This is a genomic window from Agrobacterium sp. SORGH_AS_0440, from assembly GCF_031453135.1.
Classification (GTDB): domain Bacteria; phylum Pseudomonadota; class Alphaproteobacteria; order Rhizobiales; family Rhizobiaceae; genus Agrobacterium; species Agrobacterium pusense.
Genome location: NZ_JAVIYR010000003.1, coordinates 111,399 through 224,920, shown reverse-complemented (window position 1 = coordinate 224,920; position 113,522 = coordinate 111,399). Strand labels below are relative to the sequence as shown.

Annotated in this window: 112 protein-coding genes and 3 pseudogenes (2 of these 115 cut by a window edge); 71 read left to right on the top strand and 44 right to left on the bottom strand. The window is 58.4% G+C overall.

The features are described from left to right. From QE453_RS23920 to QE453_RS23910, 3 genes are all read left to right on the top strand, one after another. Positions 1–117 carry the final stretch of an AbiEi antitoxin N-terminal domain-containing protein gene (locus QE453_RS23920; RefSeq protein ID WP_309778417.1) on the top strand. The gene continues 504 nt to the left of window position 1, outside the view, so the window shows 117 of its 621 coding nt (coding positions 505–621); its start codon lies beyond the left edge, outside the window; the stop codon is at positions 115–117. Beyond that, on the top strand, positions 110–898 hold the full coding sequence (locus QE453_RS23915) for a nucleotidyl transferase AbiEii/AbiGii toxin family protein (RefSeq protein ID WP_309778415.1): 789 nt from the start codon (positions 110–112) through the stop codon (positions 896–898). The genes QE453_RS23920 and QE453_RS23915 overlap by 8 nt, the downstream gene beginning before the upstream one ends. Positions 899–1,021: 123 nt before the next feature. Next, entirely contained in the window at positions 1,022–2,203 is a 1,182-nt protein-coding gene (locus QE453_RS23910) for a Fic family protein (RefSeq protein WP_280171574.1), read from the top strand. 56 nt (positions 2,204–2,259) lie between these two features. Here QE453_RS23910 and QE453_RS23905 read toward each other — a convergent pair whose 3' ends face one another. The 3 genes from QE453_RS23905 to QE453_RS23895 form a co-directional block, all read right to left on the bottom strand. Next, entirely contained in the window at positions 2,260–2,691 is a 432-nt protein-coding gene (locus QE453_RS23905; RefSeq protein WP_309778414.1) for a type II toxin-antitoxin system VapC family toxin, read from the bottom strand. Beyond that, positions 2,691–2,990 carry a hypothetical protein gene (locus QE453_RS23900; RefSeq protein WP_309778413.1) on the bottom strand — a complete coding sequence of 100 codons (300 nt, stop codon included), beginning with the start codon at positions 2,988–2,990 and terminating at the stop codon, positions 2,691–2,693. The genes QE453_RS23905 and QE453_RS23900 overlap by 1 nt, the downstream gene beginning before the upstream one ends. Positions 2,991–3,135: 145 nt before the next feature. Further along, positions 3,136–4,149, bottom strand: coding sequence for a LacI family DNA-binding transcriptional regulator (locus QE453_RS23895; protein ID WP_309778412.1), 1,014 nt, complete (start codon positions 4,147–4,149; stop codon positions 3,136–3,138). Positions 4,150–4,347: 198 nt separating this feature from the next. Here QE453_RS23895 and QE453_RS23890 point away from each other — a divergent pair, with 198 nt between their 5' ends. From QE453_RS23890 to QE453_RS23835, 12 genes are all read left to right on the top strand, one after another. Beyond that, positions 4,348–6,276, top strand: a complete 1,929-nt coding sequence (locus tag QE453_RS23890) for an ABC transporter substrate-binding protein (RefSeq protein WP_309778410.1) — start codon at positions 4,348–4,350, stop codon at positions 6,274–6,276. A 102-nt stretch (positions 6,277–6,378) separates the two neighbouring features. Next, positions 6,379–8,493 (top strand): family 10 glycosylhydrolase, encoded by a 2,115-nt coding sequence (locus QE453_RS23885; protein WP_309778409.1) that lies wholly within the window; start codon positions 6,379–6,381, stop codon positions 8,491–8,493. Positions 8,494–8,521: 28 nt separating this feature from the next. Beyond that, positions 8,522–9,508: an ABC transporter permease gene (locus QE453_RS23880; RefSeq protein ID WP_309778407.1), complete on the top strand. Its 987-nt coding sequence runs from the start codon at positions 8,522–8,524 to the stop codon at positions 9,506–9,508. Positions 9,509–9,518: 10 nt separating this feature from the next. Then, complete coding sequence (locus QE453_RS23875; protein ID WP_309778406.1) at positions 9,519–10,694, top strand: ABC transporter permease; 1,176 nt, start codon at positions 9,519–9,521, stop codon at positions 10,692–10,694. 11 nt (positions 10,695–10,705) lie between these two features. Continuing rightward, positions 10,706–12,418, top strand: coding sequence for an ABC transporter ATP-binding protein (locus tag QE453_RS23870; RefSeq protein WP_309778405.1), 1,713 nt, complete (start codon positions 10,706–10,708; stop codon positions 12,416–12,418). Between the two features lie 11 nt (positions 12,419–12,429). Next, positions 12,430–13,215, top strand: a complete 786-nt coding sequence (otnI, locus tag QE453_RS23865) for a 2-oxo-tetronate isomerase (RefSeq protein WP_309778403.1) — start codon at positions 12,430–12,432, stop codon at positions 13,213–13,215. A gap of 3 nt (positions 13,216–13,218) precedes the next feature. Further along, complete coding sequence (locus QE453_RS23860; RefSeq protein WP_282455336.1) at positions 13,219–14,070, top strand: 2-hydroxy-3-oxopropionate reductase; 852 nt, start codon at positions 13,219–13,221, stop codon at positions 14,068–14,070. Positions 14,071–14,419: 349 nt separating this feature from the next. Continuing rightward, entirely contained in the window at positions 14,420–14,704 is a 285-nt protein-coding gene (locus tag QE453_RS23855) for a YMGG-like glycine zipper-containing protein (protein WP_309778402.1), read from the top strand. A 206-nt stretch (positions 14,705–14,910) separates the two neighbouring features. Further along, positions 14,911–15,585, top strand: a complete 675-nt coding sequence (locus QE453_RS23850; protein ID WP_280171583.1) for a response regulator transcription factor — start codon at positions 14,911–14,913, stop codon at positions 15,583–15,585. 1 nt (position 15,586) lies between these two features. Further along, on the top strand, positions 15,587–16,936 hold the full coding sequence (locus QE453_RS23845; protein ID WP_309778401.1) for a HAMP domain-containing sensor histidine kinase: 1,350 nt from the start codon (positions 15,587–15,589) through the stop codon (positions 16,934–16,936). 247 nt (positions 16,937–17,183) lie between these two features. Next, positions 17,184–18,377 (top strand): efflux RND transporter periplasmic adaptor subunit, encoded by a 1,194-nt coding sequence (locus tag QE453_RS23840; protein WP_309778399.1) that lies wholly within the window; start codon positions 17,184–17,186, stop codon positions 18,375–18,377. A gap of 8 nt (positions 18,378–18,385) precedes the next feature. After that, positions 18,386–20,335, top strand: coding sequence for a MacB family efflux pump subunit (locus tag QE453_RS23835; protein ID WP_309778398.1), 1,950 nt, complete (start codon positions 18,386–18,388; stop codon positions 20,333–20,335). 255 nt (positions 20,336–20,590) lie between these two features. Here the strand turns inward: QE453_RS23835 and QE453_RS23830 are convergent, their stop codons facing one another. The 3 genes and pseudogenes from QE453_RS23830 to QE453_RS23820 all read right to left on the bottom strand — a co-directional run. Further along, entirely contained in the window at positions 20,591–21,328 is a 738-nt protein-coding gene (locus QE453_RS23830; protein WP_309778396.1) for an SDR family oxidoreductase, read from the bottom strand. Positions 21,329–21,420: 92 nt separating this feature from the next. Then, positions 21,421–22,374, bottom strand: coding sequence for a zinc-binding dehydrogenase (locus tag QE453_RS23825; protein ID WP_309778393.1), 954 nt, complete (start codon positions 22,372–22,374; stop codon positions 21,421–21,423). A gap of 65 nt (positions 22,375–22,439) precedes the next feature. After that, positions 22,440–23,045: pseudogene (locus QE453_RS23820) on the bottom strand (NADPH-dependent F420 reductase); the annotation flags it as partial. Positions 23,046–23,227: 182 nt separating this feature from the next. Between QE453_RS23820 and QE453_RS23815 the strand changes: the two are divergent. Both QE453_RS23815 and QE453_RS23810 read left to right on the top strand, forming a co-directional pair. Further along, a complete protein-coding gene (locus tag QE453_RS23815) occupies positions 23,228–24,157 on the top strand; it encodes a LysR family transcriptional regulator (protein ID WP_107327356.1) in 930 nt (309 codons plus the stop codon). A 166-nt stretch (positions 24,158–24,323) separates the two neighbouring features. Beyond that, positions 24,324–25,088 (top strand): 3-oxoacyl-ACP reductase family protein, encoded by a 765-nt coding sequence (locus QE453_RS23810; protein WP_309778707.1) that lies wholly within the window; start codon positions 24,324–24,326, stop codon positions 25,086–25,088. Between the two features lie 265 nt (positions 25,089–25,353). Here the strand turns inward: QE453_RS23810 and QE453_RS23805 are convergent, their stop codons facing one another. Next, complete coding sequence (locus QE453_RS23805) at positions 25,354–26,412, bottom strand: LysR family transcriptional regulator (protein ID WP_309778390.1); 1,059 nt, start codon at positions 26,410–26,412, stop codon at positions 25,354–25,356. A gap of 64 nt (positions 26,413–26,476) precedes the next feature. On the opposite strand from QE453_RS23805, the gene QE453_RS23800 reads away from it, so the two are divergent. The 8 genes from QE453_RS23800 (at position 26,477) to QE453_RS23765 (ending at position 35,374) form a co-directional block, all read left to right on the top strand. Continuing rightward, positions 26,477–27,463 carry a zinc-dependent alcohol dehydrogenase family protein gene (locus QE453_RS23800; protein ID WP_309778388.1) on the top strand — a complete coding sequence of 329 codons (987 nt, stop codon included), beginning with the start codon at positions 26,477–26,479 and terminating at the stop codon, positions 27,461–27,463. Then, the gene (locus QE453_RS23795) at positions 27,460–27,792 is read left to right on the top strand and encodes an antibiotic biosynthesis monooxygenase (RefSeq protein WP_112554286.1); all 333 of its coding nucleotides are present in this window, start codon (positions 27,460–27,462) and stop codon (positions 27,790–27,792) included. The genes QE453_RS23800 and QE453_RS23795 overlap by 4 nt, the downstream gene beginning before the upstream one ends. Before the next feature lie 114 nt (positions 27,793–27,906). Next, positions 27,907–28,629 (top strand): alpha/beta hydrolase, encoded by a 723-nt coding sequence (locus tag QE453_RS23790; protein ID WP_309778386.1) that lies wholly within the window; start codon positions 27,907–27,909, stop codon positions 28,627–28,629. A gap of 160 nt (positions 28,630–28,789) precedes the next feature. Further along, positions 28,790–29,902: a Gfo/Idh/MocA family oxidoreductase gene (locus QE453_RS23785; RefSeq protein ID WP_309778385.1), complete on the top strand. Its 1,113-nt coding sequence runs from the start codon at positions 28,790–28,792 to the stop codon at positions 29,900–29,902. Positions 29,903–30,790: 888 nt separating this feature from the next. After that, on the top strand, positions 30,791–32,689 hold the full coding sequence (locus tag QE453_RS23780) for a S9 family peptidase (RefSeq protein ID WP_309778383.1): 1,899 nt from the start codon (positions 30,791–30,793) through the stop codon (positions 32,687–32,689). A gap of 12 nt (positions 32,690–32,701) precedes the next feature. Continuing rightward, positions 32,702–33,451, top strand: coding sequence for a MerR family transcriptional regulator (locus QE453_RS23775; RefSeq protein WP_309778382.1), 750 nt, complete (start codon positions 32,702–32,704; stop codon positions 33,449–33,451). A 161-nt stretch (positions 33,452–33,612) separates the two neighbouring features. Further along, the gene (locus QE453_RS23770; protein WP_309778381.1) at positions 33,613–34,530 is read left to right on the top strand and encodes a LysR family transcriptional regulator; all 918 of its coding nucleotides are present in this window, start codon (positions 33,613–33,615) and stop codon (positions 34,528–34,530) included. 124 nt (positions 34,531–34,654) lie between these two features. Beyond that, positions 34,655–35,374, top strand: a complete 720-nt coding sequence (locus QE453_RS23765) for a L,D-transpeptidase family protein (RefSeq protein ID WP_404977911.1) — start codon at positions 34,655–34,657, stop codon at positions 35,372–35,374. 53 nt (positions 35,375–35,427) lie between these two features. Here the strand turns inward: QE453_RS23765 and QE453_RS23760 are convergent, their stop codons facing one another. The 4 genes from QE453_RS23760 to QE453_RS23745 all read right to left on the bottom strand — a co-directional run bounded on the left by QE453_RS23760 (position 35,428) and on the right by QE453_RS23745 (position 40,475). After that, entirely contained in the window at positions 35,428–36,405 is a 978-nt protein-coding gene (locus QE453_RS23760; RefSeq protein ID WP_309778379.1) for a LysR family transcriptional regulator, read from the bottom strand. A 30-nt stretch (positions 36,406–36,435) separates the two neighbouring features. Next, positions 36,436–37,452: an aldo/keto reductase gene (locus tag QE453_RS23755; RefSeq protein WP_309778377.1), complete on the bottom strand. Its 1,017-nt coding sequence runs from the start codon at positions 37,450–37,452 to the stop codon at positions 36,436–36,438. 122 nt (positions 37,453–37,574) lie between these two features. Then, positions 37,575–38,675: a Gfo/Idh/MocA family oxidoreductase gene (locus QE453_RS23750; protein WP_309778376.1), complete on the bottom strand. Its 1,101-nt coding sequence runs from the start codon at positions 38,673–38,675 to the stop codon at positions 37,575–37,577. A gap of 123 nt (positions 38,676–38,798) precedes the next feature. Next, positions 38,799–40,475, bottom strand: a complete 1,677-nt coding sequence (locus tag QE453_RS23745; protein ID WP_309778374.1) for an MFS transporter — start codon at positions 40,473–40,475, stop codon at positions 38,799–38,801. Positions 40,476–40,684: 209 nt separating this feature from the next. Here QE453_RS23745 and QE453_RS23740 point away from each other — a divergent pair, with 209 nt between their 5' ends. The 5 genes from QE453_RS23740 (at position 40,685) to QE453_RS23720 (ending at position 46,391) form a co-directional block, all read left to right on the top strand. Next, positions 40,685–41,539: a pirin family protein gene (locus tag QE453_RS23740; protein ID WP_309778372.1), complete on the top strand. Its 855-nt coding sequence runs from the start codon at positions 40,685–40,687 to the stop codon at positions 41,537–41,539. Between the two features lie 262 nt (positions 41,540–41,801). Then, complete coding sequence (locus tag QE453_RS23735; protein WP_309778370.1) at positions 41,802–42,920, top strand: NAD(P)-dependent alcohol dehydrogenase; 1,119 nt, start codon at positions 41,802–41,804, stop codon at positions 42,918–42,920. Between the two features lie 48 nt (positions 42,921–42,968). Further along, positions 42,969–44,048 carry an MBL fold metallo-hydrolase gene (locus QE453_RS23730; RefSeq protein ID WP_309778369.1) on the top strand — a complete coding sequence of 360 codons (1,080 nt, stop codon included), beginning with the start codon at positions 42,969–42,971 and terminating at the stop codon, positions 44,046–44,048. 125 nt (positions 44,049–44,173) lie between these two features. Next, positions 44,174–45,628, top strand: a complete 1,455-nt coding sequence (locus QE453_RS23725; RefSeq protein ID WP_309778367.1) for an aldehyde dehydrogenase family protein — start codon at positions 44,174–44,176, stop codon at positions 45,626–45,628. Positions 45,629–45,830: 202 nt separating this feature from the next. Next, a complete protein-coding gene (locus tag QE453_RS23720; protein WP_309778365.1) occupies positions 45,831–46,391 on the top strand; it encodes a hypothetical protein in 561 nt (186 codons plus the stop codon). Positions 46,392–46,474: 83 nt separating this feature from the next. Here the strand turns inward: QE453_RS23720 and QE453_RS23715 are convergent, their stop codons facing one another. Beyond that, positions 46,475–47,374 (bottom strand): LysR family transcriptional regulator, encoded by a 900-nt coding sequence (locus QE453_RS23715; protein WP_309778363.1) that lies wholly within the window; start codon positions 47,372–47,374, stop codon positions 46,475–46,477. 391 nt (positions 47,375–47,765) lie between these two features. Here QE453_RS23715 and QE453_RS23710 point away from each other — a divergent pair, with 391 nt between their 5' ends. The 3 genes and pseudogenes from QE453_RS23710 to QE453_RS23700 form a co-directional block, all read left to right on the top strand. Beyond that, positions 47,766–48,368: a nitroreductase family protein gene (locus QE453_RS23710; RefSeq protein WP_404977910.1), complete on the top strand. Its 603-nt coding sequence runs from the start codon at positions 47,766–47,768 to the stop codon at positions 48,366–48,368. Between the two features lie 176 nt (positions 48,369–48,544). Continuing rightward, complete coding sequence (locus QE453_RS23705; protein WP_309778361.1) at positions 48,545–48,799, top strand: type II toxin-antitoxin system Phd/YefM family antitoxin; 255 nt, start codon at positions 48,545–48,547, stop codon at positions 48,797–48,799. Further along, positions 48,796–49,210 (top strand): annotated as a pseudogene (locus tag QE453_RS23700) (type II toxin-antitoxin system VapC family toxin); the annotation flags it as partial. The gene QE453_RS23705 and the pseudogene QE453_RS23700, both read left to right, overlap by 4 nt. 143 nt (positions 49,211–49,353) lie before the next feature. Here the strand turns inward: QE453_RS23700 and QE453_RS23695 are convergent. From QE453_RS23695 to QE453_RS23685, 3 genes are read right to left on the bottom strand one after another with little or no spacing between them, the layout of a single operon-like run. Next, positions 49,354–49,737: a type II toxin-antitoxin system VapC family toxin gene (locus QE453_RS23695; RefSeq protein ID WP_309778359.1), complete on the bottom strand. Its 384-nt coding sequence runs from the start codon at positions 49,735–49,737 to the stop codon at positions 49,354–49,356. Then, positions 49,734–49,934 carry a type II toxin-antitoxin system VapB family antitoxin gene (locus QE453_RS23690; protein WP_006699143.1) on the bottom strand — a complete coding sequence of 67 codons (201 nt, stop codon included), beginning with the start codon at positions 49,932–49,934 and terminating at the stop codon, positions 49,734–49,736. Before QE453_RS23690 ends, QE453_RS23695 begins: the two co-directional genes overlap by 4 nt. Before the next feature lie 59 nt (positions 49,935–49,993). Next, positions 49,994–50,299, bottom strand: a complete 306-nt coding sequence (locus QE453_RS23685; protein WP_309778357.1) for a hypothetical protein — start codon at positions 50,297–50,299, stop codon at positions 49,994–49,996. 147 nt (positions 50,300–50,446) lie between these two features. Here QE453_RS23685 and QE453_RS23680 point away from each other — a divergent pair, with 147 nt between their 5' ends. Together QE453_RS23680 and QE453_RS23675 are read left to right on the top strand one after the other, a co-directional pair. Next, positions 50,447–50,926, top strand: coding sequence for a hypothetical protein (locus tag QE453_RS23680; RefSeq protein WP_309778355.1), 480 nt, complete (start codon positions 50,447–50,449; stop codon positions 50,924–50,926). A gap of 27 nt (positions 50,927–50,953) precedes the next feature. Next, on the top strand, positions 50,954–51,523 hold the full coding sequence (locus tag QE453_RS23675) for a GrpB family protein (protein ID WP_309778354.1): 570 nt from the start codon (positions 50,954–50,956) through the stop codon (positions 51,521–51,523). On the opposite strand, the gene QE453_RS23670 is transcribed toward QE453_RS23675, so the two are convergent. The 3 genes from QE453_RS23670 to QE453_RS23660 all read right to left on the bottom strand — a co-directional run bounded on the left by QE453_RS23670 (position 51,507) and on the right by QE453_RS23660 (position 53,766). Then, positions 51,507–52,031 carry a GNAT family N-acetyltransferase gene (locus tag QE453_RS23670; RefSeq protein ID WP_309778353.1) on the bottom strand — a complete coding sequence of 175 codons (525 nt, stop codon included), beginning with the start codon at positions 52,029–52,031 and terminating at the stop codon, positions 51,507–51,509. The two genes, QE453_RS23675 and QE453_RS23670, sit on opposite strands and share 17 nt — an antisense overlap. A gap of 548 nt (positions 52,032–52,579) precedes the next feature. Further along, positions 52,580–52,993, bottom strand: a complete 414-nt coding sequence (locus QE453_RS23665; RefSeq protein WP_309778352.1) for a DUF1810 domain-containing protein — start codon at positions 52,991–52,993, stop codon at positions 52,580–52,582. Between the two features lie 365 nt (positions 52,994–53,358). Beyond that, positions 53,359–53,766 carry a hypothetical protein gene (locus QE453_RS23660; protein WP_309778351.1) on the bottom strand — a complete coding sequence of 136 codons (408 nt, stop codon included), beginning with the start codon at positions 53,764–53,766 and terminating at the stop codon, positions 53,359–53,361. A 73-nt stretch (positions 53,767–53,839) separates the two neighbouring features. On the opposite strand from QE453_RS23660, the gene QE453_RS23655 reads away from it, so the two are divergent. Then, a complete protein-coding gene (locus QE453_RS23655; RefSeq protein ID WP_309778349.1) occupies positions 53,840–54,412 on the top strand; it encodes a helix-turn-helix domain-containing protein in 573 nt (190 codons plus the stop codon). A 419-nt stretch (positions 54,413–54,831) separates the two neighbouring features. Further along, complete coding sequence (locus QE453_RS23650; protein WP_309778347.1) at positions 54,832–55,026, top strand: hypothetical protein; 195 nt, start codon at positions 54,832–54,834, stop codon at positions 55,024–55,026. 267 nt (positions 55,027–55,293) lie between these two features. Here the strand turns inward: QE453_RS23650 and QE453_RS23645 are convergent, their stop codons facing one another. Together QE453_RS23645 and QE453_RS23640 are read right to left on the bottom strand one after the other, a co-directional pair. Then, complete coding sequence (locus QE453_RS23645; protein ID WP_309778345.1) at positions 55,294–56,403, bottom strand: mechanosensitive ion channel family protein; 1,110 nt, start codon at positions 56,401–56,403, stop codon at positions 55,294–55,296. Continuing rightward, positions 56,306–57,229, bottom strand: coding sequence for a hypothetical protein (locus QE453_RS23640; RefSeq protein WP_309778342.1), 924 nt, complete (start codon positions 57,227–57,229; stop codon positions 56,306–56,308). The genes QE453_RS23645 and QE453_RS23640 overlap by 98 nt, the downstream gene beginning before the upstream one ends. A 342-nt stretch (positions 57,230–57,571) precedes the next feature. Here QE453_RS23640 and QE453_RS23635 point away from each other — a divergent pair, with 342 nt between their 5' ends. From QE453_RS23635 to QE453_RS23575, 13 genes are all read left to right on the top strand, one after another. Continuing rightward, positions 57,572–58,315 carry a sensor histidine kinase gene (locus tag QE453_RS23635; protein WP_309778341.1) on the top strand — a complete coding sequence of 248 codons (744 nt, stop codon included), beginning with the start codon at positions 57,572–57,574 and terminating at the stop codon, positions 58,313–58,315. A gap of 64 nt (positions 58,316–58,379) precedes the next feature. Then, complete coding sequence (locus tag QE453_RS23630) at positions 58,380–58,907, top strand: Rrf2 family transcriptional regulator (RefSeq protein WP_309778340.1); 528 nt, start codon at positions 58,380–58,382, stop codon at positions 58,905–58,907. Between the two features lie 153 nt (positions 58,908–59,060). Continuing rightward, positions 59,061–59,723 (top strand): response regulator transcription factor, encoded by a 663-nt coding sequence (locus QE453_RS23625; protein ID WP_035211003.1) that lies wholly within the window; start codon positions 59,061–59,063, stop codon positions 59,721–59,723. A 373-nt stretch (positions 59,724–60,096) separates the two neighbouring features. Further along, complete coding sequence (locus tag QE453_RS23620; RefSeq protein WP_309778338.1) at positions 60,097–60,840, top strand: alpha/beta hydrolase; 744 nt, start codon at positions 60,097–60,099, stop codon at positions 60,838–60,840. 36 nt (positions 60,841–60,876) lie between these two features. Continuing rightward, positions 60,877–61,635, top strand: coding sequence for an SDR family oxidoreductase (locus tag QE453_RS23615; RefSeq protein WP_034499503.1), 759 nt, complete (start codon positions 60,877–60,879; stop codon positions 61,633–61,635). A 73-nt stretch (positions 61,636–61,708) separates the two neighbouring features. Continuing rightward, complete coding sequence (locus QE453_RS23610; RefSeq protein ID WP_034499505.1) at positions 61,709–62,119, top strand: cupin domain-containing protein; 411 nt, start codon at positions 61,709–61,711, stop codon at positions 62,117–62,119. Between the two features lie 188 nt (positions 62,120–62,307). Next, entirely contained in the window at positions 62,308–62,805 is a 498-nt protein-coding gene (locus tag QE453_RS23605; protein ID WP_309778336.1) for a CBS domain-containing protein, read from the top strand. After that, a complete protein-coding gene (locus tag QE453_RS23600; protein ID WP_309778335.1) occupies positions 62,802–64,292 on the top strand; it encodes a mechanosensitive ion channel family protein in 1,491 nt (496 codons plus the stop codon). Before QE453_RS23605 ends, QE453_RS23600 begins: the two co-directional genes overlap by 4 nt. 125 nt (positions 64,293–64,417) lie before the next feature. Further along, complete coding sequence (locus QE453_RS23595; protein ID WP_404977905.1) at positions 64,418–67,297, top strand: PAS domain-containing protein; 2,880 nt, start codon at positions 64,418–64,420, stop codon at positions 67,295–67,297. A gap of 104 nt (positions 67,298–67,401) precedes the next feature. Further along, entirely contained in the window at positions 67,402–67,785 is a 384-nt protein-coding gene (locus tag QE453_RS23590; RefSeq protein WP_309778333.1) for a response regulator, read from the top strand. 226 nt (positions 67,786–68,011) lie between these two features. Further along, positions 68,012–68,926 (top strand): MBL fold metallo-hydrolase, encoded by a 915-nt coding sequence (locus QE453_RS23585; RefSeq protein ID WP_034499512.1) that lies wholly within the window; start codon positions 68,012–68,014, stop codon positions 68,924–68,926. Positions 68,927–69,135: 209 nt separating this feature from the next. Continuing rightward, positions 69,136–69,921: a glucose 1-dehydrogenase gene (locus QE453_RS23580; RefSeq protein ID WP_309778330.1), complete on the top strand. Its 786-nt coding sequence runs from the start codon at positions 69,136–69,138 to the stop codon at positions 69,919–69,921. Between the two features lie 48 nt (positions 69,922–69,969). After that, entirely contained in the window at positions 69,970–71,166 is a 1,197-nt protein-coding gene (locus QE453_RS23575) for an IS256 family transposase (RefSeq protein WP_037095158.1), read from the top strand. 96 nt (positions 71,167–71,262) lie between these two features. On the opposite strand, the gene QE453_RS23570 is transcribed toward QE453_RS23575, so the two are convergent. After that, positions 71,263–72,111 carry an AraC family transcriptional regulator gene (locus QE453_RS23570; RefSeq protein ID WP_309778328.1) on the bottom strand — a complete coding sequence of 283 codons (849 nt, stop codon included), beginning with the start codon at positions 72,109–72,111 and terminating at the stop codon, positions 71,263–71,265. Between the two features lie 367 nt (positions 72,112–72,478). Beyond that, a complete protein-coding gene (locus QE453_RS23565) occupies positions 72,479–73,315 on the bottom strand; it encodes an alpha/beta hydrolase (RefSeq protein ID WP_309778698.1) in 837 nt (278 codons plus the stop codon). 452 nt (positions 73,316–73,767) lie between these two features. On the opposite strand from QE453_RS23565, the gene QE453_RS25300 reads away from it, so the two are divergent. Beyond that, a complete protein-coding gene (locus tag QE453_RS25300) occupies positions 73,768–73,956 on the top strand; it encodes an alpha/beta hydrolase (RefSeq protein ID WP_404977909.1) in 189 nt (62 codons plus the stop codon). 116 nt (positions 73,957–74,072) lie between these two features. Here QE453_RS25300 and QE453_RS23560 read toward each other — a convergent pair whose 3' ends face one another. From QE453_RS23560 to QE453_RS23550, 3 genes are all read right to left on the bottom strand, one after another. Next, on the bottom strand, positions 74,073–74,984 hold the full coding sequence (locus QE453_RS23560; RefSeq protein WP_309778326.1) for an MBL fold metallo-hydrolase: 912 nt from the start codon (positions 74,982–74,984) through the stop codon (positions 74,073–74,075). Between the two features lie 646 nt (positions 74,985–75,630). Further along, complete coding sequence (locus QE453_RS23555; protein WP_309778325.1) at positions 75,631–76,215, bottom strand: glutathione S-transferase C-terminal domain-containing protein; 585 nt, start codon at positions 76,213–76,215, stop codon at positions 75,631–75,633. A 522-nt stretch (positions 76,216–76,737) separates the two neighbouring features. Beyond that, positions 76,738–77,814: a GSU2403 family nucleotidyltransferase fold protein gene (locus QE453_RS23550; protein ID WP_115063311.1), complete on the bottom strand. Its 1,077-nt coding sequence runs from the start codon at positions 77,812–77,814 to the stop codon at positions 76,738–76,740. 557 nt (positions 77,815–78,371) lie between these two features. Between QE453_RS23550 and QE453_RS23545 the strand changes: the two genes are divergently transcribed. From QE453_RS23545 to QE453_RS23525, 5 genes and pseudogenes are all read left to right on the top strand, one after another. After that, positions 78,372–78,674 carry a UBP-type zinc finger domain-containing protein gene (locus QE453_RS23545; RefSeq protein WP_309778323.1) on the top strand — a complete coding sequence of 101 codons (303 nt, stop codon included), beginning with the start codon at positions 78,372–78,374 and terminating at the stop codon, positions 78,672–78,674. A 13-nt stretch (positions 78,675–78,687) separates the two neighbouring features. Next, positions 78,688–80,355 (top strand): annotated as a pseudogene (locus QE453_RS23540) (FAD-dependent oxidoreductase). A 708-nt stretch (positions 80,356–81,063) separates the two neighbouring features. Continuing rightward, positions 81,064–81,900 (top strand): alpha/beta fold hydrolase, encoded by an 837-nt coding sequence (locus tag QE453_RS23535; RefSeq protein ID WP_404977904.1) that lies wholly within the window; start codon positions 81,064–81,066, stop codon positions 81,898–81,900. 98 nt (positions 81,901–81,998) lie between these two features. Then, positions 81,999–82,460, top strand: coding sequence for a RidA family protein (locus tag QE453_RS23530; RefSeq protein WP_309778320.1), 462 nt, complete (start codon positions 81,999–82,001; stop codon positions 82,458–82,460). 66 nt (positions 82,461–82,526) lie between these two features. Then, a complete protein-coding gene (locus QE453_RS23525) occupies positions 82,527–83,258 on the top strand; it encodes a gamma-glutamylcyclotransferase (RefSeq protein WP_309778319.1) in 732 nt (243 codons plus the stop codon). A gap of 533 nt (positions 83,259–83,791) precedes the next feature. Here the strand turns inward: QE453_RS23525 and QE453_RS23520 are convergent. The 8 genes from QE453_RS23520 to nirK form a co-directional block, all read right to left on the bottom strand. Then, positions 83,792–84,406: a hypothetical protein gene (locus QE453_RS23520; protein WP_022557530.1), complete on the bottom strand. Its 615-nt coding sequence runs from the start codon at positions 84,404–84,406 to the stop codon at positions 83,792–83,794. A 245-nt stretch (positions 84,407–84,651) separates the two neighbouring features. After that, a complete protein-coding gene (locus QE453_RS23515) occupies positions 84,652–85,167 on the bottom strand; it encodes a YidB family protein (protein WP_022557531.1) in 516 nt (171 codons plus the stop codon). Positions 85,168–86,280: 1,113 nt separating this feature from the next. Continuing rightward, positions 86,281–86,880, bottom strand: coding sequence for a general stress protein (locus QE453_RS23510; protein WP_034499533.1), 600 nt, complete (start codon positions 86,878–86,880; stop codon positions 86,281–86,283). Between the two features lie 16 nt (positions 86,881–86,896). After that, positions 86,897–87,214, bottom strand: coding sequence for a hypothetical protein (locus tag QE453_RS23505; protein ID WP_022557534.1), 318 nt, complete (start codon positions 87,212–87,214; stop codon positions 86,897–86,899). Between the two features lie 571 nt (positions 87,215–87,785). After that, positions 87,786–88,070: an AbrB/MazE/SpoVT family DNA-binding domain-containing protein gene (locus QE453_RS23500; RefSeq protein ID WP_309778317.1), complete on the bottom strand. Its 285-nt coding sequence runs from the start codon at positions 88,068–88,070 to the stop codon at positions 87,786–87,788. Positions 88,071–88,206: 136 nt separating this feature from the next. After that, positions 88,207–88,908 carry a Crp/Fnr family transcriptional regulator gene (locus tag QE453_RS23495; protein WP_003585377.1) on the bottom strand — a complete coding sequence of 234 codons (702 nt, stop codon included), beginning with the start codon at positions 88,906–88,908 and terminating at the stop codon, positions 88,207–88,209. A gap of 147 nt (positions 88,909–89,055) precedes the next feature. Next, on the bottom strand, positions 89,056–89,973 hold the full coding sequence (locus tag QE453_RS23490; protein WP_309778315.1) for a formylglycine-generating enzyme family protein: 918 nt from the start codon (positions 89,971–89,973) through the stop codon (positions 89,056–89,058). 108 nt (positions 89,974–90,081) lie between these two features. Next, positions 90,082–91,224, bottom strand: coding sequence for a copper-containing nitrite reductase (gene nirK / locus QE453_RS23485; protein WP_003585379.1), 1,143 nt, complete (start codon positions 91,222–91,224; stop codon positions 90,082–90,084). A 236-nt stretch (positions 91,225–91,460) separates the two neighbouring features. Between nirK and QE453_RS23480 the strand changes: the two genes are divergently transcribed. Then, entirely contained in the window at positions 91,461–92,693 is a 1,233-nt protein-coding gene (locus QE453_RS23480) for an NnrS family protein (RefSeq protein WP_309778313.1), read from the top strand. 85 nt (positions 92,694–92,778) lie between these two features. Here QE453_RS23480 and QE453_RS23475 read toward each other — a convergent pair whose 3' ends face one another. The 8 genes from QE453_RS23475 to QE453_RS23440 form a co-directional block, all read right to left on the bottom strand. Beyond that, the gene (locus tag QE453_RS23475) at positions 92,779–93,312 is read right to left on the bottom strand and encodes a DUF2249 domain-containing protein (RefSeq protein WP_309778311.1); all 534 of its coding nucleotides are present in this window, start codon (positions 93,310–93,312) and stop codon (positions 92,779–92,781) included. Between the two features lie 77 nt (positions 93,313–93,389). Further along, complete coding sequence (locus QE453_RS23470; protein WP_022557544.1) at positions 93,390–93,695, bottom strand: DUF2249 domain-containing protein; 306 nt, start codon at positions 93,693–93,695, stop codon at positions 93,390–93,392. A gap of 146 nt (positions 93,696–93,841) precedes the next feature. Further along, positions 93,842–95,740 carry a nitric oxide reductase activation protein NorD gene (locus QE453_RS23465; RefSeq protein WP_309778309.1) on the bottom strand — a complete coding sequence of 633 codons (1,899 nt, stop codon included), beginning with the start codon at positions 95,738–95,740 and terminating at the stop codon, positions 93,842–93,844. Between the two features lie 72 nt (positions 95,741–95,812). Continuing rightward, complete coding sequence (locus QE453_RS23460; RefSeq protein ID WP_309778308.1) at positions 95,813–96,625, bottom strand: MoxR family ATPase; 813 nt, start codon at positions 96,623–96,625, stop codon at positions 95,813–95,815. 63 nt (positions 96,626–96,688) lie between these two features. After that, complete coding sequence (locus tag QE453_RS23455; RefSeq protein WP_309778306.1) at positions 96,689–98,035, bottom strand: nitric-oxide reductase large subunit; 1,347 nt, start codon at positions 98,033–98,035, stop codon at positions 96,689–96,691. A gap of 24 nt (positions 98,036–98,059) precedes the next feature. Further along, complete coding sequence (locus tag QE453_RS23450) at positions 98,060–98,512, bottom strand: cytochrome c (RefSeq protein WP_022557547.1); 453 nt, start codon at positions 98,510–98,512, stop codon at positions 98,060–98,062. A 178-nt stretch (positions 98,513–98,690) separates the two neighbouring features. Further along, complete coding sequence (locus tag QE453_RS23445) at positions 98,691–98,981, bottom strand: hypothetical protein (protein WP_309778305.1); 291 nt, start codon at positions 98,979–98,981, stop codon at positions 98,691–98,693. Positions 98,982–98,986: 5 nt separating this feature from the next. After that, positions 98,987–99,520 (bottom strand): cytochrome c oxidase subunit 3, encoded by a 534-nt coding sequence (locus tag QE453_RS23440; protein ID WP_072495332.1) that lies wholly within the window; start codon positions 99,518–99,520, stop codon positions 98,987–98,989. Between the two features lie 137 nt (positions 99,521–99,657). Here QE453_RS23440 and QE453_RS23435 point away from each other — a divergent pair, with 137 nt between their 5' ends. Together QE453_RS23435 and QE453_RS23430 are read left to right on the top strand one after the other, a co-directional pair. Further along, complete coding sequence (locus QE453_RS23435; protein ID WP_309778303.1) at positions 99,658–99,813, top strand: hypothetical protein; 156 nt, start codon at positions 99,658–99,660, stop codon at positions 99,811–99,813. Positions 99,814–99,825: 12 nt separating this feature from the next. Next, positions 99,826–100,503 (top strand): NnrU family protein, encoded by a 678-nt coding sequence (locus QE453_RS23430; RefSeq protein WP_072495331.1) that lies wholly within the window; start codon positions 99,826–99,828, stop codon positions 100,501–100,503. A gap of 4 nt (positions 100,504–100,507) precedes the next feature. On the opposite strand, the gene QE453_RS23425 is transcribed toward QE453_RS23430, so the two are convergent. Genes QE453_RS23425 through QE453_RS23415 form a run of 3 tightly spaced genes read right to left on the bottom strand, consistent with a single transcriptional unit; the run spans position 100,508 to position 103,016 of the window. Then, positions 100,508–101,098 (bottom strand): UbiX family flavin prenyltransferase, encoded by a 591-nt coding sequence (locus QE453_RS23425; RefSeq protein WP_309778302.1) that lies wholly within the window; start codon positions 101,096–101,098, stop codon positions 100,508–100,510. Further along, positions 101,095–102,609: a UbiD family decarboxylase gene (locus tag QE453_RS23420; RefSeq protein ID WP_309778300.1), complete on the bottom strand. Its 1,515-nt coding sequence runs from the start codon at positions 102,607–102,609 to the stop codon at positions 101,095–101,097. Before QE453_RS23420 ends, QE453_RS23425 begins: the two co-directional genes overlap by 4 nt. 56 nt (positions 102,610–102,665) lie before the next feature. Beyond that, a complete protein-coding gene (locus tag QE453_RS23415; RefSeq protein ID WP_072495328.1) occupies positions 102,666–103,016 on the bottom strand; it encodes a DUF488 domain-containing protein in 351 nt (116 codons plus the stop codon). A gap of 149 nt (positions 103,017–103,165) precedes the next feature. On the opposite strand from QE453_RS23415, the gene QE453_RS23410 reads away from it, so the two are divergent. From QE453_RS23410 to QE453_RS23355, 12 genes are all read left to right on the top strand, one after another. Then, positions 103,166–103,681, top strand: a complete 516-nt coding sequence (locus tag QE453_RS23410) for an SCP2 domain-containing protein (RefSeq protein WP_072495327.1) — start codon at positions 103,166–103,168, stop codon at positions 103,679–103,681. Continuing rightward, a complete protein-coding gene (locus QE453_RS23405; RefSeq protein ID WP_182591036.1) occupies positions 103,672–104,649 on the top strand; it encodes a peptidase U32 family protein in 978 nt (325 codons plus the stop codon). The genes QE453_RS23410 and QE453_RS23405 overlap by 10 nt, the downstream gene beginning before the upstream one ends. A gap of 5 nt (positions 104,650–104,654) precedes the next feature. Beyond that, a complete protein-coding gene (locus tag QE453_RS23400) occupies positions 104,655–105,593 on the top strand; it encodes a U32 family peptidase (protein ID WP_309778298.1) in 939 nt (312 codons plus the stop codon). Then, on the top strand, positions 105,590–105,973 hold the full coding sequence (locus QE453_RS23395; RefSeq protein ID WP_309778296.1) for a hypothetical protein: 384 nt from the start codon (positions 105,590–105,592) through the stop codon (positions 105,971–105,973). Before QE453_RS23400 ends, QE453_RS23395 begins: the two co-directional genes overlap by 4 nt. 1,131 nt (positions 105,974–107,104) lie before the next feature. Continuing rightward, positions 107,105–107,914, top strand: a complete 810-nt coding sequence (locus QE453_RS23390; RefSeq protein WP_142187757.1) for an ABC transporter permease — start codon at positions 107,105–107,107, stop codon at positions 107,912–107,914. After that, positions 107,911–108,663 (top strand): ATP-binding cassette domain-containing protein, encoded by a 753-nt coding sequence (locus QE453_RS23385; RefSeq protein WP_309778293.1) that lies wholly within the window; start codon positions 107,911–107,913, stop codon positions 108,661–108,663. The genes QE453_RS23390 and QE453_RS23385 overlap by 4 nt, the downstream gene beginning before the upstream one ends. After that, the gene (locus QE453_RS23380; RefSeq protein ID WP_309778291.1) at positions 108,660–109,847 is read left to right on the top strand and encodes an NnrS family protein; all 1,188 of its coding nucleotides are present in this window, start codon (positions 108,660–108,662) and stop codon (positions 109,845–109,847) included. Before QE453_RS23385 ends, QE453_RS23380 begins: the two co-directional genes overlap by 4 nt. A gap of 181 nt (positions 109,848–110,028) precedes the next feature. Beyond that, entirely contained in the window at positions 110,029–110,214 is a 186-nt protein-coding gene (gene napE, locus QE453_RS23375) for a periplasmic nitrate reductase, NapE protein (protein WP_022557563.1), read from the top strand. A gap of 7 nt (positions 110,215–110,221) precedes the next feature. Then, positions 110,222–110,719: a ferredoxin-type protein NapF gene (locus QE453_RS23370; protein WP_309778290.1), complete on the top strand. Its 498-nt coding sequence runs from the start codon at positions 110,222–110,224 to the stop codon at positions 110,717–110,719. Then, positions 110,712–110,999 carry a chaperone NapD gene (locus tag QE453_RS23365; protein WP_060724395.1) on the top strand — a complete coding sequence of 96 codons (288 nt, stop codon included), beginning with the start codon at positions 110,712–110,714 and terminating at the stop codon, positions 110,997–110,999. The genes QE453_RS23370 and QE453_RS23365 overlap by 8 nt, the downstream gene beginning before the upstream one ends. Next, entirely contained in the window at positions 110,974–113,478 is a 2,505-nt protein-coding gene (gene napA, locus QE453_RS23360) for a periplasmic nitrate reductase subunit alpha (RefSeq protein ID WP_182591044.1), read from the top strand. Before QE453_RS23365 ends, napA begins: the two co-directional genes overlap by 26 nt. Further along, positions 113,448–113,522, top strand: partial view of a nitrate reductase cytochrome c-type subunit gene (locus tag QE453_RS23355; RefSeq protein ID WP_034499927.1) — the 5' portion only. It continues 417 nt past the right edge of the window; the window shows 75 of its 492 coding nt (coding positions 1–75); the start codon lies at positions 113,448–113,450; the stop codon falls past the right edge of the window. The genes napA and QE453_RS23355 overlap by 31 nt, the downstream gene beginning before the upstream one ends.

Here is a 113,522-nt window from a genome sequence, read left to right as displayed (position 1 = left end):
CGCGCTGCTCTCCAGCAACGCAAGGCAACTCCAAGCGCAATCGCCCAGGCCGCGAAGGCCGGCGGCGCCTGGAAGGTCATGCAACCCTATCTTGAGGCACTCACCTCCAATGGCTAAAGCACCAGCGAACATGGCGAAGTCGGTCAAGGATCGGCTGCTCAATATCGCCCGCAAAGAGGGTCGCGCATTCGACGTCCTGCTGGTGCGGTTCGCGCTCGAACGGTTGCTGTATCGCCTGTCAATCTCAGCGCATCGGGACCGCTTCGTCCTGAAAGGCGGTATGTTGGTCACGGTCTGGGTGGCCGACGACAATCGGGTGACGCAGGATGCGGACTTTCTCGGACGCAGGGACGCAGATCCCGCCCGCCTGATCGCCGATTTCGGGGAGATCATGGCGATTGAGAGCGACGACGGGCTCGTCTTCGACATCAATGCGCTCGCTTCAACAGTCGTTCGAGAAGAACTGGAATACGGCGGCGTTCGTCTCAAGACTGCAGCCTATCTCGAAAGGACCCGCATCCCCGTTACAATCGACCTCGGCTTCGGAGACGCTATGGCCGATGTGACGCAGCGGCTCGACTATCCAGCCCTGCTAGATTTTCCCGCTCCGCAGGTTCGTTCCTATCCGCCCGCAACGGTGATCGCCGAGAAATTCCAGGCGATGGTGGCGCTTGGTGTTCTCAACGGGCGCATGAAAGACTATTACGACCTGTGGGCGATACCGCGCGCGATCGACATTCCCGCTAACGATCTGGATGCGGCCATCCGCGCGACGTTTGCACGCCGCCGGACGCCGATCCCAAGAGGACGCCCACCGGGCCTCTCGGTCGAGATGTTTGGCGACGAAGGGAAGCAGCGGCAATGGCGTGCCTACGCTGCATCGCTCGAAGGCGCCTAGCCGCCTGGATCAAAGGTGAGGAATTCAATGTCGACGCGTTAATTAAGCGCGCTTATCTACGTCTGCAGCTTAATTAAATGAAATGCGTCTTGCTTAAATAAGGGGCGCGGCTGATATTGGGTTATGTCTGATTCCCAATCCAAAAACCGCCTGGGTCGTTTTGTCGAGACGGTCGCTGCCAGTGAAACAGTGCGGGCATTCGTGCCCCCACCGTTACCGCCCGAACCGGCGATTGATGTGCTTTCATTGCTCGAGCGTCTCAGCCTGGCTGAGCGCGCGCTAGGACGCCTGGATGGCATCACAATGCTGCTGCCGAGACAGGAGCTGTTTCTTTATATGTACGTAAGAAAGGAAGCCGTTCTTTCCTCGCAGATTGAAGGCACGCAGTCGACCCTTTCTGATCTTTTGCGGTTTGAGACCGAAGCTCAAGCCGGGCAGCCGGTTGATGACATCCGCGAAGTCTCCAACTATGTTGACGCCATGATGTATGGTTTAGAGCGGCTAGAAACGCTTCCCATGTCGTTGCGTCTGATCCGTGAGATGCATGCCAGACTCCTACACAGTGGTCGGGGAGGCACCAAGGATCCGGGAGAGTTCCGCCGCTCGCAAAATTGGATTGGTGGAACGCGCCCTGGTAACGCACTCTTTGTACCGCCACCCGTCATTGAAATGGCCGGTTGCCTGGACGCGTTCGAGCGCTTCATGCATGACGACCAATCGAGGTTACCGGCGCTGATCAAAGCTGGTCTGCTGCACGTGCAGTTTGAAACGATCCATCCGTTTCTCGATGGTAATGGCCGTATCGGCCGCCTGCTTGTCACCCTATATCTTTGCATGAACGGGGTTTTGCGAAAACCGCTGCTTTATCTCAGCCTCTATCTGAAGTCCCATCGGAGAGAATACTATCGGCTACTGCAAGAGGTTCGTGAACATGGTAACTGGGAAGCTTGGCTAGAGTTTTTCCTGACCGGCGTCGCCGACACGGCCAATCAAGCGTTTGAGGCTGCTACTCAGATCGTCGATCTTTTCAAGGACGACCGGGAGCGGATAACCCTAGGGAGTGATAGAGCAGGGTCGGCTCTTCGCATTCACGAGCTTTTCCAGCAGAATCCTTTTCACACGGCGAACCAGATTGTTCAGGTGACGGGTTTGTCCGCGCCAACGGTCAACGCCGCACTCGCCGACCTAGAGCGATTGGGCATCGTTGATGAGGTTACCGGACGCAAGCGCGGCAGGGTGTTCAGCTATCGACGATACCTTGCGATTCTAGGGGAAGGCACCGATCCCTTGCCTCTCAATTCATGACAAATTGATGGGCAGAAGGTTCGACTTTCATCAAGAGCTTAACTCTAGCAATCGTTTCAGATAGCGCTTGTACGAAGGGGGTTGATGATCTCAATCCCCTGGAAATCTCGCACATTGTCGGTGACAACAACACAGTTATTCGATTGAGCGATTGCAGCCACGATCGTGTCCAACGCACTACGCGGGCGGCCCATTGCCCTTCCTTGCGCCATCATCTCTCCCCACACGAGAGCTGCCTTCTCGTCAAATGGAAGAATGCGACCAGCGAAGAGTGACTGGAGGCCCTCTTTGCCTCGAAACCAGGTTTCGAGCGCAGCTCGCTTCTTCCCCGCCGGCTTCTCGAGTATTCCACAGTGTATCTCGGCGATAGTGAGTGATGCGATGAACAAATCATCGTCCACTTGTTCAGCCATCCACGTCAACAAAGACGCTGAAGGCTCTGGTTTCGTAATATTGCTTAGAATGTTGGTGTCGAGCAAATATCGCATTAAAAATCTATATCGCGACCTTCTTCGCGTGATCGGCCTGTATCTAGCTCTGCGCCAACCAGTGGCGATCGGCGGAGTGCCGCGAGAATCCCCCCCTTTTTCGGCGGCTCTCCGGCGAGAGTTTCGCTTAGGGAGGCGCGCAGATTGGCCGCCTCCGGGCCATCTTCGGCCAGTCGGCGGGCAAGCGATCTAATTAAGCTGCGATCACTCTCACGCCCGAGAACCTCAAAACGAGCGAGACCACGGTCGCCCAGGCGGCTTCGATAATTCTGAATTGCGCGTGTCTGCGAGCTAGCCATGGTACCCTCCGGATATTTCCAGTAATATAGCCAGATGCTGAGGTGTCTTCAAGCCGCCCAAGGAACGGTGGTGGGGTAATTGATGATCTTATTTGGTCAGAATAGCTGGGTCTTCGGTCCGTAACCCTTCAAGAGCGGGTTGTTTTCATCGCTCGAAGGGAGTCAACCATTTCGAATGTCTAGGGGCAGGCCCCGATGAACGTCGCTCGATAAAGGTCGAGGCGATAAGAATGCGTTTTGCGACGACCGGCTGCCCTCTTGTTTCAATGCGTTCCAACAATAGCCGCATCGCTGTAGCGCCCATCTCCCCCCCTTGTACTCTGATGGTCGTAAGTGGCGGAGAGATTTGGGTCGCCGCGGAAAAATCACCGAAGCCGACAACGGACATATCGTCTGGTATGCGGTAGCCACGTGCTAGAAGTTCAGAAACAGCGGTCAGCGCCAGCCCATCGTGAGCGCAGAACAGGGCTGTTGGTGCGATTCCGGCAGTATGAAGAGCTTGCAGCGCAGGGATAAAGCCTCCATCTTCGTCAAAGCGCAGGACATGCAGTCGCGCATCGGCATGTTGCTCTAAACTTTCGCGCAGACCGTGATATCGTTCCATACGACCGCGATAGCCTTCCTTCCCCTGCACGAAGGCAATGTCGCGATGCCCGAGCCCAAACAAATACTCGCCGACCGCTATGCCTGCTTCGTGGTCCGTTCCGCCGACGTGATCGGCCTGCTCAAGTGGAAGCACCCACCCCAGTCGAACCGAAGGCAAGCCCGACGCTTTGACAATGTCCAGCGTCTTTTGTTCGTGCGGCCCAACAAGAATGATACCTGCGCTATCTTTTACCATCGCCTCGACCCTGTCGGCGTCGTGCGTCCACTGCAACCGTACAGCTTGACCTAGTCGATGCGCCTCTTTCTGCATGCCGTCCTGCAGCATCGTCCGCAACTCGTAACTCACGCTATCGACCTGATCGTGAAAGATCAGAGTGATCTCGCGTTGCTCGTCGGCGGGCTTCGGGCGCTGGTAGCCCATCATCGCGGCAGCGTCCTCGACGCGCTTGCGCGTCGCCTCACTGACCCCTGCTTTTCCTGAAAGTGAACATGAAACGGCAAATTTTGAAAGGCCGGTGTGATTGGCGATGTCCTGCAATGTCACTTTGCGCATAACGCATCCTCCCGCCGTGGGCCTACGTGCCGAAATAAATTCAACATAACGCTTTACCTAACAAATTACATAATACAAGCTAAACAAATACGGGCATGCAAGCTATCTTTTTCTGGCGTGGCATCCGTCCGAAAAATCGCGGGATCGATCCTGAGGAGGAGAGATATTCCGCGATGCGTGACTGGAGGAGGAAAACAAATGCAAGGATTCAATCGCCGCGCGTTTCTCGCTGCGAGCACCGCTGCCGTCATACTACCCGCTTTGCCAGCGTTCGCGCAGACCACGACCGTAAAAGACCCCGCCATGCTGGACGCCTTGGTCAGGGAGGGTAAGCTGCCCGCCGTTGTGGACCGCCTGCCACTCAATCCGCTTGTCATCACGCCGCTTGACCGCGTCGGAACACATGGTGGTGACTGGAACAGCGCGATCGTCGGTGGTGGGTCCCTGTCGATGTTGTTTCGATATCAGGCTTACGAGCCGCTGCTGCGATATAAGCCCGACTGGTCGGGTGTGGTACCGAATGTCGCGGAGCACTACGAAAGCAATGCCGATGCCACGGAGTTCACCTTCAGATTGCGCAAGGGCATGAAGTGGTCTGACGGTCAGCCGTTCACTACCGAGGACATCATGTTCTGGTACGAGGACATCTTCAATTACGAGGGCCTTAACGACATCGGCCAGAACCATCTGCGTGCGGGCGGAAAAAAGGCCCGCTTCGAGGCGTTGGACGATGTAACGTTCAAGGTGATTTTCGCCGCGCCCAACGGTCTTTTCCCTCTGCGGCTGGCATGGGCTAACGACGATCAGACCACCCGTGCGCCGAAGCACTACCTCAAGCAATTCCACATCAAGTACAACCCAAATGCTGAACAGGAAGCCAAGGCCAAGGGCGCGTCTGGCTGGATTCAATTGTTTCAGCGCGAAGCGGGCCTCGTCGTGGACAACGAGTTCTTTCAGAACTCCCAGCGTCCCGTAATCCACGCCTGGAAGATGGCGGTTGCGCCAGGACAGAGCACCGACCGTGCGATCGCCGAGCGCAACCCGTTTTACTGGAAGGTCGATACCGAGGGAAATCAACTGCCCTACATTGATCGCATCGTCTACCAGATGGTCGCAGACGCACAGGTGTTGTTGTTGAAGGCGATGCAGGGCGAAATCGATCTGATGGACCAGTATATCGCGACGCCGGCAAACCGGGCAGTGCTTTACGACTCCCAGGACCAGGGCCAGTTTGACTTATATACGCTGACGTCGACCGAAACCAACGAGATGGTTTTCCAGCTTAATCTCAATCATCCGGACGAAGCCAAACGCAAGCTTTACGGCAACAGGGATTTCAGGGCCGCGCTGTCAATGGCGCTGGACCGGCAGGCGATTATCGACACTGTTTTCATCGGACAGGGAACGATCTCCCAACCGGCCGTGCGGGCGGAGGATCCTCTTTATAACGAACGTCTGGCTACGCAATTCACCCAATACGACCCCGACGCCGCCAACGCGCTGCTCGACAAGATCCTTCCCACCAAGGATGGTGAGGGCTTCCGGCAGGATGAAAACGGCAAGCGTGTGACGGTCATATTCGAGATCGACCAAGCTCGAACCACATTCCTTGACATTTTCCAGCTGGCGCTGCCGATGTTTCACGCGGTGGGTGTGGACGTGCAGATGCGAAGCATGGACCGTTCGCTTTGGGAGGTGCGCGTGCGTCAGGGCATCGACTATGACGCCACTGCACACCGCTTCGGCGGCAATGGCGGCATCGCGGCTATTCTCGATCCGCGCTATTTCATTCCCAACACGACCGAGGCGCTCTACGCCAAGGGCTGGCAATTGTGGTACCGCGATCCTGCTTCCAAGGGTGCGGTCGAGCCGCCTCAGCCGGTCAAGGACGCATTGTCACGCTATGACCGCGTGCTGGGCTCGCCGGACCCGGATGTCCAGCGCAAGCTGATGTCCGAAATACTGGAGATCGCGGCCGACCAGTTTTACGTCTTCGGCGTTTGCCTGCCCAGCGACAGTTACGGCGTGGTGAAGAACAACATGCAGAACGTTCCCAAATCCATGCCGAATTCGTGGGGATATCCCACACCCGGGCCCGCCAACCCCGAAACCTTTTTCAAGGCCTGATCCCACCGTTTCATTCCGGCATCAACTGAACCCGGATGGAAACATCAAACCTTTTAGCCGCCCCCAAAGGGCGTGAGGCATAATATTGTCATTGGAGAACACATGTTGCATCGACCAAACGCCATTTCCGGAGCTGCCGTTCGTTCTCCAGATTGGTTTAAATCCGCTACTCGCTGGACCCAATTGACCTTTGCAGAAGACGATCCGGCGAAATATGACCCCGAGTTCTGGATCGACGTCTTCAAGCGCACCAAGTCGAATGCAGTCTGCCTTTCTGCTGGCGGCTATATCGCCTATTACCCAAGCGAAATCCCCCTGCATTACGTGTCCAGCTTCATTGGCGATACCGATCCGTTTGGCACGATCGTGGAAGGTGCGCGCAAATTGGGAATGCACGTCATGGCGCGTGTCGACCCACATGCGATCCACGAGGATGCAGCACTGGCCCATCCCGAATGGGTGGCCATCAATCAGGACGGAAGACCGCGTGAGCACTGGGCATTTCCCGGTATCTACGTCACCGATGCGCTGGGAAGTTATAACCGCGACTTCACAACCGACGTCATTCGCGAAGTCGTAACCAAATATGACATTGACGCCGTGTTCGCCAACCGCTGGCAGGGCCATGGCGTGTCCTACAGTGACGACAATCGCAAACGTTTCAGGCAGGAAACTGGTTTTGATTTGCCGATGAGACCGGATGCGACGGATCCGGCATGGCAGGCGTGGGCGGCGTGGCGCAGACGCATACTTACCGAGCTCGTGGTCTATTGGGACGAGACGGTCAAATCCATCCGTCCCCATGCCAGCTTCATTCCAAATATGAGCGGTTCGTCACTGATGGAATTCGACCTTTCGCTCATACAGAAACATTGCCCGATCCTGTTCGTGGACCACCAGGCGCGACAAGGTGTGGAGGTTGGCTGGTCTGCTGGACGGAACGGCAAACGCATTCGTGGAACGTTCCGTGACAGACCCGTTGGCCTCATCACCTCCATCGGACCAGAGGAAGAGTACCGATGGAAGGATTCCGTCCAGAGCGGTGAGGAAATCAAGCTCTGGATTCACGACGGCATTGCGCAGGGCCTTTTCCCATGGTTCACCAAATTCAATGCCTGCGTTCCTGACAACCGCTGGGTGCAGCCCGTTGCAGAAGCCTTTAATCTTCATGCGGACATTGAGCCATATCTGGAGGGCATGCAGCCAACTGCCGAAATCGCGATCATTGATCCATCCACGACGTTGCGGCATTGGGCACCGGAGCAACGTCATATCGCCGAACATAATGATCTCGGCTTTTATCATGCGCTGGTGGAAGCGCGCATTCCGTTTGAATTTTTATCCGATCAGGTCATGACCCCGGATGCGCTTGATCGCTTCAAGCTCATTATTCTGGCCAATGCCACCTATCTGTCGGACGAACAATGCGCGGCCATCGAACAGTATGTACGGCGCGGCGGGTCGATCGTTGCCGCGCATGAAACCTCGCTCTGTGATGAAGTCGGCGAGCGGCGCGGTAATTTCGGACTATCAAATGTCTTCGGTGCCTCGCTGGCATCGACGCCACGTGGCCCGGTCAAGAACACCTATGTTGCACTGTCCGATCCGCACCCCGTGAACGAGGGCTACGAGGGCGCCGCACGCATTATCGGCGGCACACACCTGATTGCCGTCGATGCCAATCCGGACGTTGAAACGCCTTTCCTCTACGTGCCTGATTTTCCGGATCTGCCCATGGAGGAAGTCTACCCACGCGAAGCCCCGAACGGCGCTGCGGTGATTGCGCGTGAGACCGGCCATGGAGGTCGTGTGGTCTACATTCCATGGAACATTGGCGAGGTCTTCTGGAAAGTACTTGCACCCGATCATGGCAAGCTGATCGCCAACGCCGTGAACTGGGCTCTTGGCCAAGACCATCGTGTGACGGTCGAAGGGAAGGGTATCATAGACATCGCCGTTTATGAAAACGAGGACTCGATGGCAATCTTCCTCGTCAACCTTACCAACCCGATGATGATGAAAGGTCCTTTGCGGGAGGTCTACCCTATCGGTGAGCAGACACTATCGATCGAGCTGCCAAAAGGTCGCTCGTCTGCCACGGTGAAACTGCTTGTGAAAAACGAGGCCGCGTTCTGCAAGATCGTTGGCAACCGTGCAGAAATCACCGTGCCCTCCATCCGGGACCTCGAGACGGTTCATCTGACCTGGCATTCATAAGCCGGATAGCGTGTAGCGGGAGGAACCCATGCTGACATATGTGGCAAAGCGCGTTCTTTACATGATACCGACCCTGTTCGGCATGTCCTTGATCGCATTCATGATCATTCAATTGCCACCAGGCGATTATCTGACCTCGCTTCTCTCCACCATGGCCGATGGCGGGCAAAATCTGGACGAGGCGACGATTGCGCGCCTGCGCGCGCAATATGGTCTCGATCAACCTGTCTATGTCCAGTATTTCGTGTGGATCAGCGGAATATTGACCCGGGGCGATTTCGGATACTCCTTCGAGTGGAACCAGCCGGTCTCGACCCTGATCTGGGACCGGATGGGATCGACGCTGTTGATCTCGCTGGCGAGTCTTTTACTGGTTTGGGCGATATCCCTCCCGATAGGGATCTATTCCGCGGTCAGACGCCATTCCTTCGGCGACCACGCCTTTACGCTTCTCGGCTTTATCGGGCTGGCCGTTCCGAATTTCATCATGGCGCTGACGTTGATGTATGCGAGCTACCGGTTTCTGGGACAAAGCGTTGGCGGCATATTTTCTCCCGCTTTCGTTGATGCGCCGTGGAACATCGCAAAATTCAACGACATGCTCAGCCATATGTGGATACCTGTGATCGTCATCGCCATGTCGGGCACTGCGGCCATGATCAGGATCCTGCGGGCAAATCTGTCGGACGAGTTGAGCAAGCCCTATGTCATCACGGCGCGTGCCAAGGGTTTGCCCGAGCGTAAAGTCATTGTGAAGTACCCCGTCCGCATCGCGCTCAATCCTTTCGTCAGCTCTATCGGCTGGGTGCTGCCGGATCTCGTTTCTGGCGTCACCATCACCGCCATCGTGCTGAACCTTCCAACGGCGGGACCACTTCTGCTGCGGGCGCTGGTCGGTCAGGACATGTATCTGGCCGGAAGTTTCATTCTCTTAATGGGCGTGCTGACACTGGTGGGCATGCTGATTTCAGACATATTGCTGGCGGTGCTCGACCCCCGCATCCGGTTCAATTGAAGGGGTGGCCATGTCGATCAACCAGAACCCCACCATCGCGCTGGAAACCGGCCCCGCCGTCAGCCCTCTGAAGTCCGGGCGCAAGGTAGTAAGCCTCGAGGCTGCAGGGCAATGGACGCTCATTCGCCAGCGCTTCTTTCGCCACAAGGTCGCAGCATTTGCTGCGGGTATTATTCTGTTGCTCTATTTCATCGGTGCCTTTGCCGAGTTCCTGGCACCGGGCCTGCCGAACACGTCGCGCCCGCAATATACCTTTGCGCCGCCGCAAAGTATCGCTTTATTTGCGCCGGCCGCCGATGGCGGTTCCCGCTTTCTGCCACACGTCAAGGGCTACAAGATCGAGATCGAGCCGAAAGCCCTCCGCCGCAGCTTCGTTGTCGATGACACGAAAATCATTCCTATTGGATTCTTCGTCAAAGGGGCGCCTTACAAGCTGTGGGGCATCATCCCGATGGAAAGGCATCTGGTTGGGCCGCTTGACGCCCGCGACCCGATGTATCTCCTGGGTTCGGATCGGCTGGGACGAGATCTCATGAGCCGCCTGATTTATGGAACCCGCGTCTCCATGTCCATCGGCCTTATCGGCGTTGCCATTTCACTGACGCTCGGCGTCGTGATGGGTGCGGTCTCCGGTTACTACGGCGGCTGGGTCGATACCCTCATCCAGCGTATCATCGAGATTGTGAGCGCCATGCCGACCATTCCGCTCTGGCTGGGGCTGGCCGCTGCCATTCCCCTAAACTGGTCACCGCTTTCGGTATATTTTGTCGTGACCCTGATTGTTTCCCTTCTGAGCTGGACGGGTTTGGCACGCGAGGTGCGGGGACGATTCTTCGCGCTGCGCGGCGATGACTTCGTGACGGCTGCCCGGCTGGATGGTGCAGGGGAAAGGCGGATCATATTCCGCCACATCCTTCCATCACTTACCAGCCACATCCTGGCGGTGGTGACACTTGCCATTCCGACCATGATCGTCGCTGAAACCTCGCTGTCGTTTCTCGGGGTCGGTCTGAAACCACCGGTCGTCAGCTGGGGTGTGCTGTTGCAGGATGCCCAGAATGTGCGGACAGTTGCCACGGCGCCATGGTTGCTGATCTGGCCGAGCCTTGCGGTGGTCCTGGCGGTTCTGTCCTTCAATTTCTTTGGCGATGGCCTGCGCGATGCAGCCGACCCTTACGATAGCTGAAAGGAAGTGAGATGACGAAGCACGAAACCTTGCTAGCGGTCAAAGACCTATCCATCGATTTCCATCTCAGAACCCATGTGCTCCATGCCGTTCGCAATGTCAGTTTTGACCTTGAACGCGGAAAGACGCTTGCGCTGGTAGGGGAAAGCGGTTCAGGCAAATCAGTGACCGCCCGCGCCCTGATGCGGATCATCGACAAGCCCGGACAGATGACAGGCGGCCAGATCGTTCTCGATGGTCCCGAGGGACCGGTCGATATCGCGAAATTTGCCGCAAGCAGTCGCGAAGTTCTGGCCATTCGCGGTGGACGGATCGGCCTGATTTTTCAGGAACCGATGAGTTCGCTGTCGCCGGTCCACACCATCGGCTCACAGATCATCGAAGCCGTGCGTTTGCATCGCCGCGTGTCGAAGAGACAGGCTCGGGAGCGATGTATCGAACTGCTGCGCCAAGTGGAGATACCGCAGCCGGAAGTGATGGCCGACAGATACACCTTCGAGTTTTCCGGCGGAATGCGCCAGCGAGCGATGATTGCCATGGCGCTGGCCTGCGACCCGGAAGTTCTGATCGCCGATGAGCCGACGACGGCGCTGGATGTGACGACGCAGGCCGAAATCCTCGATCTCATCAAGCGGCTGCAGGTGGAGCGCGGCATGGCGATGCTGCTCATCACCCACGACATGGGCATCGTTGCCGAAGTAGCGGACGAGGTCGCCGTCATGCGTTTTGGCAAAATCGTTGAAAAAGGGCCTGCGGACAAGATTTTCCACGCCAGTCAGCATCCCTACACACGGCAACTTCTGGAAGCGACGGTCAAGCTCGAGAGCGGTGCAGCCACGCGCACGCTGCCGGCGTCGCTGACGGCCAACGTTGCTCCGATCCTGTCGGTGCGCAATCTCTCCAAAATCTACGGTGCGACGTCCGGATTGTTTTCGCATGGCGGCGGTCGTGGGCTGGTGGCAGTGGATGATGCCAGTCTCGACCTGTTTGCCGGTGAAAATCTCGGCATTGTCGGCGAAAGCGGATCGGGCAAAACCACATTAGGGCGAATGATACTGCGGATCGTTGAGCCGAGTTCCGGCAAAATTGCGTATCGCGGACGCCCGGATGCTGCCCCGATGGACGTCACCACGCTGAACAAAGTGGACTTGCGCCGCTACCACCAGGATGTGCGTCTTATCTTTCAGGACCCATTTGCGTCGCTCAACCCCCGTATGACGGTGAAGCAGATCATCGGAGATCCTCTGGTCATCGCCGGTGGCATGCCCGGCAAAGCGGTGGAGGCCCGCGTTGGCGAACTTTTGCAAAAGGTCGGGCTCGATCCCTTGGCGATGGAAAGATACCCGCATGCCTTTTCCGGTGGCCAACGCCAACGGATCGGGATTGCAAGAGCGCTCGCCGTCAACCCGAAGGTCATCGTCGCCGATGAGGCGACTTCGGCTCTCGACGTGTCGATCCGAAGCCAGATCCTCGACCTGCTGCTCGACATTCAAAAGCAGCTTAATCTCAGCTTCATCTTCATTTCGCACGATATCTCGGTCGTGCGCTATTTCTGCGACCGCGTCGCCGTCATGCACAAAGGCAAGATCGTCGAGATCGGAGATGCGGAAACCATCTGCACCACGCCCTCGCAGCCCTATACCAAGCGACTGATCTCTTCTGTTCCGAACCCCGACCCCCGCAACAAGCGCATGCTGCACCGCCTGCGCGCAGACCAAGTTTGAGGTCATTCCCGATGCCGAAATTCGCTGCCAATCTGTCCATGCTTTATACCGAACATCCGTTCATGGAACGGTTCGCCGCTGCCGCTGCCGATGGTTTTGCGGCAGTCGAATATGTCAGCCCCTACGAGGAGGCGGCAGAGACGATTGCAGCGGAGCTCAGGAAGTGCAATCTCACCCAGGCTCTGTTCAACCTGCCGCCCGGCAACTGGGCCGCAGGCGAGCGCGGCATCGCCAGCCTGCCGGACAGGGTCTCCGAATTTGAGACCTCCGTTGAAACGGCGATCCGCTATGCAAAAGTTCTGGGATGCCGAAAGATCAATTGTCTGGCCGGTATTCAACCGCCCGGTGTCGATCCGCAAGTTCTGGAAGACACGCTTGTCGGCAATCTCGGTCACGCTGCGCAACGTCTGGCGGATTCCGGAATTGCCTTTGTCTTCGAGCCCATCAACACTCGTGACATACCCGGATATTTCCTCACCAACACCGATCAGGCCGAGCGGATCATGGACCGTGTCGGGCATTCCAACCTGCTGATCCAATATGATTTCTACCACATGCAGATCATGCAGGGCGATCTCGTCGCGACCTTCGAGCGCCTGCAGGACAAAATCGGCCACGTTCAGATCGCCGATAATCCCGGACGTCATGAGCCGGGGACGGGCGAGATCAACCACGATTTTATCTTCAGGCGTCTGGATGAACTTGGTTACGACGGATGGGTCGGCTGCGAATATCGACCGGCGTCGACCACCAGCGCAGGTCTTGACTGGTTGAAACCATATCAACGGGAGGATTGAGCCATGAAAATAGGATTTATCGGACTGGGGGTCATGGGCCGCCCGATGGCGCAGCATCTGATCGATGCCGGACATGAGCTTTATCTTCACAGGGTCAAACCCGTGTCGAACTCCCTCCTGAAAAGTGGTGCGAGGGCATGCGGTTCAGGTGCAGAAGTGGCGCGCAGCGCCGAGATCGTGATTTTGATGCTGCCGGACACGCCCGATGTGGAAGCGGTTTTGTTCGGTGACGATGGCGTCGCGCACGGCCTCGATGCGGGAAAGCTCGTCATCGACATGAGTTCGATTTCACCGATTGCGACGAAGGATTTTGCCGCCCGTATTGAGGCGCTGGGATGCGATTATCTCGACGCGCCGGTGTCGGGCGGTGAAGTTGGCGCCAAAGCGGCGTCGCTGACCATTATGGTCGGCGGAAAACCGGATATTTTCGAGCGCGCAAGACCACTGTTTGAAAAGATGGGCAAGAACATCACCCTGATCGGTGACGTTGGAAACGGTCAGGTTGCAAAGGTCGCCAATCAGATTGTTGTCGCCCTGAATATTCAGGCCGTTTCGGAAGCCCTACGCTTTTCGAAAAAAGCCGGAGCGGACCCCTCGATCGTGCGCAAGGCCTTGATGGGTGGCTTTGCCGCATCCCGCGTGCTGGAGGTTCACGGCGAAAGGATGATCAACGAAACATTCGAGCCCGGCTTTCGCATACGTTTGCATCACAAGGACATATCGCTCGCGCTTGAGTCGGCGCGTCTGCTCGAGCTTATGCTGCCCAACACTGCGATGGTTCATCAGTTGATGAATGGCGCGCTGGAAAGAGGCCTGGGCGACAAAGACCACTCGGCGTTGATCAAAGCCTTGTAGTTCAAACGAGACCTCCTGATTGATAGTCGGCAATCCAGCGTAAAGCGCGCAAAATCCGTAGATTGGTCCCTCGGTCGGGCCGCAAGAGCGTTGGCGAGGAGCCGCATGTAGTCATTTCGGCTTCCCGTTCTGGAGCGCAGCCAGGAACAGCGAGATTGCGGATCCCATGGGTGGGCGGCGGTCACCTGAGAACGGGTGATCGCTAAGACGCGCGTCCTAAATGAATTTGCCCTTTCGACAGGTGTCGATGGCAAAGTTCTGCGTAACTTCCCCGTAATTTTCGGCGGCCATACCTCTCTGCCTCAACAGTCAATCGACGACCGCCGTGGCGGTGAACGGATGGATAGGCATGAAAAAGATTATCTCGGGCGTACTCGTTTGCGTGGTATTGACCGCGTGCAGCCAGACGGAAAAGGGCGCCGGCATTGGCGCGGCAAGCGGTGCAATAATCGGCGGGCTGGCAAGCGGTACCTGGGAAGGCGCGGCAGTGGGAGCCGCCGCGGGCGGCGTGGGTGGTGCTGTGATAGGAAACATCAGCGAACGTAACGACAGGAACCGCCGGGACCGTTGGGAACGACGGGATCACCGCGACTACAGCTGCAGATACCGGGATTATTACGGTCGCTGCCGCTAGAGATTGCAGCCGGCTGCCGCACGTCAAAGGCGAGAGTGATATCGAAAAACTCCGGCTCTTCACCCTCCGCAGCCACACCACTTTTATGACATCGGGAAATCCGACGGTCAGGACGTCACGAACGTTGAGCTTATCTCGATCACGGGCCGTCGTTTTGCTGTAAGGATTATCGGAAACGACAGTCCGACTTGAATGAGTAGGCGACTATGAAACTTCTACTTATCGAAGACGATCCAGAAATGACGGATGCCTTGAGGGTGGCCCTCTCGCAGCATGGCATTGTTCTTGATGCCGTTGGCGATCTGGCAACGGCGCGGGAAGCAATCGCCATGGCGGACTACGATATCGTCCTTATCGACCGGCAACTGCCTGACGGTGATGGCAGTACCTTTCTTGCGGATTTGCGTGGCGCAGGTTCAAACACGCGATCGATCATCATCTCCGCTCTGAGGTCCACCGACGAGCGTATATCCGGGCTGAATGACGGCGCTGATGATTATTTACCAAAGCCCTTCGAAATCCCTGAACTGGTCGCGAGAATGAGTGCTGTGCTGAGGCGGGCGCCGATAACCGGCGCATCCGTCTTGTCGGCAGGAAACGTCACGTATGATCGTGTCTCATGTGATGTGCATGTGAAAGGCGTGCGGCTTGCACTCACCCGCAGGGAACTGCTGATCATCGAAACGCTTCTGAGAAACCGTGGTCGGACCGTGTTGCGCTCGTCCCTTGAGGGGCAGGTCTATTCCTTTGACGACGAGATCCAGTCGAACTCACTGGAATCCAACATGTCGCGGCTGCGCAGAAAGCTTGGCGAAGCGGAGGCCAACATCGTTATCAAAAACATTCGAGGCATAGGCTATTATCTTCATGAGCAGCAATAGGATGACCAGCACCTCCCTTCGCTGGCGTTTCACTTTCGGTTTTATTGTCCTGCAGCTCTGTGCGGTCATCGCCTCGCTCAGCCTGGTTTTCTATCTCCTTTCCGGCCTCAAGCCCGATGTGGCGATCACGTCCATCTGGCTGTCTCAGGAAATCGCAGATTCAGTCCGTCTCGAGCCGAATGGCCGAGCAAGTCTGATGCCAACGGCTGAACTTAAAGAGATTATGGAAGACTCGCCTAACCTTTGGTTCGTGGCAGACCTGGGCAAAGATATCGTTCTGGCACATGGCGTGCCTCCCGGGAAGATTGCCGATAACATGCCATTCTTGCGGACGTTCAGAAGCGTCGAACTTCATGGCGATCTAGATGATCCGTTGAGTGTGGGCCGCATGGAGCGTTTCGACACCCAGGCCGGTGAGGCGACGATCTTTGCTGGCGGTGTTCCGATGTCTCAATATGGTGTGACCGTGCTGTTGGGGAACCTTGCCATCGGTATTCCGGCGCTGATCCTCGTCGCCATTTCGCTCATTGGCGCTCCGTTTGTCACACGCTGGGCTTTGCGATCCTTCAGCGACCTGACCACGCGTCTCGACAGGATCGATCTCGACACACGTGGCGCCCTGGTGGAAGAGCGGGGTCTGCCCAATGAAGTGCTTCGCCTGGTGCGTGACATCAACAGGGCGCTGCGTCGTCTCGATAGCGGCTTCGAGGCGACGGAGCGCTTCTTCGTCAACGCGGCGCATGAACTTCGAACGCCGATCGCTGTCCTGCAGGTGAGGATTGATACGCTTTCACCAAGTTCTGACAAGAACCACCTGCAGACGGCCATCAAGCGACTGACAGCGATCGCGAACCAGCTTCTCGACACCGAGAAGTACCGACAGAAGCCCCAGCAGAACGCACCTGTCGATCTCAACAGCGTTGTGTCGAAGGTAGTTGCCGATCTTGCTCCCCTGGCGATCTCTGAAGGCTACGAGATTTCGTTCGACAGCGATGCGGAAGATCTGTTCGTCCCGGGTGATGCCGAAGCTTTGGAGCGTGCATTCGTCAATCTGGTCCGTAATGCAGTCCAGTACGGAGGCGGAAGAGGACAGATATCAGTGAGCATTGAGGCTGACGGTAGCGTGATGGTCGCCGATCAGGGCTGCGGAATCGCCAGCGATAAGCAATCGCGCATATTCGAGCCCTTCTACCGGGTCAGCCCTCACGGCTCAGGTGCGGGCCTGGGGCTTAGCATGGTCAATGAGATCGTGACCCGTCACGGCGGTTACGTTGAGCTTTCGTCCGCGCCAGGCAAGGGCAGCACATTTGCCGTGCGCTGGCGCGAGAAGCGCATTTTCCAGCGTCGGTAGCGGCCGGTGCCTGCGCTAAGGGGTCAGGGCATCCGTATCCGTCGGCGTTGGCTGGGCACCGCCGCGATCGCCTGATATGTGGCGGGCAATCTCTGGCACGCCACCCACACTGCAAACACTCTTTGCCGATCGGTTGATTTTACGGTGCATGCCAAACGGAGCAGCCGCGACGACGGCTCCCCGTAATTTTCAGGTAACTCTCGTGACAGAAAAAGCCCGCAAATTTCATAGCATGGGCCACGACTAAATGACACGAAACATCACCCGCAAGCGTCTCATCCTGTCGGCGGTAACCCTTGTCGGTTTGCTGGTTGTCTGGCTCCTGTTTTTGCGTTCGCCGGCGAAGCCTGAACTGGTGACGGCGCAGGTGCGAACGGGTGACATTGAAGAGGTGGTGCTGGCGACCGGGGTTCTCGAACCGCTCGAGCTGGTGCGCGTCGGCGCCCAGGCCTCAGGACGCATTGAGCGTCTGGCTGTCAAGATCGGTGACATCGTCGACGCCGGTCAACTGGTGGCCGAGATCGATGCCCAGACCCGGCGCAACACCTTGCGGGACCGCGAGGCCGCTTTGGCCAACATCCGCGCCGTTCACGCCGCGCGCCGCGCCGGTCTGGTGAAAGCCGAGAAGGATTTCGAGCGTGAGCGTGACCTGCTGGCAGGCGGTTCCACGCCGCGCGCCCAGTATGACGCCGCGATTGCGACGCGGGACAGCGCGCGCGCTGAGGTTCGATCGCTGGACGCTCAGGTCATCCAAGCGCAGGTCGCGCTGGAGTCTGCGGGTATAGAACTGGACTATACGCGTATCACTGCTCCAATCGCGGGCACTGTGGTCGCGATCGTCACTGACGAGGGTCAAACCGTGAATGCCCTGCAGACTGCGCCGACCATCGTCATGATTGCGCGATTGGACAAAATGACGGTACGCGCGGATATCTCCGAGGCTGACGTCGTGCGTGTGCGGCGTGGCCTGCCGGTCTGGTTCAGCATTCTTGGCGATCCGAAGCGCCGGTTCGATGGGGAGTTGCGACAGGTGGAACCAGCCCCGGCTTCCATCGCCAACGAGAGCAACGCCGCTGCCAGCCGGATTAACTCAACCAATGGCGCGGTCTATTACACCGGGCTGATCGATGTGGCGAATGCGGACGGGATCCTGCGGCCGTCCATGACGGCGCAGGTGTCCATCGTCTTGAGCCGCGTCAGCGGCGCCGTGCTGGTTCCGCTCAGCGCAGTGGAAGGGGCACCCCGGGCCGGTGATACGGCGCGCGTGCGGATACTGGACGCGATGGGCGAGGTCCAGATCCGGCAGGTCCAGGTCGGCATCGATAACGGTGCGGACATCCAGATTCTTGGCGGTCTTCAGGCAGGCGAGACCATCGTCCTGGGAGCATCCACGGACGAACGCACGGATGGCCAGGCGCAACTGGCCGCAGCGAAGCGGTAGGGCGCGCTATGACGGAACCACTGATCCGCGTACGTGGGGTATCCCGCGCTTTCCCCGCAGGCGACGAGATGGTGCGGGTGCTGAAAGACGTTGACCTCGACATCGAGGCCAGCGAGATGATGGCGATCATCGGTGCTTCCGGCTCCGGCAAGTCGACGCTGATGAACATCCTTGGCTGCCTCGATCGTCCGACGGACGGCAGCTACTGGATCGAAGGACGCGAGACCTCGAAGATGTCCGTGGACGAACTCGCGGCACTACGCCGTGAGCGTTTTGGTTTCATCTTCCAGCGCTACCACCTGCTTGGCGATCTCAGCGCGGCCAGCAACGTCGAGGTACCAGCCATCTATGCCGGACGCAGCCGATCCGACCGGCACAAGCGAGCGATCTCCTTGTTGACCCGGCTGGGCCTCGCCGAGCGGACGGGCAATATCCCGGGCAAGCTTTCGGGCGGCCAGCAGCAGCGGGTGTCGATCGCCCGCGCCCTGATGAATGGCGGTGAGATAATTCTGGCCGACGAACCGACCGGAGCGCTGGATACGCACAGTGGCGCCGAAGTCATGAAGATCCTGCGCGAGCTTCATGCCGAAGGGCACACCATCATCCTCGTCACGCACGACAAGAAGATCGCCGAACATGCGGATCGGGTTGTAGAGATCAGCGACGGCGTCATCATTTCCGACGAGCGCAATATACCCAAATCCGCCGCGACCGCCCGTCCCATCCGCGAGCACGCGCCGGGCGCTGGCTGGCGTGGTGCAATTGACCGGATGACTGAGGCCTTCCGTATGGCGGGCGCGGCAATATGGGCGCACAAAATGCGCTCGCTTCTGACCATGCTCGGTATTATCATCGGTATCGCCTCGGTAGCGGCAATCTCGGCGCTGGGAGCCGGTTCGCAGCAACAAATCCTGAGTAGTATCAGTTCGCTCGGCACCAACACGATAGAGGTGCGGGCCGGTAAAGGTTTCGGCGATCTGGAAGCGGGCAAGATACGGACCCTGGTCCCCGCCGATGCAGAAGCGCTGATGAACCAGCCCTACGTCGACAGCGTGACACCAACCGTCACGACAAGCGTAACTGTCAAGCGCGCCGCGGTGGCCGTCAATGCGTCAGTCACCGGCGTTGGCGCGGACTTCTTCCGTGTACGGGGTCTTGAGCTGGCGCATGGACAACTGTTCGACGCCCAGGATGTTATCGCCTACAGCCAGAATGTTGTGATCGATGCAAACGCCGCGCGAGACCTGTTTCCAGACGGGGCAAACCCGGTGGGGCAGGTCATCCTTCTGGGCACAATGCCGGCGAGGGTCATAGGCGTGACGAAACGGGAAAACTCCTTCGGCCCGGCGGTTGATACGTTGACCGTTTATGCGCCTTACACAACCGTTATGGGCCGCATGCTGGGTCGTCCGAACGTCGACGGCATAACGGTCCGTATCAGAGACGATGTCGATCCGGGCAATGTCGAGGCCGCAGTTTCGCGCCTTATCGAGCGTCGGCATGGCCCGAAAGACTTCTTCCTCACCAACTCAGCGACCATTCGCGAGACTATCGAGACCACCACGCAAACCCTGACATTGCTGATTTCGTCAGTCGCCGTGATCTCGCTGATTGTCGGCGGCATCGGCGTGATGAATATCATGCTGGTGTCCGTGACCGAACGCACCAAGGAGATCGGCGTTCGCGTGGCCGTTGGCGCACGCCGCTGCGATATCCTCTCCCAGTTTCTGATCGAGGCCGTCATGGTCTGCCTTGTCGGCGGCTTCATGGGAGTGATGCTCGCCCTCGGGATCAGCGCTCTTTTTAATTTCCTGAGCCCCGACTTCAAAATGATCTTCTCCTCTGGCTCCATCCTTGTGGCCTTCGCCTGCTCCACCCTGATCGGAATTGTCTTCGGCTTCCTTCCCGCCCGCAACGCGGCAAAGCTGGACCCAATAGAAGCCTTGGCACGCGAATGATGGCTGGAAAGGATGCGTGATGGCGTCGTGACGAATAGCAGTGGCCATTGCCGTTTGGAATTCCAATTGGGTCCGCCGCTCTGACTCGATCCTCAGCGCGAAGTGCCAATCCGCGCTTGAAGACATGCGATCTGCACTCCGTTCGACCACGCTATGCTGCTGCAAAGTGGAATGAGAAAGGAGAGCTACTAGGTGGTAGTATCCAGTTAGCTCCCACTCTCTTCATGTTTAAATCGTGGACCCGCGGGAGTGGGTTCAGGTCAACGTGCCGCCATCAACGGTCAGGATGGTTCCGGTGATTTGTCGGGCCGCGCCAGATGCGAGGAACGCTACGGCAGCCGCGACATCCTCCGGCTCGCCGTACCGGCCGAGCGGTATCAGGGCGCGCTGAAAATCTCCGAACTCGCCCTCGGCCGGGTTCATGTCAGTGTTGGTTGATCCTGGCTGAATGAGGTTGACAGTGATGTCACGGGGACCAAGTTCTCGCGCCAGACCGCGGGTAAACGATTGAAGTGCCGATTTGGTCATTGAATAAACCGTCGATGGTCCGACAATGCGTTCTGCGCCTGCGGAGCCGATTGTGACGATCCGGCCACCTTTGCCAAGATAAGGCATCGCGGCTTGCGACGCCAGGATCGGGGAGCGAGCGTTGACAGCGAAAAGAGCATCGATCTCGGCAACGGTGAAATCCGCCACATCCTTGTAGATCGCGATAGCCGCATTGTTCACCAAGATGTCGAGGCCGCCCAAGGCTTGCGCCGCTTGAACAACCGACCGCTTAACCGCCTCTGGGTCCATGCTGTCAGCCTGGATAGCCAATGCCTTGCGGCCTTTGCCCTCGATTGTTGCGACGACTTGCGCTGCCCGATCAGCGGCGCGTTCGTACGTGATCGCAACGTCGGCGCCTTTTTCTGCCAGAGCTATCGCTATCGCGGCGCCAATGCCGCGGGACGCACCAGTCACAAGCGCACGTTTACCTGCTAGTTCACTCATCGATCATTCCTTTTATTGTCGATAGGGGAAATGTTCGCCCGGCCACATTGCGCAGGGCATCGTGCGGCCTGCCGCCGAACGATTATTTTGGTTCAAGCGATCAGGACCGGCAGACCGCTCAAGCGGCGATTGTCCATATCGTCATGCGCTCGGGCTATCTCATCAAACTGATAGCGGATGGTTTCGAGATCATCGAACATGCCTGAGCGCAGCGCATCCCATAGCTCGGAAGTTGCGGTCTCAACTGCTGGTCCCCGGACATATTGAGGGGTCCCACCACTGCGGACAGCCACCCCCCGACGCACAAGACCTGGGGCCGGCGCTGGCTGACCCGTCGCGGCTCCAATCGCGGCAATCACGCCACCGTCACGTACACTCGACGCGCCCAGAGCAAAGGTCGCCCGGCCGACCAAATCATAGACGATGTCGACACCGTCAGGTGCGATCGCACGGATCTTGGCGGCGATGTCTGGCTCGCCAGCGTGGAAGGCATGGGTGGAGCCGGCCGCGACCCTGTCGAACTTGTTCCGCGATCCCGCGACGCCGATTACGGTTGCGCCCAGCGACTTTGCCCAGCGAGACAGGATAGCGCCTACGCTTCCCGATGCCCCGAGTACCAGCACCGTCTCGGCGGATTTCAGATCATGGAGACCACGCATTCCCATCCAGGCCGTCGCACCCTTCGCCAGGAAGGTCGCCGCAGTCTCGTTCGATATATCGGCGGGCAGGCGGATGAGCGGCGCGGTCGGAATGATCCTCTCGGTGGCATAGGCCCCTTCCGAAAAGAAGTAAGCGACCCGGTCACCGACCGACAGCCCTTCGACGCCGGATCCGACTTCGGAAATCGTCCCGGCCGCTTCAAAACCGGGAACCGCAGGCAACGCCATCGGATACTGGCCTCTCCGTATCATCGTATCGACAAAGTTGAGGCCGATCGCGTCTTGAATGAGCCTGACCTCGCCGGCACGTGGCGCGTGCAGGTCTTTCTCGATAACTTGCAAAACCGACGGTCCGCCCGCCGACTGCATTTGAATGAATCTTGTCACGATATTGTCTCCGGGTTTCAGATGGCGCGCCGCGTTCCGATTGCAGAAGGAAGGAGCGCAGCGATTCAATCGAACTTGACGAGGTTGAGTGCGGGTAGCGGGCCGCCGGGGAACTGAACCAGCTGGCTGCCGACCGCGAGGCCGCCGAGATCGATCCCGAAGAAGCCGAGGCGATCAATGATGGCGGCGACCTCAGCCTTCGCCCTCATATCGTTGCCCGAGTAAAACAGGACGCGCCTGCCTCCTTCAGAGCGGGGGTCGCCCGACAGTTGCTTTGGCGTCAGGTGGTTGAAAGCCTTGACGACGCGCGCGCCTGGCACAAAGGCGGTGAAAATATCCGTAGAGGTGCGGCCGCCAAGGTCCGCAGGCCTGTAAAGCGGCGCTTCGATGGAGTTGTTGGCGTCGATTACGATCCTGTCGTCAAAGTTCAAACCGGCGAGCGCGCCAGGTATCTTTGACCAGGGGACCGCCACGAGAACGATGGCTTGCGCCGCGGCCTCTTGGACGCTTCCAGCCCGGATTGCGCTTCCAAGCGTTGAAACAAGCGCCGTGAGGCTTTCCGGTCCTCGGCTGTTTGCGATCACGGCTTCTATTCCTGCCCTGCCGAGCGCAGTGGCAAATGCGCTCCCGATATTGCCGGCTCCGATAATTCCAATGGTCATCACCCACTCCTTTACGGTTCGTGAGAATTCTGTCTGCGACGGTCGGTTTTCCCGCTACCTCCTGGGCCTGATGCCGGTGGCGTTGCAGAAATTCGCTTTTGCTGTTGACTGGAATATGGCTGGTAAATACACCCAGCATAAGTCATAGATGGATTGTTTTAGTTTCAATCAATGCTTGAAGGTTACGTTTTATGGAGACACTGGCAAACCTCGAAGCGTTCGTTCGAAGCGCAGAAGCGAGCAGCTTTTCTGGGGCTGCACGGCGTCTCTCGATCACGCCGGCGGCAGTCAGCCGGAATGTTGCAATGCTGGAACGCAACCTCGGTATACGGCTCTTTCACCGCTCAACGCGGAAGTTGACCCTGACCGAGGCGGGGGAGTCGTTTCTGACAAGCATCGGCGACAGCCTGAACCACCTTCAGGGGGCAATCGACGGGGCATCACAAACGAAGGGCGAGCCCGTCGGTGTTTTGAAACTCAGCATGAGTTTGTCATTCGCGATGGGATACGTTCTCCCCGCACTGCCCGACTTTCTGGCCCGTTATCCGGGCGTCCGACCTGACTGGCATTTCGACAGCCGCAAGGTCGATCTTATCGCTGAGGGTTTCGACGCCGCGATCGGCGGTGGTTTCGAACTCAATCCTGGCATCGTTTCCACGACGCTCGCACCCGTGCACGTTATCGCGGTGGCATCGCCCAGCTATTTTGCTGCACGTCGCCGGCCGGCCAGCCCCGCCGATCTGGCCGATCATGCCGGAATCTTGATGCGGTCCTCGAATTCGGGCCGGATCAGGCAATGGATGATGCGGGACGCTCAAGGACGCGAAGAGCGCGCGCTCCTCAACGAGACGATTGTGATGAGCGACGCCGCTCCCATGGTGCAGGCGGCGATCGCGGGGTTGGGCATTGCATTGTTGGCTGTACCCGATGTGCTGCCACATATGGAAAGTGGCGCGCTCGAACGTGTCCTTCCGAAGTGGTATGCCGATGCCGGATCTATCTCGCTCTACTACTCCGGCCGCGCGCTCCAACCGCTAAAAACACGCGCTTTCATCGACTTCTATACTGAGTATTTCCGTCGCGAGCGCCTCAGTGCCCGGCTTGCAGGCAGTCTAGGCTGATGTCCAAACGCCTCGTTAGCTTCCTATAAAGCCGTGGTCGTTTGACTGCGTCGAATATCCCATATTCAACACATGCTTGAAGATGATCCAACCGATATGATGCTAATATTCTAGGACAGGGATGGGCAAATATATCACTCCACGGACACGCAAAAGGAGTGAAAAAATGACTGAATTAGCCTCGTCTCGATATCTTCCACTGAACGGGAAGATCGCACTTGTCACCGGTGGATCGCGATCTATCGGCGCATCAATCGCACAGCGTCTCGCAGCGGATGGCGCTCAGGTTGCCTTCACCTATCGTGGATCACCTGCGAAGGCTGAGGAAGTTGCTGTCGCCATAGAAAAGACGGGCGCGCGCGCGCTGGCTATTGCCGCTGATGCCGCTGATCCGGACGCGATACGTGCCGCCGTTGCCGCGACGGTCGATAAGTTCGGCGGCCTCGACATTTTGGTGAACAATGCCGGTATTGCCCTTGCCGGTCCCATCGACGAAATCGCCTTCGATGACTATCAGGCAATGCTCGCTATCAACGTAACCGGCGTTTTCGTTGCAACGCAGGAGGCCGTGCGCCACATGAAGGATGGCGGCCGGATCATACAGATCGGCAGTTCGATCACGAAATATGCCGGGGTGCCCGGGCTGTCAGCATACGGCCTCACAAAAGGGGCCGTCGCCGGTTTCAACCGGAGTTTGGCTCATGACCTCGGGCCACGCGGCATCACAGTCAACACGGTGCACCCAGGCCCAACCGACACTGACATGAACCCTGTTGATGGCGAGTTTGCCGCTATGCAGATCTCGCGTATCGCGGTGGGCCGCTATGGAAAGCCCAAGGAAATTGCGGACGTGGTCGCATTTCTTGCAAGTCCGGAAGCCTCGTTTGTAACAGGTGCCGACATCCGGGCCGATGGTGGCTTCACATCCTGAAAATGCCGGGGCGAAATGCAAAATTGCTGCGCCAAGCGCAGCGAATTCGACGCCTCACCAATAATCAACGGCTCAAGGCGGGCTTGAACGACGCGGTTGCAAGACGCCGCAGCGGCTTGGCACGATCAAAAACAAGTGTCGCCTTTGGTGGTTTCACCGTTGCGATCTCGATCTGGAATGCGCGCCCAGCCGCCGTTCAAGCGCAAAACCGCACCGTTTCATATACCCGCGTTCGCGCGTATCGGAACCGGACAATAAACACGCATCATCGACGGTGATCGAGGATGTTTTCCAGTCCTTTATCCCAGTAGGGTTGATTGCCGAAGCGATTTACAAGCCAGTCGATGAACACTCTCACTTTCGGTGCCAGTTCGCGAGAGCTTGGATACAAGGCCCAAAGCGTCTGGGTTGAGACCAGCGGGTACTCCGGAAGGACCGGAACCAGCGCGCCGGACTGTAGCTCTTCCGACGCGCACCACGTGGCCATCAGCGCGATGCCCAGCCCGGCAGAAGCGGCATCGCGCACTGCAGTGCCGTCATTGATGCGGAGACCCGGAGTAACACGTCGTTCGATCACCATCGAACCGTTCCCCCGAAATGTCCAGAGATCGAGCGTGCCGACGACGAGGCAGGTATGTTCCGCGAGGTCGTCGGGCGTGCTCGGCCGGCCGCGTTTTTCGAGATATTCGGGCGACGCGACCAGCACCCGATTATCGGGAGCAAGCCGCCGCGCGACAAAGGATGAGTCGCTGAGCTCGGTATAACGAACTGCCACATCAAAAGCACCTTCGACCAGATCAACGATGTTGTCCGAAATGCGCAAATCAAGTGCCAAACCAGGATATTGCCTGCAAAAGTTAGCCAGGCCCGGCACAATATGCATTCGCGCGAACGAGGCGGGGGCTGCTATTCGCAATGTGCCGCGAGGCGCTGCTTGCTCTCGCCCAAGTGCCGCTCGGGCGGCCTCCGCAGCGACGACAATATGTTCTGCATGCGGCAGGAACGCCAGACCGTCTTCAGTCAAAGTTGCTTGCCGTGTAGTGCGATGGACGAGCCTTGCATTGAGTTTTCGCTCGAGAACCAACAGTTTGGCGCTAGCGCCAGCGGGCGTCAGACCCAAGTCGCGAGCTGCGGCACTGATGCTGCGAAGTTGAGCAATCCGCACGAAGAGATTTAATTCGTCCACGTCCATTCGCCGACTTTCAAGATTTTCTTGAAGGTGATCCTTAATCTGGGCCACTACCGAAAGCAATCGCGATAAATCACATAGAACATCGAAACGGCGTCGACGCTTCGAGGCCGCAATGCTGCGACGGCGGAGCATGTTTCTCGTCCCAGGCCGACGCCGGCGACAAGAATCATTACCTTCGTTAGAAGAGGAGCCTGAAATGAAAGCGATGTCACTCAAATCCTTCGGCGGTCCAGAAGCCTTTGAGCTCGTCGAAATTCCAAAGCCAGTTCCTAAGGCGGGGCAGGTTTTGGTGCGGGTCCATGCCACATCGATCAATCCCCTCGACTACCAGGTTCGGCGAGGCGACTATCGCGACCTGGTGCCGTTGCCTGCAATTACCGGTCATGACGTATCGGGCGTTATCGAAGCGACCGGTCCGGGCGTAACAATGTTCGCTGCAGGGGACGAGGTCTGGTACACGCCGCAGATCTTCGACGGGCCAGGCAGTTATGCCGAATACCACGTTGCGAACGAAAACATCATCGGGCGCAAACCCAGCTCGCTGACCCATCTTGAGGCTGCGAGCCTTAGCCTGGTTGGCGGAACCGCCTGGGAAGCGCTTGTCTCGCGTGCTGCCCTGAGGGTGGGTGAAAGCATATTGATCCATGGCGGCGCTGGAGGGGTTGGGCACGTCGCTATCCAGGTTGCGAAAGCCATCGGAACAAAGGTCTTTACGACCGTTCGCGAAGAAAACTTCGAGTTTGCGCGAAGTGTCGGAGCTGACGTCGTCATTGATTACAGGAAAGAGGATTATGTCGCCGCCATCATGCGGGAGACCGAAGGCCGCGGAGTAGACGTCGTGTTTGACACCCTCGGCGGCGAAACATTGTCCCACAGCCCGAAGGCGCTTGCACAACTCGGCCGCGTCGTCTCGATCGTGGACATCGCACAGCCCCAAAATCTCATTGAGGCATGGGGCAGGAACGCGAGCTACCACTTCGTCTTCACGAGGCAGAACCAAGGCAAGCTCAACGAGCTGAGCACTCTGGTGGAACGCGGTCAGCTGAGGCCGCATGTTGGCGCCGTCTATTCGCTCGCCGACCTTCCGCTTGCCCATGCGCTGCTCGAGAAACCAAACAACGGTTTGCGCGGCAAGATCGCGATTGCCATTGACCCGCAAGCCGACACAAAGGTGCAATCATGATTTACGAGATCGCTGTGCTGCCTGTCCAAAAGGACAAGATCAGCGAGTTCAGGCAAGCGTTCGGAGGTGTTGTTCCTTTGCTCACACGTGCGCGGGGTTACCGCGGTCATGTCCTCGCCCAGGGGATCGAAACGCCGGAGGTATTCAATCTGATCGTGCGATGGCGGTCGCTTGACGATCATACTCCGGGTTTCGACGCGAGCGAAGACCATGAGCAGTTCATGGGAGCCATACAGGAATACTTCTCGGGGGAACCGACGGTCTATCATCTCGAGGACGACAACAGCGGCTCGCGTGACTATCTTCCTGGGAAAAGCGGCGCGGCTTAGAGCGCACAACGGCAAGGGTTGCGCTAATAGCAACGCCGGGTTTCTCTGACGCCGACTTCCGCGATGCCACCATGTCCCTATTCTCCTGGCAACAACCAGCAAGGAGATCGCGACATGCCTGCAGTTCTCGTCCACGGCGTACCCGACACCCACCGGATCTGGGACACCGTTCGCTCTCATCTTGAACGCAGTGACATCGTCACGATCGATCTTCCCGGCTTCGGTCATCCGTTGCCGTCGGATTTCAGGTCAACAAAGGAAGAATATCTCGACTGGCTTATCAACCGGATCGATGAGTTCGGCGAACCCGTAGATCTGATCGGTCATGACTGGGGCTGCCTGCTGACAGGCCGTCTGACGTCGATCCGGCCGGATCTGGTGCGGACCTGGACCGGCATCAGTGGGCCGATCGATCCGGAATATCCGTGGCACTATCTCGCCAAGATCTGGCAGACGCCAGGTGAAGGCGAGCAATGGATGAAGGATCTCGACCTCGCGGAATTTGCGGCGAAACTCGTCGAGGCGCAGATGCCGAAAGATGCGGCGGATGAATCGGCTCGGCATCTCGATGCCACCATGCGGGCAAGCATTCTCGCACTTTACCGTTCCGCAATCGAGGTCGGGGCGGAGTGGAAGCCGGGTCTGAGCAGCATAACGGCGCCAGCACTGGTGATCTGGGGCCTGGACGATCCATTTCTGCCGCACCGCTTCGCCGACGAGCTCGGCAATGCCTCGCACGCACGCGCCGTCGTTAAGCTGCGCGCCTCGCATTGGCCGATGATTGAGCGTCCGGCCGATGTCGCGCGCGAACTCGAGGCCCATTGGAGACACGCTTAACTCCCTACGCTTGCGTCACTTGGGCTCAAACCCACGCAGCCGCAACGTGAACGGCAATGCTTGGTCACTCGCTTGCGCCCAAGCATTTGTCCGGAAACGAAACCATGTGACGCAGCAAGGCGAGCATTGCCCGGGCTGCACCAGACAGGAGCACGCCTACATGACCAATTCACCAAACACCCGGATCGGCGTCGGCATCGTCGGCGCCAGTGCCGATCGAGGCTGGGGCGGAATTGCTCACGTCCCGGCACTGCGGGCGCTTGATGCGTTCCAGATCCGCGCCGTCAGCACGACGCGTATGGAGAGTGCGAACGCGACCGCTAGCCTGCTGGGCGCCGATCTCGCCTTTGACACACATCAGGCACTGGTCGTTCGGCCCGAGGTCGACCTGGTGGTGGTTGCGGTCAAGGTTCCGGATCACCAGCAGATCGTTTCCGACGCGCTCGCCGCGGGCAAGATGGTCTATTGCGAATGGCCGCTCGCGCGAAATCTATCGGAAGCCGAAGCGCTGGAGGGGCTTGCCCGCAAACGGCGGCTGCGTACGGTTATTGGCCTGCAGGGCGGCCTGCATCCGCCAATCCGCTACCTTCACGACCTCATCCGTCAGGGCGTGATCGGCATGCCGCTCAGCACGAGCATCCGAGCGCATCTGAACGACGACATGTGGGTCGGCCGATACGATCCGCCATTCGAGTACATGGCTCGCGCAGCGAATGGCGCGACGCTTCAAAGCATCATGCTCGGCCACGCGCTCCAACCATTGGCCCACGTGCTCGGCGGATTCGAGAGCCTGTCCGCCGTCGTCAACAATCGGCGCGGCGACGGCGTCCGCCTTTCGGATGGCTCGTCCCTCCCGAAGGATTCGCCGGACGAGATCATCGTAGCCGGCGTTCTCGAAGGCGGGATCGTCACTTCTTTGCACTACAGCGCCGGACAGTCCGCCGGCTTGGTGTGGGAGATCCAGGGCACGGAAGGCAGTTTGCGCGTGGAGACGGCGTCGGGCTACATCCACTTCGGTGATATGACCATCACGTTGCGCCGCGGCAGCGAGCCTGTCCAGCAGCTACAGGTCCCAACAGTATATGCGGCTCCCGACCTGCAACTTGAGGCGCCCGCGGCGGGTGTCGCCCGGCTCTACGCCCAGCTCGCCGCCGACCTTCGCGACGGAACCGCAGATGCGCCAGACTTCGCGGTCGCGCTCGATCGTCACCGGGTGCTCGAGGCGATCACACAGGCCAATCAGACGGGTCATCGCCAGCATCTCAACCCCTAAAAACCCAGGAAGGGTTCTAGCATGTGCTGTGGCTCATCTTTGCGCGTGCAACCCAAAGGTCGAGCAACCGCGTAAGCACCGGCGTGCTTTCGTATCACGCTCCAGGTCGACGGGTGGGCGCCCGGCAATGCAAACGAAGTCCGACTTCGGTACAGTGGTGTGGTCGGGGCCCAGCGTGTGTGCGGTGTTGGAAAGCGGCTTCAACACGTCGCGGACCTTTATCGAATACGAAGATCAGAACCAGTTGAGCCACCGTTTCCCGATATAGTGGCTTTGACGAGATCCGGTTTGCGTAAAGGGGCGCATCATTGGTGAGAGGCTGGGCGCAAACGTCTCCGCTCGAGCCTCACACCGAACTCGGAACTAGTCCCGTCGTCGCTCTCTTCTCATACGTTCATGCTGCCGGCGTGCATCTTCTGCCATGATCTGGCTTAGCCTTGCCGACTCAAGGGTCCGCAGTTGCGCGTCGTCACGACGCTGCTGCTGCTGGAGCATACATGCGGTATGAGACGATGATCCGTATTGTGCGCCCATTCCAGAGCAGGTGTCGAGATCGGCGTAGCGTTCCTGTTCCGGTGTCTGGCAACCGGTCAGGATAAGGAGGCCTGCGAACATTGTTCCGGCAGACAGGCGTCGAATGACGATGTGATTTTGGGAGGCTTTGCTCATTTGATGTACCTTTTTTTTAGGCAAGTCAGTCAATTGCGAGAGCGAAGCGCGATCCCGCCAGACCCATATGGAATCTCACAGTTACGCAGAAATTACGTGATTCCGGACCAAGCTGGCTTTCAGGGTTGACCCCGACGCGACGTCATAGTTCAGGCAGTATGTCGATATCGTTTGAGTGTGGCGGCCCGCGATGGCGCCGTCGACGATCCGAGGTTCGACATGACTGCACCTGATCTCATCCCGATTGAAACGCTTTTTGGAATGCCAGAATTTTCGCGGGCGCAGATTTCGCCCGATGGCCGGCTGGTGGCCTATCTGGCGCCCTGGCATGGGCGGTTGAATATCTGGGTGCGGCCAGTCGGACAAGGCACGGCGCGGCGACTGACTAGCGATGAGATGCGCAATATCGACGGCTTCAGTTGGGCGCGTGATGCTCGCTACATCCTCTTCGTACAAGACACCCAGGGCGACGAGAACTGGCACCTTCATCGTGTGGAGGTGGACGGGGCAGAGACGGTGGGCGGGAAGGCCAGGACTGTCGACTTGACGCCCTATTCCGGCGTGCGGGTAATGGGACTGGACTTGTCCGCCGCGTTTCCAGGTAAGGCTTTCGTGCAGATGAACCTCAGAAGTCCGGGTTTGATCGACCTGTACGAGGTCGATATCGAAAGCGCTGAAACCAGGGTCGCCGCCATTAGTCCCGGTCGGTTCGTACGCTGGATCATTACGCCGAACGGACTGCATGCCTTCATCATCAACGACGGGGGTGACCATGAACTGGCTCGGTACGAGAACGGTGCTTTCACCACGTTGGCGAAGCTGAGCGGACGCGACCAGCCAATCGGCCCGATGCCGCTGATGGTGGCGGCGGATGGAAAGAGCATCTTGGTTGGCTGCAACGCGGGCAGCGACCACACCTATCTTGCTGCCATTGACCTTGCGACGGGCACGCACAGGGTCGTCGACAGCCAGCCCGATTTCAGCCTCGATACGCCGCGGCCAGAGGCCGATCCGCGCTTTCCCTCGAGCCTGATAACCAATCCTGTGACAGGCGAGCTGCTCGGACTGCGTTATCTTGGCAAAAGACAGCTGATACGGCCTCTGAACGCGCATTTTGCCGCCGTGCTAGACAGCCTACAGCGGCTGTTAGAGGGGGAAATAGGGTACATTTCCTGCGATGCGGACGGGCGACAATGGGTGGCGGAATTTTGGGATGACCGGCATCCCGGCACGACATGGTTTTACGATCATGAGAGCGGTGAAGCGCATGTGCTTGGCGAGCGATTCCCAGCGGTAAAAGCCGAGAGGCTGGCGAGCGTGCGACCCGTCGATGTGATGTCGCGCGATGGATTGACGTTGCCGTGCCATGTCACACTGCCCGTCTGGTTCAATGCCAAGGATGAGCCGCGTGCGCTGCCGACCGTGCTTCTGGTCCATGGCGGGCCATGGTATCGCGACGCCTGCATCTATGATCCGGAAGTCCAGTTCCTCGCCAACCGCGGCTATGCCGTGCTGCAGGTGAATTTTCGCGGCTCGACCGGCTATGGAAAGGCGTTCATGCAAGCCGCGATAGGGGAGTTCTCCGGGCGCATGCATGACGACCTGATCGACGGGCTCGACTGGCTAATCGGGCAGGGTATTGCCGACCCGGCGCGGGTGGCGATCTACGGTTGCTCCTATGGCGGTTACGCCGCGCTGGTGGGCGCCAGCTTCACGCCGGAGCGCTTCGCCGCAACCATTTCCTACTCCGGCATCTCCGACCTCCGGATGCTGGTGGATGGAGCGGTCCCGTTCGTACGACCTGCGCTGATCAACACCTACCTTTCTTACATGGGCGATCCTGACATCGAGACGCAGAACCGGGACATGCTCGCACGCTCGCCGGTCAGCCGGCTCGATTGCATTTCCAAACCGCTTTTGGTGGTTCACGGCGCCAACGATGTGCGTGTCGCAAAGGAACAGGCGGATCTGGTGGTGGAAAGGGTGCGAGCGAATGGTGTGGAGGTCGACTATCTTCTCAACGAGCGCGAAGGGCACTGGTTCATCAACGAGGATAGCAATATTGAGCTTTATCGGAGGATCGAGCGCTTTCTTGCACGGCATTTGAGGGGCGAATAATGAGGGCGGCGCATGCGCAGTAAGGAGATTGCAGGACTGGCGGGCGTGAGCATCCGCACGCTGCGGCACTACCACCAGATCGGACTTTTGCCGGAGCCGCCAAGACAGAACAATGGGTATCGCGCTTACAGCGTGTCGCATTTGATCCGACTGCTGCGTATCGGTCAATTGACGGCGCTCGGTTTCTCGCTCTCGCAAATCCCAGCCTTTCTCGACGGTCGTGCCGAAATGAGCGAGGACAGTTTGGACGCCCTTCTTGAGGGGCTCACGCGGCAGATCGAACTTCTGGAGCGTCAACGCCGGACTGTCACAGCCCTGCGTGACGGCAAAGGACCGCCGGACATGGCGCCGGAATTTGCTGCGTCTCTGATGCCGCTGGAGGTCGGGCGAGAACCTAAAGCGGTGCGGGCCGGTCGGGAACAATCCGTACTCCTGTCACACCTTCTGGATGAAGGGCAGCGCGCAGAACTGGCCCGGCTCTATGATCAACTCGCGGATCTCGAATATGGTGCTACCGTGCGAGAGCTGGGGGATCGTTTCGACGCGTTGGGGCCAGATAGTGACGACGTCGAGATTTCAGCTCTTGCCGTAGATTACATCGTCCATCTTGGATCATGGATGAGAGACTTCGACAACGCGTTGAGCGGCGGCAGGAAGCATCAGGCAGCAACGCTGCTTTGGCTTCATGCCCTGGAGAATACGAACGATCAGCAGAAACGCTTACTGAGGGAAATCAACAGCGGGCTGAAATCCAAGCGGTGATTGCGCGGTTTGCGCTGATAGTCGCGAGATGATTGACCGGTCGCGGGCGGCAATCGGATCCATGACATTGAAATGCGCCCCTGTCCCGTGCCCAGACATCATCAAGCCATATTCCAAACATCTGGTTATGGCTGGGGTCAATCATAATCAAGAGCAATATCATGGATATCAACGTTGCTTTAAAAGCCTTCATCCGCACCGTCGAGAAGGGGTCGATTACTGCTGCGGCGCGGGACCTGGGGGTAACGCAGCCGGCGGTCACGAAGCATATTTCGAACCTCGAACGGCACGTTCAAGCCAGGCTTCTGGAGCGCTCGTCGAAAATCGTTCGCCCGACGGCGCATGGGCTCGAATTATACGAGGCCAGCCGTGTTGCGATCGCATCGATCGACGCGGCGCTGGAGGGCGTTCGCATCAACACAGGTGAAATCGAAGGCAATCTAAAAATTCACGCCCCATCCTGCATTGGTGTTGGTCATCTCGAACGGATAGTCGGGGAATTTCAGGATAAGTATTGCGGGATTTCCGTCGAACTGGCTCTCGACGAGCGCACAGTCGACTTGGTCTATGATAATTTCGATTTGTCAGTTCATTACGGGAAAATCGAGGATCAGGACGTCATCGCACGCCGCATCGGATGGGTGGAGCGATTTCTCGTCGCTTCCCCTCTCTACCTGCAACAGGTAGGGCAGATTGACGACACGGGACGACTTTCAGAGCTTGAGGTTATTGGCACTCCGAAGATGCTTGCCCAGCGCAATACTATTTCCCTGTTGGGACCTGATGCGCGCGCTGAAGACGTCACCGTCAGGCCATTGCTCATAACGAACAATGCGCATGTCATGATTGCAGCACTTTTACGGGGACGGGGTGTGGGACTTGTGCAGAAGAACCTCGTATTGGACTTGTTGTCCAGCGGCGAGCTTGTAAGGGTGCTTCCCGAATATTGGCTGCGATCTACCGAAGCATTTCTCGCCTATCCGTCCACAAAGTTCATGCGACCGGTCGTCCGGGCATTTACGGACTTTGTTATGCCGCGGCTCAGGAACATTGACGGGATATCCCCGGTACAGCGGTAGCGGCGCATGGCATTGCCAACGGTTATGACGGCTATCACTCATGCAGATATGGAATATTCCCTCTGTTTGAGGATACCGTGCGATGCAAGCACGTCCAGCCGCAACCCGAAAGTCGCCTTCCATGATGCAGAACCGAAACAGTTTCATATCCCGTCGCACGTTCATAGTCGGCTCTTTAGCCGCGCCGGTCATACTCGGCGGATGCACAACAGTCCAAGAAAGATCGGCGTCAGGCTCACCCCAGCCCATTGCCACTCCGCAGCCTTCACCGGTCGACCCGGATCTCGCTTCCCGTTACGCTGCATTTGAGGACGGGGGACATTTCGTTCCTGCAGTTCCTTTTGAGCGGATGAACCCGGAATATCTCAGGCAGCGCGTTGCTGACCCGACCGGGGAGGCGCCGGGAACTGTTGTCGTTGATACGCCAAGGCGATTTCTCTATCTGGTGGAAAACGGCGGAACTGCGTTACGATATGGCGTGGGCATCGGGCGCGACGGATTCTCATGGGAAGGGAACGGATATATCCACTGGCGTCAGCATTGGCCAAGATGGAAGCCGCCAAGCGAGATGATTGCAAGGCAACCCGAACTGGAAAAATACTCTGTCGCAAACGGAGGGATGGATCCTGGACTGCATAACCCGCTCGGCGCTCGCGCTCTTTATATTTTCCAGAACGGAAAAGATACGCTGTATCGTCTCCACGGCAATCCCGAATGGCAATCCATCGGCAAGGCTGTTTCATCCGGCTGCGTCCGCCTTATGAACCAGGACATCGTTGACCTTTACGACCGCGTTCCGTTCCACGCGCCAATCGTCGTGCATCAGACGCCGATGGCCGTGTGATGGCAAATTGAGCGTTACGCGTTCTAAGCTGCTTGCCTCGATACGATGGCCGCCTAGTAATACTGCGGGGCAAGATCGCTGCAGATATTTTCTGAAGAGAGCCACACGTGGGGAAACGCCGCGAGCAAACCGTTTCTCAGCCATTGCTGGGCCGGGTGCCCGTCATTTCGACGATGCCAGGACAGCACGAATGGGACAGGGTTTAGGGGGAGCGGGAAATCGAAGACTGCAAGACGCTCCGCAAAGCCTGAATGAGCAACCACGCTTTCGATGACGGTCGCGACCATATCCGACGATGCAACCAATGCCGGCGCGGCGTGCATATGTGGAATGGTCACGGCCGCCCGCCTCCTGAAATTCTTCGAAGCCAGTGCGGCATCGGCGACATCCAGACCCTCATTATCGGGCGCCACCAGGATATGCCTCAGAGACAGAAACGTCTCGCGATCGAAAGGGCGGCCGAGGATCGGATGTTCCTTCCTAAGAATGCAAACGAACCGCTCCTGGAAAAGCCGGGCACTCAGGATCCGGCTCGTGGGCGTGGGAGGAATGCCGACCGTCAGATCGACGCCGCCGCTGTCGAGCAGGGAAACCGCGTCATCACGGCTGCTATAATCCCTGACCTTGATATCTATTCCGGGGGCTTTTTCCTCAAGCAGCGACAGGAGGCGCGGCAATATGACTGAACCTGCATGTGCCGAAACGGCAATGGAAAAAGATACGGTCGATTTGCCGGGATCAAAACCCTGCGTGAATTGCAATGTCCGCTGGATTTCCCGCAGAGCAAGTGAGATCGGTTCGGCAAGCTCTACCGCTCGCGGTGTAGGTTGAAGTCCGTTCGGCCCGCGAACGAATAATTCGTCCCGTAGCAGAAACCGCAATCTCGACAGGGCCGCGCTCATGGCCGGCTGGGTCCGGCCAATACGGCTTCCGGCACGTGTCACATTGCGCTCGGAATTGAGGGCATCAAAGGCAACGAGAAGATTGAGATCGATACCGTGTAAATTCATGGAATGGATAATTAAACTCATCCTGCATCGATCTCAAGCATCTTTTCCGTGTCAGCGTGAGTGTCCGTTTCCGTCGTTCAGCAACCAACCCGGATACTCGACGGGTAGACGACTGATCTGATCGAGCTTCGCCATGTCGCTATCGTCCAGCTCAATCGAAGCCGACCGAATGTTTTCCTGCAATTGCTCGACGCGCCTGGCACCGACGATGACTGTCGAGACAACGCTTTGCTTCAGCAACCAGGCGATCGCGATCTGCGCCGGGCTGGAGCCGTGTTTCTCCGCGACAGCTTTAAGGACCGCGATCAGGGGCTCTCCCCGGATGCGATCGATGGGTGGAAAATCCAATTCCGTCTGTCGGCCGCCTGCTGCGTTACCACCGGCGGAATACTTTCCGGTGAGATAGCCACCGGCAAGCGGACTCCACACCATGAGGCCAACACGTTCCGATGAGAGCAGCGGGCCAATCTCGCGCTCCAGATCGCGCCCGACAAGCGTATAATATGCCTGCAGTGAGGTGACGGGCGCGAGGGCTCTGGCGCGTATTATCCCGATCGCCTTCATGACCTGCCACGCGGCCCAGTTCGACAGGCCGATGTAGCGGACGTCCCCGGCTCGGACGAGTGTGTCGAGCGCTTCCAGCGTCTCCTCGATCGGTGTAGCGGAATCGAATGCGTGGATCTGATATAGGTCGATGTGGTCCAGACCAAGCCGGCCGAGGCTTGCCTTGCATTCGGAGATAATGTGTCCCCGCGAAGCGCCGCGATGGTTTGGTCCGTCACCCATGGCAGACGCGACTTTCGTGGCAATCACGACATCCCTGCGCGACACACCAAGGTTCTTCAGCGAGCGCCCCAGTATTTCTTCACTGCGCCCGTGCGCATATACATTTGCTGTATCGAAGAGGTTGATGCCAGCGTCGAGAGCGGCCTTGACCAGTACATCGGCATCCTCCTGACCCAGTCTTCCCACCTTGCCCCATAATCCGTCCGTCCCGCCGAACGTCATGGCGCCGAAGCACAATTCCGACACGAACAACCCGCTCTCACCGAGCTTGCGCATTTGCATGATGTGGTCCTTTTTCTGATGTTCGCCGATGTGGCGCGCGGTCTCGTTGAGGGCATTTCCGTACGGCTTGCGCTTACGGACGGCTCGACACTCGTTGCGAATGCCGGGCCGTCTGGGACATCTCAACCAATGTGCTGCCGATCACCTGTTCTTGCCGCAAGCTCGACGGCCGCAATCAGACGGCTGTTATGGCGGGCATGGTCGAACCCGGGAGTAGTGTATGTACCGTTCGTCAGATCGCGCCCCAGGGACGCATAGACCTCCCCGACATTGATAGCGGCGCCCGCCCAGAAATCGGCCGCGGTCGGGCCGACGCCAGTCGCTACAGGCGTATCGGGCGCAATGAACTCGAGGTTCGAAGAGAGTTTGATGTCTCCGACCTGTACACCTGCCAGATGATTGCCGGTCAGCTTCAGCCAGCCTTTGGAACCACGGATCTCGAAATTAAAACTCGCTTCATCTGCAGGTACGCCAGCCAGAATCTGAACGGACACAGGCGCACCGCTTGCCGTCTTTGCGATCAGATCGAGATGATCCGGAATCTCTCGCTTTGAAGTCTCGCCAGTATCGACGATCTCGATCTCCGGCCAGAGCAACTCCGTGCGAGCATCGACCTCGGTAATGTTACCGAGCACTGCCTCGATGACGTCCAGCACGTGGCCTGCCGTAATCGTCATGAAGCTGGCGCCGGAAGCGGCCTTGTTGAAATAGTCGTACACGCTTGGAGACTGCGGACCGTAGCCGAATGTGGTCGCGCCGACACGCGCGGACATCAGGCGCCCGAGTTTTCCCGAAGCGACAAGTTCCGCCGCACGCCGGACCGCAGGATTATGCCGGCCTTGCAGGCCGATCGCGGTATGCAAAGACCCCACTGTCGCAGCCATCTCGTTTGTTTCCGACAGCGTTGCGCCCAGAGGCGCTTCGCAATAGACCGATTTGCCCGCCTGCAGGGCGGCCATCACGAGCTCTTTGTGTGCCGGCACTTTCACGGCGACCGTGATGACCTCAATGCTCTCATCTCTTATCATCGCATAGGGATCGGCAAACCAGAGTTCTGCGCCGAATGCTTCGGCCGCCGCCTTGGCGCTTTCCTCGCGTCGGGTCGCGACTGCCGCCAGCGTCAGGTGAGGTTGTGACGCCAGGGCTGGCACATGCGATGCGCCCGCCCAACTTGCGTGAGTGTCCGCTCCAATAATACCCACACGAAATTTCTTATCCGACATCTGTAATGCTCCAGGTCACGTTACCGAACGCTCCCCGGCGTCCTGGGCAAGATGTAATCGACCCTCGGCACTGCGATGAAATCGATAAATAGTATGAGCGAACATCCACGCGGTGGATATCACCTACCGCTCCTGCGGCCACACTGCGACCAAAAGAAGTATTGCCCCGGTTGTCGCAATAGCGCTCAAGACCACTCGCGCCTGAAACGAAAGCGTCGGCGGGTGCCAAGGCATTCCTGACTGCCGCTTGGTCGGACCAACCGGATCGATATGGGCAGCACCGATAGTGGACATGTGTTTATCACGGCGAATTTCCGCCAGCTTATGGCGGACACGAATTGCGAGGAGCACAGCCAGATAAGCCGCGGTTGAGAAAGCCAACACCGCCGCCAAGCGCAAGGCGTTTTGTTGGGCAAGGACCCGATCTCGCGAAGCAGTCGCGATGCTGTCGATATAGGCTCCGAACAAAGCCGGGCCGGTGAGGGCGCCAATCGAATTGATCGCCCCAAAAAGGACGGTAAAACTCAAGAGTTCTCTGCCGCCTTTCTGCAGCGCGCTCGTGATGCCTAACACCAGTGCCGGCCCGAGAAAGAACATGGCTGAGAATGAAATTGCCGCCTGGGACAGATAAAGCCGCGGCAGATGCTCAAGGGCCGTAGCAGAGCTGTCGACAAATGCCGCGGCAGCGATTGCAGTGACCGCCAGCATCATGGGCATCACCAGTTTTTCGACATTTACCGTGATAGCGCTCATGATCACGCCGGCAACAGCGCTGACAAAGGTAACGATCGAAAGTGCTCTGAGGTGTTCGTCGCTGCCTCCTAGCGCCGTCAAAAACCTGGTCGCAACGTGCTGTTCGGCAAGAACGATCCTGGCCATGAAAATTGCAAAAGCAAAGCGGACGATATCACCGCTCCCGAGCCAGCGCAGGTTGAGAAGAGGTGCGGACCGGCCGTTCTCGAGTATCAGCGCGGTGATAATCATCGGAAGCGCGAGCGACAGAAACCAGATTATCCAAGGCGCCTCGAACCATCCTTCCAGTCGTCCGAGCCCCAATACTGCTGCAATCAGAGCGAGGCTACCCCCCAAAAGCAGGAAGGTGAGGAAATCCAAAGGTTCGAATGCTCGCTCTCGCTTGGCCGGGGGCAGCCGGAATGTCCCCACCGCGGCGAAAGAGAAAAATGCGAGACCGGCTTCGAACAGAAATATCGACTGCCAATACGAGCTGATAGACAGCCATGGCGAGATGACGGTCGCAAGAGGGAACGCGCATTGCGAGATGCCAAGGCCAAGTATCAGTCCCCTGACGCGCCAACGGCCCGGAAGGGCCTGCATCACGTAGAACAACGACAACGGCGTTAACGCCGCCGCAACAAAGCCGCTTGCAGCTCTAACGGCGAGTGTGAGCCAGTGATCTGCGGTCAACAGATAGGTAAGCGAGAGGAGAGCATAGAGGCCAAGGGCAATCAGCGTGAATACACGCAAGCCATATTGCTGGCGGAGCTTGATCAGCAGCAGATTGGCGGAAATATTGGTCATGGCATAGGCCATTGGCAACCATGCCGCCTGAATGACGCTCAATGCCAACCCCGTTCGCACCTCTGCGATGTTGACTATGACCAACGCGTTGCCCAACCCGCCCGTCAGACCCACAAGAATTGCGACGAAGGCATAGGCAATCCGCAGCGACAGGGCATGTTCCGGTGTCGCTGGCGACCCCGCGACCATTGGTCTTTCATGCTCGGGAAAGTCCCATGCCTCCTCACGGAAAAAGCTGCCAACTCGTCGCGTCAGTCTCATCGTCGTGCTCTCTCGTGGATACGGTATCAATCGGCAGCAGTCTAAACCAACTACGGTGGCCTGGGGCGTTGCTGGTTTGGCAACATTAGGTTCGAACTATCGCGACTTGCTGCGGGCCGTCATTCGCTCAAAATCAGCGGCATCGTTCGAGGCACCGTTCATTCGTTAATAAAGCGGGCGGGCTTCACCCTTAACTTCAGGAGGCAAAGATGCTTCACAGGTCCATCAGCAGGATTACGACGACACCGCCTCTCGGGCCCGGTTTCGCAGGCGAGCGGCACAAGGCGGCCCTCGTCGTCGCGCCGGGAGATTTTTCCGCGACCGATCCGTTCTTCTTGATGGCGGACGACCATGTGACCGCGGAGGGGCAATTCGGCGAGGCCCACCCTCATGCCGGCCTGGAGACCGTCACGTTCATGCTTCACGGCACTATGGAGGATGCCGGCGGACGCCTGGTCGAAGGTGACGTGGAATGGATGACTGCCGGAAGCGGCATCGTCCATTCGGAAGATGCCCGGGTTTCGACAGGGATGCGTCTGTTTCAGCTATGGCTGGTTCTCCCTGAGCGGGACCGCAACATCGCGCCAAGGGTACAGATCCTGAGACGGGATGAAATGCCGGTACACCGGGGTGACGGTTTCGAGGCGACCGTCTACAGCGGTCGTTCGGCAGGGATCATCGCGCCAGCAAAGAACGCCGTGCCAGTGACCTTGGCCGATATTCGCCTTGAGACGGAAGCAGAGTTCGAGCAGGTGTTGCCGTCGTCTTACAATGGTTTCGTTGTGGTCATCGCCGGCGAGATTGAGGCGGGCACAGGTAGGACACTTCTCACCGAGGACAAAGTCGGCTGGACCAGCCCGGTGGCGGTTCATGGTGACAGCTTTATGAGGCTGAAGGCGGGGAAGGACGGTGCTCGGGTGCTTTTGTATGCAGGCCAACCGCAAAACATCCATGTCGTTGCACAAGGCCCATTTATCGCAGGCTCCAAAGAGGAGCTTGCCGACTACTATGCCGCATACCGCAACGGCAAATTCCCGAATGCCGGCACGATGCGACCTGCCTGATCTCGCTTTCCAGCCGCCACGACACCACAAAGGGTTTCGTTATCAGCAACCCGACGTTCCGCCATTGCTGTCTTTAGCCGTTCGACAGCACGGATATGTTTGCGAACAGCAGACCCGCAAACGGGCTGAGAACACAAGCCGCTTCACCACCACTCGTTCGAAACTCAAGCGGATTTCATCAAGCCTTCCGAACATGGATCGCCCTTGGTCCGTGAGCGGGATCACTCGCCCCGGTATCCGCAATCAGCCCATGGAGGAACAGATGACCGAATCCGCCACCGCAGCCGTGCTGGAAGAAAAAAACGGCCCCTTCATCCTCCGTGATGTGAAGCTTGAGGCGCCGCGCCCCGACGAAGTGCTCATCCGCATGGTTGCTACGGGCATCTGCGCAACCGATGCGCATGTCAGGCAACAGCTCATGCCGACGCCGCTGCCGGCGATCTTGGGCCATGAGGGCGCCGGCATCGTTGAACGTGTCGGATCGACCGTATCGCATCTCAAGCCCGGCGATCATGTGGTTCTTTCCTATCACTCCTGCGGCCACTGCAAACCCTGCATGTCTTCCCATGCAGCCTATTGCGATCATGTCTGGGAAACAAATTTCGCCGGCACCAGGCTCGATGGAACGATCGGCGTGGCAGCGCCCGACGGAAACAGGCTCCATGCGCATTTCTTTGGTCAGTCCTCATTCTCCACCTATGCGCTCGCTCATCAGCGCAATGCCGTCAAGGTCCCGTACGATGTTCCGCTCGAACTGCTCGGGCCGCTCGGTTGCGGGTTTCAGACCGGAGCCGGCTCGGTCCTGAAGGCGCTGAAAGTGCCGGTCGGTGCTTCGATCGCGATCTTCGGAGTAGGGGCGGTGGGACTGGCTGCAATCATGGCTGCCAAGGTCGCCGATGCGGCAATCATCATCGCCATCGATGTCAATACCGAACGGCTGAAGCTCGCTTCCGACCTCGGCGCGACACATTGCGTCAACCCGCGTGAGCAAACCGATGTAGCCGCGGCGATCAGGGATATCACCTCTCGCGGCGTCGAATACGTTCTCGACACGAGCGGCCGGAAGGAGAACCTGGATGCCGGCATCGGCGCTCTTGCTCCGATGGGGCAGTTCGGTTTCGTCGCCTTCAACGGCCATTCGGGCGCAGTTGTCGATGCATCCCGGCTCACGGTAGGGCAAAGCCTCATCGGGATTATCCAGGGCGATGCCATTTCTGGCCTGATGATCCCGGAACTGGTCGGACTCTACCGAAGCGGCCGTTTCCCGTTCGACAGGCTGCTCACCTTCTACGACTTCGCTGATATCAATGAGGCATTTGACGATGTCGCGGCAGGGCGCGTGATCAAGGCCGTCCTGCGCTTTCCCCCGCAAGCCGCTTAACCACCCACTTTTCTTTCGATATCGCAAACATCATGAAGGATTGATCACATGTGCGACCGACACCAGAAGCTGATCAGAGCGACCGACAAACCTAACTTTTTCGGGATCGACCATTACGGCTTTCCGGAGGCCGGGGAACACCCCGCTGATCCGCCGGGATACTATCCCGAGTATTTCTCTTCCGAACGCTTCCAGCGGCTCGGCTACCACGTCGAGGAGCTTCGCGGCGGTTTCTACTGGGTCACCAGTGGAGGCTACGACGCGGCCTTCGTTGTGACCAGCGACGGTGTCGTCGCCATCGACGCACCGCCGACGATCGGCGAAAACATGCTGGCCGCGATCGAAGACGTCACGGACAAACCGGTAACGCATTTGATCTACAGCCACTGGCACACCGATCACATCGGCGCCGCCTCTGTTTTCGGACCGAATGTCGAGATCGTCGCACACGACATCACCAAGGAATTGCTCGAGCGGTTTCCCGATCCGAACCGACCAGTACCGACCGTGACATTCGACAAGGATCATCTGCTTGTCGTCGGCGGGGTGACGCTCGAACTGTCCTACAAGGGCGAGAACCACTGCCCAGGTAACATCTTTATTTACGCGCCAGCGCAAAAGGTGCTGACCGTCATCGACATCGTCAGTCCCGGCAGCGCCACCTTCATGCATTGCGACGCATCGCAGAATATTACCGGTTGGTACGAAGCCCAGAAGCAACTGATGGAATATGACTTCGATTTCCTCGTCGCCGGCCATCACATGAAGTACGGGACGCCGGAAACGGTCGCAGCTTCAATCGAGTATTTCCAGGACGTCCTCGACGGAGCACAGGCAGCCGTGGATCGATTCAGCCGGTCGGATGCGCTCGTCAGCATCCTGGAGGGCGCCGGCTGGGACCAGATGTTTTCCGGGACCGAGAACTGGATCAATTCTATGGCCAATTTCGCCACGAAATATGTCCTGGAAAAGAAGAGCAGCAATGGCCAACTTTGGTCCGAGCGGCTCGCCGGCGTGACGACGCAGACGAAATACCACGCCTATACCGTGCTGGAGTCGATCCGTTTGGAAAGGCCACGGCCAAACTACCGCCTGCGCGGCGAAAATCCGCCGCCATTCCTGACCTGAGCCGGGATCGTCCTCCGGCACACCTCGAAATCGAGTGGGCACGGCATTACCCCGTTGTGTCCGGAGGCCGCCCATGAGCGCGGGGCGGATCTCGCGCGCCCTTGCAACATCAGAAAGGCAAGTCAATGACGACGTTTTCCGCAAACAACTGGATCGACGGCATCTTTGTCTCGTCTTCCAAACGCGGCCGCTCTATCGATCCGGCGACATATGAGACGATCGGAGATTATCCGGACGATGGCGGAGCGGCCGCGCACTCTGCGATCGAAGCCGCGAAACGCGCGTTCCGCGAAACCGCCTGGCGCGACGATGCCGAGCTTCGTGCAAGGGTGCTCGATCAGATGGCATCGGCAATCGAGCGAAATCGCGAACGCCTGATCGAAATCCTCTCGCTTGAGAACGGCAAACTGCTCGGCGAGGCGGCACTGGAGATCGACGGAAGTCCGAGCAAGCTTCGGTACTGGGCTGCGATGGCGCGTACTGAGGCAGGGCGGGCGACATTGCCCAAACCCGGCAGCCTCTCCGTGATTCTACGCCAGCCGATGGGAGTGGCAGGGATTATCGTTCCCTGGAATTCTCCCGTCATATTGTCGGTTCGTTCATTCGCTCCAGCGCTCGCCGCCGGCTGCACGGTCGTCGTCAAGATGCCCGGTCAGACGGCGCAAGTCGCCAGTGTTCTAACCGAGGTCCTCGCGGAAGCGGCAGACCTGCCGGAAGGCGTCGTGAACATGTTCGTCGAGAGCGGTGCGGACGGCGCTGCGCTTCTGGTTGAAAGTCACGATGTGCCGACGATCAGCTTCACTGGAAGCACACAAACCGGGCGAACCATCGGGGCTATCGGTGCAAAGAGAATGAAGCGGTTCGGGCTCGAACTTGGCGGCAAGACCCCAATGATCGTGTTTGACGATGCCGACATTGAAGCCATGCTGCCTGTTCTCGAAAAAGCTCTCACCATCTTTGCTGGTCAGTTCTGCATGACCGGCTCACGGCTACTGGTGCAGAGTTCAATCTATGAACGGGTGCGCGACCGCCTCGCCGAAAGACTGCGTGCTGTCAAGGTCGGACCGGCATCCGACCCGGCGAGCGATATGGGGCCACTCATCGACAAGGAGAACGTAGCCCGTGTCGACAACGTGGTGAAAAATGCGCTGTCGCAGGGTGCAACTGTGGTCGTTCGAGGAGGTCCAGTGACAGAAGGCCCATTGGCGAAAGGTGCTTTTTTCCGTCCTTCGATGCTGGAGGTATCCGACAACAGCCTGCCGATCGTGCAGCAGGAAACATTCGGTCCTGTGATAACCATCCAGCGGTTCTCAGATGAGCGGGAAGCCGTGGTGCTGGCAAACGATAACGACTATGGCCTGTCCGCCTCGGTCTGGACGCGGGACCTGGATCGCTCGTTACGGGTCGCACAGGCGCTTGAAGCGGGAAGCGTATTCGTCAACGACTGGGCCAAGGTGTATGACGGGACGGAGGAGGGTGGCTTCAAGCAATCCGGTCTCGGGAGGCTGAACGGCGTTGCCGCAATCGAGGACTTTATCGAGTACAAGCACATCGCCCTCAAGCCGGGCTTGCTGCGATAAAAGGAGCCAGTTGGTCAGAAGGTGTGCTTCCTTTAAGCCAGCGCGTCGATTGCTGGAGCTTCAATTGAAATTCGCATTCGGTCTTCCGGCGTAATCTCCACTTAATGTTACCAATCCAGTTTGGCTGACCGATGCAGACATCTGACAAAATTGGTCGGCATCTCCTCTAATTGAATACAGCAACTTCCGAGAGGATAATGATTTGCAAGACAAGGTCGACGCTTTGAAGCAGGCGGAAAGAACTATGATGGATGCGATACATGCAGCCATCATCCAGGCAGCAAAGGAATCGGAGGCTGCATTTCAGCCACTTGGACCACCAACCACCGCCCAAGCCTACTTCGCGGATGCCGCCATGCGTCAGCTGTTTTTGCACCTTTGTGGTGCGAATGCGGACACGGCCAAGGGTGGTGATCCAGACCACGCCTGGGAAATACTCTATTTGGGGCGCGGCACGGCCCGCTATTGGGAAAAAGAACACGGAATTCGGTCGAGGCGTCGAAAGGCAGAGAGCCATGCGGAGCTCGAAATAGAGAGACGCGAGAAATCTGCCCTTGCGCAAAGCGCTCGGGAGTTCGCAACCGACAGGGTTATCCGCGCACTGGTCGAACATGCCAGCGTTTCCGACCCCGATCTGCGCGATCGTATAGCGGCCTCCGTCGAGCCGGGTGTCAGCGTCACCGATCCACTTTCGCAAGTCGGGCAGGATTTCCGCGATTTGCTTAAAGTCTCGCTCGCCCGCCTTATCGGGAAAGCCCCTTGAAAGCCATCGGCGATACATTGGCGTAGGCCCGTTTCTCCGGTTGACATTTGGCGATGCGGTTCTGATTGGGCGCAGCCATAGCATCAGATCTCACGTTCGAATTTTTCATACAAGAAATTCACCAGCGCGCGCACTCGAGCAATGCCTGCGCGGGCTGGCGGCATCAATATGTGCAAATCTGCCCCGGCGTGACTATAGCCCGGACATACGACTTCGAGATCACCGTTAGCGAGCGCATCTTGAACCATGAAGATGGGCAGTACCACGATACCAAGTCCGCCGCGCGCCGCGGCAAGCATCATTTGACCGTTGTCTGTGCGGAACTGTGAGTTCACGCGGACTTGTTCCCATCCATCCGGACCTTGAAAACGCCAGCTGACCGTATCGAAGGAGTAGAGTATGGAGTTGTGCGCAGCCAGTTCAGCGGGCTTTGAGGGGCGCCCTCTGGCTTCCAGATAGGATGGACTGGCGACGACAGCCCAACGTACCTTAGCAAGTTTTCTCGTGATCAGCGCGGAATCGGGTATGCTTCCGATCCGTACGGCCAAATCGTACGCCTCTGCGACAAGATCCGGCTGACGGTCTTCAAAGCGGACATCGAAATGGATCCTTGGGTGGAGGAGGGCAAACTCTGCCAGCAGCGGAGCGAGACAGAATTCTCCGAAAGCGACGGGAACGGAAACTCTAACCTGACCAGATGCTTCGGTCGTCGACCTTACGACCATCTCCTGCGCTGATTCCAGTTCGGCCAACCCAGATGCTGCTCGTACATGATACTCGCGGCCGACGTCTGTAAGGGTTGTTCCCTTTTGGGAACGTGTGAGGAGCGTTGCGCCTAGAAAATTCTCCAACCGACTGACCCGGCGGCTGACGATCGATTTAGCGATCCCCAAACGGCTGGCCGCACCTGCGATACTGCCAGTTTCGACCACCCGAATGAAGGAGATCAAGTCCAAGATCTCGACAGACTCAGGTTCCGACATTAGCAACTCCCCCATCAGGTAAGTGCGGCCACTGCAACACCGGGTGCGCGAAATTGTCAAGTCTCCACGTTCGGCGCTCACACTGACGTCCTACAGCGACCCTACAGGTCGAGCTGAGTAAACGAACCGAGCAGTTCCGTGCTTGGTAAAAATCGCTGTCCGCCGTCGTCTTGGAAACCGAGCAGTATGGCTGCAGCGGCTCAGTGGAGCGGTGCCGCATCGACCGCACCTCGGCGGATCGCATAACGCTGCATAGCGTGCTGGCATCGTTCTTTTTTCCGCAACAGTGGGTTTCGCCTTGGCAGCCTATTACTCCCACGATCCAGGTTGCATGATTGAATCGATGAAAAGCCAGGAGATTAAATTGGGCCTTCCAACCGAAAATCCGGATATCCGCAGTATGACGGTGCAACTTCTTGCCAAACGCCGGACACAGTATTTTCTTGGCAAAAACATCGCGTTTCCTGACGAAGAGATTGATACACTTATTCGCGAGGCTGTCCGCCTGTCACCCTCAGCCTTTAATTCGCAAAGTTCGCGCATAGTGATCCTGCACCGCGATGAAAATAAGAAATTCTGGAACATCGTGAAGTCGGAGTTGAGTCATGTCGTTGAAGGAGAGGCGAAGACGCACGCCTTCAGAAAGATCGATGGCTTCGCTGCTGGAGCAGGTGCGGTTCTTTTCTTCGAAGACCGAAATGTGGTCAGGATGTTGCAAGATCAGTGGCCTTTGTATGCTGATCACTTTCCAGATTGGTCCGAGCAAGCCTCCGGGATGGCGCAACTTTCGGTCTGGATCGCGCTCGCCGGCGTGGGAATTGGAGCCAGTCTTCAGCATTACAACCCGCTGATTGACGCAAAGATCAAAAGACATTGGGACATACCGGAGACGTGGCGGTTGCGCGCGCAAATGCCGTTCGGCTCCAACGAGGCACCTTTTCCCGCAAAAACGACCATCTCCGATGGTGACCGCTTTCGAAGTTTCTTTTGCTAGAGCTGCGGACGAACGGCGATGCATGGTGATTTAATGGATTCAGAGGTTTAGACAAATTGAATCGCACGCCGAACGTTCAATGTCATCAAGGGCCGGCAGCCACACAGTGCCGGAAAGAGATTGCGCGATTAAAATGGAGGCGCGATATGTAGATACATTCCGACAGGGAGGCGACTATGGTTACGACCAGCTTGACCAGCCGCGAACTGAATCACGACCTCGGCAGAGCGAAAAAAGCTGCTGAGGCAGGGCCTGTCGTCATCACCGATCGAGGCAGACCTTCGCATGTGTTGATGACGTACCGTGAGTTCGAGCGTCTGACAGGTAAGCGTTACAATCTTGTCGATGCGCTCTCAATGCCAGGACTGTCGAATATCAATTTCGATCCGTCGCATTCGGAAATTGCGAGTCGCGAAGTTGATCTCTCTTGAAATACTTGCTCGACACAAAGGTTGTATACGAGCTCCGTAAAGTGGGTGTGACGGTTAGGCTGATCAGAACGTGACGACTTGGTTAGGGGTCAAGGAATCTCGTGATCTGTATATATCTGCCATAACAATTTCAGAACTTGAGCGCGGGATATTCAGCATCCAGCGCCGTGACTTCGAGAAGGGCTCTCGCTTGCGAGCCACGATAGCCGAGTTCGCCCGGAGTTCGCTGAGCGCATCATCTCTATCGATGAAGCCATTGCGACGCGATGTGCTCACTTGCATGTTCCGGATCGCCGCAATGAAGCAGATGCGCTTATTGCTGCGACAGCGATTGTGCATGGACTAGTGGTTGTCACACGCAACATTCATGATTTCCAGGGTACAGGCGTCGTTCTCGTAAACCCATGGCGTGTGCCTAAGAACCGGCATGCGCGGCGCCTTAAAATTGTTTCTGCGAGCTCGGCAGGAGCCTCATTGAGCTTTCGAAATGTATAGGTCAACCGCTCAGATACTATCAAGAGCGGAATTGGACTCAAGGGTTCGTAACTTCATTTCTATTGAGGAATATGCGGAGAGGGATAAAGCGCCGCGCCAACCTTCCGAGCGGCCGCCGCTAGGCGTTTATCCCTCGTCCACAAGCTGGATCGTCTGTCCAGGAGAGTTGAAGTCAACAAATGTGCATCAGTGTAGCCGATCCCCATGCTGAATATCGAATGGCGATCAATCACTGTCATTACCTCTGCATGGGTTGCGACTACTGCTTCACGCTGAGCTGTGAGAAACGCTAATACCGCATCCCGTTCTCGCAGAGTACCCAAGGCCAGTTCACCGACAACGAAAGGGTGGCAAAGCAGCCGATCATCTCCGATGATTTTGACTAGCTCCGGCTCTACGTGTCGGAAATGATCAATCCAGATGGAACTGTCGACAAGAATCACTTCCCCACTTCGCTCCGGCGGCGAGGCGCTGCCTCAGCCTCGGGCATAGTGCCTCCAAGAGCGATCAGCCGCTTGCCAGACTCGACTCGCACCAAAGTCTCTAGTGCCTGACGCACAAGAGCCGCGGTTTCCTTCGTGCCCGTTAGTGACTTTGCTCTTTCCATAAGGCTGTCGTCGAGATTGATGGTTGATCGCACAACTCGCTCCAAAACGTTGATATGCAAATAGCACCAATTGGTGCCGAAATCTACGCCCATCAAGCCCGCATTGTTTTATGCCCATTGCAGTCGCCGGTTCGAATCTCTTCATGAGCATACGAGATCATCGCGGCTCCCGCAGCCATGACGGAACGAGGCCCAAACCTGCGGAACGCGCGGCCGGTCCAGGGGGCCGCGAGCCCCATTGCGACGAACATCACGGAGGTTCCCACGAAGACCGTCGGCAGCAAGGTCTGGAATTCTCCCGCTACCGTCGCCGCGATAACTGGCAAGACACTCACTACGCCCCAGCCGGTAATCTGGGTCAGCGAAAGAAGGAACAACACAGAGAGATGACGTTGCATTGTCCACTCGTAGAGCCCAGGTGTGACGCTCAGATAACAGTAACGGCAACACCCGCATTACTAGCTTACTCACCTCCTTATGAAATATGTTCGTTTCCCGCTTATAGCTCAGGCGGAAGCGCAAACGCATCGCGCGGAATTACAAGTTTGATCACCAGCCCGCTCGGCTTCCAGTCCCTGGATACTCGGGCATTCAGGCTCTGGACCATCATCTTTTCAAGGGTTGGTCCGAAGCCGGTTTTTCAGCCGCGCTATCGTGGCTCCCGTGTTCGCATCCTGCCATACGATCTCGAAATGATCGGCTCTGACGTCACGGTCACATCCAACCGTCCGTCCATAATTCACGGCGTTCGTAGCATATTCGTGAACCAGCAGCGCAAGGCTTGTCTCCCGGTCGGCACAAATATGCGGGTTTTCGCCGTGCAAATGCCATCGCCCTCACCGGCACATGGATGTTCTTCCATGTCAAAGATACCGATCACGAGTGGAATTTCAGCCGGCAGTCCCGTGGACGGTCCCCTTAAGATATTCGGTTTTGCTGGTAATGCAATGTTCGATCTTGGCGCGGCACTGTCATGGCGGCGGAATGAAGACAGGCAAATAGCCGACGTGTTACAGATCCGTTGACCGAAGCACATGTTGAGGCAGTCAGCGATGAGCGCGATACAAGTTATTCCATACGTTCACGCATGGAATGAACGGTTCGAAGAGGAGCGCCTCAGACTGAGTGAATTACTGGGCGATCTCCTTGACGAGATTCACCATGTCGGTAGCACGTCAGTTCACGGTCTTTCGGCAAAACCGAAAATCGATATTGATGCGGTGTTGCGCCCTGAGGCCGTGATAGCCGAAGCGGTAGGGCGGGTAAAAGCCTTTCCGGAATTCACTTTCCATGGCGATCCGTATGGCGATGGCATGTGGACGTTTACATCCGGTCGCGGTTCCTGGGGGACGCGGCTCTATCTCTGCGCACCCGGCAACGCCACCCATATCAAACGCATTTTATTTCGAGACTGGCTGCGCACCCATCCTGCGGACGCTGAAACCTATGCTGACCTGAAATCACGGTTGGCTAAAGATGCGAACGGCGATTGGAAGCTTTACACGGGCGGAAAATCGGAGTTTGTGGCCCGTATCGTTGAACAGGCAGCTGCCCGAGCCGCGGACGAGGGCTTCCAGATCGATGAGTGTTCTTCTGCCGAACCAGTCATAGTTTCTCAGTGATGTAGAGGTATCGGTCGACAAAGACGCCGCTTTCCGCGAGCCGTTTCCGATAAACTTCCTTTCTGTCGTGCACTCGTTGCGCGACTTTTTGCGATGGCTTGTTTTTCGGGCTGATGATGCTGACCACTCTCGGTAAACCGAGACAGTGAAATGCATAGTCGCGGCAGGCGATTGCTGCCTCGGTTGCGAAACCGTTTCCCCAGAAATCACGCCATAAATGATAGCCTATTTCTGGCTCGGGACCTGCAGGAGTTTCCTGCAATGTAATACCACAATCGCCGACGACTTCTCCTGAGGATGCATCAATGACGCACCAAAGGCCGAAGCCATGCCGCTCGTAGCTATCGAACGCGAGTTTTTGAAACCATGCGCGGATTTCTGAAGGTGACTTGGTTGCCGGATAAAACCGCATGCATTTGGGGTCGGCGTAAATCCTGCCAAGCGAAACCAGATCGGTTTCCTCGATTCTGCGTAGCCACAGTCGTTCCGTCTTTACAAGGAATGACAAGTGCCCCTCCATCTATTCTGCGGCATTTTACCCTCGGGAACTGACAGCGAAACCAGACAGAGTTTCAAATCGGAACGACCGCAAACTTTCATTTACCACAAGGCGGATTGTCGAATTCTGCGCCGCGTATATGTCATCTTTGCCATTATGTATCCGGCCATAACAACAACCGATGAGGTGACATGATGTCAATCAACTCGGGTCATGCTCGATATTTCCCGCGACCCATACGAACTACAGCTAACCCGTTGGAACGGGCTATCCTGCAGTTAGAGAAGATGATCGACGCGCAAAGAACGAGTGCGCTACCGGCACCGTTTGCTCTTTATAAAGCCAAACGCATTCTCGAACGATGCCATCAGGGGAGTCCGATGCCGAAATGTGCGCGTGACTGCATGCCCAACGTGGAATAAGCGATCGGACATCGGTAGCACGGGTCCGAAACAATGAGCCTTACCGGCGGTCAAAGTCTGCTCGCCTGGTCATGACGACCTTCCCCGGCTCGTGCTACATCCAATATGCTGGCGCGGCGGCGAGCGTTATTTCCACTACAGCAGCCGAAGCGTGCTCTCATCACGGACTCCTGCGTAAAACATGTCCAGTGCGGCTTGGAAAGGTGAATCCCGTCCAGCAACAGCTCCAAACAACGTCATGCTGGATCGAAATTTGAGATCATCCGGGGACCCGAGAATGTCATGCGCGCTCAGATCGGTGTGCTGCAGCATGGCGGTCGTACACTCGACGAGGCGTGGTCCAAGCATAGGATGCGTCAAATACGCCTCCGCTTCCGAACGACCCGAGATCGCGTAAAAGCGCGCAGTTTCCGAACGACCAAGGTCATGCAGTTGCGGAAAGATGAACCACATCCAGTGTGAGCGCTTCAGTCCCGCCCGCAACTCGCTGAGGGCCACCTCGTAAATGTTTTGCTGCGCCGTCACAAAGCGCTCGAGATTGAATTTCATCGTCAGCTTTCTCCGATGCCAAGCCCAGCAAAACCGGCCTTTAGCGCTCCACAGCGCGATCTCGCGGGTTAATCCTGACAACGTCGGCGCCGGCCTGCTGTTCCCGAAACCGCTTTAGACATGTCGCAGCTTGCGTCGCGTCCACGTCGAACCCCGCATGCGAACGAAGTAGCCCGTGCGCTGGCGTTTGCTGCATATACCTTGATCCAGGACATCACTCGAACGACGATGCGCTCTACGGGCGCCCGCCTGATCGACCATCGCGGTGCATTACAACAATCAGGCCTGGCGCTTTAACTGGCCGATCACGGCAAATTGGCTATGGGAACGTCGGCAGAATGCTCGCGGCCACCGAGTTGCGGTGTTCATTGACTTGCAATGAACCGCCAGTTCGCGATTGCGGCCTGGCGGTGGGGCTCGGCACGCAAAAGGTAGTCCGGATGCCTGATGATTGAAAGCAGGTCCGAAAAGCTGTCGTAGCGTATCATCACGATGTCGTCCCACTGTTCGACCTCGGTCGAGACTAACGTCATGGCCTTGGATCCGACGTAAAGACGTTCGGAGATAATCCCGAGTTTTGATGCGATCTCCTGGAAAACGCCAGCATAGCCTTCGTAATATGCTGCCCGTGACGTCTCTTTCATATCCACGAACCCGCCCGGATAGTGAGGAGTTTCGCGGAAGCGGAGAAGATTTATCATCACGACGGGATTGCCGCCGAGCCGTTCAGCCGCGTCTGCCAGGATTTGGGGCGAGAGCGTATAAAGTTCCATGATCTGACTTTCTGACAAAATTCGTTCATATGTCAAACGTTGACAGTTTTTGTTATTATGTCAAGGATCGGGAATGGAAAGATTTTCAGACCGGGAAGAGAAGGTTGCTGTCGCGGCCGAGGATGTTTTTGTGCGCTACGGCTTCGCGCGCACAACGATGGGCGACATAGCAAGAGCCGCAGGTATCTCCCGCCCCGCGCTTTATATCCTGTTCCCGGACAAAGAGGCGATTTTCAGCCGCGTCATTGAGATGATGGACGCGAGATCCCTCGCAAAGATCCAGCAGGCCGTCGACCGGATTGAGTCTGTTGATGGGAAATTGTTGCATGCCTGTACCGTTTGGGGCCTCCACGGGGTGGAGCTGGCTTCAGCCCATCCTGACGCCGCAGACCTTTTTGATTTCCGGTTTCCCGCGGTTCGGGAGGTCTACGAGCGGTTTCAACAGTTTCTGGTTCGGATTTTGGAAGAGCACGTCCCGAACTGGACGCTACCCGTTTCTCGGGCTGAGTTTGCGGCGGCGCTCACCTATGGCCTTCGCGGCCTTCGCTATGCGGCGACGGACATCGATCACATGAAACGTCTCATTGACGTTCATGTCACTATCTACGGAATGTCACTTAAACGGAACGACAGCGCCCACGGATGACAGGCGCTTCGCAGTCCCTATCTTGCAGAAGCCTGGTATTGTTTGAGAGATGCCAGCCGTGCAACGGGCGCTTTCGGATGACCGCACGAGCAAGAGACTACGGGGCGTGTGCCGCGTAGGAGCAACGCTTCCTTGGGAACATCCTTTTCATATTCCTAGTGCTCATCACCGCGAACGGGACACCGTTTCATAAGCTTTTTGATCGTCCGCCGGTCTCCCCCGAAACGATCCAGCACCTCCACCGCCTGAGGCAGGCTGACCGAGTATTCCTGTTGAAGTTCCTCGACGGTGTACGGCTTTACTTCATGGTCTGGCATAGCGCCCTCCTTCTGATGCCCAAATGCAACCGCCTCGATTCGAGTTCCGAGCAGCGGAACATCCGCGCGCCTCGAGGGTTCGCCTTGGGAAAGGAGACCATCATGAGAGATTTGAACCCGAACACCGTAGGCCGGCCGGACGACCCGAAAGCCACATGCGGCTCAACATGGCGGCCGAGAGCCAAGGACGAGGATATCATCACCAACAATGACGAAGGTGCGCCCCCCGTGCCGATCGGCCAGCCTGGCGACCGTGAGCAAGGCAGCGACAGCGACGGCCCGATGGAAGGACAGTAGGTTGCGCCAGGCCGGCTGAAGCGAGCGCTCATTTCCGATCCATTTATATGGAATGGCGTCTCCAAATACCCTTTCCCGCCGAGAGCGACGGAACCGGCAACTGGGACGGGCTGTCGAATATCTCAAGGGCGACTGTTTCTTTCCGCCGGAAACGCCGTTTAAACGGTGAGTGATCGGTAGTAGCCAGTTGAAAGGCTTCAGGGCTCTCTTGATGGGATCCGGCGCCGAAAGATCAAATCCCTTCAGTGGCAATCGCTTGAGATGCCGTCACTTGTTGACCCGGTTTGGGGCTGATCGCTGACGCTGTAAGTTCGCGGCGGCCAGATCAGCTGGGTCTTTACCGGCAATGTTGACGGTTGGCTGAGCGAAGGTGACGCCGTTCTCCTGAAATGATTTTCGAAGAGATGCGTATGCGGTACGTCGAATAAAGCTCTGCTGGCTGGTGGGCACGGTGATCATCGCGAAACTGACCACAATTCCGTACTCTGCAAAATCTTCGACACCCTTCAGCTTTAGCGGCTCAATGAAGAAGCGACCCAGTTCAGGGTCCGTAAGCAAAGTCTGGCCTATCGCCTTGCCAATCTTGCGAACTTTCTCGAGATCCGTGTCATACGGGACAGTCACGAGTATCTTGGTTTTGGACCAGTCACGGCTCATGTTTTCCACTGCACCCAGTTCGCCGAAAGGGACAGTGAAAATTGGACCCCTGTGATGTCTTAGCTTTACCGAGCGAAGGCTGAAACCTTCGACGGTTCCGCGGTAGTCCTTTGCCTGGATATACTCTCCGACGCGGAAAGCATCGTCAAACAGATAGAAAAAGCCGCTTATGATATCCCGCACCAACGCTTGTGAGCCAAAGCCGATCGCCACTCCAACGATGCCCGCTCCTGTTATGAGCGGACCTATGTCGACCCCGATCTGACCAAGGATTGTCAAGCTTGCAACACCAAGAATGGCGACCGCAAGCACATTTCGGAGGATCGGAAGCAACGTCTGCAGCCGCGTGAAATGCTCTCCTTCCCAATCAGTCGCAGGCGCAGCCGAAGAAGGGTTTTGGCGGGTAAGCAGTCGCTCTATGGCGGCTTTCGAGAGATGCCAGATGATGTCCGCGACCAGAAGGACAAGTGCGCTCCGTAACACGCCAGCGAGAGCGTCATGGACCAACGGGATGCCGTGGGCGGGGAAGGTGAGGTCAGTTTCCCAGACAAATGCTATCCAAGCGAGAGCCGATAATAATACCGACGCCCTCGCACCGCGCACCAGAAGGATGGTTCGATTACTAGTTTGAGGGATTTGAAGCGTTTTGGAAGCAAGCTCCCGGACGAATTGAGAAACTGCGCGAAGAACCGGCGGCAGGATGGCAGGATAGATGCCCAACCAGAACAGCGCCCGGGGCGTTCAGGCACCAGAGAATCCAGACGAAGGCAGCATAGAGTGATATCGCCGTCTTCATCCTGGCATCTCGACCGACCGAAACCCATGTCGTACCGATGATGACCGTCAATATCATGCAGGACGCCAGGACCTCGATTGCCAGAGCGGTGTCGGGATCGAAATCGAGAACATGGCCCAACATCATCACGCTGGCGGTAAACAGCGACAGACCCATTACCAACCTTAAATTGCGGCGAAAAGATAAAGGTGCGATCTTCTCCGCCAAAGCCGAGACAAATCGCCAGGCCACAAACAAGAGCAAGTAGCAGCCTGCAACAAGGCGTACCGACAGTGGCAAATCGACGAGGAAATAAAGTGGTGCGACGACCGCCGCAAAGACCAGCGATGGAAGATATTGTTCCGGGCCGTCCCAATGATGCAGGCGATTTCGCCGGATAAATCGCTCCGCAGTGGTGCCAGCGACAACCATAAGGACGAAAGCGGAAGAAACCGGCAGATAACCATTGTCGTTCAGGTCATCCAAAAGGACCTGCATTGCCCGTTGTGTCTCATTCGGAATTCGCGCAGCGGCGGATAGAACCTCATGAATTCTGGCGCGCGTATGTTGTTCCCAATCAAGGATCCCGGCGGCTGTCGCCCCTTCAGTTGCCGGATCGGACCCGCGCCCAACAGTTGCCGGCACTTTCTCCAATGTCGGCAGTCGCTGCTGCGAATTTCGCGACTCGTCGCCGCTGTTGCTGACCCCGAAAACGGCCAACACCGCGAAGATCGAGGCAAGCACACAGGGGAATAATGACAGCCATCTCATAACAAACCCATGCGCCTGCAAAGGTTACAGGCGCCAATTGTTCGGTTGGGAAATGATGCATGGCTTTCACGTCAGCGCACACCTGGACAAGCGTTGATATCTGTTACCGAAAAAATTGAGGCGACCTCACCAACGCGCTAGCCTTTGCAGCCGGTAGGGCTAGTTTCATACCCCGGGGCGAGCGCCAGTTTTTTGCGCCCCACAGCCACCAAAGCTATAGCAAGTCTCAACTTCCGGATAGGTTGTTTGGGTCCAGTGTGAGGTCGATCTTAAGCGTGCACTTCTCTAGGTTGGCAATTGCTTCCTATGAACTGCGCCATATCAGCTGATCTGGAGGATAATATGCTACATGCTGAACACAGTCTGTCTGGAAAGTCGCATGCACCGTTTTGCGTCAGTTTAAAGCCCGACATGCCCCCTATTCAGGAACCCTTGGCAACAGTCGTTCACGACCTCGGTAATCTTATCCAGGTTGCGACGTCTGCCATAAATGTCCTGTCCCGCAATCCCTTGGTCTCTGCCGACGTCCGGGCTTTAGACGTCATTCGCAGCGCCCGAATGTCGCTGGACTGTGCTGGCGGACTCGTTCGCCAATCCCTCCGGGCCAAGAGTAATGGCTATACGCCCGTTGAAACCGTCAATGTTGAATCTTGTCTCCTCGATGTGAAAGACTCTCTGGCCATCTGGGAGCCGGAAACACACGTCGAAGTTCAGGCAGAGCCGAACTTGCCTCGCCTGGTTTGTAACGCCATCGGATTCAAAGCAGTCCTTCTGAATCTGATCGTCAACGCCCGCGAAGCGATGCCGGACGGTGGCACGATTTTGCTGGCTGCGCGGGTACTGGTACCTGACGGCGCACCGGCTGTTGAAATCGTGGTCGCCGATGACGGTCACGGCATGACGCGCGAAACTCTCGAAAACGCGTTCATACCCTTGTTCACGACAAGATCGTCAGGCGTTGGTGGTTACGGACTTTCCGCCGCAAAAAACTTCGTTCAGGCGGCCGGCGGCCACATAAAGGTGGAAAGTGAGCCCACCGTCGGCACGCGGGTGATCATTGTCCTCCCGGCCTACGGCATCTCCTGAACGGAGACCATTCATCCATAACTGGCACTTGCCAAAGATAACGCGGACTATTATAGTCCGCGTTATGGCACATATAACGGTCGGCGTGGAATACGGTTTGCATTGTCTGTTGTGGTTGATGGGGTCTCCGGACAAGCCTCTCAGCAGCCGGGATCTTGCCGATCTGCAGGGCATTTCTCCAAGTTTTCTGGCGAAGATATTTCCGAAACTTGAGCGAGCTGGCCTGGTCGTCGCATGGGAAGGAGCGAAAGGCGGATATCGCCTGGCCAAGCAGCCGGAAAATATCAGCGTACTCGAAGTGGTGGACGCCATCGAGGGCAGGAAACCTCTCTTCGACTGCCAGGAAATTCGTGGTCGCTGCGCAGCTTTTGACGGAAAGCCCCCGCGTTGGGCAACAAAAGGCGTCTGTGCGGTCCACGCGGTGATGTTGCATGCCGAGAAGGCAATGCGGGAATCTCTGGCGAGCCAGTCACTCGCTGATATAGCCGGGGAATTTGGCCGCAAGGCACCTGCGGAATTCTACGGAGATGTCGAAAAATGGATCGAAACCAGAACCATCTCCAAATCTCGTGGACGTTCTGCGGATAAATAGCCTGGCACCTGATCGAAGCAGGGTGCCATTGCATATGGCGCACCACATCTACGATAGGGGTTTCGAATTAAGTTTGTGGAGAAGGGTCATGAGCACTTTTTCAGTTCCTGATAAAAATAACACAGCCCTGGTCGCTTGCAGCAGGGCAAGGCGATGAAGGCGGCTGCTCTCATTGCCGACAGTCCGCTCGTGATTGTTGTTGACGACGATGCCGATGTTCGGCACTCGCTGCAGGAGCTTATCGAATCTGTCGGCCTCGACGTGGTATGCTTCGCATCACCGCGCGATCTCCTGGAGGCAAGGCTTCCCGACAGGCCGGGCTGCCTTGTCCTGGATGTACGCATGCCGGGGTCCAGCGGTCTTGATCTCCAGCACCAGCTTTGCGAGCAACGACGAACCAAACCGATTGTCTTTCTCACCGGATACGGTGACATTCCGATGTCAGTGCAGGCGATGAAAGCGGGGGCAGTCGACTTCCTCACTAAACCTGTGCGGGATCAGACCCTCCTTGACGCCGTCATTGAAGGAATAAAGCGGGACGTCGAGCAGCGGAAGCGTGCCGAGTACACCCATGAACATGCGTCCCGTTTCGCAACGCTCACGCCACGCGAGAGGCAGATTCTCCACGAAGTCGCACTTGGTCGCCTCAACAAGCAAATTGCCTTCGACCTTGGTATCAGCGAAGCGACGGTCAAGCTGCACCGCAGCAACGTCATGCGGAAGATGCAGACGATCTCCGTCGGGGAACTGATCCGCGTCTGGGATGCGTTACCAGCGTCGCTGCGAGATGCCACACCGGTGTCGCTATCGTCCTGAATGGGGTTTTCAGGCCGTTTCCGATTGAAAGGCGCGGCAGACGACAGATTCAATCCAATCATGCCGTTCGCTCGTCCTGCTGCGAGGTTGGGGATCGACACAGCCAATACCCGTGAACATTCTGCCATGCGGACACGCCTGCACAACAGGCGCGTGGTTGCCTTGTTCGGTTCTACACCTCCAGTCTTTCGGCGGACCAAACCTCGCCTTTGGTTTATGTGACCTCGTCCTAGGCTCGATATTCCCGAGGGCGGCAATCGCGCAATCTCATGTCAACGGAAACGCCTGACGGAGAACTCTTGTGCGAGGCGCACTCAAAATTCTGGTTATTGCGGCCGCGGTCGGCGTCTTACCTGACGCTGCCGGCTTCGCTATGTCACCTTCCCCCAAGCCGACGATCGTCCTCGTCCATGGCGCCTTTGCAGAATCGGCGAGCTGGAACCGCATAATCGATAGGCTGAGAAGAGACGGATACAAGGCTGTTGCCGTTGCCAATCCCCTGCGCGGCGTGGCCAACGACGGTGCGGCAGTCGCCAGTTATCTCCACTCGGTACCGGGACCCGTGGTGCTTGTCGGCCATTCCTATGGAGGTCCGGTTATCACCGAGGCTGCAAATGATAGTCCCAACGTCAAGGCTCTCGTTTATGTTGCGGCTTTCGCACCAGATACTGGCGAGTCGAGCACCAGCCTGTCTTCGAAATTCCCGGGCAGTACGCTATCGAAAACGCTGAACGCGGTAGAACTGCAGGACGGAGGCCAGGACCTCTATATTCAGCCAGATATGTTCCGCGAGCAATTCGCGGCGGACGTTCCGGAAAAAACCGCCATCCAGATGGCATTCACGCAGCGGCCCATTCTGAAAGCCGCCTTTGCAGAACTGACGAAAAGACCATCCTGGAAGGTGTTGCCTTCCTACTCAATTTTCGGTTCGCGCGATCTGTGCATTCCACCGGCCGTCATGAGTTTCATGGCAAAACGCGCTCAGGCGCGCAAAACGGTCATCCTCAAAGGAGCATCTCACGCCCTGATCGTCTCTAAGCCGAGAGAGGTCGCCACGATCATCGAGGAAGCTGCGCGCGAGAGCGCAGCTGACCTGGCCGCCCGTGCCGCCAAATGAACACCGTATCAATCAACTGAAACAAGGAGAACTGACATGAAAATCGTCGTCATCGGGGGTACCGGGTTGATCGGCTCAAAAACGGTCGCAAGGCTGAAAATGCAGGGGCACGACGTTCTTGCTGCCTCGCCAAATTCCGGTGTGAACACCGTTACAGGCGAGGGGCTGGATGATGCTCTCGCGGGGGCAGAGGTTGTCATCGATCTGGCGAACTCTCCTTCATTCGAGGAAAAGGCGGCCATGGACTTTTTCGAAGCGGCAGGGCGCAATCTCTTCGCGGCCGAAAAGAACGCCGGAGTGCGCCATCATGTTGCGCTGTCGGTCGTTGGCACGGACAGGATGCAGGCTATGGGCTACTTTCGCGCAAAGTTGACCCAGGAAGAACACATCCGCAAGTCCGGCATCCCTTACACGATTGTCCATGCCACCCAGTTCTTCGAGTTTGTCGGTGCGATCGCGCAATCGGCAACTGAAGGCTCGATCGTCCGCTCACCGACGGGAGCATTCCAGCCCATCGCGGCCGATAATGTTGCCGACGCCGTGGCGAAAGTTGCGGTCGGCAAACCTTTGAATGGAACGATCGAAATCGCCGGTCCGGACCGAGCTCCCATGAACGAGTTCATCAGTCGGTTCCTGAAGGCAACCAACGATCCGCGCACCGTCATGCCCGATCCGAAAGCACGCTACTTCGAAGTCAGCATTGATGACCGGACGCTGGTTCCCGACGCAGGCGCACATCTGGGCGCTATCGGCTTTGACGAATGGCTGAAGGCCTATTCGGCGCAGCAGAAATAAGCGGCTCTCACTCAACCCGGTGCTGTCTGGAGTCGAATCGGCTAGGCAGACCTCTTCGACAAGGAGAATCATGATGATGAAATTACTCTTCTGCGGCGCCGCCTGCGCCATGTCGCTCGTCACATCCGTCGCGGCACATGAGGCCGAAGGCGAGAACGTGAAGATCGTCTACGATCAACCACTTCCGAACGTTCCCGGAAAAAGCCTGCGGGGCGTGCTCGTCGAATATGCACCGGGCGGCCACTCTCCTGCGCACACGCATCCGGCCTCGGCATTCATTTACGCGACCGTCCTGGAAGGCGCCATCACCAGCCAAGTCAACGGCGGTCCGGTCACTGTCTACCGTGCTGGCGAAAACTTTTCCGAATACCCCGGGGATCATCACGCGGTGAGCGAAAACGCAAGTAAAACCGAGCGCGCGCGTCTGCTTGCCGTGTTCGTGGTCGACACGTCAGAAACCAATCTTACAAATTACGAGAAGTAAGGCCGCTGGCATTTCGTCAACGGCTGTTCGGCGGGGCCTGCCTGAACAGCTGTAGAGGCTCAACATTGGCCATGATCCATCAGGTCACGGCCAGTATACCGGGGTGGCGCCGCCGCAGCGCCACTCCGGTTCGTATGCCGCAATAAAGGGCAGGTCCGACAATTGACCCTTGATGGCAGGAGAACGCGATGCGCATCGAAAAGCTTTACCCCATGGTCTCCGCTCGTTTGATGATTGTCAATCTGACGGATACGGTGGCGCGCGCGGCGGCGACACTCTCAAAACCTGGCGTTGGGCTCGCGGTTGTCTGCTCTGATGACGGCGTGGCAAGAGGCGTCCTCAGCAAGTCCGATCTTATTCGACATATCGCCCATCGCTCCGGACCGGGTTCGATTGAGGGGTTGATGAGCCCGAAGATCGTTGGTTGTCGCCCGACGGATGATTTGCAAACAGCGTGGCAGGCGATGGTCGATAATCGCCTCCAGAACATGCCCGTTCTTGGAGATCAGGCAAAACCACTGGGCGTTCTCGACATACGGGATGCCCTGAAGGTGCTCTACGAACAGGAGCAACTGCAGGAACACATGATGGAGAACTACATCGCCGGGTTGGCTACTGACAGCCTCTCAATGGGCATACAAGCAGTCAAAGCACCAGTCAGTTCCTGTCTGAGGACATCTACATGATGCAAGATTTCTCTGCCGATCTGGCGACCGATCCAATTGCCTGGCTGGTCTTTCTCGGAATAACGGGAATGATCGTTTGGAAGCTCATCGGTCCGGTAAGATCCAATCTCCGGCTTGTCGTCCAGATTGCTTTCTTCCTCGCCATGACGGCCGTCATCGTCTTTGGACAAGTGCCGCTTGGCCAGTCGAGCGGCGCGCCTACAGATGACGACCGAACGCTCGTCGTGATCCTTGGGCAGATGTTATGGTGGTTGCACCTCGCTTGGGCTGTGATCGGCTTTGTACGTATTTATCTTGTCCTCGAAGGCAGACCGCGAGAAGCGCGCCTCCTTCAAGACATTGTGGTCGGTGGCGTGTACTTGTGCGTCGCGCTCTCGGCTCTTGCATTCGTTTTCCGGCTGCCGGTCGGGACTTTGATTGCGACCTCGGGCGTGATCGCAATAGCGCTGGGCCTGGCCCTCCAAAACACGCTGGGTGATGTCTTCTCCGGTATCGCCCTGACGCTTGGCCGGACCTTCACGCTTGGAGACTGGATACGCCTCAATGATGGCGTGGAGGGGCGTGTGGTCGCCAGCACGTGGCGCTCGACGCAGATACTGACGATAGCCAACAACGTCGTGGTCCTACCCAATAGCGCATTGGCCAAGCTGGGGCTCACCAATGTCAGCCGACCGGAAGAAACGCACTTGCTGCAGCTGACCATCAGATTGAAGCCAACGAGGACACCGTCTGCAATTGAAGAGGTAATCACCACCGCCCTTGAAGGCTGCAACCTGATCATCAGGAATCCCGGCCCTGTGGTTGCTCTCAAAGGGATCGATGCCAACGCGATCGATGCCGATCTTTATGCAAGGGTGAAGGACCCCATACATATGATAGGAGCGAGAAACGAGATTATTGACTTGCTTCACCGCCACTGCAAAGCCGCCAACCTGCAATTTGCTCCGTCGGCATCGTCACTTCTTCTTGCGGAGCAGTCCACGACGCCTGATTCCTCGCATTCTCGCGAAAGAAGGCTGGTCGAAATCCTGCGCCAGAACAGCATTTTTGGAAACCTGGATGAGGCTTCGAAGGAGCACCTTGCCGATGCAGCCACATTGCGGGCCTACCCGGAGGGCGACACAATTGCACCGGACGACTCTCAGGTCTCGTCTGTCATCGTCATCGACTCCGGCGTTGTCGCAGTGATGCAGGATGGATTGGAGCAAAGGCGCCTCTCACCCGGCGATCTCTATGGCGGGGCGGATTTTTCGTCTCAATTTTGGAAGAACAGCTCCCTGAAGGCGGTGTCCGCCGTGAAAATCTGGGAGATCGGCCACGAACCTCTCTCAACCCTGCTCAGAAACCAGCCCGAACTTGCCAGGGAGCTTTCGATAAAGCTGTCGCTGCATGAATCGAACGCCCGTCATGCTATTAATCCCAGTGTTAGAAACGACCATACCTCGCACGCACTTTTAAGGTCGATCCGGACAATCTTCACTAACTGATAAAACCTAGCCTTCAGACGAGGTTCGCCGCCTGATTTTTCCAGTTATTATTGGGCGTCAGGTGTTGAACGCACGTCCGGTCCTGGGTTCGGACGGAGATGTTCGGGCGAAACGGAGCGTTGGTCTTGAATATCGGTAGGCACTTATTTGATGCAGCGGGCCTTCGCGGGCTGAGCGACCGGTTGCAGTCTGTTCCGGTTCGACCGCCCGACGCGCGTTATCTTGGATTTTTCTTTCTTTCCTATCTCGCTGGCTGTGGCTTAGCCCACCTGCTTGCAACCGTACAGGGCACGGGAATTTCAGTCTGGCCGCCGGGAGGCCTTTTTATTGTAACCCTTCTCTTTACCCAGAGGTGCACGTGGTTATGGTGGATCGCAACCGGATTGGGCGCTGAACTGGCAGCGAACATTCTTTGGTTTCGCAGCCCGTCCTCCGCAGCCCTGCTGATATATTTCGGCAATGCGCTGACGGCGGTGGCCGGAGCACTGGTTGTCAAGCGCGTTCTCGGACCTGCCCCCCGGTTTGACACGTTGAAAGGCGTCCTGGCCCTGCTCTTCCTCGGCGGAGGATTGGCACCGGTTATCAGTGCAACGGTCGGGAGTTTCGCCCTTGCCCGGCTTGGCATCCCGCCGCAATCCTTCGCTACCGCGTGGGCGTTCCGGTGGCTCGGCAATGCGACAGGCGTGCTTACGGCCGCGCCGCTCGTGATAGCGGTATTTCAGAGCTGGCAGGCGGACGGCGGCATCTCGACCCGACGTTTTTGTGAGGCGGGCGCGCTTGGACTGGTCCTGTTCGGCCTGACAGCATTTCTCGTGAAGGGTTATCTGCCATTCGCCTTCATCGTTGTGCCGTTGTTACTCTGGGCAGCGCTGCGATTTGCGTTGCAAGGTGCGGCGATGGCCGTTGCTGTACTTGTTGCGCTCGCTGCCCTGTCTGCGGCGCCGGCAGCCGATCCGGCCTTTGCCAGTCATTTTGCAGAAGAGCATCGACAGTTCGTCTTGCAGCTGTTTCTGGCAGTTTCTTCTTTTTCGACCGTCGTGGTTGCAGTCGTTTCAATGCAGCAAAAACGCGCTTCGCGTACACTCGAGGAAAGTCTTGATGCACTAAGGAGCAGGGAGCGGGATTTTTCACAGCTGGTTGATCTGGTGCCGAGTTACCTGTGGCGGCTCAGTGCGCGAGGTGACCCCGTATTCTTCAGCAAAAGAGTTGTCGATTTCCTTGGCGTGCAGGTTGGTGATTACGACACCGCAGATAAAAAGGGCCTGGCGGCCTTTATCGACGCTCTGGTTCATCAAGACGACAAGGACTCGTTTGCAGGTGCGTTGCAACACTCGATTGAAACGGGCGAGCCGTTCTCACTGAAGTACCGTCTGCGCGGGGCCGACGGCAATTACCGTTGGGTCCTGGGGCGAGCCGAACCCCTGCGCGACGACGACGGCGAGATCATCCAGTGGTATGGGCTTTCGCAGGATATCGAAGATCAGGTCCGGTCGGAGGCGGCTCTCCATCAAAGCAAACAGCAGCTGGAGCAAATGCTCGAAGCGGTGCCATTCAACGTATTGAGCTTCTCCCCGACCGGACAAATGACCTATGCCAGTCAGAGATACCTGAACCAGGCGGGGACGCCATCTTCTCACGTTAAGGACTTTGACGCCCTTGCTCTGGAGGTCGTCCATCCCGAGGACTTCCTCGCGATGTTTGACAGGGCCAAGCATGGGTTTGCAACGGGCGAGCCCTTCACAAATCGATTTCGCCGGATTCTCAGGGATGGATCCTACCGCTGGATCGAGGCTCGCGCACAGCCGTTGAAGGACAAAGAGGGGACTGTCCTTCAATGGTATATCGCGTCGATCGACATTGAAGAGGAGATGAAGGCCCAGGAGGCGCTGCGCGAGCGTGAACGCTTCTTGTGGCAATTGGTGGAAACATTACCGGCGATGATTGACTGCGCGGCGCCGGACGGAGAGCCGCTCTACCGCAGCCAGCAACTCAGGGAGTTCCTTGGATATAATCTGGATGCGCTGGATGGCAGCGGAAAATCCCGTCTGGACGGTACGCTTGACGCAGGTGTCCATCCCGACGATGTGGCAGGGGTTAAAGAGCAATACCGCCATTGCCTGTTGACAGGCGAGCCCTATGCCCGCCGGCATCGATTGCGCCGCCACGATGGTGAGTATCGCTGGGTAGAAACCCGCGCCGCTCCGATGCGGACCGAAACGGGAGAAATTGTTCAGTGGAATGTCATCTGTCTCGATATCGACGGAGAGGTTCGCGCCCAGGAAAACCTTCGCATGGCGCAGGACAGTCTGGCACGCGCCAGCCAGGCGGCCAGTCTCGCTGAACTCTCTGCATCCATAGCACATGAGGTTAACCAGCCACTTGCGGCCGTAATGAATTACTCAAATGCGTGCCAGCGCTGGATGACGATGAACCCTCCGAACATCGACCGCGCAAAAAAAGCGGTTGATCGCATTATTCACAGCGCTAACGCGGCCGCCGACGTCGTCAGCCGTATTCGTGCCCTGTTTAAGCAGGACAGAAACACGCGCGACTGCACTTCTCTCGACGAAATTGTGTTCGAGATGCGCGATCTTGTTTCGGTCGAAGCCGCACGACGGGGTATTCGCATCGAGCTTGATCTCGAGATCGGTTTGATGCTCAAGCCCTTCGACCGCGTCCAGATACAGCAGGTCGTCATGAATCTCGTCCGCAACGCGATGGACGCAATGGCGCCCGTCTCGACGAGGAAAACTGTGACGGTCAAGGTCTACGGAACGGGTGACGAGGTGCGGGTTTCCGTCATCGATCGGGGCCGGGGCGTTCAGTTTCCGGCCAAAATCTTTGAACCCTTTTTCACAACAAAAGATCAGGGAATGGGTATGGGCCTTTCAATATCCCGCTCGATTGTGGAAGCGCATGGCGGCCAGCTATGGGCTGAAAGAAATGAACCGCACGGCGCGAACTTCATTTTCAGCTTGCCTGCTGCACAGATCGACCTCGGTTAGTCGTGGCGGTAAGGCGTGCAAGCGAACGTTACCCGGGCAAGGGACGTTGGCTAAAAGATCGAAAGATAGCGAATACGGGAGTGCCGCGGTCTATGGAGGAGAGAATGAACCCAGGCGCGGCAGTGATTGCAGTTGTCGACGATGATCCCCAGGTCCTGGAATCCCTTCAGGAACTGCTCGAATCCGCTGAGTTCATCCCAAGAACCTTTTCGTCGGGCGCAGCACTTTTGGCCGAAGGAATGGCAGACATAGACGTCCTGATAACCGACATTGGGCTGCAAGATATGGACGGTTTCGAGTTGCAGGCATGTGTGGAGGGCAACTACCCTCATATTCCGGTATTTATGATCAGCGGGCGACACGAGAAACTCTATCGGAAATCATTCGGGCCCGAGAGGCCTGTTCTGCGAAAGCCGTTCGACGGAAATGCGTTGCTGGAGGCAATCCGGCAAGCTCTTGCGAAACGGGACCGCTCGATCCGTTCATAGATGGCATGGCCTGCAATTAAGTGCGGTGTCCTACGCGGATCGCGCGGTGCAATACGCAAAAGGCTAGGCTGACCTCATAGACCGTCCAGTCGACCGCCCCCTGACAGCCTCATAAACTGGGCGCGCAGTCTCGTGTCCATACGTTTCCTGTTCCGAAACAGGGGTTCCGGCCACAACAGCTGACTGCCGCAAAATTCCGCTTATTCCAACCAAACAGGAGACAAGCATGAACGCAAGTACCGCTTTACGCGCGAAAGTTGGAACAGAAGAACTGGTTCCGTCGCGCTATGCCGTTCAAATCGGTGAAATTGAAGTCCTGGTTATCAGCGATGGCGTTCTTCCGCTTCCGACGAAGATGCTCGGTCACAATGCCGATGCTTCCGAGCGCGCCGCCTGGCTGGACGAGATGTTTCTGCCACCAGACGCTTTCGACTGGTCGCTGAACGTCGTCCTTGTTCGTCACGGTGAGCAAACAATACTGATCGATGCAGGTCTTGGGCTCGACCCCGATCTTAACCTGCCAAGAGCAGGACAGGTGATCAGACGGCTCGAAGCGGCGGGAGTGGACCTTCGATCCGTCACCGACGTCGTTATCACGCATATGCATATGGATCATGTCGGCGGCCTTCTCGTCGAAGGTGTTAAAGAACGGCTCCGGCCGGACCTGCGCATCCATCTCGCTGCTGCTGAACTCAGCTTCTGGGAAAATCCCGATTTCACGCACGTGAACATGCCCCAGGGTTTCCCTGACGCGCTCCGTGCGACAGCGAAGAAGTTCGCCTCGGAGTATCGGGGATTCATCCAGACTTTCGTCGACGAATATGAGGTCGCGCCAGGTGTCGTAATTCACCGCACGGGCGGACACACGCCGGGACACAGTGTGGTGCGTGTTTCGTCGGGAGGTGACCGGTTGACCTTTGCGGGTGACGCGATTTTCGCCGTCGGCTTTGATCATCCCGACTGGTACAACGGTTTCGAGCACGATCCGGAGGAGGCTGCGCGCGTTCGGCTCAAACTCCTGAGGGAGTTAGCCGACAGTGGCGAGCAGCTGGTCGCCACGCATCTTCCATTTCCTTCGGTCGGACGAGTGGCGACAGACGGCGACGCGTTCCGCTGGGTCCCGGTTTTCTGGGATTACTGACCAAACAAACCGGAATGAGAGGGCCGCATGCGATCGACCTGGGCGCCGTCGCGTGCGGCCTTTTGCTGTTCAGCCAGTCGCTCAGCCACCGAGCGGTGTCACTGACCGACCGACGGGCCGCGGGAGCGGGAAGTTGCTCCCGCTGCCGCCATCCGGCGCGCGCCTTTCGCCGCCGGTGAACTCACTTCTGTTTAATGGGAAACAGAGACATGCAGCATCTGAGTGGCAAAGTCGTTGTAATAACCGGCGGTAATAGCGGGATCGGCAGGGCGACCGCTCAACTCTTCGCGGAGGAAGGCGCCGAGGTGATTATCACGGGACGGCGAGCGGACGTGGTAGAACAGGCAGTTGATGAAATCGGCCACGGTGCGGTGGGCTTCGTCGCTGACAGTGCTGATCTCGACCATCACAGGAGACTTGCCCACTTCGTCGCCGGAAAATTTGGCCGGTTGGATGTCTACATGGCCAATGCCGGTATCATCAATCTGACGACGTCAGCTGACGTGACGCCGGAGGACTATGACCGGCATTTTGCCATCAACACGCGAGGGGTGTTTTTCGGAGTACAGGCCATGTCGCCATTGATACGGGATGGTGGAAGCATCATCGTGACCAGCTCCCTTGCCGCGACCAAGGTGCTGCCCGATCACACGGTCTATGCCGGCTCCAAGGCGGCTGTCGCAGCATTTGCGCGGAACTGGGCAATCGAGCTGAAACCGAGGAGGATCCGGGTCAATATCCTGAGCCCTGGGCCCGTGGAGACAGCAATCTTGGAAAAGTTGGGCGTTCCCGAAACCCTGCTCCCGGCTTTCGAGGAGCAGATGGCGTCTCTTATTCCTGCCGGTCGCATGGGGCGACCGGAAGAACTAGCGCGTGCGGCTCTTTTTCTTGCATCGGACGCGGGAAGCTTCGTCAACGGCATCGAACTTCACGTTGACGGAGGCATGGATCGTGTCCCAGCGCGTGGTGTAGCTGGATTTCATAGCCATCGGTGATTTCCGGTAGGGTCGGGTTGCTTAGATCCAACCTGAAGGACACCACCGATGACCGACGATATGATGAACCTGCGCTCACTCGTTGAGAAGAGTGCCGACGCCGATTTGCTCCGGGATATGATCGGCTTTGCTGCCGAGAAGTTGATGGCACTGGAAGTCGGGGCGAAGACTGGCGCGGGATATGGCGAGAAGAACGGCTTTCGACTTGCCCAGCGCAACGGCTACCGCGATCGAGACTGGGAGACACGAGCAGGGACCGTCGAGCTGCGCATTCCCAAGCTTCGCACAGGCAGCTACTTCCCGAGTTTCCTGGAGCCGCGCCGGATGGCGGAGAAGGCTCTGACGGCGGTCATTCAGGAGGCTTACATCCAAGGCGTTTCGACCCGATCCGTAGATGATCTCGTCAAGGCCATGGGCATGAGCGGCATCTCCAAGAGCCAGGTATCGCGGCTCTGCGAGGAGATCGACGAGAAGGTGAAGGCCTTCCTCGACCGTCCTATCGAGGGCGAGTGGCCATACCTCTGGATCGATGCCACCTATCTGAAGGTTCGTCGCGGCGGACGCATCGTCTCTGTCGCTGTCATCATCGCTGTCGGCGTCAACACCGACGGTCGACGCGAGGTGCTCGGCATGGAGATCGGCACTTCAGAAGCAGAAGCGATCTGGACTGAGTTCCTGCGCAAGCTGACCAGGCGAGGCCTGCGCGGCGTGAAGCTTGCTGTCTCCGATGCGCATGAGGGCATCAAGGCAGCGGTGTCGAAGGTGCTGTCCGCCACATGGCAGAGGTGCCGGGTCCACTTTATGCGCAATGCGCTTGCCCATGCCGGGAAGAGCGGACGGCGTGTCGTCTCTGCCTTCATCGCCACGGCGTTTGCCCAGGATACTCCGGAGGCTGCAAGCACCCAATGGCGTAATGTCGCCGACCAGATCAGGCCGAAAGTGCCGAAACTCGCTACCCTGATGGATAGTGCCGAGCAGGATGTGCTCGCCTACATGACCTTTCCCAAGCAGCACTGGGCAAAGCTTCATTCAACAAACCCGATCGAACGTCTCAACGGCGAGATCAAGCGGCGCACCGAAGTCGTCGGTATCTTTCCGAACGACGACGCCATCGTCAGGCTCGTCGGCGCTTTGCTCCTCGAGCAAAACGACGAGTGGGCTGTTCAGCGATCCCGCTACATGACACTTGAGACCATCGCCACAATGAGCGATGATCCGCTCATCAGCCTGCCAGCCGCAAGCTGACACTCATCCGCCCCTCTGGGATGAGCCGTGGTCGTCTAAGCTACACCACTCCCCGGGACACGATCGAGGCATGACGCTCGTATGAGCCGGACTGGCTCAAAGAATTGCATTTCGCCATTCGCTCGGCGTTAGTCCCGTGTGACGTTTAAATGCGACGCTGAATGCGGTCAGCGTCGCATAGCCCAGTTGTCCCGCAACGTCTGTTATCAGCACGCGCGGGTCTCGAAGCATTCCCATCGCTTGCTCCAGCCGCCTCTCCCGCAGCCACTCATGCGGGCTCACCCCCGTACTTTTCTTGAATGCCCGGCAAAAATGGAACCGCGACAGGTTCGCTTCGGCGGCGAGCGCCCCGAGTGAGAAGTCGAGTTCGTCGTCAGATGCCAGCCGTTCAAGGACTGTTCGCAACACGTGCGGAGCAAGGCCGCCCGAGGCTCTCCCCGGATCTTCGGCCGCATGATCGGGACCCTTTAGAAGATGAACCGCGATCAGTGACGTGATCTGCTGGCGATAAAGCGCCTCCAGGAAGGAGGGATTGTCCGGCGATCCAAGCGATTTTTCCAGGAGCGCCGCCAGGAACGCGTCGGGTCGGGCCGTGATCTCGATCAGCTGGCGAGTAGATCCCGGACACTCCTGCGCGATGTGATCGAGCAGTTGGGGTGCCATATAGAGCTGGACGATATCCATCGGACCATGGATGTCCCAACGGGAACTGGAGCCAGCGGGTATGACGGTGATGGTGCCTCTACGCCCCATGGCGGAGCGGTGGTCTCTCCCGGAGACGCGTTCGAGGCGTTGCATCGCGCCGAGATAGGTCATTACGACATGGTCGGACATCGGCTTTACGACATCGTGAAACGGTTGATGTTTCCAGCGGGCTAAACGGGTCTCGAAAGGGTCATGAATATTAAGGGATTCAATCGGCGGGGTTCGCAGCACTCGCTCCATTTCCTTGTCCGCTGGAACTCCCGACACAGATTGGCCGGCGTAACTGCTCGTCGCCTCACCAGTCTCTGATTGACGGAAATTTGTCCTTAGGCGAACCACGTGCGCGTCCTTCTATCGGCTCCATGTCGAGAACGAGAAAGAACGATACGGGACAGCGCGCCGATGAGGTATCATCCAACAGCCTAGGTTCATCTCGGCGATCGTGGAGCGAGGCTATCCGGATACGAAGAGAGCTTCCCCCATTGCACGAGGTGTCCCATGTCCAATGGTGTCAGAATTGGCGTTTGCTATATGAACAGTGATATCCATTGAGATGACTGTCTGGCGCGGGGAGGCGGCGCCAGATCGCGCACCGCCTCCCGACAGTTCAGCTTTTGACAAAAGCGAGGAGGTCCGTGTTAATCAGTTGCGAGTGCGTTGTGCACATTCCATGGGGCAGACCTTCGTAAACCCTCAGGGTAGAGCGCTTCAGCAGTTTGGCGGACAGCGGAGCGGAATTGGCGAGAGGAACGATCTGGTCGTCGCCTCCATGCATAATAATTGTCGGGACAGTGATTGTTTTCAGATCCTGCGTGAAGTCGGTTTCCGAAAATGCCTTGATGCCGAGGTAGTGCGCATTCGCGGCGCCCATCATCCCCTGCCGCCACCAGTTTTGGATGATAGCATCAACGGGTTTAACGCCGTCTCTGTTGAATCCATAAAACGGGCCACTCGACAGATCAAAGTAGAACTGGGACCGATTGGCGGCAAGCTGGGCACGAAGGTCGTCAAAAGCCTCTATCGGAAGGCCTCCGGGGTTATTGCTCGTCTTGACCATTATCGGCGGTACAGCACCGATGAGAGCCAACTTCGCCACCCGACCCTGAGGCTGCCCATGTCTGGCGACGTAATGGGCGGCTTCGCCGCCGCCAGTGGAGTGACCGATGTGGATCGCGTTGCGAAGATCGAGATGCATTGCGAGCGCGGCGACGTCCGCAGCGTAATGGTCCATGTCGTGGCCGGCGCCGGTTTGGCTCGATCGTCCGTGGCCACGCCGGTCATGTGCAATCACACGATATCCCTTGCCGAGGAAGAACAGCATCTGCGCATCCCAATCGTCAGCGGAAAGCGGCCACCCGTGGTGGAAGACCAGCGGCTGACCGCCCCTGGGACCCCAGTCCTTATAAAAAATCTCGACGCCATCGGCTGTGGTCACATAATTCATTTGACGATTTCTGCCTTCGATTGCGGCGGCTGCAACGTCAACTGTCTTTGCAATTGCCGGGGCCGGCGCGGTTGCAACCAGCGGCGCGGACAGGCCCAGCAGCAGCAAGTTACGACGAAAAGGTACTGGAGGCGCAACAAGAGCGTCGTGGCAGGGTGTTCGAGTGGTGCGAAGGGTGTCATGCATGGCCATCTCCATTTGTGAGGCTGTTTACGGAGACGTTTTTAGGCGAGACAAGAATGACGCGACCTTGCCGGATTGCTGTGTGTGTTGCTTGATTGCGGAATTTGCAGCGAAAACACTCCAGCATCCGATCGCCTACGGCCCTCGCTGCCCAGGTTTCGTTCCACGGCTGTAAGGGAGCTTGGCAAAATTGCCCAAGATTCGGGTAGGACCGGTTGACGACTCGGCTTTTGACGAATTGGTGGACCTTCATCATCAGTCAAGGCGGGATGCCGCGTGGCGCGGTATCAATGACAATCTTTAGGCAAAGGAACAGGGCAGGTTTCCTGCCTGACGTTCGGCTAAACGCGTATAGCCATTCATACGGGTCGCTCGCATGTGCACTACAGCAAGAGCTGGAATCAGAACTCACCGGCGACGCCTTAGCGGGCCGATGGCTCTTAACTTGCTTCTTGTAGATATCCCGCGGGGTGTGAAAGCAGGCGCGCGCTCACAAGCGGTCGACCGTGCATTCAAAAAAAACGCCGCCCTGCGATGCGGCAGGACGGCAGGGAATCGTTATGACAGCTGTTGATCAGTAGTCCCAGGGCGCCGGCACCCAACGATACAGCTTTTCAGAAGGTGCGACCCGTCCCAGGGATGGAAATGGCAAGTGTGTCGACACAAGCCAGGACCCCGTTCCGGCCAGTTCCGCCATAAGCCGAAGGCGGACATTTGTAGCCTCCTCGGGGTCATGCTCAAATCCATTATGCCATTCAGGATGGTCAAAGGAGACAGGGAACAATGCGTCTCCTCCAAACATTAGTTTTTCGCCATTCGAAGAGATACGCACCACGCTGTGGCCCGGAGTGTGGCCGCCGGTTTTCGTGGCCACGACACCAGGCGCGATCATTGTCTCGTGTTCGAAGGTCATCAGGTTATCTGCGTAGACCGAAAGAAATTCTCTTGAGGCACTGCGCGCAAGCTCCGCAAGATCCGGCGGCATCGCAGTGCGCGAAAAGTCAGGGTTCGTCCAAAACGCGGCTTCCGCCGCGGACAGATGAACGCGAACGTCTCGTGCAAGGCGATCCCTCACACCTTGTACGAGAAGGCCGCCAACGTGATCGAAGTGCATGTGCGTCAGCACCACATCGGTCACCGATGCCAGATCGACGCCCGCCGCTTCAAGTCGCGCAACAAACTGGCCTGCCCGAGGAAAGCTGGGGTACTCTTCGCCTAAACCGCTATCGATGAGTATTGTCTGATCGCCGCTACGGACGACAACGGCGTTCAAGGCCCAGTCGAAAGCGTCGTGATCGAGAAAGCGCTCATCAAGCCAGGCATTACGGGTTTTTGGGTCCGCGTTCGTGGCCATGGACTCTGCAGGCGGCGTCAGAATGCCGTCGCTTATGATGATCACCTCGATGTCGCCAACGTTAACAACATACCGGGACGGGACTATCTCGTCTCGCGCGGTCCTAAGGTTCTTGTTGAGTATGGAATTCATTCTTTGCTCCGGTAACGGGAAGATAAATGGAAGGCTTGCGTCGCGTTCTGGACTCTGCAAGCCGCCGTCATTTTAGTCTTCCCCAAAGGAGCGTGTGAGCTCGACATGGGTATCGTTGCCTACCACCAAAGCGCTACTCGGTTTCAAGCTTGGTGATGCTGTCCGGCATTTTTCAAGGAGAAAAACCGTGGTTACTGTGCTTCTGACGTCCCCTGTTATACAGCCAGCGGGAGGGGATCGGCCTTTGGTGCCCACGCAAATTGCAGTTCAGTAGAATGCGATGCCCGGCCCGTCGGCCTGCGTTGGAAGTTATCGCGTCCGCGCACTTAGGGCATTCGTCCGCCAACCCGCCGTATCACAACCTCTCGCGGCGGATGGTCTGGTTTGTCACGGCTTCCCCGCCAGAGACATGTCGGGCCGCCACCGACAGCTATTGAGGACATTGAAAACCGCATACACCGCGGCACTCTGTGCGCGACTGCCCGTTCCTGCTGCTGAACCACAGGTCGACATCAGACGGCTACCATCGGGTCTGAAGGCGGAAGAACGCCGGTTGCGGGTCCGGCAGAAACGTCGCTGGTGCGCTGGCACTGCGGATTGTCCTTGGCACTAACTGGCGCTGATGGGTTTCGCGCCAGCAGTTTTGTCAGATGAGGCCCTCTGCAGCCATAGCTGCACCAACGTTGGGACGCCTCTTTAGCATGTCCCGATACTCGACGAGATGCGTCTCCACATCGAGCGAATAACGTTCTGCCCACAACAGCATCACAAACAGATAGAAGTCCGCGACAGTGGGATTGTCTCCAAAAAGAAACTCGCCTTTGAAGTTCCGCGACAGGAAACCGAACCTCGGTCGCAACGATGCCTCGGCACGCTCAACCTCCTCGGCACCTCGATGAGACCAGAGGGATTCGAAGCCCTGATGCAACTCCGATGAGATGAATGCGAGGGTCTCGAGCAGCCGTGTTCTTCCAAGCGGTCCGCCAACGCCCAGGCTTGGATACATTGCGGCGACCCAGTCGAGAATTGCGACATTCTCGCTGATAACGTCTCCGCTGTCCAAGACCAGCGCTGGTACGTACCCTTTCGCGTTGATCTGCCTGAAGTTTTCACCAGACGACGTCATTTTGGTTTGAAGATCAACGCGCTCGATCTGGAAATCGGCACCCGCTTCTCGGAGAGCTATATGGTCTGAAAGGCTGCATGCCCCGGGGTAGTAGTATAGTTTCAAGCGAACACTCCGCTTCGATATTAAAAGGAGCGACTCTCAAACTGGTTTGGCCGCTCCTGCACCTCGGAGACTATTGTGCCCGCCACGGTCTGGTAATTAGCCCGAAGGTTAGAGTGATGTAGTCCTGGTGTATGTACGACAGGGCAGGGAGATGGTTACGCTGCGCAGTGCGTGCTTCCCGCGATCGTCTACGGCAAACCAAGCGGGCTAGATCCCGGTGGGGCAAGACGCTTAAAGGGACTCGCTTCATCCCGCCGATCGCGCCGGCATTCTGACGTGAACCTTTTCCTCGGACGATAAGGAAGGCTTGTTGTTTCGCGATGAATGATGCCGCTGACACGCGCACAGGGAAGATCAGAACGGCACTGCAGGGAATATTGCTGCGGCGACGACGAAAACCAATGGCTCCCGAAGCGATCATGCGGTGCTTCAGTCACGACACCCCGAAAGTCAACTCCAACCGGGCGGTTCGGCCCGTCATAGAAAAATATCGACACGACCATCTCCCGGTTTGTCGATACACTACCTTTGCAGCGCAATTTCTAACGTCTCGGGTCCGAGGGCATTTTCGAGGGCTTTCACCCCGTTCTTGGGTAACCTCAGAAGTCCGTTGACCATGCCCTCTTTCCAGGCATCTCCCCTATCCCACGCTTCCTCCCATGCATCGGCCAGTTCGTCATTATGGCGCGTCTCAACCAAGGCTTGGAAGAGCAAAGCGGCCTGTGAGAGGTCTTTGTCTGCCTTCAGGCGTCCAAGAGCGTCCGATCGCCTTCGAGACGATATGATCAGCTTGTGGACAGCGTACCTCTCCGGGGCTGGGACAAGTACGTTTACGCCTTCGCGGAAGAGAAGCACCGTGCGGACGGGCTCGTAGATCAGGTAATCAAGGAATCGCAGGTTTTCCGCCGAAGCGCCACCGAGTGCAGGCATAGGCGACGGCTTACCTGTGTATTCCTCCGATCCCCGATTTCCAGTCAGGAACTCAACGCGGTAGCCCCTGGCATTCTGGAAGGCTACGATTTTGGCCCGGTCCGCCTGGTGCGGCACTGCTCGAAAATCGGGATCGACTGACTGAAGAACCTCCAGGATCGGCGGCAGGCTGTCTTTTACCTCGGCCGAAATGGCGAAGTCCTGCGCGAAATCAGCGTCGCCTGTCTGCATAACCGCCGATGGCAGGCGAACGCCGAGCATCCCGGCATAGGTGCTGAATGCCACCGACCCGATAAGAACAGCGCGCAACCGGAACAATCCAGCATCGGCCAAGGCCCGCGTGACAGCGCCCGCAAATGGGTCTGGTCCGGGCAGGCCGGAACGACGCAGAGTGCTGACCATGCGTCTGCGCTCCCGAATGTTGTCCTTGATCTCCTTGTGGGCCTTCACCCGTGCTGTAATCGCCTCGTCGGAGTGCGGGCCGACATATCTTCGTTTGTCCTTGCCTTCAGGAGTGGGGAGGTCGAAATACCAGTAGTCGCGATCTTTGACGGTTACAGTCACGAACCATCCCTCTAAGGGAAAGTCCGCCACAAATTGGGCGTCGAGCGTTCGTTGGGTCAACTCCGCAAACATTGTGCGGTAGCTGATATCAATCTCTCTCAGCATTGTTTCCTCTCGTGCCCGGAAATGCAGTTATAAGGATTTGCCAAAAACTTATAACGACGCGGACGCGTGTCAAGGTTATAAGTGTTTGCCAGAAACTTATAACGCCAGCGCTACCCTCAAGACGAACAGTCGTACGCTTTTCCAGCAACATTGCGCGGTTTGATCTGAGAGGAGACAATGCCAGTCCGGCTTAGAGCGCGAACTCCTTGCCGCCGGGGTGGCGGCTTTGGCGCGGGCGTATTTGCAAGGTCGTGAATATTGGCTGTCGATGAGGAAAGATTGCGACAACGGGACCGGCCCCGTGGATGCCGATGGAGAGCGCCTTTCGCTCCGGTACGCTGATCAGACCATCGGCCACCTACACCATAGTCTGGTATCGCACTCCCGCTCAGCGGGGCATAACTTCTTCATCGATGAGCAACGGCTGGCCCAATGAGCGATCGATTGGATCGCGCAGCTTTGCGTTTAACCCGGATCCCGTCGCAGGGCGTTGAAGGACGAGAAAAGAGTTCTCAACAACTGGGATACTCTCATTGGTATGATGATGTAGAGCGAGCATGAGCGGATGCAACCACAATGTCACAGTCCGGTCCGTCACTCCGAGGACACTCGGTTGCGAGGAGTGCCTAAAGGAGAACATGGAGTGGTTCCACTTGCGGATCTGCCGTCAATGCGGCCACGTAGGCTGCTGTGATCAGTCGGTCGGCAAGCATGCGACCTTGCACTTTCATCAGACCGGGCACCCCATCATAGAAGGTTACGATCCTCCTGAAGGCTGGGGCTGGTGCTATATCGACGAGGTATTCGTGGATCTGCCGGACCAGACGCCCCAACGCGGCCCGATTCCCCGCTATTACTGAGATTGGAACAGGTATGACCGTCGCAGGCTCACGTGAACACCAGATGTTTCCGGCACTCGATCCGCAACAGATCGCGGCGGCAAGACGTTTCGCTAATGACGAACCGAGGTACTTTCTGCCCGGAGAGATGATTTTCAATGTCGGGGAGAAGCACGCACCCGCGTGGGTGGTGCTCGAGGGATCGATTGAGGTTCTGCGCCAAGACGGCCTGTCCTCCGATGTTCCTGTAACCCGCCATACAACGGGGCAATTTTCCGGAGAGGTCAGCCAGCTATCGGGCAGGCCATCCCTTGCGAGTGGGCGTGCCGGTGCGGAAGGGTGCATGGCCGTTTCATTCGACGCCCCGCACCTTAGAGCTCTGATCGTCGGGACGGCCGATATCGGAGAGATCGTGATGCGGGCCTTTATACTTCGGCGCGTCGCCCTGATAGATCAGGGCGGTGCCGGTTCTGTACTGATAGGTCAACCGGGCAGTGCCGACTTTATCCGCCTTCAAGGCTTTCTGGCGCGAAGCGGATATCCGTATGTCGCGCTTGACGCTGAAACCGACGGACAAGGCCGCGATCTTGTCCATCGACTGGGCATCTTGAGAGAAGAACTGCCGATGATGGTGTGCCCCGGCGGAGCCATTCTGAAGAATCCGACAGACAACGAGGCCGCAGTTTGTCTGGGCGTCGCACAGGAGATCGTTTCCGGTGCCGTTTATGACGTTGCGATCATCGGCGCCGGCCCGGCCGGCCTGGCGGCCGCCGTCTACGCGGCCTCCGAAGGTTTGAGTGTCCTGGCGCTTGACGAACGATCCGCAGGCGGCCAGGCGGGAGCGTCCGCACGGATCGAAAACTACCTTGGCTTCCCTGCGGGGATTTCCGGGCAAGATCTTGCGACGCGTGCCTTCAACCAGGCGATAAAATTCGGGGTCGAGGTTGCTTTCCCCATCCCCGTTAATGAGCTGCGGGTTGTCCAATCATCATGGGGAACCGGTTCAATATTGCGGCTGGTTCTCGATGGCGAACGGGGCGTCGATGCGCGAACCGTGGTGATCGCGTGCGGGGCGCGTTATCGCCGCCCGCAGTTGGCAAATCTCGCCGAATTCGAAGGGTAGGGTGTCTCCTATTGGGCGTCTCCTATCGAGGCAAAACTATGCGAAGGTGAAGAGGTCGTACTCGTCGGAGGGGGGAACTCGGCGGGGCAGGCGATTGTCTTCCTTGCTCCCAAGGTCCGGCAGCTCCATGTTGTTGTCCGAAGACCCCTCAAAGATACGATGTCCAGCTATCTTATTGACCGTATCGGGGCGCTGTCCAATGTCGAAATCCATGTCGACAGCGAGATTGTTGCCCTCGAGGGAGACCGCTCGACTGGTCTGAGCGGGGCCGTGATGCGACACCGTCAATCCGGTGGTGAGCGAACCTTCAGGGTCCGGCATCTTTTCCTGTTCATTGGCGCTGATCCGAACACGTCATGGTTACGCTCCGGTGTGGACGTCGACGACAAAGGATTCATTCTGACGGGGAGAGCTTCTTCTGTGCGCACATCCGTTCTTCCACTTGAGACGAGTGTTCAAAACGTGTTTGCGATTGGTGACGTCAGGGCAGGGTCCACCAAGCGTGTCGCCGCCGCCGTGGGCGAGGGTGCTGCCGTAGTCTCTCAGATTCATGAGTGCCTTGGGCGGCAGCCCGGTTGAATTAACCCGGATCAATCCGTCCGGCACACTGAAGACTGATGACGTCAGACGGTTGCTTCGTTTCCTCCCTTGTCGTTGATCCGTGGGCCGCCGCGACAACACGCTTGCATCGCGCGGTGTCCTCTCCGGCCATATTCAAGAGGTTCTCAATTCTGTGTGCGGACAAAACCTGCCTTTCGCTTCGCCCGGTCTGTCCGTGGACCCAGGCAAACTCCAGCCATTTTCTGATCGCGGTGGTGCAACCGGCCATTTTTTGTTGAGCCTCCAAGCTTGATAAAGGATATATCGTGCTCCCGTAAAACGGCGACGAAGAGACTTCGCATCTGCCTGTTCCCGGGGCCATCGGCAGAGGTAAGCGCATTACCCAAATTCCGCAGCCCCGATATCATATTCCTCAATGCGAATGAGACTGCGCATTCAGGTTTGCGAGCATTGTTGCAAATTGTGAAATAAACTCGACACTATTCAATCAATTGTTGATGGGCGGCTCTCACGTCAATATCGCGTCTGTCAGACGAACACAGCGTCGGCTGAAGTTTTCAGAACGAAATCGTAGGACGCGAGATGACCACGAATATCACATCTATCACACGCCGGAACGTGTTGCTGACCGCAGGTACGGCCGTTGCCGTTACAGCGATGTCTCCCGTTTTCGGCTTCGCGGCCAATAGTGATTCCGCCACTACCGCCACCGAAGGAACCAAGAGCATGAGCACAGTAACAACCAGGGACGGAACCGAAATCTTCTATAAGGACTGGGGCCCAAAGGATGCCCAGCCGATCGTTTTCCACCATGGCTGGCCGCTCTCGTCCGATGATTGGGACGCGCAGATGCTGTTCTTCGTTTCCAAGGGCTTTCGTGTTGTCGCCCATGACCGCCGTGGTCATGGCCGTTCCGCCCAGGTTGCCGATGGTCACGACATGGACCACTACGCCGCCGACGCCTTTGCGGTCGTTGAAGCGCTCGATCTGAAGAATGCCGTCCATATCGGCCATTCCACCGGCGGCGGCGAAGTTGCGCGTTATGTCGCCAAGCATGGCGAACCCGCCGGCCGTGTCGCCAAGGCTGTTCTTGTTTCCGCCGTGCCGCCGCTGATGCTGAAGACCGAAGCCAATCCGGAAGGCCTGCCGATGGAGGTTTTCGACGGCTTCCGCTCAGCCCTTGCCGCAAACCGTGCGCAGTTCTTCCGCGACGTGCCGGCCGGCCCGTTCTACGGTTTCAGCCGCGATGGCGCTACCGTGCATGAAGGCGTGATCCAGAACTGGTGGCGTCAGGGAATGATGGGTGGTGCAAAGGCCCATTACGACGGCATCAAGGCCTTCTCGGAAACCGACCAGACCGATGACCTGAAGAATATCAGCGTTCCGACGCTTGTTCTGCACGGTGAAGACGACCAGATCGTTCCGATCGCCGACTCCGCTCACAAGTCGGTGAAGCTGCTGAAAAACGGCACGCTGAAGACCTATCCCGGCTTCTCACATGGCATGCTCACCGTCAATGCCGATGTGCTGAACGCCGATCTCCTGGCCTTCATCCGGTCCTAAACGACATCGCGGCAACTTGCCGTTTCCCCATACCCGCGGTCTCCCAAATTCAGATATCAATACGCGCGGAAAGCGCCACTTCACGATTGGAACTAATCATGTCGACCACCAAATCTCTTAGGAAAATCGTAAACCACGGCGTGGCCTGGGAGCAGGCTTTCGGATACGCGCAGGCCGTCCAGATCAAGGACACGATCTATATCTCGGGACAGCTCAGCCACGATGGCGATGGAAAGCTCGTGGCGCCCGCCACCCTTGACGCCGGAGGCCGGCCAGTCGACTTCACGCAGATGGAAGACCAGATCCGTCAGACTTACCTTAATGCCGGGAAACTGCTCGCCGAATTCGGCGCCTCTCTCAATGACGTTGTGGAAGAGACACTTTTTGTTCTCGACATCCCGAGCGCGTTCGCAGCCGGAGCCAAGGTCCGCAAGGAGATGTACGGTACAGATACGCCGCCGGTAGCAAGCAACCTGATCGGAGTGGGCGCGCTGGCCTTCCCTGAACAGATCGTGGAGATCACGTTCCGCGCGGCTGTCGACGTCCCGCCCGCGTCATAAAGGCAGCCGCCGCTCCAGACGCCACCGGTGAATTCGGCGGCGAACATCTTAGGACAGGTTTTTCGAATGCCGAGAACGTCTTCCGTCAAAACACGATCGTCAGCAAGCTTGCATCTGACCTCGGAACTCGTTGCCAAGGCGTTCAGAGTCGTCGAAGAAGAAGGCCCGGAGCCAGACTGGACACCAATTTCGCCCGAACAACTCGACGAACTTGTCCAGCGGGCAGAGAAGCAAGCTGGTGAAGAGGAAATCTGGATATTCGCCTATGGCTCACTGATGTGGAACCCCGGATTTGAAGTGGCGGGCATGGAAAACGCCGTCGTCCACGGTTGGCATCGTGCGTTCTCGCTAAGAATCGAACGGCTTCGTGCCACCTCGGACGCGCCGGGTCTGATGCTCGCCCTTCAGCCAGGGGGAAGCTGTTCCGGCGTGGTTCTCAAGCTTCCATGTGCAACAAAGAAACGAGATCTCCGGAACCTTCTTGCGCGCGAAATCCGGTATGCTGAGGTGTCTGACATGGTACGTTGGGTCACGGTCAAGACGCCGGCGGGCGCCCGTCGCGTACTAACGTTCTGGGCAAGCCCGAAGCAGTCGCCGCTGACATACAAGGTACCTCTCAATGAGGCCGCCGCGCTGATCGCCCAAGCGTGTGGACCGGCAGGGTCCTGCGCGGAATATTTGCATCGCACGGTTCTTGATCTCTCGGAGCGCAACATTTTCGATCGAAATCTCTGGCAGTTGCAAAAACTTGTCGCGGAAAGGCTTCAAGCTCTTCCGCGACATGCTCATCCCGCATGACCATATATGCCGCCCGTTTCTTGAAGCGTTTTGAGCAGGCGATACTGTGGAGCTGGATAGTAGATAGTAGAAGGTCAAAAATAAAACCAACGGCCAGTCCGTGAAAGGCATCAACAAGGGACCGCCCGCCTATGTCACTTTGATCACGTCAGCAATTAATGCCGGCGGGTAAATTAAGCGCGCGTTTTTACGCCTGTTGCTTGATTAAATGAAATACGCCCTGATTAAATAAAGACTGTCGGCCGCAAGCCGTGTCAGCATGTTCTGCTGTCGACGACGTCTTTCGTTGCAGGCCAGAGTTCGGTTTTCGTCAAGGCGCCTACACGCACCAATGGTTTCAAACGGCGTCGTTACAGTGAAGCCGAGAAAAGAAAGAAATCTGTGTTTCTGCCGCGAAAGCACCGCCACTGGCGCACTACCGACGGACGCGGTGGGCGAGTGCCAGAAGCGCATGAAAAGGTCAGAAGGCCGGTTGCCGTACGGCTCACGTTCTCCTCGCTGGTGTCAGAAGCTGCTCATTACGCGCCCTCCGTTCACGTTTGAAGCTCCGAAGACGACATCGATCTCAGCGCCGAAAAAAGGTATCGTTCGGTGAGCTCAAGCCCCGCATTCCTCGCGATTTTTATAGCGGATGTTATTTGCGATTCCAGATGACCCGTCTCGAGTTTCGTCTCAGCGGTCTGCTCAATGAGTACGACCCCGGAATAGATTGAAGGAAGATTGTCCAGGTCTCGAGAGCAGGAGCCCATACTCAGAAGAGATTTTCGACGTCCGCTGGGACACTCGATTGCATACGGCGAGACGAGTGGTTCACCCCCCAGAATGACTTCATGAATTCTAGCGGCCAGCCGTGGCCGATCTTCCTCCACGATACGTTCAAGAATAAACTCAACTGGAACACCGCGCGCGAGTTCTCCTTCGTCGATTTCATATATCTGTGCAAAAGCCTTGTCAGCAGTCAGGCTGTTTTCTCGGAGACACCATGAATAAAAGCCCGCGCCCTTCATCAGAACCTGGGCAACTTGCATATGCGGTTGCTTCATGGATTTGTACCCCCATCCATCGGCGGCACCTTGCAACACATTTATTTTCCGGGCAATGGTGCCGGGCACCAATCTCCAAACCCGTCCATCGCCTTTGGGCTCCATGTCGCCCGCCCAGCCACCTGGTTGCAGGCAAGTTCCGCGAAGGGTTTACGGTGGCGGTGAGAACCGCGGCGTTTTGACCGATGTTTCCTGATTAGCGGAAATCGGGCCTGCCGCCTCCATTTTCCTGTTGCTCCAGAGAGTGAAAAGCGTCCGCAATATCTTGTATGCCGACCTCACGCGGCCAGCATTTACTCAACAGATCAAGCAGCCCACAGCGTGTCAGTGCTGTCCAGCAACGATTTGTATCAGGGCTTAGGAACCTGCTGGTCGGATGGAATGGTCCCATCTGGCGTCAGTTCATCGACAGCTTGCGGTAGATCCTTGCTAAGACGCGCCAATATCTCTTCACGCGACAGACGTGTCTTCGCGGCCAATTCATCGAGGACCTCCGGCCCGATCGCCTCTGAGAGTTCGTCGGCGTTGATGTCGTCGTTTGCCCCTGGCTTGATCCAGGATTCCGCCTTCTGCCCGAAGCCGTTTTGTTGGAACGTCTTGAGAAGGTCGCTCAGACCACCGCTTAAAATCCCTCCTGAGGTGAGCCCGTCGAAAATGGATCCGATGCCGCCGGAGTCCCTGCCGCCACCGAGCTTGCCGAGTAGGTCGCCGCCGCCCGACCGCGGTGAGGCCGATCCTTCATCCCGGTTGGCTTCGGCGGACTGCTGCGCGTTCAACCCCCTCAGAAATTCCGCGATTTTCTCCCTATTCTGATAGCCTGCTACCGCAAGTACACCCAGCAATGCTTTCAGTTGGCCGCTCACCATGATTTTTCTCCTTGTTTTCCTGGGCCCCGAGAAAACATGGCGACGTGGCCCTCTCGCAAAAACAAAACGACTCGTCGGCAATGAGGTTCCATGAGGTCAATGGATGGAGACTGGCAGCCGCTTCTTCTGATAAACGCGCTAATGAACGGGCTGGGAGGGAGAGAAACGGATGTCCGATAGCGGCGCCATGCGGGTGGCGCCCCTAAGAGCAAGCTACCTTCCGCTCATGTCGTTCACTTCGTTCGGCGAGGTCGAGACGCCATAAGATTTTCGCCTAACTTGGATCGTCCGGCAATGACGGCAGTCCTGCACCATGCCCGGGTCGAGCGGAGGCTTTCGGGATCTTAAATGCAGGCGCGGGGAAATTTTTCATCATCGACAGGAGAGCGGCCGCGCGAAATTAGTGTCGTTCCAGGCCGCGGCTGGCCTGGTGCGATTTTGAGGATGTGCCCGCATTTTGCGCGTCATGATGAACCCATTTGAAGAACGGGTAGATGGGCATGAAAATGACAAGCAGGGTGAGGATTGAAACGAGCATCGGAATTGGACGTTAGTGACGAAAAATCCGACCTGAATCTGTGTATACCTGCGCGACGCAATGTCACGATCGCAGTTAGAGTTTATTAATTGTGCCAGGGGCGAGCGTTACTTCGCTGTCCCAACTTGCGAACCAATTTGTCTGCGCTGCAATCACTGTCATCAGCATGGCCGCAAATATTGTAGACAAGGTGACGATCATGAAAAGTTTCGGAAAATGTCAGTGTCTACGACGCGGGCGGGCGGACGCTGTACAAGCCGCGCCACATTATAATTGACGGTAATTATTAAAACTTGGTTTGCAATATTCCTTGCGTGAACGGACGGTACCGAAAGGGGATCCGGGCGAAATTGCAAGGTTTGCATGCCGAGAGACATCACGAAGGGGCAAGTGGCACTTACGGCCGACTGCTGTTCCGCTTACGAATTCTGCATACTAATTAGAGCGGGTGGAATGAAATCTCTGCCGCAGACCGTTGAATTAATTGCGGCAATTTTCTGGTGTACGAGATCTTTATCAAAGGTGGTATCGGGCGTCACTAGAGGGGCGCCACCGTGGCGCCCCTCCTGAAACTCTCACATACCATTGCCGCGATAGCGAAGCCGTTCCTGTTCGATCTGTTCGGCCTCGTAGGGCGACAGCGTTTCGTCGAAACGCGTCCATCCTTGCTTCTCGTACGCGGCGCGACGTTCTGTCGGATCGACCCAATTCGAGCGTTTGAGAATGGCTTCAGCCTCCGGCGCCAAGGCGTCATCTACCTTTGCGGTGACGAGGGTGCCACCCCGGCGGACGCCTTCCGCGTAGAAGTGGGCATCTCGTTCCGGGACGCCGGAGCTCGTCAGTGCGCCAATAATCCCGCCAGCGGCCCCACCTGCAACCGCACCGGCTGCCGCGCCCGCTGCAGTCGCTGCAAGCCAGCCAGCTGCAACGACCGGACCGACGCCCGGAATGGCCATCAAGCCAAGGCCGGTGAGCAGGCCGCCCGCGCCGCCGACGACCGCACCGATCCCCGCACCAGTTCCGGCCCCTTCTGCGGCATTCGACTCTTCGTGCCGCCGATCGCCGTTATTGGAAACGATACTGATATCGCTGGATGGTACGCCCTGAGCTTCGAGTTCACTGACGGCGGAACTTGCGTCTGCGTAATCGTCAAAAAGTCCGGTAACAGTTCTCATAACATCCTCCTAGAGGTTACTTGGCAACAACATTGCCCTGATAATCGAGAGCGATCGAAACAGTTTTGCCGTCCTTCATGCCGGTGGCATTCCAAACGCCCCTGTCGTCTTTCTTAAGATCCTTCAACCCCGTATAACCCGCTTTTTCGATCCGATCCTTTGCCTGGTCCTCAGTAAAACTGTTGGCGCCCTCCACCGGGGCCGTCGGGTTTTTCGTGTCGGGGGTCGCAATTGCCGGCGTGTTTCCGTCGCTGTTGGCCGCGGGCGCACCTTGAGCATGTGCTGTAAGGGCCGAGACACAAATGAAGGCGGCGGTGAGAACAGTGTTTTTCATGGTTTTCTCCCTAGCTCGGATCGCGTAGATTGATCCGCCTGATTAACCCTTTGATGTTGTTTTGGTTCCAGCATCGGCCGACACGCGCCTTCTTGGCATGCCGTTACAAGATCCGGTCGGTGCGGCAATTGACAACGGCGAGGATGTTTCCTCTCGCGCTGGGGGGCGTCCATCGTCGGCCGTGAGGGTGAAACGTCGCCTGGGTTCAAAGGCGACTCGGAATTCAGAAGTTTCCTTCAGTCGAATTTAACGGATGGGGAGGGGATTTCGAAAGTCCTTAGCGCGCATGGCTGCACGGGTGGTGTGGGTCGAAGACGGCGGCCTGCTGACGCTGGTCCTGGACAGCGAGATCGCGGCTCTTCGACAGGTTCGCCACGCTGTGTCCGACGCGGATATTCGCGCGTTTCCGCAGGCCTGCGCGACAGTCGTCGGATTTTGGTCTTCAGCGGACATTTTGCGGCGCTCTCATCCCTTGTTGCGCTTCGCCTCAATCGTTCCGGCTACGAAGCGATCGATCTGGCGAACCGGATGCACCAGCTCGTCTGATCGGCGGCCAATAAATGTGATGACCTCATTCGTGTCGAGAAAATGCGAGATCACGGAATACAGCATCAAGCTTCGGCCGGTGCTGCGGACCTGGCTGGTCGCGCCCGTCTTTCATAAAAACGTCGCTCTCGCCGCGCGCCATCGCTGCTACCAGAGAGTTCCAGGCCTCGGCACGCTCAACATGGGGACGCAAGATCAGTGCATCGCCCTCTTGCGTAATGTCCACACGATCGACGTGGACACGCAATTCTTTCTGCAGGCGAATCCACTGGGAGTTACCGGACTGAAATACGCGGGTGACATGGGGCATGGTTCGCTCCCTTCAGTTTTACCGCTTCTATAAAAATCATATGTCCGCGACTTAACCTAGCAACCTGCCTGTAACCGACAGAGCGTAAGAAACGCGCAAGAGCAGGCCGCCGCAATGAGCGAGGCCAAGGCTCGCCCTAGACTTGACTGGTATCGCCGTCCGCCAGTTGAGCAAGGCCCGGGAGATCGCATACGAGAAGTTTCTGCCGGCCGCCCTGTACCAGGCCCTTGCTCTCCCAGCTGGACAGGATGCGAGAAACGGTGTGGAGCGTGGTGCCGGTCATTTCCGCTATATCCTGCCGCGAGATAGGGAAGTCGATTCGAATACCGTCCACCTCCTTGCGCCCTGCCTGTTGCGAAAGGCGCAGTACGGCGTGCGCTACCCGACGCTCAACCTCCTGCGTCGACATTTCGCGGATGCGCGTATGGGCTTCCTCAAGACGTTGGCCAATGGTCTGCATGGCGGAGACGGCAAGGTGGGGGTTCTGCTCGACGAAGTGCGGCCAGAGGTCCGTCTGCCAGGAAAGGATCACGCTTTCGGCGGCCGTGGTCGCGGTACCGGGATAATCGGACCGCTGCAGCGCCCGTGCGAAACCGAAGAGATCACCGGGATGCACCACACGAACGATGATTTGCTGGCCATCGTGCGTGACCTGCGTCACCTTCAGGCGGCCATGAATGAGCAGGAAGAAATGCTTGGCTGGCTGGCCCTGCTCGAAGATGGCTTCGCCCGGCGGCACCAGCCGAGATGTGGCGTGCGTCAGCAGTCCGTCCAGCTCATCGTCGGCCATCCTGGCAAACAAGGCCAGCGACCGGATGACGCTTCGGTCAATCTTCACTTGCACCCTCTCCGGTTAACTGGCACCGCGCGCTCCCCGCCAGGAGAAACATGATGCGAGCGTTCTGTATTCTCACGACACAGCTCTACCCATCGGGCGAAGAAGAACAAATGATATAAATCAACTGGATGTTTTAAGCGACGACTATCACGTAGCCAGACCGGCTGCCCGAAGCTTTTCGACAAGCGGAGCATACCAGCGCGTATCCTTCACCAGCCGGAAGCCGAGATTGTCAGGCGGTACTCCGACAGCGCAGCCTCCGCTCTTCGGGTTTTTGACGAAGGCGCTCATGGCCGCCCGGTGTTTTCCCGACGCGACCGGGATACCGCAGGAGGCAACGCTATCGATCGCCTCACCATCCTTGCCGAGCGTCACGCGGTGGCTGCAGCTCGATGTCCATTCCCAGACGTTGCCCCCGAAATCGGCAAGGCCATATTCGTTTTCGCCAAAGCTGCCATAGGATTGCGGAACCGGGTTGCCCGAGGCTTTACGGCTGGTCTGCCGCTCGTAATCGGCCAGCCAACGCAAGGCCGGGTTTTCGCTGTCCGCGCCGACACCCAGCATCTCATCCGGAAAACGCGACCCGGCGGCGAAAGCCAGTTCAGCGTCGCTCGGCAGGCGCCAGACCTCGCCTGTCCGCTCACTCAGCCACGTCGCATAAGCGCGGGCGTCATCCTGGCTGATTCCGGTTGCCGGTATCTCGCCGCCGATCGGAGCGGCAAAGCCGGGTTCCGGCTGCTGACAGCCGCCTTCCGCTACGCAGCGCGCATAATCGCCGCTCGATACCTGATATTTCATGATCGTCAGATTTTGCCGCATCGCAACGTCGACCACCGGGCCATCGACGGCATAGCCATTGCGGAAATATTCGCCCTGCGCCCGGTAGGTGAAATGTCCTGCGGGCACCGTAACGACCTGTGGAGCCATCATGGCCGCGCGGTCACCATTGCCGCTGCGGATGATCCCGGACTGGAAACCGATGGCCGTTCCCAAAAGCGTTGCAATCGAGAGCGGGAGAAGAAGCGAGACGGCGTTTGGGAAGTGGCTGTTGCGGGGAATGCCCATGGGAACCTGCCTGCGTCGAGAAGACGCCAAATTCGGGCCTGCGTTCAGGCGCGGAGAGCAGAACCTTGAGCGCGCCCGCGGCTGTCGACGGGCGCGCTACCGTTTGTGTCAGATGCTCGACGGGGCGAGCACCGCCTGCATCAAGCTGTTGTTCCACTCGCCCGTCACCTTGAAATGGGCGGCCGCGCCCAGTTCGAAGGCTTCTATAAGGTTGTGATTGACATAGGCGTAGATGCCGGGCTGCTCGAAGGTATAGAAGGCCGCGCCCGCTGTTCCGCCGGGGATGAACCAGGTTTCCTGGTCGAGATCCGGCGGGTTGCGGAATTTACCCGTTGCCCAGACATAATCGCCATGGCCGCCGATAAGGTGCGGGCGGGTATCGCGATTGGCCTGCGAATGCACGATCAGCACCTTTTCACCCACGGCGGCCTGAAGGGCGTGTTCTCCCGTTAGCGCGCCAACCGCACCGTTGAAGACGATGTGACTCGGTGTCAGCTTGCGCATCACCTCCAGCGTGTCGGCCATGGCGTCGCCGGCGCTTTCATATTTTTTGAAATTGCCGTTCTCGTCGCGCGGGATGTAGAAGTCCTGCTCGCCGACATAATAGATCTTGTCATAAACAAGCTCCTTGCCGTGGCCATCCGTCAGGCCCTCACGCGGCAGTACCATGATCGCGCCATTCATACCCGATGTGACGTGCCACGGCACCATGCCGGGAGGTGCGCAGTGATAGACGAAGACGCCGGCCTTGGTGGCCTTGAAGCGCAGGATCGCCTTTTCACCGGGGTTGACGATGGTGAGCCCGCCGCCGCCGAGCGCGCCGGTGGCCGAGTGGAAATCGATGTTGTGCTGTAGCTCATTGGTATCGGGGTTGATGAGGGTCAGTTCGACATAGTCGTCCTGGTGCACCACCATCAGAGGCCCCGGAACCGAACCGTTGAAGGTCATGGCGTGGACCTCGGTGCCCTTGTCGTCGAGGATCATCTTCTGCTCTTTGATCGTGAGCGTGAACTCGACGATCTTCGGTCCGCCTTCGGCTTTCTGCGTGTGAGCATGCACGAAGGGCGGCTTGACGAGATCAACTTTTACGCGAGGTAGTACTCCAATCTCCGCCTTCGTCAATGGCTTGGCCGCAGCCTTTTTTTCCTCTGCCGCGCTCGCTGTCGATGGCATGATGACGGGAGCCAAAGCCCCTGCAAATGCCGCGCCTGCGAGAATATTACGCCGTGTGATGTGGAAGGTTTCCGTCATCATATTTCTCCTGTCCCTCTTGGGGCAGAGCATGCTTCGCTCTGTCACAGCATTTGTAGTGGAGGTACGGAAATACAATTTGAGATGGAGCAAACTGCGCGTCGGGCCACCTGCGACATTTTGGCAGGCGGTTACGGCTTCATGCGGACGGGTAGCACCTCCTCTTTGCCTGTTCGCAAAGAAGCGAGACGGGATTGCGTCTAGACATATGTCAAGACCAAATGAGGAGCATTACAATGAGTGGCAGCCAAACCGTTCCCACCCAGGGGCGCAGCCGGCCAAAGGGCGGCATTCCAAGGGGGCTGGCACGCACCGGCCCGGTTGTCTTTTCTTATGGCTTCCGGCCGTTTTTTCTCGGTGGCGCCCTTTGGGCCATTGTGGCGATGATGTTGTGGATCGCAGCACTTTCCGGCTTCATTGACCTTGGCGGAGATTACGGCGCGCCGAACTGGCATGCCCATGAGATGCTGTTCGGTTTCGCTTCAGCGGTGCTGGCCGGCTTTCTCTTGACGGCTGTGCCCAACTGGACGGGGCGGCTGCCCGTATCGGGCAAACCGCTGGTCTGGCTGTTTGCGCTGTGGTGCGCGGGCCGGATCTTCCTGCTCGTGCCAGACACGGTGGGTGTGGTCACCGCCGCAACCGTTGACGGACTTTTCCTGCCGGCACTTCTCACGATCTGCGCGCGCGAGGTCATTGCAGGGCGCAAGTGGAAGGACCTCAAAGTGCTGGGTGGGCTATTGGCGCTTTCCGTCGCCAACATCGTTTTCCATTTGGCGGCGGTTGAAGGCGACCTGAGCCAGATGGCGACCCGTCTTGCCGTCTCAGCCTACACCGTGCTCGTCATTATCGTCGGCGGCCGGATCGTGCCGAGTTTCACTCGCAACTGGCTGAACCGTTTCGGCCGCACGGATTTTCCTGTGCCCTATAACGGCTTCGACACCGCCGCCATCCTCACCGGCGTTGCGGCGCTGGCCACCTGGACAATGGAACCCGAGAGCATGCTGGCCGTGACAACGGCGCTTCTGGCGGCTTGCATGCATGCGGTGCGGCTCATCCGCTGGCGCGGCTGGACGACATGGCCGGACCAGGTGCTGGTGGTGCTGCATGCGGCCTATGCCTTCATCCCCGCCGGTTTCATCGCCATCGCGCTGGCGGCTCTCGATGTCATGGATACACGCTCGGTCCTGCATGTCTTCACCGTCGGCGTCATCGGCTGCATGATGCTTGCGGTGATGACCAGAGCGAGCCTCGGCCATACCGGACGAAAGCTCGCGGCTAGCAAAGTCACTATTGCCGCTTATGTGGCGCTGATCGCCTGCGCACTGCTGAGGCCGGCAGCCGAGTTCTTCCCCGGCGCGATGATGCGTCTCTACGCCTGCTCGGCGCTTCTCTGGATCGTGAGTTTCGGTCTGTTCTGCTTCGAGTACGGGCCAATCCTGATGCGCGAGCGCAAACCGCTCAAAGCCTAGAAGGCCTGCTTGCCATACCGCCAAAACAAAACGCCCCTGAAGCAATTTCAGGGGCGTTTCGTTTTCCGGGAGTTTGACTTCTGGTTCAATGCGCACCGGCACCGGCGCGGATGAAGATGCGAAACGCCGTACGCGCCTCGTCGAAATTTCCGGCCCATTGATGACCCCGGGCCAGAAGCTCCGGGTAGAGGAAGGTCGGTTCCTGCGGCATCAGCAAGAAGATCACGGAACCTAGGGGAAGACGGTCAAGTGCGGCAAGCGTACGGGTCGTTTGACCCCCGGTCGCCTCATCGCTCAGATCGAGATAGACGACCGGGTCGGGCCATATCTGCGGCTCCTCCGCGTTGCCCGCAAGCGCGGGCGACACGGAAATCTGCTCGGCTTCACTGGATCGCGGCGTGAACAGCACCTCCCAGTCGCCGCCGCCGATTTCCCGGACCTGATGGTTGAAACCGCGTTCCGCCATCACCTTGAACAGTGGACTGGGCCGGAAGGTGGCGTATAATCGCAGCGCCTCACCGGGCGCAAGCCCTGCCACGGCTTCCATGATGGCCGGAAAAGGCTCGCCGCCGCGCAGCAAAAGCGGCCGGACATCGAGTTCCCTGATCATTTCCGTCATTGCATCACCTCATCTGTCGGCTGGCGGCGGCGGGGCCGTCCGCCAGAGGAATTTTCACCATGCCGCAGGCGCTCGGGTCAATGTTCGGATCCGCAGCAGCATTCGCAGCCGGAGATATCGTCTTCCGAACCTTCGGCCTGTTCTTCCAGCCGGCCGATATCGAGACGCCAGACGTCCGGACCCTGTTCGAGATATTCCCAGCCGAACTGGCCGGGGAAATTGGTGGCGAGTTGGTAAAGCAGTGGACGGGGATCGTGATCGCTGGTGATCTGTAGCGATTGACCCTCGGTCAACGCGCCAAGTGCACCGAAAATGCGCGGATGGCGTTCGCGATGCGGAATGATGCGCACATCGATATTGGTCGCACTTTGGGCTTCGGACATAGGCTGGCTCCGTGGCCGCGGATGGAATGATGCCCGGCGGTGCGGCTGGCCGGCGGACTGGAAAAACCTATCCGCCTTGGCGTTGGGAGACATTGTCGCCGCGCAAACAAACCTGAGACTCGTCAGGTCCGTCTGCGTGACATGCGTCATCCGGCAAGGCTGCGATAGATTGCCGGCAGCGCCGATGGCAGCTTCGCTATCCTGCTGACGATGGCATAACCGTTCTGGCCGAACATTGCTGGAATATAGGATTGCGCCTTGCTGTCGACGGTCACGCCGAAGACGCTTACGCCCGAACGTCTGGCCTCGGAGACCGCACGGCGGCTGTCCTCGATGGCGAAGCGGCCCTCATAGTGGTCGACATCGTTCGGCTTCCCGTCCGTTAGCAGCAGAAGCAGCTTGCGGCGCTCCGGCCTTTCATGCAGCTTGGCGCTGGCATGGCGGATGGCGGGGCCGATACGGGTGTAAAAGCCGGGCTTCAGCGCCGCGATGCGACGCTCGACGGTGTGGCCCATCGGCTCATCGAAATCTTTCACCGTTTCCACCCGCACCCACGAACGGCGGCGGGAGGTGAAGGTCATGATGGAGTGACTGTCGCCACAGGCGGAAAGCCCGTGGGCAAGCACCACCAGGGCTTCCTTTTCCACGTCCAGCACCCGGCGATTGTCGAACCACGCATCGGTGGACAAGGACACATCGACGAGGATCATTACGGCAAGATCATGCGCCTGTGGGCGGCTTGCCATATGAATGCGGTCGCTGCCCTGTCCTCCGGCGGCGATGTCGCTTCTCGCGCGCACCACGGCGTCAAGATCGAGATCATTGCCGTCAAGCTGGGCGCGCAGCATCTCGTGGCGTGGCCGCAGCACCTCGAATTGCCGCCTGATCCGACGGATGAGGCTCTTGGTGTCCGGGTCGGGTTCCGATGCCGTTTCGGCGTCTTTCGCCGGACCGGCGATGACCCGGCAATGATCGGCGAGATAGGTACCGCTGCGATAATCCCATTCGGGATAGGTCAGCTCCGCTGTCAGCGGGGTATGGTTCAATGCTTCGGGCGGCAGGTCCAGATCGAAGCGGAAGCGGGCGGAAGGCCGTCCCTTTCTCTCGCCCAGCGTCATGTCATCCAGTTCGTCGGCTGCGCTGCCGTCGGCATCGTCGCTATCGTCACCGGGACGATCGACATTGACCATCTCCGCCATGGCGAGGATTTTTTCGAAACGGTTGAGGATGAAGGGGCTGCGTTCGGTCTGGCGGTTCTCAGTTTTTTCGCGCACGGCGATATGACGGGCGGCCTCCGCACTCTGCGGCGCTGCATTGGAGGCCGGCTGGTCCTCGCCGTGCCGGGCCTCGGATGTCTCGCGCAGCAGCGTATCCGGCCACAGCGGCACCGGCAGCATCGGCAGGTAGCGTGGCGGCGCTTTGGCCAGAAAGCCGGCGGGTGGCTCATGTCCCTCTATCCCTGCCGCATCGGCCAGCATGGAAAGCACCCGTTGTTCCACCTGCTGTTCGGCCTGCGGCAGTGGCCGCTTTTGCCGCACCGCGAGCATGGCGGCGCATAGCCGGCGATAGCGGGTCTTCATGCCGGGAAAGGTACGGGTTACGGTCTTGGCCAGCTCCGCGGCGCGGTCGAGCCGGGCAAGATCGTTGCGCAGCGGATCGGCAGCCACGACCGGTTTAAGCGGCATCATCGCCATGGCGGCGGCGAGCCAGAGATAAAGATCGCGGTTGAGGCACCGGTCGGGAAACAGATCGAGCATCGGCGGCAGCATCAGCGTGGCATGATCGCGTCCGGGTTGGGCGAGCTTCTCTTCGCCAAGGCCCATGCGCTGGCGCAGCCTCAACCGGTGGCTGGAAGTGCGCGCGCGGGCGGGAGCGATCTGCACCGCGTGTTCACCGCCAAAACCGCGGAAACAAATGGCCAGCACGGCCTGCATATCTTCCAGCTTCACGGCGTGATCCGGAAAGCGCAACCATGTGCCGGTATCGCCGATCAGCCTGTGCCAGGCGCGGCCGACGGTTTCTTCCAGTTCCAGAAAGTCCAGCATGGTTTATCCTCATGGCATCAGGCCGGAATGCGAGGGCCTCGCCGCGCATTCCGATACGGATAAAAATGCGCCCTATCGAATGATCGCATCCGCAACTTCATGCAGCGCGGCCTTCACGTCAGGCTCGTCGGTCAGCGGCTCGATCATCGCCGCGCGCACGGCCTGACGGGCGGGAAGGCCGGTATCGATGAGGCTGGCGCAATAAACGAGCAGGCGGGTGGAGACGCCTTCTTCCAGATCGTGACCTTTCAGGCCGCGCAACCGGTGGGCGAGATCGACGAGCGGCTCGACGTCGCGCGCATCGAGCCCGCTTTCATGCGAAACGACCGCAATCTCCTGCTCCTTCGGCAAAAAATCGAATTCAATGGCGACGAAGCGCTGGCGGGTGCTGGGTTTCAGGCTTTTCAGCAGGTTCTGGTAGCCGGGATTGTAGGATACGACGAGCATGAAACCCGAGGGCGCTTCCAGCACCTCGCCGGTGCGGTCCAGCGGCAGGATACGACGGTCGTCGGTGAGCGGATGCAGCACAACGGCCACATCCTTGCGCGCTTCCACAATCTCGTCGAGGTAACATATGCCGCCCTGACGCACGGATCGTGTCAGCGGGCCGTCCATCCACACGGTTTCACCGCCTTTCAGCAGGTAACGACCGGTCAGATCGGCGGCGGCAAGATCGTCGTGACATGAAACGGTCGAAAGCGGCAGGCCGAGTTTCGCCGCCATATGGCTGACGAAACGGGTCTTGCCGCAACCTGTCGGGCCTTTCAGCAGCAGCGGCAATTGCCGCACCCAGGCGCTTTCGAACAGCGTGCATTCATTGCCAAGCGGGGTATAGAACGGCGTGTCCGGCAAAGGCTGCAGCGGGGGGCGGAAAATCGTATTCATGGTCATCTCCATGGTTGGTGGTAAGGACCGGCTCTCGGGGGAAAAGGAGAGCCGGTCCGTTTCTCATTCGGCGGGCTGCACGAGGCGGGCGACGTCGCCCTGTTTCTGCTTGCCCGGCACCAGGACTGCCCAGATGAACATGACCGCCGAAATGAGAACTGCGAAACCGGAGCCGAGACGGATCCAGTAGAAGATCGCCAGCTGGTCCTGCACATCCATGAAGCTTTCGCCCATGACGCGCTGAAGCTGGATCTGCACCACGCCGGCAAAGGTCAGCGCGAAGGTCATGACCGACATGGCCGTGCACATCACCCAGAAGCTCGTCATCGAAAGCCACTGGTTGTAGGGCGCGCGGTTCTTCATTTCGGGGATGGCGTAGGCCATCATCGCAAGGTTCAGCATCACATAGGCGCCGAAGAAGGCGAGGTGGCCGTGCGCGGCGGTAAGCTGCGTGCCGTGGCTGTAATAGTTCACCGAAGACAACGTGTGCAGGAAACCCCAGACGCCGGCGCCGAAGAAGGCCATGACCGAGCAGCCGATCGACCACAGAAGCGCTGCGCGGTTCTCATGCTTGCGGCCGGCCTTCCAGGTCATAACGAAGGTGAAGATGACCATGGTGAAGAAGGGGGCCACTTCCAGCGTCGAGAAGAGCGAGCCGATCCATTGCCAATAACCGGGCGCGCCGATCCAGTAATAATGGTGGCCGGTGCCGAGAATGCCCGAAAAGAGGGCGAGGCCGACGATGACATAGAGCCATTTTTCCACCACTTCGCGGTCGATGCCGTTGAGCTTGATCATCAGGAAGGCGAGGATCGAGGCCATGATCAGTTCCCACACGCCTTCCACCCACAGATGGATGACGTACCACCAGTACATCTTGTCGAGCGCGAGGTTCATGGGGTTGTAGAAGGCGAAGAGGAAGAAGATCGCCAGACCCCAGAGGCCGAAGAGCAGGATGTTGATGACGGTGGTCTTGCGGCCCTTCAGCGCTGTCATGGTGATGTTGAACAGGAACATCAGGACGACAAGCACGATACCGACCTTGATGGCGAAAGGCTGTTCGAGGAATTCGCGGCCCTCATGGATGCGGAAGATATAACCGACCACGGCGACGGCGGCGGCCACCAGGAAGATCCAGAACTGCGAGATGGCGAGCTTGGGGCTGTAAAGCTCCGTTTCCGTTTCTTCCGGCAGAAGATAGAAGGTCGAACCCATGAAACCCATCAGCAGCCAAACCACAAGGGCATTGGTGTGGATCATGCGCACGATGTTAAAGGGAAGAAGCTCGGAAAGCGTATTGGGCAGCACGTAGATCGTCGCGGCGACGACGCCGAACAGGATCTGCGCCACGAACAGCCCGATTGCGCCGTAAAAATACAGCATGGCGACTTTTTGCGTCTGGTATTTCATCTCGTCATCTCCTTGCCGTCAGCCTCAACCCGCATCGTTCGGCGGCCAGTTCTGCGTCTTGATCCGGCTCGTCCATTCGAGAAAGTCGACGAGATCATCGAGTTCCTGTTCGGTGAGATTGAACTGCGGCATCTGGCGCCGGCCCTCGATGCCGGTGGGCTGGGCTGCCATCCAGGCCTTGATGGAATCGCGCGCCGCATCCTTGTCGTCCACGCCGCCATAGCGCTTCCAGACATTGCCGAGTTCGGGCGCGAAATAGGCGCCTTCGCCGAGCAGCGTGTGACAGTTGATGCAGGAATTTTTCTCCCACACATGTTTGCCGCGCGCGACGCTTTCCGTCAGCGTGCTTTCATCCGTCGAGGTGGTGCGCATGTAATAATGGCTATGGGCGGTCAGCCCGACAAATATGGCGAAGAAGAAGATGGAGCCGCCGTAAAAGACGTTTCGCGCTCCTGTTTTGGTCAGGCGTTCTGCCATGCCAATGGTCCTTTCCATCCGGAAGACCGCTTATGCGGACTGGCTTGATCGAACCCTCTTGCCGGGATTTGCCAGCAGGCTGGCGGAATGCGGTGGGGTCTGACGCCTTTCTAGCCGCTGGCTGCCGGCGTTCTTTGCCATTTGGCAAACAAGTGGACAGGTGGTGTGGTCCGCCTTTTCAGAGCGGCAAAATGCCCTGCAGGAATGCCCGCAAAAGGGCTGCGGCGGCAAAGATGGCCGGCCATGCCAGAAGTGCCGTGCGCAGCAGGCCCCGCTCTTCGCCAAAACCCAGAAAATCGTCGATGACGCGTCTGGATTTCAGGAGCGCGAAAAGCAGCATCAGGCAGGCGACGGCAACCGGCGGCAGAAGCGCCGCCTTCCACGAGGTGACGGCGGCCGTACTGGCGAGAACGAGAATGGCGAGCACTGCAAAACTTCTTGCAAGCTGGCGGGAGGTGCGGTGGATCATGACTGTCAAACCAGATAGACGATGGGAAAAATGACGATCCAGACCAGATCGATGACATGCCACAGCGTCGTCACCAGCGTGACGTTCTCGTTTTTCGGGAAGACTGCGACGAGAAACAGCAGCACGGCCACGAAGACGACATGCAGCAGATGGAAGCCGGTGAGCAGGAAATAAAGCTCGAAGAAAGCGCCATAGGCGGGATCGGAGGCGAAGGCGATTTCGGTGGAATATTCATAGAGTTTTACGCCGACGAAAACGAAGCCCAGCAGGCCGGCAAGCGCGAGCGCCCGCCTTCTTCCCGGCAGCGCGGTGTGGCGACTGGCCGCAACGGCCGCCTGCCAGCCGCTCGCCAGCAAAATCAGCGTATTGAGACCGGCAAGCTGCGGCTGCAGATGTTGGCGCGCGGCGGCGAAGGCCTCGGGCTTGAGGGCGAAGGCAATGATGAAGGCACCGGTCAGCGCGCCGAAAGCGGCAAGTTCGCTCCAGACCAGAATCCACAAAAGCAGGCTTCCGCTTTCCTCTTCCGTATTGATCGCCATGGTCTTGTCCGTAATTGTAAAACAGCAAGCCACGCTTAGGCGTCCTCAAACCCCGCTTCTTTGCGGTCGGTCAAAGAAGGGAGCGTGCAAAGTCCTATTGTCATGACAAAGCGCAACTCTGGAAAATGGAGCTTCCCATGAACGACGCGCAGGTCGGGCTGATTGTCGCAACCCCTATTATCGTTGGCTTTGCGGTGCTGTTCTACCGTATGGGTGTGTTGCAGCGCATGGGTGCGGTTTCCGCCGTGCTTGCCTCCGTGGCCATTGCTTCGGTGCTGTTCCTGAACCAGTAAGAAGGCAGTCACATGCTTGAACTTGTCGCCGCTCTTTCGCTTTTCGTGGCGCTGCATTCCATTCCCGCCGTACCTGCCGTGCGCGGCCGGCTGATTGCGGCCATCGGCAGGCCCGCCTATTTCGGGACTTATTCCGCCGTTTCGCTTCTGACGCTGGGCTGGGTATTTTATGCCGCGCTGTCGGTCGATTATATTCCGCTTTGGGATGTTGCGCCCTGGCAGGCGCATGTCACCTTTCTGGCAGCGCCGATTGGCCTGTTTTTCGTGCTGGCCGGCCTCCTCAGCGTCAATCCGCTTTCCATTTCCGTGCGGCAGGGAGATAGACCGGGGGCAATCGTGCGCATCACGCGGCACCCGGTACTCGTCGGCTTTCTGTTCTGGTCGTTGGGGCATGTCGTGCCGAATGGCGACCTGCGTTCCGTCATCCTGTTCGGCGGCTTTGCGCTGTTTTCGCTTGGCGGGATGGCGATGACCGAAAAACGCGCGCGGAAAAGACTGGGTAATGCATGGAGCGCGGCGGCTGCTAAAAATGCAACGATCCCTTTCGCAGCAATGCTTTCCGGCAAAACGCGCCTCGCCGTGGACGGGCCGATGCTGCTAGCCGCGGCGCTGACAGGGTTGACGGTGTGGTGGCTGCTGGCCGGTGGTCATGCCGCGCTCTTTGGTGCTGACCCGATGGCCTATCTTTGATGGCTCACGACGTCTTCACCATATGCGGCTGCCATATCGGCGCCTGTGGCGCGGGCGCGATACCGAGCTGATCGATGGCGCGAGCGGCCATCTGGTCGACAATATCGGCGACGCTTTGCGGTCTGTTGTAAAAGGCCGGCACCGGCGGCATGACGATGGCGCCGGCCTCCGTCACCGTGCACATGTTGCGCAGATGGATGAGATGCAGCGGCGTCTCGCGCGTCATCAGCACAAGTTTCCGGCGTTCCTTCAGATGCACATCGGCGGCGCGGGTGAGAAGATTGTCCGAAAACCCGGTTGCGATGGCCGTAAGTGTGCGCATGGAGCAGGGGGCGACGATCATGCCGGCCGTCGGGAAAGAGCCGCTGGCAATCGCCGCGCCGATATCGTCGACGGCATGATTGACGCCAGCGAGTGAGAACATCCGCCCCATGGCTTGCGCCCCTTCCTCATGCAACACGGTGCGTCTGGCGGATTGCGACAGGACGAGATGGATTTCGACGCTTTTCATCCCGGCAAGGCGCTCGACAATACGCAACGCAATGCCGGCACCCGAAGCGCCGGTGACGCCGACCACGACGCGGTACGGGATCATAGCCGTTCTCCAAGGCCGAGATCGCGCCACATCAGATCCACTTTCGCGATCACGTCAGGCGTCATCGACAGCACACGGCCCCATTCGCGCTCCGTCTCCGGCGGCAGCTTGCGGGTGGCGTCCAGCCCCATCTTGCCGCCGAGCCCGGCTTTCGGCGAGGCGAAGTCGAGATAATCGATGGGCGTATCGTTTATGATCATCGTATCGCGCGAGGCGTCGAAACGGGTTGAGAGCGCCCAGATGACATCTGCCCAGTTGCGCACATCAATGTCGGGATCGACCAGAATGATGAGCTTCACATAGCTGAACTGCGGCAGCATCGACCAGAGGCCCATCATCACCCGCTTTGCCTGACCGGGATAACGCTTGTCGATGGAAGCGACCATGACGCGGTAGGAACAGGCGTCCGGCGGCATCCACAGATCGACAATTTCCGCAAACTGCTTTTTCACGAGCGGCAGGAAAATGTCGAGCATGGCTTCGCCGAGAACCGAAGGCTCATCCGGCGGCCGGCCGGTATAGGTGGAAAGATAGATCGGATCGCGGCGCATGGTGATTGCCGAGAGCGTCATGACCGGGAAGGATTCGACCGAATTATAATAGCCGGTATGGTCGCCATAGGGGCCTTCGAGTGCCTTTTCCGTTACTGAGACGGTCCCTTCCAGTACGATTTCGGCATTGGCGGGCACCGGCATCGGCACGGTCAAGGCTCTGGCAATGCGGCTTTTCGAGCCGCGCAGCAGGCCGGAGAAGCCAAGCTCGCTGATATGGTCGGGAAGCGGCATGACGGCGGCGAGAATGGTGGCGGGATCGGCACCGATGGCGACGGTAACGGGCATATCCAGCCCGCGCGCTCGCCACAGCCGGTGGTGATGCGCGCCGCCGCGATGCGCCAGCCAGCGTATGATCACCCTGTCCGGGCCCAGCACCTGCATGCGATAGATGCCGACATTGATATCATCGGGATCGTCAGGCGAACGGGTGATGACCAGCGGCCAGGTGACGAGCGGGGCCGGTTCGCCCGGCCAGCACCATTGCACCGGCAGGCGGGCGAGGTCGACAGCATCGCCCGTCAGCACCCTTTCCTGCACCGGCGCGCGTGAGACGTTGCGTGTCCGCATCGAAAGTGCGGCTTTCAGCAAATGCAGCTTACCCCATGCCTCGGCCATGGATTTCGGTGGTCCCGGCTCGCGTAATTCGGCGAGCTTTTGTCCAAGTGCGGGCAGGCCGCCGGTCTCAAGCCCCAGCCCCCACTCGATACGTTGCCGCGTGCCGAAAAGATTGGTAAGCAGCGGCATGTCCCGCACCTTTGCCTCATGGTCGACGGGTTGCTCGAAAAGCAGCGCCGGCCCGCCATCGGCGAGCACGCGGCGGTGGATTTCGGTGATTTCGTGCACCAGCGAGACCGGCTGGCGAATTCGCCGCAGCTGCCCGCGTTCTTCCAGCAACCGGGCGAAACTGCGCAGATCGGCTGCGTGGGCGGGTTTAGTTTCTGTTTTCTCGTCTCTCATGCCGCCTGTTTGCCGATGGCAGTGCGGCATGTCCTTGCGCTGCCGCAAATGCGGCTTCAATGCGAACGAAGATAGTCGGCGAGAACCAGGGCGTGGTTATGTTCGATATCATGGGCGGCATAAAGCAGCGTGACGCGGCCTTTCGCCATCAGCTCCTTCATGTGCGCCACGGCATCGGGATTGGCCGAGAGTTCCTTATGATAATGCCGGGTAAATTCCTCAAAGCGAGACGGCATATGGGAGAAGTTCTTGCGCAATTCGTTGCTGGGCGCGATGTCCTTCATCCACAGGGAAAGCTTTGCCTTTTCCTTGCTCATGCCGCGCGGCCAGAGCCGGTCCACCAGAATGCGCGCGCCGTCATCGTCGCTGGCGGGTTCGTAAATCCGTTTGACCCTTAAATCGGACACGGGCGGCCTCCGTCGCTTGGCAAGTGAATGAATTATAGCGGCTTTTGTGAAGGCGCACCTGAAAATTTCCCTGTCTTTGCGTTCGCTCAAACCGCCACCCGCGCGCTGCGGTTAGGTTGCCGCCCGCAACTGAGCCGACAGGACCTTTCATGAGATCTTTTCCCGCCGCCATCGCCCGCCCCATGAATTTCCTACCCCTTGCCGTGGTGCAGCGAGCGACGGCGGCGATGCTGGCACAGATCATGAAGCGGCATCCGGATATGTTCGTCCGGCTCGGTGAACATCGTGGCAAGCGCTACGCCTTTCTGCCCGTCGATCTCCCCTTCGCCTTCATGGTCGAGCCGGCAGGTCGCGCCATCACCGTCAGCCGCAAGGCTCGCTTGGCCAAGGCGGATGCGGCGGTCGAGGGACCGCTTTTCATGCTGCTTGCGCTGATGGAGGGGCGGCAGGATGCCGATGCGCTGTTCTTTTCGCGTGATCTCAGCGTCACCGGCGACATGGAGGCGATGCTGGCGCTGCGCAATGCGCTTGATGACAGCGGCATCGATCTGCCGCGTGACCTCGGTGCATTTGCCGGGCCTTTCGCGCCCATGATAACGCGTGTCGCGAACCGCCTGCGTGGCCATGTTCTGTCCGAAACGCGGGGAGTTGACGCATGGAACTGATCTGTCCTGCGGGAACGCCTGCCGCCTTTCGCGAGGCCGTGGATGCCGGGGCGGATGCGGTCTATTGCGGTTTTCGGGATGAAACCAATGCCCGCAATTTCCCCGGCCTTAATTTTTCCCGCGAGGAACTTGCCGAGGCCATCGTTTACGCGAAAAAGCGCGGTGTCCAGACCTTCGTGGCGCTCAACACCTTCATGCGTGCTGGCAATGAGGATATCTGGTATCGCGGGGCGGCCGATGCCGTGAAGGCGGGGGCGGACGCACTTATCCTTGCCGATTTCGGCCTGATGGCGCATGTGGCGGAACATCATCCGCAGCAGCGTATCCACGTCTCCGTGCAGGCTTCCGCCTCCAATGCGGACGCGGTGAATTTCCTCGTCGATGCCTTCGGCGCGAAACGCGTGGTGCTGCCGCGCACCCTGACGATTGCCGACATCGCCCGGCTGGCGCGGCAAATCCGCTGCGAAATCGAAATCTTCGTGTTCGGAGGTCTCTGCGTCATGGCGGAAGGGCGCTGCTCGCTATCCTCCTACGCCACAGGCAAGTCACCCAACATGAACGGCGTCTGCTCGCCGGCAAGCCACGTCCGCTACCGGCAGGACGGGCAGGCGCTGGTGTCGGAACTTGGCGAATACACCATCAACCGATTTCCGGCCGGCGAGGCGGCGGGTTACCCCACGCTGTGCAAGGGCCGTTTCGAGATTGCCGATGACAAGTCCTATGCCTTCGAAGATCCGGTATCGCTTGACGTGATGGACCAGATCGATGCGCTGCGCGAGGCGGGGGTCAGCGCGCTGAAGATCGAGGGTCGCCAGCGCGGCAAGGCCTATGTGGCGGAAGTGGTTTCCACCCTGCACCGGGCGCTTTCCGCCGGTGCCGAAGAGCGCGGCAGGCTGCTCTCACGCCTGCGGCTCTTAAGCGAAGGCCAGCGCACCACCGTTGGCGCTTATGAGAAACGCTGGAGATGACGGCGATGGCAAAACCCGCAAAAACCACATTGGCGCTCGGCCCGGTCCTCTATCTCTGGCAGGGGGAGAAATGGCGCGATTTCTATTTCCGCATCGCCGATGAAGCGCCCGTCAGCCATGTTTATCTCGGTGAAACCGTCTGCTCCAAACGGTTTCATTTCACCGAGCCGCATCTGGCAGAGGTGATCGAGCGGCTGGAGAGTGCCGGAAAACAGGTGATCCTCTCGACGCTTTCGCTGGTGACGCTGGAGCGGGAAAGCCGCCACCTGCGCAGTCTGATCGCCGACAGTCCCTATCCGGTCGAGGCGAACGATCTTTCCGCGCTCGGCATGCTGCACGGCACCCCGCATGTCGTCGGGCCGATGGTGAATGTCTATAATGCCGCGACCGCGCGGTTGCTGTCGTCTCGCGGCGCGAGCGCCATCTGCCTGCCGCCGGAACTGCCGATGACCTCGGTGGAGCGCATCGTGGCGCAGACGCCTGATGTGGACTTCGAGATCTTCGCCTTCGGCCGCCTGCCGCTCGCCATTTCGGCGCGCTGCGCCCATGCCCGCGCCAAGGGCAATATCAAGGATAATTGCCAGTTCGTCTGCGGCGACGATCCGGATGGATTGCCGGTACGCACGCTTGACCGGCAGTCGTTTCTGGCGCTGAACGGCGTACAGACGGTGTCGCATACCTGCCAGTCGCTGCTTGGCGAATTGCAGGACCTAGCCGCCGCCGGCATTTCCCGCCTCCGGCTGTCGCCGCAGGACTGCGACATGGTTGCGGTGGCGCAAATCCATCACGACGTTCTGGCCGGCAGGGGGGAGGCGGAAGACGGTCTTGCACGTCTCGGGCAAATCTACCCGGACGTGCCCTTTTCCAATGGTTTCTACCACGGGCAGGAAGGGGCGGCCTGGATCGCCCGTGCCCGCAACACGGCGCATGGGGTGAATGCATGACGACGAACGGGCAAAGCGAGCAAAAGCTGCCCGCAGCGGCACCGGGCGGAGCGGATATCGCGGCGGCAATCCATCTGGTGCGCGATATTGTCTTGCAGAGCGCGCTCGATTGCAGCTGCCGCGACAAGGTGCACGACGTGCTGCGCGAGCTTGAGGATTTCGAGCGCCAGCGCAATGTCGTCAAGCTTCTGGCCGCCGCCCGCGAGGAGCGGCGCAAGATCGCGCTCCTGACCGAGATGCTCTGCGATTTCGCCGAAGACGACACGGTGGATCAAGGCGTGGTTGAAACCGCAAGCCTGATGTTTCTCGATATCGCTGCCGCCGCTCAGGAGGGCTCGCGGCTCCTGCGGGACGCGCTCTCACTCAAGATGGGTGAATAATCCCTGTTTTCGGCTCTGTTTGATCCTGCGCAAAGAGCACCCGCTTGCAAAATGTCATTTCCGGGTTGGTGACGCTTCGGGCCGCAAGGTCGGTTGTGCGGGCATCGGGGGCGCTTCCGGCGCGAACAAGGATCAGGACCATGGCCCATCATTTCACCCGTCGTCAGGCTCTTTCGGCCTTTTCCGGGCTCGCGGTGGCGACACTTGCCGCACCGCTTGTCGCGAAGGCGGAAGCGCCGCTCACCTTTTATGGCCCTCCGGCCGCGCCCTCCGCGGTGCTGGCCCATGCGGTAAAGGGCGGGTTCCTGAAGGATGTCGCACCCGGAGTATTCTTCAAAGCCTGGAAAACACCGGATGAAATGCGCGCCGCCGTTGCCTCCGGCTCCATGGGGGCGGTGGTGATGCCGAGCTGCGGCGCCGCCAATCTCCATAATCGCGGTCTCGGCCTCGGGCTGTTGAACGTGCTGACCACGGGCCTGCTCTATATCGTTTCGAAAGACGAGACGCTGAACTCCCTGAAAAGCCTTTCCGGCAAGACGCTCGCTTTGCCGTTCAAGAATGATATGCCCGATTTCGTGCTGCATCGCCTCGTTGCCGAAAACGGCTTGAAGTCCGGCGACATCAAGCTGGAATATGCCGCCTCGCCGCCGGAAGCTGTGCAATTGCTGCTGACGGGCAGGGTGGATGCGGCGCTGCTCAGCGAACCGGCCGCAACCGCCGTGCTCATCAAGGCGAAGTCGTTTTTCATGACCGTCCATCGCACCATTGATATTCAGCGGGAATGGGCGAAGGTGGCCGGCAAGGCTGAAATTCCGCAGGCTGGCCTCGCCTTGACATCGCTGGTCCGGCAAAAGCTTGGCAAGTCCGGCATAGAGGCTCTACAGGCCGCCATGGAGACGGCGCTTGCCAGCGCTATGGCCGATCCGAAGGCGGCGGCCGCTGCGGCCGCTGATGCCTTGGGTTTCCGCCCGACATCATCGCGGCCTCCTTCCCGACAAGTCATCTATGCGCCCTTAAGGCGAGCGCTGCGCGCGCCGATCTCGAGGCGTTTTACGATGAACTTGCCAAGGCAGACCCGGCAATCATCGGCGGCCGGCGGCCGGATGAAGGGTTTTATCTGGTGTAGCAGGCATGAACCGCATTCTCGAAAGTCTTGGTTGGATGGGCCGCTATCTCTGGGCGGGCTGGGCCGGGCTCTCAGGCATTTTCTGTTTTCTCGCCGCCTGGCAGGCCGGGCACGAGATTTATGGCTCCTTCATCCTGCCTTCGCCGGGGGAGACCTTCGCGGCAATGGGGCTTTTGGCGGCGCGGCCCGATTTCCTCGCTATCCTGGCGCAGAGCGCCGTCAGGGCCCTGACCGGCTTCGGTATCGCCGCCGGCATCGGCACGGTAGCGGGCGTGCTGGCGGGTTATTCCTTCGCGGCCATGCGGTTGATGAAGCCTGTCGTCACCGTTCTACTCGGCGTGCCGCCCATCGGCTGGATCGTTCTGGCGCTCATTTGGTTCGGCTCGTCCGGCGGCACGGCTGTCATGACCGTCATTATCGCCTCGGCTCCCGTGTCCTTTGCCGGCGCGCTGGAAGGTGTCGCCAAGCGGGACCGTCAGCTGGAGGTGATGGCGCAGGCCTTCGGCGGTCCTTGGTTTTACCGGCTGCGCACCGTCACCATGCCGCATGTTCTCTCCTACCTCTTCCCGGCCTGGACGACGACGGCGGGAAGCGCGTGGAAAGTAACCGTCATGGCCGAGCTCCTTTCGAATTCCGGCGGCATTGGCGGCGAACTGGCCACCGCACGCGCGCTGTTCGACATTGCGCAGGTCACCGCCTGGCTCACCATCACGGTCGGCCTTGCACTGTTAACCGATTACGGCCTGCTGCATCTGTTGCGCGAGGCGCTGGAACGCTGGCGCGCCGCCGGACTGCCATGGGGTGTCAAACGATGAGCGACCGTTCCAGCCTGCGTTTCGAACATGTCGGCCACGCCTTTCTCGGCCGCAGCCTGTTCGAGAATTTCGATCTCGGCATAGCGCCGGGGGAAACCGTGGCGCTGCTCGGCCCCTCCGGCAGCGGCAAGACGACGATTTTACAGATCGCGGCTGGTATCATCGATCCTGTTCGCGGCCGCGTGCACCGCCATTATCGCCGGCAGGGTCTGGTGTTTCAGGAGCCGAGGCTGCTGCCGTGGATGACGCTTATCGACAATATTGCCTACGGCCTTGCGGCGGCCGGCTTGCCGAGACGGGAGCGGCGCGAAAGGGCGGGCCTTTTTGCGCTGGAGGTCGGTCTGGAGGTGGCTGATTTCGGCAAATATCCGGTGGAACTCTCCGGCGGCATGCGCCAGCGCGCCGGCGTGGCGCGGGCGCTCGCCGTGGAGCCGGACATGCTGTTTCTGGATGAGCCCTTCAGCGCCGTCGATGTCGGCCTGCGCCGTCATTTGCAGGAGCTTCTGGTGGGCGCCGCCCGTCGGCGCGGTTTTTCCACCCTTCTCGTCACCCATGATCTTCATGAGGCGTTGCTGGTTGCCGACAGGCTGATCGTGCTCTCCGGCGTCGATGGCCGAGTCATTGCCGCGCATAAGCCCGCGGGTTCGCCGGGCCGGCGCATGGCGCGTACGGTTTTCGACGAAGCGGAACGCCTGTCCGAGAGCCCGGCCTTCGCCGAATTGTTTTCAGCAAGGGAGCGGGTGCGATGAGGCAGCCCCCCATCCTTTCCGAAGCCCTGCGGCTGTTTTTCCCTCTGGCCGCACTGCACGGTGCGGGCTGGCCCCTCCTGTGGATCGTCATCGGTGGTTATGCCCTGCCTTTCGTCGATGCGGTGCCTGCATCGCAATGGCACGCCCATGAAATGATCTACGGCACCTATGGCATGGCGCTTGCCGGTTTCCTTGGCTCGGCGGTGCCGGAATGGACGGACACGAAGCCGGCGCAGGGACGAACGCTGCTTCATCTCGCCGGTCTCTGGTTGCCGGGCCGCCTTATCGGCTTTCTCGGGATGGAGGCAGGGAGCCTGTTTGCAGGTTTTTTCGATCTCGCCTTTCTGCTCGCGCTCTCTGTTCTCATCGCCAGGGCGATGCTGGCGCGGCGCACGATGAAACACCTGGCGTTCCTTATCTGGCTTCTTCTGTTTACGACGGCTGAAGCCGGTGTGCGTTATGCCTGGTGGAGCGGCGATCTCGAACTTGCATCCCGCATGCTCGAGGCGGCGCTGTGCATTTTCACCGTGCTGTTTTCGCTTTCCGCCGCACGTATCAATGTGGCCGTCATCAATCTGGCGCTCGATCCCGGCGGCGAGACCACGCCTTACCGGCCGCATCCCGGCCGCCAGCATATGGCAGGCGCCATGGTGACGCTTTACATGGCGGCGAAACTTTTCTTTCCGCAGAGCGATGTCTGCGCCTGGCTTTCGCTTGCGGCCGGCGCCGCCTTTTTCGACCGGCTGGCCGAATGGTTCATCGGGCGTGCCGTCTTTAAGACCGAGGTGCTGTTGCTCGGCCTCGGCAACGCCTTTGCGGGCGTGGGTTTTCTGGCGCTCGGCGCGACACGGCTCGGTTTTTCCGTTACGCCCGCCGCAGGGCTGCATCTGCTCTCGGTCGGGGCGCTTGGATGCGCCATCATGGCGGTCTTCATCATTGCCGGGCTGCGGCATACGGGCCGCAATCTGACGCATCTTCCATGGCAGGCGCATGTGGCCGCCCTTTTGATGGCGATGGCCGGGCTGGTCCGCATCCTCCCGGAATTCGACTTTGCCGCAACATTGTCTCCCTATCACCATGGCCTCAGCGCCGTTTTGTGGGCGGTGAGCTTCGGGGTCTGGTTGCAGAGTTTCCTGCCCTTCATGCGCGCGCCTGGCATGGACGATGCAGGAGCCTGCGGATGAGAGCGAGACACTGTTTGCCCGTCTAATGTTTATTTTTTGAGCAGAAGCACAATGCGAAATCAGTGATTTAGGCGAGCCGTCTTGATGAATGTTAATTTTGATAAATAATCAATAAAATCAAGTGGTTGAATATTTCTGTCTTTTGGGGGATGATGACTCGAAACGAATAGGAAACGCGAATATGCCTAAAATAGTCGCGCCTCAACACGCAGATGAAAAGCCAGGTCGGACGAGGGAACTTGTGACCTTCGCCGTTCTGGCCTTCGGAATCTGGCCCATTCTGGCGGTCGGATTTGTTGGAGCCTATGGCTTTATCGTCTGGATGTTCCAGATCATTTACGGCCCGCCGGGGCCGCCCGGACATTGAGGGCGAGATGATGATGGAAGTCTCTCTCAGCCGGCGCGATTTCCTGCGCGGCGGGCAAAAAAATAGACCACGCATCTGTCCCCCCGGGGTCGCGTTGAGCGACCTCGCCGCGTGCAGCGGTTGCGCAAAATGCGTCGAGGCCTGTCCTACCGGCATCATCGCCATGGCGGACGGTTTGCCTTGCGTGGATTTCTCCGCCGGGGAATGCACCTTTTGCGGCAAATGTGCTGAGGCCTGTCCCGAGCCGGTCTTTGCTGCCCCCACGGCACAGCGCTTCGGTCACGTCACGGCGATCGGTGAGGGGTGTCTCGCCTTCGGCAATATCGATTGTCAGGCCTGCCGCGATGCCTGCCCGACCGAGGCCATCCGGTTTCGTCCCCGCCGCGGCGGGCCCTTCGTGCCTGAACTTATCGAACAAGCCTGCACCGGCTGCGGGGCCTGCGTGTCCGTCTGCCCGGCCAGCGTGATCGAGATCAAGGAAGCCACGGAGATGCAATATGCCTGAAAATACAGGCCGGTATCATGTTTCAAGCGCCGTGGTGGCGGTGATGCCGCAGATGCGGGACGCCGTGCTGGCAACGCTTTTAACGCTCGACAATGTCGAGGTTCATGGCGAGGGCAACGGCAAGATCGTCATCGTCATAGACGGCACGAGCACCGGCATGCTGGGCGATACGCTCACTTATATTTCGACACTCGACGGTGTGATTGCCGCCAACATGGTTTTCGAACACGTCGACACAGAGGAGACAAGCGGCGATGAGCAGCGAACTGACGCGGCGTGATCTATTGAAAGCCCATGCCGCCGGCATTGCGGCGGCAACGGCGGGCATTGCGCTGCCGGCCGCCGCCCAGCCGGTGCCAGGCGGGGTTTCCGCATTGCAGATCAAGTGGTCCAAGGCGCCCTGTCGTTTCTGCGGCACGGGCTGCGGCGTCATGGTCGGCGTCAAGGAAGGCAAGGTTGTCGCCACCCATGGCGACATGCAGGCGGAGGTCAATCGCGGCCTCAACTGCATCAAGGGCTATTTCCTGTCCAAGATCATGTATGGCAAGGACCGCCTGCAGACCCCGCTTCTGCGCAAGAGAAACGGCGTTTACGCCAAGGATGGCGAGTTCGAGCCTGTGAGCTGGGACGAGGCCTTCGACGTCATGGCCGCGCAGTGCAAGCGGGTGTTGAAGGAGAAGGGACCGACGGCCGTCGGCATGTTCGGCTCCGGCCAATGGACGATCTTCGAAGGTTACGCCGCAACCAAGCTGATGCGTGCCGGCTTCCGCTCCAACAATCTCGATCCCAATGCTCGTCACTGCATGGCGTCTGCTGCCTATGCCTTCATGCGCACCTTTGGCATGGATGAGCCGATGGGCTGTTACGACGATTTCGAACATGCCGATGCCTTCGTTCTCTGGGGCTCGAACATGGCGGAAATGCATCCCATTTTATGGACGCGTATCGCCGACCGGCGTCTGGGTTTCGACCATGTGAAGGTGGCGGTGCTTTCGACCTTCACCCATCGCAGCATGGACCTTGCCGACATCCCGATGGTCTTCAAGCCGGGCACCGATCTCGTCATCCTCAATTACATCGCCAACCACATCATCAAGACCGGGCGCGTTAACGAAGACTTCGTGAGGAACCACACGAAATTCGTGCGCGGCGTCACCGATATCGGTTATGGCCTGCGGCCCGACAATCCGGTGGAGATGAATGCCGTCAATTCCGTGGATCCGACCAAGACCGAAGCGATCGATTTCGAAACCTTCAAGGAATTCGTCTCCGAGTACACGCTGGAAAAGACCGCAGCCATGACCGGCGTTGAAGCCGGTTTTCTGGAGGAGCTGGCCGAGCTTTATGCCGACCCGAAACGCAAGGTCATGTCGCTCTGGACCATGGGTTTCAACCAGCATGTTCGCGGCGTCTGGGCCAACCAGATGGTCTATAACATCCATCTGCTGACGGGGAAGATTTCCGAGCCGGGCAACAGCCCGTTCTCGCTCACCGGCCAGCCCTCGGCCTGCGGCACGGCGCGTGAGGTGGGAACCTTCGCCCACCGCCTGCCTGCCGACATGACGGTGACCAACCCTGAGCACCGCAAACATGCCGAAGAAATCTGGCGCATCCCGCACGGCATCATCCCGGAAAAGCCGGGTTACCACGCCGTGCAGCAGGACCGCATGCTGCATGACGGCAAGCTGAATTTCTACTGGGTGCAGGTCAATAACAACGTACAGGCAGGTCCCAACACCAAGAACGAGACCTATCAGGGATATCGCAACCCGGAAAACTTCATCGTTGTTTCCGATGCCTATCCGACCATCACGGCTATGAGCGCCGACCTCATCCTGCCCGCCGCCATGTGGGTGGAAAAGGAGGGAGCCTATGGCAATGCCGAGCGGCGCACCCATGTCTGGCACCAGCTTGTCGAGGCCTCGGGTGAGGCGCGTTCCGATCTCTGGCAGCTGGTGGAATTCTCCAAGCGCTTCACCACGGATGAGGTGTGGCCGGCGGAGATACTGGAAGCCAATCCCGCCTATCGCGGAAAGACGCTGTACGAGGTGCTCTTCAAGGACAGTGATGTCGGCAAGTTCCCGCTGAGCGAGATCAACGCTGAATACGAAAACCAGGAAGCAAAACACTTCGGATTCTATCTCCAGAAGGGTCTCTTTGAGGAATATGCCGCCTTCGGGCGGGGCCACGGCCATGATCTGGCGCCCTATGATGCCTATCACGAGGTGCGCGGCATGCGCTGGCCGGTGGTGGACGGAAAGGAAACGCTGTGGCGTTACCGAGAGGGTTACGACCCTTATGTAAAGCCGGGCGAAGGCGTGAAATTCTACGGCAACAAGGACGGCAAGGCGGTCATCATTGCCGTGCCTTACGAACCGCCGGCGGAATCCCCGGATGCGGAGTTCGATACCTGGCTGGTGACGGGCCGCGTGCTGGAGCATTGGCATTCCGGTTCGATGACCATGCGTGTGCCGGAACTCTACAAGGCGTTCCCGGGCGCCCGCTGTTTCATGAATGCCGACGATGCGCGAAAGCGCGGCCTCAATCAGGGCGCAGAAATCCGCATCGTGTCGCGCCGCGGTGAAATACGTTCCCGGGTGGAAACGCGCGGCCGCAACCGCATGCCGCCAGGCGTCATCTTCGTTCCCTGGTTCGATGCCAGCCAGCTCATCAACAAGGTCACGCTCGACGCAACCGATCCCATCTCCAAGCAGACGGATTTCAAGAAATGCGCAGTCAAGATAGAGCCAGTCGCATGATCAGGAAACACGGATGGATCGCCGCCACGCTTCTGGTCGTGGCG

What these genes read in the sequence shown, in the direction of transcription:
- QE453_RS23560 (WP_309778326.1), bottom strand. Translation starts at nt 74,984, where the DNA reads ATGAATTCCATACTCAACAAGAACCTTAGGACCGCGCGAGACGAGATA.
- otnI (WP_309778403.1), top strand. Translation starts at nt 12,430, where the DNA reads ATGCCGAAATTCGCTGCCAATCTGTCCATGCTTTATACCGAACATCCG.
- QE453_RS23880 (WP_309778407.1), top strand. Translation starts at nt 8,522, where the DNA reads ATGCTGACATATGTGGCAAAGCGCGTTCTTTACATGATACCGACCCTG.
- QE453_RS23805 (WP_309778390.1), bottom strand. Translation starts at nt 26,412, where the DNA reads ATGCTCCGCCGTCGCAGCATTGCGGCCTCGAAGCGTCGACGCCGTTTC.
- QE453_RS23810 (WP_309778707.1), top strand. Translation starts at nt 24,324, where the DNA reads ATGACTGAATTAGCCTCGTCTCGATATCTTCCACTGAACGGGAAGATC.
- QE453_RS23735 (WP_309778370.1), top strand. Translation starts at nt 41,802, where the DNA reads ATGACCGAATCCGCCACCGCAGCCGTGCTGGAAGAAAAAAACGGCCCC.
- QE453_RS23490 (WP_309778315.1), bottom strand. Translation starts at nt 89,973, where the DNA reads ATGGGCATTCCCCGCAACAGCCACTTCCCAAACGCCGTCTCGCTTCTT.
- QE453_RS23440 (WP_072495332.1), bottom strand. Translation starts at nt 99,520, where the DNA reads ATGGCGATCAATACGGAAGAGGAAAGCGGAAGCCTGCTTTTGTGGATT.
- QE453_RS23760 (WP_309778379.1), bottom strand. Translation starts at nt 36,405, where the DNA reads ATGAGTTTAATTATCCATTCCATGAATTTACACGGTATCGATCTCAAT.
- QE453_RS23590 (WP_309778333.1), top strand. Translation starts at nt 67,402, where the DNA reads ATGAACCCAGGCGCGGCAGTGATTGCAGTTGTCGACGATGATCCCCAG.
- QE453_RS23545 (WP_309778323.1), top strand. Translation starts at nt 78,372, where the DNA reads ATGAGCGGATGCAACCACAATGTCACAGTCCGGTCCGTCACTCCGAGG.
- napE (WP_022557563.1), top strand. Translation starts at nt 110,029, where the DNA reads ATGCCTAAAATAGTCGCGCCTCAACACGCAGATGAAAAGCCAGGTCGG.
- QE453_RS23915 (WP_309778415.1), top strand. Translation starts at nt 110, where the DNA reads ATGGCTAAAGCACCAGCGAACATGGCGAAGTCGGTCAAGGATCGGCTG.
- QE453_RS23580 (WP_309778330.1), top strand. Translation starts at nt 69,136, where the DNA reads ATGCAGCATCTGAGTGGCAAAGTCGTTGTAATAACCGGCGGTAATAGC.
- QE453_RS23370 (WP_309778290.1), top strand. Translation starts at nt 110,222, where the DNA reads ATGATGATGGAAGTCTCTCTCAGCCGGCGCGATTTCCTGCGCGGCGGG.
- QE453_RS23750 (WP_309778376.1), bottom strand. Translation starts at nt 38,675, where the DNA reads ATGTCGGATAAGAAATTTCGTGTGGGTATTATTGGAGCGGACACTCAC.
- QE453_RS23390 (WP_142187757.1), top strand. Translation starts at nt 107,105, where the DNA reads ATGAACCGCATTCTCGAAAGTCTTGGTTGGATGGGCCGCTATCTCTGG.
- QE453_RS23365 (WP_060724395.1), top strand. Translation starts at nt 110,712, where the DNA reads ATGCCTGAAAATACAGGCCGGTATCATGTTTCAAGCGCCGTGGTGGCG.
- QE453_RS23740 (WP_309778372.1), top strand. Translation starts at nt 40,685, where the DNA reads ATGCTTCACAGGTCCATCAGCAGGATTACGACGACACCGCCTCTCGGG.
- QE453_RS23405 (WP_182591036.1), top strand. Translation starts at nt 103,672, where the DNA reads ATGGAACTGATCTGTCCTGCGGGAACGCCTGCCGCCTTTCGCGAGGCC.
- QE453_RS23455 (WP_309778306.1), bottom strand. Translation starts at nt 98,035, where the DNA reads ATGAAATACCAGACGCAAAAAGTCGCCATGCTGTATTTTTACGGCGCA.
- QE453_RS23610 (WP_034499505.1), top strand. Translation starts at nt 61,709, where the DNA reads ATGATGAAATTACTCTTCTGCGGCGCCGCCTGCGCCATGTCGCTCGTC.
- QE453_RS23430 (WP_072495331.1), top strand. Translation starts at nt 99,826, where the DNA reads ATGCTTGAACTTGTCGCCGCTCTTTCGCTTTTCGTGGCGCTGCATTCC.
- QE453_RS23745 (WP_309778374.1), bottom strand. Translation starts at nt 40,475, where the DNA reads ATGAGACTGACGCGACGAGTTGGCAGCTTTTTCCGTGAGGAGGCATGG.
- QE453_RS25300 (WP_404977909.1), top strand. Translation starts at nt 73,768, where the DNA reads ATGCCGCGTGGCGCGGTATCAATGACAATCTTTAGGCAAAGGAACAGG.
- QE453_RS23605 (WP_309778336.1), top strand. Translation starts at nt 62,308, where the DNA reads ATGCGCATCGAAAAGCTTTACCCCATGGTCTCCGCTCGTTTGATGATT.
- QE453_RS23850 (WP_280171583.1), top strand. Translation starts at nt 14,911, where the DNA reads ATGAAACTTCTACTTATCGAAGACGATCCAGAAATGACGGATGCCTTG.
- QE453_RS23400 (WP_309778298.1), top strand. Translation starts at nt 104,655, where the DNA reads ATGGCAAAACCCGCAAAAACCACATTGGCGCTCGGCCCGGTCCTCTAT.
- QE453_RS23725 (WP_309778367.1), top strand. Translation starts at nt 44,174, where the DNA reads ATGACGACGTTTTCCGCAAACAACTGGATCGACGGCATCTTTGTCTCG.
- QE453_RS23600 (WP_309778335.1), top strand. Translation starts at nt 62,802, where the DNA reads ATGATGCAAGATTTCTCTGCCGATCTGGCGACCGATCCAATTGCCTGG.
- QE453_RS23630 (WP_309778340.1), top strand. Translation starts at nt 58,380, where the DNA reads ATGGCACATATAACGGTCGGCGTGGAATACGGTTTGCATTGTCTGTTG.
- QE453_RS23565 (WP_309778698.1), bottom strand. Translation starts at nt 73,315, where the DNA reads ATGAATTATGTGACCACAGCCGATGGCGTCGAGATTTTTTATAAGGAC.
- QE453_RS23620 (WP_309778338.1), top strand. Translation starts at nt 60,097, where the DNA reads ATGTCACCTTCCCCCAAGCCGACGATCGTCCTCGTCCATGGCGCCTTT.
- QE453_RS23450 (WP_022557547.1), bottom strand. Translation starts at nt 98,512, where the DNA reads ATGGCAGAACGCCTGACCAAAACAGGAGCGCGAAACGTCTTTTACGGC.
- QE453_RS23480 (WP_309778313.1), top strand. Translation starts at nt 91,461, where the DNA reads ATGAGTGGCAGCCAAACCGTTCCCACCCAGGGGCGCAGCCGGCCAAAG.
- QE453_RS23570 (WP_309778328.1), bottom strand. Translation starts at nt 72,111, where the DNA reads ATGGAGCGAGTGCTGCGAACCCCGCCGATTGAATCCCTTAATATTCAT.
- QE453_RS23525 (WP_309778319.1), top strand. Translation starts at nt 82,527, where the DNA reads ATGCCGAGAACGTCTTCCGTCAAAACACGATCGTCAGCAAGCTTGCAT.
- QE453_RS23650 (WP_309778347.1), top strand. Translation starts at nt 54,832, where the DNA reads ATGAGAGATTTGAACCCGAACACCGTAGGCCGGCCGGACGACCCGAAA.
- QE453_RS23895 (WP_309778412.1), bottom strand. Translation starts at nt 4,149, where the DNA reads ATGCGCAAAGTGACATTGCAGGACATCGCCAATCACACCGGCCTTTCA.
- QE453_RS23890 (WP_309778410.1), top strand. Translation starts at nt 4,348, where the DNA reads ATGCAAGGATTCAATCGCCGCGCGTTTCTCGCTGCGAGCACCGCTGCC.
- QE453_RS23460 (WP_309778308.1), bottom strand. Translation starts at nt 96,625, where the DNA reads ATGAATACGATTTTCCGCCCCCCGCTGCAGCCTTTGCCGGACACGCCG.
- QE453_RS23465 (WP_309778309.1), bottom strand. Translation starts at nt 95,740, where the DNA reads ATGCTGGACTTTCTGGAACTGGAAGAAACCGTCGGCCGCGCCTGGCAC.
- QE453_RS23520 (WP_022557530.1), bottom strand. Translation starts at nt 84,406, where the DNA reads ATGGAGCCCAAAGGCGATGGACGGGTTTGGAGATTGGTGCCCGGCACC.
- QE453_RS23775 (WP_309778382.1), top strand. Translation starts at nt 32,702, where the DNA reads ATGCGCAGTAAGGAGATTGCAGGACTGGCGGGCGTGAGCATCCGCACG.
- nirK (WP_003585379.1), bottom strand. Translation starts at nt 91,224, where the DNA reads ATGACGGAAACCTTCCACATCACACGGCGTAATATTCTCGCAGGCGCG.
- QE453_RS23875 (WP_309778406.1), top strand. Translation starts at nt 9,519, where the DNA reads ATGTCGATCAACCAGAACCCCACCATCGCGCTGGAAACCGGCCCCGCC.
- QE453_RS23840 (WP_309778399.1), top strand. Translation starts at nt 17,184, where the DNA reads ATGACACGAAACATCACCCGCAAGCGTCTCATCCTGTCGGCGGTAACC.
- QE453_RS23500 (WP_309778317.1), bottom strand. Translation starts at nt 88,070, where the DNA reads ATGCCCCATGTCACCCGCGTATTTCAGTCCGGTAACTCCCAGTGGATT.
- QE453_RS23505 (WP_022557534.1), bottom strand. Translation starts at nt 87,214, where the DNA reads ATGAAAAACACTGTTCTCACCGCCGCCTTCATTTGTGTCTCGGCCCTT.
- QE453_RS23625 (WP_035211003.1), top strand. Translation starts at nt 59,061, where the DNA reads ATGAAGGCGGCTGCTCTCATTGCCGACAGTCCGCTCGTGATTGTTGTT.
- QE453_RS23635 (WP_309778341.1), top strand. Translation starts at nt 57,572, where the DNA reads ATGCTACATGCTGAACACAGTCTGTCTGGAAAGTCGCATGCACCGTTT.
- QE453_RS23685 (WP_309778357.1), bottom strand. Translation starts at nt 50,299, where the DNA reads ATGCAACGTCATCTCTCTGTGTTGTTCCTTCTTTCGCTGACCCAGATT.
- QE453_RS23790 (WP_309778386.1), top strand. Translation starts at nt 27,907, where the DNA reads ATGCCTGCAGTTCTCGTCCACGGCGTACCCGACACCCACCGGATCTGG.
- QE453_RS23530 (WP_309778320.1), top strand. Translation starts at nt 81,999, where the DNA reads ATGTCGACCACCAAATCTCTTAGGAAAATCGTAAACCACGGCGTGGCC.
- QE453_RS23765 (WP_404977911.1), top strand. Translation starts at nt 34,655, where the DNA reads ATGCAGAACCGAAACAGTTTCATATCCCGTCGCACGTTCATAGTCGGC.
- QE453_RS23770 (WP_309778381.1), top strand. Translation starts at nt 33,613, where the DNA reads ATGGATATCAACGTTGCTTTAAAAGCCTTCATCCGCACCGTCGAGAAG.
- QE453_RS23830 (WP_309778396.1), bottom strand. Translation starts at nt 21,328, where the DNA reads ATGAGTGAACTAGCAGGTAAACGTGCGCTTGTGACTGGTGCGTCCCGC.
- QE453_RS23585 (WP_034499512.1), top strand. Translation starts at nt 68,012, where the DNA reads ATGAACGCAAGTACCGCTTTACGCGCGAAAGTTGGAACAGAAGAACTG.
- QE453_RS23900 (WP_309778413.1), bottom strand. Translation starts at nt 2,990, where the DNA reads ATGGCTAGCTCGCAGACACGCGCAATTCAGAATTATCGAAGCCGCCTG.
- QE453_RS23435 (WP_309778303.1), top strand. Translation starts at nt 99,658, where the DNA reads ATGAACGACGCGCAGGTCGGGCTGATTGTCGCAACCCCTATTATCGTT.
- QE453_RS23835 (WP_309778398.1), top strand. Translation starts at nt 18,386, where the DNA reads ATGACGGAACCACTGATCCGCGTACGTGGGGTATCCCGCGCTTTCCCC.
- QE453_RS23615 (WP_034499503.1), top strand. Translation starts at nt 60,877, where the DNA reads ATGAAAATCGTCGTCATCGGGGGTACCGGGTTGATCGGCTCAAAAACG.
- QE453_RS23380 (WP_309778291.1), top strand. Translation starts at nt 108,660, where the DNA reads ATGAGGCAGCCCCCCATCCTTTCCGAAGCCCTGCGGCTGTTTTTCCCT.
- QE453_RS23575 (WP_037095158.1), top strand. Translation starts at nt 69,970, where the DNA reads ATGACCGACGATATGATGAACCTGCGCTCACTCGTTGAGAAGAGTGCC.
- QE453_RS23475 (WP_309778311.1), bottom strand. Translation starts at nt 93,312, where the DNA reads ATGACGGAAATGATCAGGGAACTCGATGTCCGGCCGCTTTTGCTGCGC.
- QE453_RS23785 (WP_309778385.1), top strand. Translation starts at nt 28,790, where the DNA reads ATGACCAATTCACCAAACACCCGGATCGGCGTCGGCATCGTCGGCGCC.
- QE453_RS23815 (WP_107327356.1), top strand. Translation starts at nt 23,228, where the DNA reads ATGGAGACACTGGCAAACCTCGAAGCGTTCGTTCGAAGCGCAGAAGCG.
- QE453_RS23655 (WP_309778349.1), top strand. Translation starts at nt 53,840, where the DNA reads ATGGAAAGATTTTCAGACCGGGAAGAGAAGGTTGCTGTCGCGGCCGAG.
- QE453_RS23675 (WP_309778354.1), top strand. Translation starts at nt 50,954, where the DNA reads ATGAGCGCGATACAAGTTATTCCATACGTTCACGCATGGAATGAACGG.
- QE453_RS23510 (WP_034499533.1), bottom strand. Translation starts at nt 86,880, where the DNA reads ATGAGAACTGTTACCGGACTTTTTGACGATTACGCAGACGCAAGTTCC.
- QE453_RS23395 (WP_309778296.1), top strand. Translation starts at nt 105,590, where the DNA reads ATGACGACGAACGGGCAAAGCGAGCAAAAGCTGCCCGCAGCGGCACCG.
- QE453_RS23420 (WP_309778300.1), bottom strand. Translation starts at nt 102,609, where the DNA reads ATGAGAGACGAGAAAACAGAAACTAAACCCGCCCACGCAGCCGATCTG.
- QE453_RS23845 (WP_309778401.1), top strand. Translation starts at nt 15,587, where the DNA reads ATGACCAGCACCTCCCTTCGCTGGCGTTTCACTTTCGGTTTTATTGTC.
- QE453_RS23640 (WP_309778342.1), bottom strand. Translation starts at nt 57,229, where the DNA reads ATGAGATGGCTGTCATTATTCCCCTGTGTGCTTGCCTCGATCTTCGCG.
- QE453_RS23870 (WP_309778405.1), top strand. Translation starts at nt 10,706, where the DNA reads ATGACGAAGCACGAAACCTTGCTAGCGGTCAAAGACCTATCCATCGAT.
- QE453_RS23445 (WP_309778305.1), bottom strand. Translation starts at nt 98,981, where the DNA reads ATGATCCACCGCACCTCCCGCCAGCTTGCAAGAAGTTTTGCAGTGCTC.
- napA (WP_182591044.1), top strand. Translation starts at nt 110,974, where the DNA reads ATGAGCAGCGAACTGACGCGGCGTGATCTATTGAAAGCCCATGCCGCC.
- QE453_RS23910 (WP_280171574.1), top strand. Translation starts at nt 1,022, where the DNA reads ATGTCTGATTCCCAATCCAAAAACCGCCTGGGTCGTTTTGTCGAGACG.
- QE453_RS23905 (WP_309778414.1), bottom strand. Translation starts at nt 2,691, where the DNA reads ATGCGATATTTGCTCGACACCAACATTCTAAGCAATATTACGAAACCA.
- QE453_RS23715 (WP_309778363.1), bottom strand. Translation starts at nt 47,374, where the DNA reads ATGTCGGAACCTGAGTCTGTCGAGATCTTGGACTTGATCTCCTTCATT.
- QE453_RS23385 (WP_309778293.1), top strand. Translation starts at nt 107,911, where the DNA reads ATGAGCGACCGTTCCAGCCTGCGTTTCGAACATGTCGGCCACGCCTTT.
- QE453_RS23860 (WP_282455336.1), top strand. Translation starts at nt 13,219, where the DNA reads ATGAAAATAGGATTTATCGGACTGGGGGTCATGGGCCGCCCGATGGCG.
- QE453_RS23885 (WP_309778409.1), top strand. Translation starts at nt 6,379, where the DNA reads ATGTTGCATCGACCAAACGCCATTTCCGGAGCTGCCGTTCGTTCTCCA.
- QE453_RS23755 (WP_309778377.1), bottom strand. Translation starts at nt 37,452, where the DNA reads ATGCAAATGCGCAAGCTCGGTGAGAGCGGGTTGTTCGTGTCGGAATTG.
- QE453_RS23855 (WP_309778402.1), top strand. Translation starts at nt 14,420, where the DNA reads ATGAAAAAGATTATCTCGGGCGTACTCGTTTGCGTGGTATTGACCGCG.
- QE453_RS23410 (WP_072495327.1), top strand. Translation starts at nt 103,166, where the DNA reads ATGAGATCTTTTCCCGCCGCCATCGCCCGCCCCATGAATTTCCTACCC.
- QE453_RS23730 (WP_309778369.1), top strand. Translation starts at nt 42,969, where the DNA reads ATGTGCGACCGACACCAGAAGCTGATCAGAGCGACCGACAAACCTAAC.
- QE453_RS23660 (WP_309778351.1), bottom strand. Translation starts at nt 53,766, where the DNA reads ATGGAACTTTATACGCTCTCGCCCCAAATCCTGGCAGACGCGGCTGAA.
- QE453_RS23550 (WP_115063311.1), bottom strand. Translation starts at nt 77,814, where the DNA reads ATGCTGAGAGAGATTGATATCAGCTACCGCACAATGTTTGCGGAGTTG.
- QE453_RS23665 (WP_309778352.1), bottom strand. Translation starts at nt 52,993, where the DNA reads ATGAAATTCAATCTCGAGCGCTTTGTGACGGCGCAGCAAAACATTTAC.
- QE453_RS23705 (WP_309778361.1), top strand. Translation starts at nt 48,545, where the DNA reads ATGGTTACGACCAGCTTGACCAGCCGCGAACTGAATCACGACCTCGGC.
- QE453_RS23795 (WP_112554286.1), top strand. Translation starts at nt 27,460, where the DNA reads ATGATTTACGAGATCGCTGTGCTGCCTGTCCAAAAGGACAAGATCAGC.
- QE453_RS23535 (WP_404977904.1), top strand. Translation starts at nt 81,064, where the DNA reads ATGAGCACAGTAACAACCAGGGACGGAACCGAAATCTTCTATAAGGAC.
- QE453_RS23470 (WP_022557544.1), bottom strand. Translation starts at nt 93,695, where the DNA reads ATGTCCGAAGCCCAAAGTGCGACCAATATCGATGTGCGCATCATTCCG.
- QE453_RS23425 (WP_309778302.1), bottom strand. Translation starts at nt 101,098, where the DNA reads ATGATCCCGTACCGCGTCGTGGTCGGCGTCACCGGCGCTTCGGGTGCC.
- QE453_RS23515 (WP_022557531.1), bottom strand. Translation starts at nt 85,167, where the DNA reads ATGGTGAGCGGCCAACTGAAAGCATTGCTGGGTGTACTTGCGGTAGCA.
- QE453_RS23780 (WP_309778383.1), top strand. Translation starts at nt 30,791, where the DNA reads ATGACTGCACCTGATCTCATCCCGATTGAAACGCTTTTTGGAATGCCA.
- QE453_RS23800 (WP_309778388.1), top strand. Translation starts at nt 26,477, where the DNA reads ATGAAAGCGATGTCACTCAAATCCTTCGGCGGTCCAGAAGCCTTTGAG.